Source organism: Streptomyces sp. NPDC031365 (genome assembly GCF_055569765.1).
Window position 1 is genome coordinate 1 of sequence record NZ_JBVIIM010000030.1, and the last position, 80,748, is coordinate 80,748.

Here is an 80,748-nt window from a genome sequence, read left to right on the forward strand (position 1 = left end):
AGTAGGCGTTGTTCCACTCCTCGGCCTTGTCGTTGTCGATGAGCGTGAGCCTGACGCCGTACTTCTGCTCCAGGGCCGCCTTGCGCTCGTAGACGGCCTCCTTGCGGTAGCCGACGATGACCCCGACCTCGGTCAGCCCGATCTCGGCGAAGTTGGCGAGGGTCAGGTCCAGGACCGTCGGCTCGCCCTCTATGCCCGCGGGCCCCACCGGCACCAGTGCCTTGGGCAGGGTGTCGGTGTAGGGGCGCAGACGGCGTCCGGCGCCGGCCGCAAGCACGAGGCCGATCATGCGGGTTCTCCTTCGTCGTGTACGGCGGGCGCCCCTGCGGACGCCCAGAAGCGGATGCTCTCGACGAGCACCAGCAGGGCCACGGCCACGGCGAGAACCGTGAGCGCGACGGTGAACTGGGAGGCGGTGAGCACGGCCGCCAGCACGGCGACCACCAGGGTGCGGCCCTCGTGTCCGCCGATCGCCCGCACCAGCCAGTGCGGGGGCGCGCCCGCGTTGCCGCGGATGCGGTAGACCGTGTCGTAGTGATGGTAGGCGACCGCGGCCACCAGCCCGTAGGCCGCCGGCAGTGCTCCGTTCACGTCCGCACTGGCCGCGAGGGCCAGGACGGTGGCGTACTCGGCGGCGCGGAAGAACGGGGGCACGAGCCAGTCGAGGGCGCCCTTGAGGGGGCGGACGACGGCGAGGGCGGAGGTCAGGACGTAGACGCAGGCGGCGAGGATCACCCAGGTGCCGCCGAAGCCGGTGAGCGCCGCCGTGGCGACGACCGCGAGACCACCGAGCAGGGCGACGGCGGGGGTGGCGAAGCCGGGGAGCCGACGCGCGGGCCCGGCCAGGGGGCCGCTCAGGGCCTGGGCGAGGGGGCCGGAGTCGGCGAGGTCGGCGAGCGCCTGCGCCGCCCGGTCGGTGCGGCGGGCCCTGCGGGTCAGCGAGCGCAGCACGCGGCCCGCCGTGGTGTAGGTCGCGGCGAACGCGCAGCCGACGAGCAACACGTAGAAGGTGATCCGGGGCGTGGTGACGGCCGTGAGGACGGCGATCATCGCCCAGCGTTCACCGATCGGCAGGACGATCATGCGGCGCGCCCAGACCGTCCAGCCGACGCTGTCGAGCTTGTCGGAGAGTGCCGCGGTGGGGCTGGCCAGCGACAATGTACCGAGCGCGGTGGCGTCGTGGTTGGCCTCGTTGAACGAGAAGTCGACCACGTGCCGGCAGGTCTGCAGGACCATCGCGCCGAGGGCCAGGGCCCATACGTCGTCGCCGCCGCGGGCCGCGCCGAGGGCCAGTCCGGCGTAGTACGCGTACTCCTTGGCGCGGTCGAAGGTGGCGTCGAGCCAGGCGCCGAGGGTGGAGTACCGCAGCGAGTAGCGGGCGAGCTGGCCGTCGGTGCAGTCCAGCACGAACGAGGCGATGAGCAGCACGCCGGCGGCGACGAAGCCGGGGCGGGTGCCGGTGGCGGCGCAGGCGGCGGCTATCAGCGCGGTGAGCAGCGAGGCGGTGGTGACCTGGTTGGGGGTCAGTCCGCGGCGGGCGCACCAGCGGGCGATGTACCGGGAGTAGGGACTGATGAAGTGGGTGGTGAAGAACCCGTCGCGGGCCTTGACCGCGGACTTCAGGCGTATGGCCTCGTCGTCGACGGCGGCGACGGCCTGCCGGGCCTCGTTGCGGGCCTGGGGGTCGGCGGGGACGGTGGCGACCAGGCTGCCCAGCTCGGGCCGGTGCACAGCGGCGTCGTCACCGAGCGCGGTGACGACGCGGTCGGCGAGGCCCTCGACGAGGGTGGTGCCGCTGCCCGCCGTCCCGCCGGCCGAGTTTTCGCGGGCCATCGCACGGGTCAGGGCCTGGCGGCCGGTCTGCTGGGCGGTGACGGCACCGGGGATCGCGGAGATCGGGAAGCGAGGGTCGGTGAGACCGAGGCGCAGCGCGTGCACATGACCCACGAAGCGGGCGTCGACCACGGCGACCCGCTGTCCCGCGGGCACCCCGGCGAGCAGGGTCTCGGCCTCGGTGGTGCCGGACGCGATCCGTACGTCGAACCCGAGGGAGCGCAGGTCGCCCTCGAGTGACGAACCGGGGACCGGCTGGCCGGTGACGATGGCGGTCGACAACCGAATCTCACTCCCTGGGTGCCGACGCGTCCACGCCGGTCATGTACATGGTGAGGCGCCCGTGCGGAGGGCCTCCGGGCGGCATGTCGGCAGAGGTTATCGGATACCCGGAAGCCCGCGTTCACCGCCCGTTCGGCGACGGGATCCACGCGGTTCGCCCGCGTCCCTGCCGCGATCATCATCGGGGATGCGGGGCCCGGCCCACAAACCGCGCCCTCCGGAAACGGACTTCGGTGATGATCCGGGACAGCGCCGCGCACCCGGCCGGCGCGGCGCGCACCGGTCGGGGCTCGGCATAAGGTGGGCGACCATGACGTGGCTGATCACCGGCGGAGCCGGTTACATCGGGGCACATGTGGTGCGGGCCATGACGGGTGCCGGGGAGAGCGTCGTCGCCCTGGACGACCTCTCGGCCGGTGTTGCGGGGCGGCTTCCCGCCGGCGTCCCGCTGGTCAGGGGCTCCTCGCTGGACGACGAGCTGCTGAAGCGGGTGTTCGCGGAATACGGGGTCACGGGTGTGCTGCACCTCGCGGCGCGCAAGCAGGTCGCCGAGTCCGTGGCACAGCCGGCCCGGTACTACCGGGAGAACGTGGGCGGTCTCGCGACGCTTCTCGAGGCCGTCGCGGAAGCCGGGGTCCGGCGCTTCGTCTTCTCCTCGTCCGCGGCCGTGTACGGCGACCCCCGCGTGGATCTCATCACGGAGGACACGCCCTGCGCCCCGGTGAACCCCTACGGCGAGACCAAGCTCGCCGGGGAGTGGCTGGTGCGGGCGGCCGGGCAGGCACACGGCATGTCCACGGTGTGCCTGCGCTACTTCAACGTCGCGGGCGCGGCCGCGCCCGAGCTGGCCGACACAGGCGTCTTCAACATCGTGCCGATGGTCTTCGACCGGCTCACCCGCGACGAGGCCCCGCGCATCTTCGGCGACGACTACCCGACGCCGGACGGCACGTGCGTCCGTGACTACATCCACGTGGCCGATCTGGCGGAGGCACACCTGGCGGCGGCCCGCCGGCTGTCGGACGGTGACCGGGCCGGAGACCTGACGCTGAACGTCGGCCGTGGTGAGGGCGTCTCGGTGCGCGAGCTGATCACGACCGTCGGCGAGGTCACCGGCGACACCCGGGCCCCGCTCGTCGAGCCCCGCCGCCCCGGCGACGCTCCCCGCGCGGTGGCCTCGTCCGCCCGCGCGAGCGAGCAACTGGGCTGGACCGCCCGCCGTTCGGTGCGCGAGATGGTCGACTCGGCCTGGCAGGGCTGGCAGCTCCACCACGCCGCTGCGGCAGGCCGACGGGGGCAGCCCTGACCTGCGGATCATTTCCGCAGGTCAGGGCACATGACAACGGTGTTCAGTGCCGCGTTGCCCCATACCCCCCGCCCGTAGTTCACTGATCCCGTCGGACGGGTTTCACGGAAGGGCGGCGGCACTCATGGGGGCTGGGCACGATCACGGACACGCGCACGGCGTGCCTGCCGGCGGTACGGCGAGTGCGGCGTACCGCGGCAGACTGCGGGCGGCGCTGGTGATCACGCTCGGTGTCATGGTGGTGGAGATCGTCGGCGGGTTGCTGGCCGACTCGCTCGCGCTGGTGGCGGACGCGGCCCACATGGCGACGGACGCACTGGGGCTCGGCATGGCCCTGCTGGCCATCCATGTCGCGAACCGCCCGCCGAGCGAGCGCCGCACCTTCGGGCTCGCCCGCGCGGAGATCCTCGCGGCCCTGGCCAACTGTCTGCTGCTGATCGGCGTCGGCGGCTATGTGCTGTACGAGGCGATCGAGCGGTTCGTCACCCCGGCCGGCACCCAGGGCGGCCTGACCATGGTGTTCGGCGCCATCGGTCTGGTCGCCAACATGGTGTCGCTGTCGCTGCTGATGCGCGGGCAGAAGGAGAGCCTGAACGTGCGCGGCGCCTTCCTGGAGGTGGCGGCGGACGCGCTCGGCTCGGTGGCGGTGATCCTGTCCGCGCTGGTCATCCTGACCACCGGCTGGACGGCCGCGGACCCGATCGCCTCCCTGGTGATCGCGCTGATGATCGTGCCCCGGACCTGGAAGCTGCTGCGCGAGACCCTGGACGTCCTCCTGGAGGCGGCGCCCAAGGGCGTCGACATGGCCAGGGTGCGGGCGCACATCCTCGCCACCGACGGCGTGGAGGACGTCCACGATCTGCACGCCTGGACGATCACCTCCGGAATGCCCGTCCTCTCCGTGCACGTGGTCGTCAGCACCGAGGTCCTCAACGCCATCGGGCACGAGAAGATGCTGCACGAGTTGCAGAGCTGTCTGGGCGACCACTTCGACGTGGAGCACTGCACCTTCCAGCTGGAGCCCGTCGGGCACGCCGAGCACGAGGCGCGCCTTTGCCACTGAGGCGGCCGAAAGCACCCCGGTGCACCAATGCGCCGCGGAAGGCAGCCCTCCGCCCCCTGCCGGCGTCCCCTCGTCCACAGCCCCCTTACGGGCGACGGTTCCCGGCCGGACGCCACGGGCACGATCACCTGCGGGTCCGGGTCCGTCCCGGGCCGGCTCCGGCCGCTCCCGGCGCCGCCGGGGGACATGCGGGCGGGGACCGGAAGTGCCGGGAGTGCCGGATTCGTGCGGCAGACTTGGGGCGCGAAGACCGAGTGAAGGATGGGTATGCCGATCACACCTGCCACCGCGACGAACAGCCCGTCGAACGGCACCGCCGAGCCGATCCTGCTGGAACTGGTCGACGAGGACGGCGTGACGATCGGTACCGCGGAGAAGCTCGCCGCCCACCAGCCGCCGGGGCAGCTGCACCGGGCGTTCTCGGTGTTCCTGTTCGACGAGCGCGGACGGCTGCTGCTCCAGCGGCGGGCGCTGGGCAAGTACCACTCCCCCGGCGTGTGGTCCAACACCTGCTGCGGTCATCCCTACCCCGGTGAGGCACCGTTCGCCGCGGCGGCCCGGCGGACCTTCGAGGAGCTGGGGGTGTCGCCCTCGCTGCTCGCCGAGGCCGGCACGGTCCGTTACAACCACCCCGACCCGACCTCGGGTCTGGTGGAGCAGGAGTACAACCACCTCTTCATCGGCATGGTGCAGTCGCCGCTGCGGCCGGACCCGAAGGAGGTGGCGTCCACGGCCTTCGCGACGCCGGCCGAGCTGGCGGAGCGGCACGCCGAGGACACGTTCTCGGCCTGGTTCATGACGGTCCTGGACGCGGCCCGGCCGGCTGTCCGGGAACTGACCGGACCGTCGGCCGGCTGGTGACCGGCTAGAGGATCCGTGTGGGCTTGAGCGGCAGGGCGGCCCAGATCACCTTGCCGCCGGTCGCGATGTGATCGACCTCGCACGCCCCGCCGGCCTCACGAGCGATCTCACGGACCAGGAGCAGTCCGCGGCCACCGGTGCGTGCGTGGTCGGTCTCCAGGGCGGTGGGGCGGTAGGGGTGGTTGTCCTCCACGGACACCCGGACCCACTCGGCGCCCACGGCGACCTCGACGGCGAGCGTCGGGGACAGCAGCGCCGCGTGCCGCACGACGTTGGTGACCAGCTCCGAGACGATCAGCAGCAGCCCCTGCACCACGTCGTCGGCGACCGGCACCCCTTGCCGCATCAGCAGGTCACGCACGGCGTGGCGGGCCTGCGGGACCGAGACGTCCACGGCCGGGGCAGTGAACCGCCAGACACCTTCGTACGGCAGCGGATCGCCACCCTCACGCTCGATTGTCACCACACGACGAATGGTGATACCGATCGGCTCCACACCTCGACACTGAACAGAAGTCAGCGAGTATCGAGCGATTCCGACCGTTGGCGTATGACACGGTCGATTGCGGGACCGTTTCCGTCCACCTTGTGCCGTCTCGGCGAAACTATTCGGGTTGTACGGGTTTGGCCGCCTGCTCTTCCCGCGTCCGTCCCGCCTCCTCACCGGCCAGCCGGTCGGAGACCATGCCGACGATCCGGCGCCCTCCGTAGCCGGTGGCGATCAGGCCGAGCCCGTCGAAGAGCAGGGAGAGGGAGAAGAACGTTCCGATGACGTACTGGCTGCTGCTCGGCCAGGTGGCCAGCACCAGGATGCCGAGCAGCAGGCCGAAAGCGCCCTGGACCAGTGTCCAGCCGAACTGCGGCCCGCGCACCACCAGGCTGCCGGCCAGCCGGAACAGCCCACCGGTGAGGAAGAGCAGCGCGGCGAACATGGTCAGCGCCTCGGCCGCCGCCTCCGGTGTCTTCAGGATCACCACACCGGCCGCCATGTTCAGGGCCGCGACGACCACGCCGAGCCAGAAGAAGTTGGTGTGCCGTGCCTGGACGGCGTGCAGCAGCCCGATCACACCGCCGATCAGCAGCAGCCAGCCGAACAGCAGCATCGAGGTCAGGGTGGCCACGCCCGTGTACACCAGGCCGACCAGCCCGGCGACGACCAGGATCACTCCGAGTACGGCGAGCCAGCTGAAGCCGCGGCTCAGTTTCGCGGCCTCCCCCTGGGGCTTCACTGTCCTGGCCATGGTGCCTCCTGGCTGTCGTCCCCTTCTCCAGTCCCCCGCGCACGCCGGTCGTAACGCCGTGCGTGCTCCTGACGGTCAGCGCGCCGGACGGGACGGATAGCATCCGGCGCATGAGGGAGCCCGAGCTGCTGCACAGCGTCACCGAATCGGTCGCCACGGTCGTGATCCGCAACCCGGCGAAGCGCAACGCCATGACGGCCGCGATGTGGGGTTCCCTGCCGCCCCTGCTGGAAACACTGGCGGCCGACCCCGACGTACGGGTGCTGGTGCTCACAGGCGAGGGCGGCACGTTCTGCGCCGGGGCGGACATCTCCGCGCTCCGGGAGTCGCCGTCGACGGCCCAACGGCTGGCCGAGGCGGCGGAGGAGGCGCTCGCCGCCTTCCCCAAACCGACCGTGGCCGCGGTCCGCGGACACTGTGTGGGCGGTGGGGCCCAGCTGGCGGCGGCCTGCGATCTGCGGTTCGCCGAGGAGGGTGCGCGGTTCGGAGTCACACCGGCGAAGCTCGGCATCGTCTATCCGTCCTCCGCCACCCGGCGGCTGGTGTCACTGGTGGGTCCGGCGACCGCCAAGTACCTGCTGTTCTCCGGCGAGTTGATCGACAGCCTGCGGGCCTTGGGTACGGGTCTGGTGGACGAGGTGCTGCCCGAGGGGGAACTGGACAAGCGGGTCGCGGAGTTCACCCGGACGCTCGCGTCCCGCTCGCAGCTGACGCAGGCCGCCGCCAAGGAGTTCGCGAACGGCCGCACCGACCGTGACGCGCACTGGAACGAGCGGGCGCGGGAGAGCGGCGACACCGCGGAGGGCGTCGCCGCGTTCCTGGAGCGCCGGAAGCCGCACTTCACCTGGAACGTGTCTACGTCAGGATGAACCGGCTCCGCGCCCGGAACTCCTCCACGAGGTGCGCGGGCGCCTTCTGAGGGGAGCCGGCGTCGTAGGGCGGCTGCGGGTCGTACTCGGTGAGCAGCTGGACGGCCTGGGCGTGCTCGTCGCCGGCGATCCGGCCGAGCAGCGTGAGCCCCATGTCGATGCCCGAGGAGACTCCGGCCGCGGTGACGTACTTGCCGTCGCTCACCACGCGCTCCCCGGTCGGCTCGGCGCCGAACCGCTTCAGTTGGTCGAGAGCCAGCCAGTGGGAGGTGGCCCGGCGGCCCCGAAGCAGCCCGGCCGCGCCCAGCAGCAGGGAACCGGTGCACACGGACGTCGTCCAGGCGCTGGACCTGTCGGCGGTACGCAGCCAGTCCAGCAGGGTCTCGTTCTCCATCTGGGGGGACTGTCCGGGACCACCGGGAACCACGACAATGTCCGGGCGGGGCACCTCGGCCAGGCTCCTGTCGGCGGTGACCGCGAGCGACCCGGACTCGTTGCGCACGGGCCCGGTCCGCTCGGCGACGAAGACGGTCTCCGCGTCGGGGAGCCGGCCGAGCGTCTCGTACGGGCCCACCGCGTCCAGAGCGGTGAAGCGGTCGAAGAGGACGATGGCGATCTGCATCGGGGACCTTTCAGATGGGTGAGGGAGCGGGCCGGAAGCGGCGGCGGTACTCCGCGGGGGATGCTCCGAGGGTCCGGACGAAGGCGCGCCGCATGGCCTCGGGAGTGCCGTAACCACTGGCCCGTGAGACCTCCTCGACACCGTCGCCGGTGTCCTCCAGCAGCCGCCGGGCGTGTTCGAGCCGTACCCGGTCGACGTAGCGGCCCGGCGTCGTGCCGGTCTCGAGGCGGAAGGCGCGGGCGAAGTGACGGGGTGAGAGGGCGGCGCGGGCCGCGAGCGCCCCGACGGTCAGATCGGCGCCGGGGTGCTCACTGATCCACCTCTGGACCTCGCGCAGCGGCTCGCGCCGCGCGGTCTGAGCGGCGAGCTGCACACTGAACTGGGCCTGGTTGCCGGGCCGGCGCAGAAACACCACCAGATGCCGGGCGACGGTGAGGGCGGCCTCCCGGCCGATGTCCTCCTCGACCAGGGCGAGCGCGAGGTCGATGCCCGAGGTGACGCCGGCGGACGTGGCGACGTGGCCGTCACGGATGTAGATGGGATCGGGGTCGACCTCGACGGCCGGGTGGTCCCGGGCGAGCCGATCGCCGTAGGCCCAGTGGGTGGTGGCGCGGCGGCCGTCCAACAGGCCGGCTGCGGCGAGCAGGGCGGCTCCCGTGCAGACGGAGACCAGCCGCTCGGCACGCGGTCCGTGCCGGCGCAGCCAGTCGGTCAGCCGCGGGTCGGACCGGCGGGTGCCCTGCCCGCCTGGCACGAGCAGGGTGTGCGGCTCCGGCGCGTCGTCCAGCGCCCGGTCCGGTACGACGGTCAGACCGCTGGTCGTCCGCACGGGAGCGCCGTCGAAGGAGGCGGTGCACAGCCGGTATGTCCCGGGGGTGTGCTTCTCGGCACCCGCGAAGACCTCCACGGGTCCGGTGACATCGAGGCTCTGCACCTCGTCGAAGAGGACGACGAGAACGGTTCGCTGCGCCATGCGGTCGATTCTTGGCGCTGCTGGTGATGGCCGCAATGACGAGCTCCCCACCTTTCCTGCCATGCATGTTGAAGCGTTGACGAGGTACCCGCAGTACGTCCGGCCGGACAGGCCGGGGAACGAAAGGGGAGAGACGTGTTCCGTGCCATCGCAGACGTTCTGCGCCAGATCGGCGGCGCCGTCGCCACCGTGGTGACACTGCCGTTCCGGGCCCTCGCCCGGCTCTTCGGCGGGGCCTCGTCCACCACCCGTGGCCGTCGCGTCTGACGCCGCCCGTGCCGTCTCCCGGCGCGTCGGCGCCCTGATCCCCGATTGTCGGCGTCACCTGCCACAATTGCCGCGCAACCTCAGTGGAGAAGGCGGTACGGGAACGTGACGACACCCCTCGCAGGGTCCATCGAAGGCAGGATCGCCGAGGAGCTCGGCGTACGGGAGCGGCAGGTCAGAGCCGCCGTCGAACTGCTCGACGGCGGTTCGACGGTGCCCTTCATCGCCCGCTACCGCAAGGAAGCGACCGAGATGCTCGACGACGCGCAGCTGCGCACGCTTGAGGAGCGGCTGCGCTATCTGCGGGAGCTGGAGGAGCGCCGTGCGGCGATCCTGGAGTCGGTGCGCGAGCAGGGCAAGCTGACCGACGAGCTCCAGGCCCGGATCCGGGGCGCGGAGACCAAGGCGCGCCTGGAGGACATCTACCTGCCGTACAAGCCCAAGCGGCGCACCAAGGCACAGATCGCGCGCGAGGCGGGGCTCGAGCCGCTGGCGGAGGGGCTGCTCCGTGACCCGGGGGTCGAGCCCCTCGCCGCGGCCGCCGCCTTCGTGGACGCCGGCAAGGGCGTCGCCGATCCGCAGGCGGCGCTGGACGGCGCCCGGGCGATCCTCACCGAGCGGTTCTCGGAGGACGCCGACCTGATCGGCGAGCTGCGCGAGCGGATGTGGGTACGCGGGCGGCTGGCCGCGAAGGTGCGCGAGGGCAAGGAGGAGGCGGGCGCGAAGTTCTCCGACTACTTCGACTTCGCCCAGCCGTTCACCGAGCTGCCCTCGCACCGGATCCTGGCCATGCTGCGCGGCGAGAAGGAGGAGGTCCTCGACCTCGTCCTGGAGCCGGAGGAGCCCGCGGACGGGCCGTCGTCGTACGAGGGGATCGTCGCGAACCGGTTCCGGATCGCCGACCGCGGGCGTCCCGGTGACAAGTGGCTGGGCGACACGGTCCGCTGGGCCTGGCGCACCCGCATCCTGGTCCACCTCGGCATCGACCTGAGGCTGCGGCTGCGCACCGCCGCCGAGGACGAGGCGGTGCGGGTCTTCGCGGCCAACCTGCGCGACCTGCTCCTCGCCGCCCCGGCGGGCACGCGCGCGACGCTGGGCCTCGACCCCGGCTTCCGTACGGGTGTGAAGGTCGCCGTGGTCGACGCGACCGGCAAGGTCGTGGCCACGGACGTGGTCCATCCGCATGTCCCGGCGAACCGGTGGGACGAGGCCGTCGCCAAGCTGGCCCGGCTGGCGAAGGAGCACGCGGTCGAGCTGGTCGCGATCGGCAACGGCACGGCGTCCCGTGAGACGGACAAGCTCGCCGGTGAACTCATCGCCAGGCACCCCGAGCTGAAGCTGACGAAGGTGATGGTGTCCGAGGCGGGCGCCTCCGTGTACTCGGCCTCCGCCTTCGCCTCGCAGGAGCTTCCGGACATGGACGTGTCGCTGCGCGGCGCGGTGTCGATCGCGCGCCGGCTCCAGGACCCGCTGGCCGAGCTGGTGAAGATCGACCCGAAGTCGATCGGCGTCGGCCAGTACCAGCACGACCTGTCCGAGGTGAAGCTGTCGCGTTCGCTGGACGCGGTGGTGGAGGACTGTGTGAACGGCGTGGGGGTGGACGTCAACACCGCGTCGGCGCCGCTGCTGGCCCGGGTCTCCGGCATCACCTCCGGACTCGCCGAGAACATCGTGGCGCACCGGGACTCCAACGGGCCGTTCCGTTCGCGCGGTGAACTGAAAAAGGTGGCGCGGCTCGGCCCGAAGGCGTACGAGCAGTGCGCGGGCTTCCTGCGGATCCGCGGCGGCGACGACCCGCTGGACGCCTCCAGCGTGCACCCGGAGGCCTACCCGGTCGTGCGGCGCATGGTGAAGACGTCCGGTGCGGAGGTCGGCGCGCTGATCGGCAACACGTCGGTCCTGCGGTCGCTGAGGCCGCAGGAGTTCGTGGACGAGACGTTCGGTCTGCCGACGGTGAGCGACATCCTGAGGGAGCTGGAGAAGCCGGGGCGCGACCCGCGGCCGGCCTTCAAGACGGCCGTCTTCAAGGACGGGGTCGAGAAGATCTCCGACCTGTCCTCAGGGATGGTGCTGGAGGGTGTGGTCACGAACGTCGCCGCGTTCGGGGCGTTCGTGGACATCGGCGTCCACCAGGACGGGCTGGTGCACGTCTCCGCGATGTCGAAGACGTTCGTGAAGGATCCGCGGGACATGGTGAAGCCGGGGGACATCGTCAAGGTGAAGGTGCTTGATGTGGACATCCCACGGAAGCGGATCTCACTGACGCTGCGGCTGGACGACGAGGCGGCGCCCCAGGGCCAGGCGCCCGGCGGTGAGCGCCGGCAGCGCGGCGGGCGTCCGCCGCAGCAGCGCCAGGGCCGCGGGGGCGGGGGCGGTGGGGGTTCGCGTCAGGCGTCCGCGCCGGCGAACAGCGCGATGGCCGACGCCCTGCGCCGGGCCGGGCTCGCCGACCCGAAGAGCGGCAGGCGCTGAGTTTTCCTCCCGGGCCCGTCTCCCGCCGTGGCGGCGGAGACGGGCCCATGTTCCCCGGCGACGTGACCCGGCCCGCCCGCACCGCCTGGACCACGCCCGGTTCGTCCTGCGTCTTCCGCTGTGTGGGCTCCGCGGCGTGGGCGGTTGTCGCTGTCGTCGACGGCGTGCCGGCCGCCGTCGAGGGCGACGCGCGCCTGGCCGATCCCGTTGCCGTAGCCGCCGATCAGGGTGCCGCATACCGCCTCACACGCTCGGTGCAAGGCGGGGCGGCCTCGCGAACGGCGTGCCGGATCCCGTGTCCCGGACGGCAGGCCGGCTGCGCCGGAGGGGCGTCAGCGTTCGGTCACCTTGCCGTCGGCGACCTCCAGGCGACGGGTCACGTGGACCGCGTCGAGCATGCGGCGGTCGTGGGTGATCAGCAGGAGGGTGCCCTCGTAGGTGTTCAGGGCCGACTCGAGCTGTTCGATGGCCGGCAGGTCCAGGTGGTTGGTCGGCTCGTCGAGGACGAGGAGGTTGACGCCTCTGCCCTGGAGGAGGGCCAGGGCAGCCCGGGTGCGTTCGCCCGGGGAAAGGGTGGCCGCGGGCCGTCTGACGTGGTCCGCCTTGAGGCCGAACTTGGCCAGCAGCGTGCGGATGTCGGCCGGTTCCAGGTCCGGTGCCGCCGGGCGGAACGCGTCGAGCAGGGGCTCCGGGCCGTGGAAGAGCGCGCGGGCCTGGTCGACCTCGCCGAGCAGGACGCCCGAGCCCAGGGCGGCGTGCCCGGCGCTTAGCGGCACCCGGCCCAGCAGGGCGCCGAGCAGGGTGGACTTGCCCGCGCCGTTCGCCCCCGTGACGGCCACCCGGTCGGCCCAGTCGATCTGCAGGGAGACCGGACCGAGGGTGAAGCCCCCACGGCGTACCTCGGCGTCCCGGAGGGTGGCGACGACCGCGCCCGAACGGGCGGCCGACGCGATCTCCATGCGCAGGTCCCACTCCTTGCGCGGCTCGTCCACCACGTCCAGGCGCTCGATCATGCGCTGTGTCTGACGTGCCTTGGCGGCCTGCTTCTCGCTGGCCTCACTGCGGAACTTGCGGCCGATCTTGTCGTTGTCGTTGCCGGCCTTCCGGCGGGCGTTCTTGACGCCCTTGTCCATCCAGGCGCGCTGCGTCTGCGCCCGGTCCTGGAGCGCGGCCCGCTTGTCGGCGTACTCCTCGTACTCGTCCCGGGCGTGCCGGCGGGCCACCTCCCGCTCGTCCAGATAGGCCTCGTAGCCACCGCCGTAGAGGTTGATCTGCCGCTGCGCGAGGTCGAGTTCGAGGACCTTGGTGACGGTGCGGGTGAGGAACTCGCGGTCGTGGCTGACGACGACCGTACCGGCGCGCAGCCCGTTCACGAAGCGTTCGAGGCGCTCCAGGCCGTCCAGGTCGAGGTCGTTGGTCGGCTCGTCGAGGAGGAAGACGTCGTAGCGGGAGAGGAGCAGGGAGGCGAGGCCCGCGCGGGCCGCCTGGCCGCCGGACAGCGCGGTCATCGGCTGGTCCAGGCCGACGGTGAGACCGAGGGAGGCGGCGGCCTCCTCGGCGCGCTCGTCGAGGTCGGCGCCGCCCAGGGACAGCCAGCGCTCCAGACCGGTGGCGTAGGCGTCGTCCGCGCCCGGCGCGCCGTCGACCAGTGCCTGGGTGGCCTCGTCCATCGCACGCTGGGCCTCGGCGACACCGGTACGGCGGGCCAGGAACTCCCGCACGGTCTCGCCGGGCCGGCGCTCCGGCTCCTGCGGGAGGTCTCCGACGGTCGCGGTCGGCGGGGAGAGGCGCAGCTCGCCCTGTTCCGGTGCGGCGAGTCCGGCGAGCAGACGCAGCAGCGTGGACTTGCCCGCGCCGTTGGCGCCGACCAGGCCGATCACGTCGCCGGGGGCGACGACCAGGTCGAGACCGGTGAACAGGGAGCGGTCGCCGTGCCCGGCGGCGAGGTTCTTGGCGACGAGAGTGGCAGTCATCAGACCGCCGATCCTAATGGCCGCGTGCGCGGGGACGGGCCGGGGTCCTCACCTCTCCACGGCCGTCGCCGGCACGGTCCCTCCGGTGCGCGCCACGACGTACGCCTCGCCCTTCACCGCCTTGGCGTCCAGCGGGACGCGCGCGGGAGAGGCGGTCGACCCGGTGGGCGGTGAGCCGCACCCGGCAGGACGAGGTGACCTCGAGCTCCGCGGCGTCGGGGAGGGCGGCGGTGAGATCCGTCAGGCGGCGCCGCTCGGGCGGGCTGCCGTCCGGGGCCTGCTCGGTCCGGGCCACGAGCGGCGCGACGATCGGCGCGAGGCCGTCGACGCAGGGCACGTCGACGCCGGCGGTGGTGAAGGCGCGGCGGGCGGGATGTCGGAGACGAGCGGGGAGACGGCGTCCAGGCCGGAGAGGCGGAGGAGCAGCGGGCGTCCGCCGACGACGAAGGCGACGAAGACCCGGTGGAAGGTCGTGTACTCGGCGGACATGCCGTGAGCATTCCCCCCGCGGGGCGGACCCGAGCACAGGATGACGCATTCCGCTAACGTCCGGCCGATGGATACCGAACTGGACGGCGATGTCCTGGTGATCGGCGGTGGTGTCATCGGCCTGACCACGGCCGTGGTCCTCGCCGAGCGCGGTGTACGGGTACGGCTGTGGGCACGGGACCCGGTGGAGCGGACCACCTCGGCTGTCGCGGGAGCGTTGTGGTGGCCGTACCGGATCGAGCCGGTGGTGTCGGCGCGCGCGTGGGCGCTGCGGTCGCTGGAGGTGTACGGGGAACTGGCGGAGCGGCCGGACACCACCGGCGTACGGATGGTCGAAGGGGTACTGGGCGAGACCCCGCTGGACGAGGTCGGCGCGTGGGCCGCCGCGCGGCTGCCGGGGCTGCGTCCGGCTACGGCCGCGGAGTATCCCGCCGGGTCGGGGGTGCGGGCCCGGCTGCCGCTCATCGACATGTCGGCTCATCTGCCGTATCTGCGGGAGCGGTTGCTGGCGGCGGGGGGTGTGGTCGAAGAGCGCACGGTCGCGGACCTGGGGGCGGCGGACGCGCCGGTCGTGGTCAACTGCACCGGGCTGGCGGCTCGGGAGCTGGTGCCGGATCCGTCGGTGCGGCCGGTACGGGGGCAGCTGGTCGTCGTGGAAAATCCGGGGATCCGTACCTGGATGGTCTCCACGGGGGCGGATGGTGCGATGGCGTACTTCTTCCCGCAGCCGGGGCGGCTGGTGCTGGGCGGTACTGCGGAGAAGGACGTCTGGTCCGCGGAGCCGGACCCGTTGGTGGCCGAGGCGATCGTGCGGCGGTGTGCGGCACTGCGCCCGGAGATCGCCGGTGCCCGCGTGCTGGAGCACCGGGTGGGACTGCGTCCCGCCCGTGACGCCGTCCGCCTGGAACGCGTCGCACTTCCCGGCGGCCGGTTCCTGGTCCACAACTACGGCCACGGCGGCGCGGGCGTCACCGTGGCCTGGGGCTGCGCGGAGCAGGCGGCGGTGCTGGCCGCCGGGTGAAGGGTCCACCCGGCGGGTGCGGCCGTGGCGCACACGGCCGCGGTGGCACGGTACCCCTGCGGGTCACGGGAACGGACAGCGGCTCCGGCGGCCCGCGGTCCGGACCACCCGGCCCCGCCCCGGCGGAGACATCTGGGGTCACCGGGCCAGGCCTGCGCGGAACCGGCGGGCACCTACGTCCCTGGTGTGCCCGCCCCGCCCCGGGCATCCGGCCGCGCGCCCCGTCAACATCACGCCCCGTCAACATCACGCCCCGTCACGTCACGCCCCGTCAGCCCGCGCCATGAGCCGGCCAACGGGGCGGTTCGGCCGCGCCCCGGGCCGGCTGCCGGGATCTTGTCAGTGCTTGCCGATGGGGTCGCCCTCCACGTCCGGGCCCCGGCCCGGGCCGACCCGCAGTTCGAATTCGCCGTCGTACTTCTTGTGGCCCTCGATGACCGCGAGATGCACCGCCTCCGAGCCCATCTCGCCCCGCACGATGAGCGGGTCGCGGCGCAGGTCACGCATGAGCGCCACACACATGAGGATCATTACGACGACGAACGGGGCCGCCGCGAGGATCGTGAGGTTCTGCAGTCCGGTCAGCGCGTCTCCCTGGCCGCTGCCGACCATCAGCATGATCGCCGCCACGGCGCCGGTGACCACGCCCCAGAACACCACCACCCAGCGGCTGGGTTCGAGCGCTCCCTTCTGCGACAGGGTCCCCATCACGACGGAGGCCGCGTCGGCCCCCGAGACGAAGAAGATGCCGACGAGGACCATCACCAGCAGGCTGGTGGCGGTGGCGAGGGGGTACTCCTGCAGTACGGCGAAGAGCCGGCCCTCGGGGGTCGTCTCGTCGCCGAGCCGGTTCTGTTCCTGGAGCCTCATCGCCGAGCCGCCGAAGACCGCGAACCAGACCAGGCTGACCGTGCTGGGAACGAGGATGACGCCGCCGATGAACTGGCGGATGGTCCGGCCCCGGCTGATGCGGGCGATGAACATGCCGACGAAGGGCGTCCAGGAGATCCACCACGCCCAGTAGAAGACCGTCCAGCTGCCCAGCCAGTCGGCGACGCCCTCGCCTCCGCTGATCTCCGTGCGGCCGGCCAGGTCGGGCAGGTCGCCGAGGTAGGCGAAGAGCGAGGTCGGCAGCAGGTCGAGGATGAGAATGGTCGGACCCGCGACGAACACGAACAGGGCGAGGACCAGCGCCAGCACCATGTTGGTGTTGGACAGCCACTGGATGCCCTTCTCCACGCCGGAGACCGCCGAGGCCACGAACGCCACGGTCAGCACCGCGATGATGCCGACCAGCAACCCGGTGCTGACCTTGTCCATCCAGTCGAGCTTCTCCACACCGGAGCCGATCTGCAGCGCGCCGAGGCCGAGCGAGGCCGCGGAGCCGAAGACCGTCGCGATGATGGCGAGCATGTCGATGACCCGGCCACCGACGCCGCCCGCGTTCTTCTCACCGATGAGCGGGGTGAACACGGCACTGATGGTCTGGCGGCGGCGCCGGCGGAAGGTGCTGTAGGCGATGGCGAGGCCGACCACCGCGTAGATGGCCCACGGGTGGAGCGTCCAGTGGAACAGAGTGGTGGCCATGGCCGTCTCCATGCGGTCGCCGGAGTCGGCCGGGCTGGTGCCCGGCGGGGGCGTCGTGTAGTGGGCCAGCGGTTCGCTCACGCCCCAGAACATCAGGCCGATGCCCATGCCCGCGCTGAACATCATGGCGATCCAGGACACGGTGCGGAACTCCGGTTCCTCGCCCTCGGCACCGAGGTGGATCCGGCCGTAACGGCTGGCCGCGAGCCAGAGGGCGAAGATCACGAAGCCGGAGGCGGCCAGCATGAATCCCCAGCCGCCGTTGTGCATCAGCCCGCCGAGCATGCTGCTGGAGACGTCCTCGAGCGCGTCCGTCCCGATGGCGCCCCAGAGCACGAACGCGAGGGTGAGCACGGCGGTGACGCCGAACACCACCCGGTCGGTGCGTGGGTGCGCCCGGCCGCGCAGGCCCGCCTCGGAGCCCGGCAGCGGGCCTGCCGTAGGGTCCTTGTCGCTGTGCTGGTCCTGCGTCACAGGCGGCACCTTTCATCCGAGCCGGGGGTGAAGAACACTCCACCCGATAGGCCCTTACCACCTTTGGCGCAAAACTCACCTCTTCAGCAGAACGTGTCGGCCTTCCCCTCCACCAAGTGGTAGGTGGCCCGACCGTCCAGGAGCAGCGGCACGAGGGCGCGCAGCGACTGCCGCAGCGGTACGAGAACGCCGTCGCCGTCCGGTCGGACGCGGACTCCGTGCAGGGCCAGTTCGTCCCCCACGTCCGCGTACTGACCGGCCGTGAGCCGGTACCCGCACGGCGGGTCGGCGATCACCTCGGACGGCTCGGGCGGATCGTTGTCGGCGCCGCCCAGGTGGACGGGGCCGGTGTCGGCGTACCCGGCGGCGCGGGCCCGGGCCGTGGCCGCCTCGACCTCGCCGCGGCGTTCCCCGGCGAAGCGGACCAGACCCTCCAGCGCGGCGAGCTGGGAGTCCACCCTGCGCCGGTTGTTGAGCGCCTCGTCGGCCCGCTCGGCTTCGGTGAGCGGGTCGACGCGGCTCTCGATGAGCAGGCCGACGCCGTGCTTGATTCCGGACATGTTGCGCAGGATGCGTTCCTGCCCGTCGCCGGCGGTCTGGCGGATCGGGTCACCGGTGACGGGATCGGTCCAGATGCCGTAGGTGCCGGCCGAGTATCCGGCGGCCGCGGCGGCGGGGCGCACGTAGTCGCCGGACAGTGCCTGGGCGGCGCCGTGGACCGCGGAATGCGTGTTGAGGTTGCGCGGCCACAGGTCGAACAGGTCCTTGTCGTAGTACGGGGGTGTGGCGCCGTACTCGTGCAGGTCGTAGATCATGTCGGGGCGCCGGTCGCGGATGACGGCGGCCAGGGCGCGGCCCTCCGCCGTCTTCAGGGCGAGGTGGTCGCGGTTGATGTCGACGCCGTCGCTGTTGCCGCGGGTGTCGGCGGCCCGGCCGTCTGGGTTGGCGGTGGGGACGACGAGCAGTGTGGTGCGTTCCAGGAAGCGGCGGGTCCCCCGGTTCTTCGCGAAGGCCAGGTCGCGGATCGTGCTGAGGCACGCCTCGCGGCCGGAGGGTTCGTCGCCGTGCTGGCTGCACACGAGCAGCACCGTGTGAGGGGTCCGGCCGGTGCCGACGCGGACGAGCCGGAGCGGGCGGTCCTGCTCCGTCGTCCCGATCCGGCTGACGGAGACTCGGCTGCTCGCTCGGTCGACGGCTGCGAGGAACCGCTGTTCCCCGGGCTGGCTGGTCCAGCGGGCGCCGTCGCTCTGCTCGAAGCCGGTGCGTGGCGGGGAGTCGGCGGCTTCGGTGGCCGGGGCGGTGACGAGGGAGGCGCCGAGGGTGGCGGCGAGAAGCATCAGGGCGTGCTTCACCGGCCCTCCTCCCCCGGGATGCGGTGCGCGGTGGCACCGGATCGAACGCCGTCCAGGACGGCGTCCGGTACGGCGTCCGGGGCGGTGGTGGGCGCGCCGGCCGTGGCGCGGGCGAACGCGGCCGTTCCGCCGACGAACGGGACCCGGGCGGAGGTGCGTGCCAGGTCGAGGGTGAGGGACGGGATGTCGGCAGGAGGGTCGATCAGGCCGCGGTCGGTGCCGGCGACGATCAGCGCGAGTCGGTGCCCCTGGGGGACGACGTGGTCGGTGGCCGCCAGGTCGAGGGTGAGCGTGTACCGCTCGCCGGGGGTGAGCGGCTCGCCCCTGCCGGTGCCGGCGTGGTTGCCGAGGTCGGCCCAGCCCCGGCTGACGACGGTGTGCTCGACGTCGGCGGTGGTGGCGCGGGTCTCCTTGAAGCAGGAGCTGTCACCCTCGGTGCCGGGGCCCCAGCAGGTGCGTTCGGGAAGGGTGGTGATGCCTTCTCCGGTGCCGGCGTAGTCGCGGATGGTGTCGGGGCCGAGGTCCACGAGGACGGCGGAGAGGTGGGCCGTCCGGGTGCTGGAGGTGGCGGTGACGGTGACCTCGGAGGCGCCGGACAGACGCAGGGCGCGGGTGAGCGGGCCGGTGACGAAGCCCGTCTTGTCCGGAGTCGATGTGTCGACACGGGCGGCCCAGTCGGTTTCGCTCAGCCGCGGGTCGTCGGTGAAGGTCTCGGTGCCCTTGCCCCGGCGCAGGCCCAGTGTGCCGACGCCGGCCGCGTCACCCTTGGCGGGGCGCAGGGTCGTGGTGTGGGTGCCGCGCGGCGGCCAGGTCGCCGAGGTGGCCCACTGGTCGGGCGCGCGTTCGATGTCGGCCATGGGTTCGCGGTCGATGCCGTTGTCGTAGCCGAGGAGTTCGTGGTCGAACCAGCGGTGCAGGGTGTGGACCCATGTGGCGCGGCGGAAGTCGAAGGGGTCGACATGGCCGGTCTGGGAGAGCCAGATCTTGCGGTCGACGCCATTCTTCGCGAGAGCGTCCCACCAGGGGCCGACATGCTGCATCCGCACGTTGAGGTCCTGCATGCCGTGCACCAGGAAGACGCTGGCCTTCACCTTCTTCGCGGCACGCACGTAGTCGCGTTCGGTCCACAGCGGGGTCCAATCGCCGGTGCGCGGGGCGCCCTCGACGAGTTGGCGCTGGACGGCGCCGCAGGCGGCGCGGGCCTCGGGACTCTCGACGTACTGGGACAGCCAGTCGGGGCCGGAGTCGTAGAGCGGGGCGCCCTGGGAGAAGTAGTAGTCGTACCAGGAGGAGATGGCGGCGATCGGGACGATGGTCTCCAGGCCCTCGACTCCCGTGGCGGCGACACCGTTGGCTATGGTGCCGTCCCAGCTCTTGCCGATCATGCCGGTGCGGCCGTTGGTCCAGTCGGCCTCGGCCCGGTCGGTGCCGGTGCGGCTGGTGTACGCCCTGCCCCGGCCGTTCAGCCAGTCGACGACGGCCTTCGCTGACTGGATGTCGGAGCGGCCTCCCACGTCCACGCAGCCGTCGGAGCGGTTGGTTCCGGCCAGGTCGACACCGACGACGGCGTAGCCGCGCGGCACGAAGTAGTTGTCGTAGAACAGCGGCATCTGTACGACGTCGCCGTTCGCGTCGTAGGTCTTCTTCTGGCTCTCGTTGCCGCGCCCGCAGCACGAGTAGTACGGGCTGGCGTCCATGATGACGGGTATCTTCCGGCCCCGCCGGTCGGGTTCGCTGGGGCGGACAATGTCGACGGCGACCCGGTCGGTCTCGCCGTCACGGTCCTCGTCGAGGCCGGTGTCCACCCAGACCGCCTCACGGATGGCGTTGTCGAAGGAGTGGACGGGCCGGCTCTCGCGCGGCGCGGCCTGTGCCGCGGCGGGGGTGAGCAGTGCGGCCGTCAGGGCGGCGGTGGCCGCCGTCGCGAGCGTTCTCCAGGCCGTGAAGCGCGTGCGTTTCACCATGCGCGGGACGGTACATCGGTGAACTCGGGTGCAGAAGAGGGCCGTTGACGCCTCATGAGGCCATTGGTGGCTGAAATCGTGCCTGGTGGGACGCTCCGGTGCGCGCGGCAGCGGTGTCGGATCCGCTCAGTCGCCGTGGTCGTACACCGTCACCGGTATGCCGTGCCGCACCAGCCGCTCGGTGATCAGCGGCTCGACGCGGGAGCACGTGCCGCCCGCCGGTCCGCAGCCGATGCGGGGCATGTGGACCGAGGCACCGAGGTCCCTCGCGTGGCCGGCGAGGCGGGTGAGGGCGGCATCGATGGCCTCATGGCGGACGGGGACGCCCTCCGACGGAGCGGTGGCGTCACCCCGGACGTATGTGATCCCCGACATGACGCCACCATAGGCGTTGCCACTGACCGTGCCGTGCCCCTGGGCGCGGGTGTCACAGCAGTGGTGGGACAGCGATACTGCTGCACATGACGACCGAGACCGAGGCCCTGACGATCGACGAACTGGCGGCCCGGGCCGGGGTCACCGTGCGCACGGTCCGCTTCTACGGGACCAAGGGGCTGCTGCCGCCACCGGTGATCGGTCCCCGGCGGGTCGGCCGTTACGGGCGGGAGCACCTGGCCCGGCTGGAGCTCATCGAGGAACTGCAGAGCCGGGGCATGACGCTGGCGGCGATCGAACGGTATCTGGGGCAGCTGCCGCCGGACCTGAGCGCGCGGGACCTGGCCATCCAGCGGGCGGTGGTGGCGTCCTGGGCTCCCAACACGGTGGAGACGGTGTCACGCGGGGAACTGGAGCGCCGTGCGGGCCGCGCGCTGGGCGAGGAGGACCTGCGGCGGCTGGCGGCGATGGACGTCGTCGAGCGGCAGGGCGAGGCCCCGGGCGGTGAGTCCTTCCGGGCCGACACGGGGCTGCTGCGGCTCGGCGTCGAACTGCTGGACGTACCTCTGTCGCACGAGACGATCCTCGCCGCCCGCGCGGCGCTCACCGAGCACTCCCGCACGGCCGCCCACGCGTTGTCGCGGCTGCTGCGCGACGCGGTGGCGGACAAGGACGCGCGGGATGTGCGGTCCCTGTCCGCCCGGATGCAGCCGCTCGTGGTGCAGGCGCTGCTCACCACCTTCCAGCGGTCGCTGAAGGAGGAGCTGCGGGAGTGGCTCGACGAGGAGGGTGAACCCGGGGACGGCGTCAGCGCGCGTCCTTGAACACCTCTCCCTTCTCCGCCTTCTCCACCAGCAGGGCGGGCGGGGCGAAGCGCTCGCCGTAGCGCTCGGCGAGTTCACGGGCGCGGGCCACGAATCCGGGCAGGCCGCCGTCGTAGCCGTTGATGTACTGCAGGACGCCGCCGGTCCAGCCCGGGAAGCCGATGCCGAGGATGGAGCCGATGTTGGCGTCGGCGACGGAGGTCAGGACGCCTTCCTCCAGCAGTCGGACGGTGTCCAGTGCCTCGGAGAACAGCATGCGTTCCTGCATGTCACGGAACGGGATCTCGTGTCCGGCCCGCGTGAAGTGCTCGCGCAGCCCCGGCCACAGCGCGCCGCGCTTTCCGTCCTCGCCGTACTCGTAGAATCCGGCGCCGCCACTGCGGCCCGGGCGCTGGAACTCGTCGACCATGCGGTCGATGACCGCCTCGGCCGGGTGCGCGGTCCAGGTACCGCCGGCCTCCTCGACGGCCCGCTTCGACTCGCCCCGGATCTTGCGCGGCAGGGTGAGGGTCAGTTCGTCCATCAGGGAGAGCACCTTGGCCGGGTAGCCCGCCTGCGCCGCCGCCTGCTCGACCGACGCGGGCTCGATGCCCTCGCCGACCATGGCCACGCCCTCGTTGATGAAGTGGCCGATGACACGGGAGGTGAAGAAGCCGCGCGAGTCGTTGACGACGATCGGGGTCTTGTTGATCTGCCGGACCAGGTCGAAGGCGCGGGCCAGCGCCTCGTCACCGGTGCGCTCGCCCTTGATGATCTCGACCAGCGGCATCTTGTCGACGGGCGAGAAGAAGTGCAGTCCGATGAAGTCACCCTGTCGCTCCACGCCCTCGGCGAGGGCGGTGATGGGCAGGGTGGAGGTGTTGGAGCACAGCAGCGCGTCGGGGGCGACGACGTCCTGGATCTCCTGGAACACCTTGTGCTTGAGGGAGGTGTCCTCGAAGACGGCCTCGATGACCGCGTCGCAGCCGGCGAGGTCGGCGGCCTCGGCGGTGGGGGTGATCCGCGCGAGCAGCGCGTCGGCCTTCGCCTGGCTGGTACGGCCCTTGGCGACGGCCTTGGCGCACAGCTTCTCGGAATAGTCCTTGCCCTTGGCCGCGGATTCCGGGGAGACGTCCTTGAGGACGACGTCGATTCCCGCGCGGGCGCACGAGTAGGCGATGCCCGCGCCCATCATTCCGGCGCCGAGAACGGCGACCTTGCGGACCTTGCGGGGTTCGGTGCCCTGAGGGCGGTTGGCGCCGGAGTTGACGGCCTGGAGGTCGAAGAAGAACGCCTGGATCATGTTCTTCGACGTCTGGCCGGCGGCCAGCTCCACGAAGTAGCGGGCCTCGATGACCTGGGCCGTCTCGAAGTCCACCTGGGCGCCCTCGACGGCGGCGGCCATGATGTTCCGCGGGGCCGGGTAGGGGGCGCCGCCCGTCTGCTTGCGCAGGTTGGCCGGGAAGGCGGGCAGGTTGGCGGCGAACTTCGGGTGGGCGGGCGTACCGCCGGGGATGCGGTAGCCGGGCTTGTCCCAGGGCTGGGCGGACTCGGGGTGGGCGTCGATGTAGGCCCGTGCCCTGGCGAGCATGTCCTCGCGCGTGTCGGCGACCTCGTCGACCAGGCCGTTGTCCAGGGCGCGGCGCGGGTTGTACTGGGTGCCCTGGAGGAGCACCTTCAGCAGCGCGTCGGTGATGCCGAGCATGCGGACGGTACGGACGACACCGCCGCCTCCGGGGAGCAGGCCGAGGGTGACCTCGGGGCAGCCGATCTTCGAGCCGGGGGCGTCGAGGGCGATCCGGTGGTGGCAGGCCAGGGCGAGTTCGTACCCGCCGCCGAGGGCCGCGCCGTTGATCGCGGCGACGACCGGCTTGCCGAGGGTCTCGATGCGGCGCAGCCGGCGCTTGAGCGCCATGCCGCTGTCGAACAGCTGCTGGGCGGTCTCGGGCGTGACCCGGATCAGGTCGCGCAGGTCGCCACCGGCGAAGAAGGTCTTCTTGGCGGAGGTGATGATGACACCGCGGATGGAGTCCTTCTCGGCCTCCAGACGGTCGGTGATCACGGCGAGGGAGTCGCGGAACGCCAGGTTCATGGTGTTCGCGGACTGGCTGGGGTCGTCGATGACGAGGGTGACGACGCCGGTGCGGTCCTGTTCCCAGCGGATGGTGGTGCTCTCGGTCATGAGGAAGTCTCCGTGAGTAGGTGGCGGGTCGCCGGTGTTCAGAGGCGTTCGACGATGGTGGCGATGCCCATGCCGCCGCCCACGCACAGGGTGGCCAGCCCGTAGCGCTTGTCCTGGCGCTCGAGTTCGTCGACGAGGGTGCCGAGGATCATCGCTCCGGTCGCACCGAGGGGGTGGCCGAGCGCGATGGCGCCGCCGTTGACGTTGACCTTGTCCAGCGACAGGCCCATGTCCTTCACGAAGCGCAGGACGACCGCCGCGAACGCCTCGTTGATCTCGACCAGGTCGATGTCGTCGATGGTCAGCCCGGCCTTGGCGAGGGCCTTGCGGGTGGCCGGGGCGGGGCCGGTGAGCATGATGGTGGGCTCGGAGCCGGAGACGGCCGCGGAGACGATCCGCGCGCGAGGGGTGAGTCCGCCCCGCTCGCCGGCTTCCTTGGAGCCGATGGCGACGAGGGCGGCGCCGTCGACGATGCCGGAGGAGTTGCCCGCGTGGTGGACGTGGTCGATCTTCTCGACCCAGTGGTACTTCTGCAGCGCGACGGCGTCGAAGCCACCCAGTTCGCCGATGTCCGCGAAGGACGGCTTCAGCTTGCCCAGCGAGTCGGCGGTGGTGCCGGGGCGCAGGTGCTCGTCGTGGTCGAGGACGACGAGGCCGCTGCGGTCCTTCACCGGGACCACGGACCGCTCGAAACGGTTCTCCTTCCAAGCGGTGGCCGCGCGCTCCTGCGAGAGGGCCGCGTACTCGTCGACGTCGCGCCGGGAGAAGCCCTCAATGGTGGCGATGAGGTCGGCGCCGATGCCCTGCGGGACGAAGTTGACGGCGAGGTTGGTCATCGGGTCGTTGAACCAGGCGCCGCCGTCGGAGGCCATGGGGACGCGGGACATGGACTCCACTCCGCCGGCGAGGACGAGGTCCTCCCAGCCGGAGCGGACCTTGGCCGCGGCCAGGTTGACGGCTTCCAGACCGGAGGCACAGAAGCGGTTCTCCTGAAGGCCGGCCACGGTGTCGGGCAGTCCGGCCGCGATGGCGGCGATACGGGCGATGTCGGAGCCCTGGTCACCGACGGGGCCGACGACGCCGAGGACGATGTCGTCGACGGCGGCCGGGTCGAGGCCGGGGAAGCGGTCGCGGATCTCGTGGATGAGCCCGACGACCAGGTCGATGGGCTTGGTCCCGTGCAGGGCGCCACCGGCCTTGCCGCGCCCGCGCGGGGTGCGGATCGCGTCGTACACGTACGCTTCGGTGCTCACGAGGAGGCCTTTCACTGAGGGTTCGAGGGCTTGGAGGAGTGCGAGGGGGCGGGGGCCGCCAGTCGGGGTACGTCCCAGTCGCGGGCCACGTCGTCGGTGTCGGCGCCCGGCAGGGCGGGCCCGGTACGGATGCCCGTCGGGGTCGCGGAGAACCGCGGGGCCGGTGCGGGCTGGGTGATGCCGCCCTGGTCGGTGAAGGTGCCGCGGGCGGCGAGATGCGGGTGGTGCGGGGCCTCGCCGAGGGACAGCACGGGTGCCACGCACGCGTCGGAGTCCTCGAAGACGGCCGTCCACTCGTCACGGGTGCGGGCCCCGAAGCGGGCGGCGACACGCTCGCGCAGTTCGGGCCAGCGGGTGACGTCGGCGTGGGCCCCGGTCAGGCCGTCGAGGCCGAGCAGGCGCAGGAACTCGGCGTAGAACCGCGGCTCCAGGGCTCCGACCGCCATGTACCCGCCGTCGGCGGTCCCGAAGGTGCCGTAGTAGGGGCAGCCGCCGTCGAGGAGGTTGGCACCGCGCCGGTCCTGCCAGACGCCGGCGGCGAGCATGCCGTGGATCATCGCGGAGAGATGGGCGGTGCCGTCCACGATGGCGGCGTCGACGACCTGGCCGGCGCCGGTCGCGCGCGCGTGGTGCAGGGCGGCCAGGACGCCGACGACGAGGTAGAGGGAGCCGCCCGCGTAGTCGCCCAGCAGGTTGGCCGGGACGGCCGGCGGCCGGTCCGGGTCGCCGATCATGCCGAGGGTGCCGGTGAGGGCGATGTACGCGATGTCGTGGCCCGCGCGGTCGGCGAGGGGGCCGTCCTGCCCCCAGCCGGTCATCCGGCCGTAGACCAGGCGCGGATTACGGGCACGGCAGTCCCCGGGCCCGACGCCGAGGCGCTCGGCGACCCCCGGGCGGTAGCCCTCGATGAGGATGTCGGCGCGTTCGGCGAGGTCCAGGACGCGGGTGGGGCCGTCGGACGCCTTCAGGTCGACGACCACGGAGCGCTTGTTGCGGTTGGTGACGTCGTGGGCCGGGTCGATCCCCAGGCCGGGGCCGTCCGGGCGGTCCACGCGTACGACGTCGGCGCCCAGGTCGGCCAGGAGCATGGCGGCGAACGGGCCCGGCCCGATCCCGGCCAGCTCGACCACACGCACGCCGGTGAGCGGGCCGTGTGCCGGCCTCTTCGCGTCCGTCATCGAGCCCCCATCGGCTATGACACTCCTGCTGTAACACCTGCGATGTTAAGAACACGTTCCACCTGGCACAAGACCGGGCGAGCAAGCGCTTGGACACCTTACGGGCACCGTTGCCCGCGAGCCGGCCCGGCCGCCCCCCTCGTCAGCGGGCGCCGAGCTCCGCCGACAGCCGCCCTGGGCGCGACGGTGCGGTAGCTCTCCTCCTCGCACGCTTTTTCCCACTTCTTCAGGGCGTTCGAGGGCACGGCCATCGGTTTCCTCCGGGCTCGTCGTCGGGCTCCGCACCCCTCACGCTAGCCTCGGCCACCGACAGCGGCGCGGCTGCACGACCAAGGGGTGTCATGAGCAGGCTGAACAGGACGGACCGTCCGTACGACATCGTGCTTTTCGGTGCGACCGGCTTCGTCGGGACGCTGACCGCGGAGTACCTCGCCGCCCATGCCCCGTCCGGGCTGCGCTGGGCGGTCGCGGGCCGCAGCACCCGGAAGCTGGAGCGGCTGCGGGAGCGGCTGCCCGGCGGCGGTGAGGTGGGGCTGCTGCGGGCGGACGCGTCCGACCCGGCCTCCCTGCGCACACTCGCCGAGCAGGCGCGCGTGGTCGCCACGACGGTGGGGCCCTACGTGGAACACGGCGAGGAACTCGTCGCCGCCTGCGCGGACGCCGGGACGGACTATGTAGACCTCACGGGTGAGCCCGAGTTCGTGGACCTGATGTACGTCCGTCATGACGCACGCGCGCGGGAGACCGGGGCCCGGCTGGTGCACGCCTGCGGCTTCGACTCGGTGCCGCACGACCTGGGCGCGTACTTCACCGTGCGGCAGCTGCCGGAGGGGGTGCCGCTGACCGTGGACGGCTTCGTCACCGCCGATGCGGCCTTCTCGGGCGGTACCTTCGCCTCGGCCCTGAACCAGTTCGCCCGGCATCGCGGTCTCCGCGCGGCGGCCCGCGAGCGCCGGTACCACGAACCGCGGCTGGTCGGCCGCCGCACCTCGGCCCCCTTGGGCGCGCCGCGCTACGCGCCGGAGGTGGGTGCCTGGGCCCTGCCTCTGCCGACCATCGACGGGCAGATCGTGCGCCGCTCGGCGAAGGCGCTCGACCGGTACGGCCCCGACTTCCGCTACCGGCACTACGCGGCCGTGCGCCGTCTCCCGGTGGCGCTGGGCGGGGTGGCGGCCGTGGGCGCGCTGGTCACGGTCGCCCAGCTGCCGTCGCTGCGACGCCGGCTCTCCGACCGGCTGGCGCCCGGCGACGGGCCGGGCGCCGAGAAGCGCGCCCGGAGCTGGTTCACCGTCCGCTTCGTCGGCGAGGGCGGCGGACAGCGGGTGTACACGGAGGTGGCGGGCGGCGACCCCGGCTACGACGAAACGGCGAAGATGCTGGCGGAGGGCGCCCTCTGCCTGGCCCTGGACGACCTTCCACCGACGGCGGGGCAGGTCACGACGGCGGTGGCGATGGGCGACGCGCTGATCGACCGCCTGCGGACGGCGGGCATCCGCTTCCGCGTCGCCGCGATCCGCTGACGGCGCGGCCGGGCAGGAGCCACAGCGGCCGCCGGACCAACGTACGGATCATCTCGCCGATCCAGCCCGGCCCGGCCGGTACGGAAAGGGCGAGCCCGACGGCCGCAACGGGCCCCCGGCGGCACGGTGTGTTGTCACGCACGCCTGCCTGCCGGGGCGGCCGGACACCGTACGCGTACTCGGTGCCTGTCCGGCCGACGCACGCTCAGAACTCCTGATCCGCCCAGCTGTCCGGGTCCACGATCACCTGGAACAGCAGTGTGCCGAAGGCCTCGTCGTCGTAGAGGACGCCGCCGTATTCCAGCGGGATCCGCTTGTCATTGATGACGGCGGTCGGGGTGCCGGGTCCCTCGGGCTCCACCGCTCCCCCGGCCCGCTCGTACGCCTTCTCCGACGCGGTGACGAAGGGGCGGTACTTCATGGACGTGACGGCCTTGTCGAACGACGGGCCGCGCAACCCTTCGACCTCGGACGCCAGTTCCAGCAGGCGGCCGTCGGTGTAGCCGTCGTCGGTCTCCTCGGGCTGGTTGGCGTAGAGCACCTGGTGGTACTCCACGAACTTGTCCTCCTCCAGCGCGGCACGCAGCGCGTTGACCGCCTTCTTCGAACCGCTGCCGCCGACACGGTCGTCCAGGAAGGAGGCGAAGGTGTATTGGGCCCTCACTCGTCCACCGCGCAACGCCTCACCGAGCGGGGGTCCTCCGCCGTCGACCTCGAAGTCCCGGCAGTAGGGGCAGCGCGGGTCCTCGTACAGGTGGACGACCGTCTTCGCGTTCGGGTCGCCCACGTGGATGGTGGTGCCGTCCGCGCCCAGTCTCTCCGGCAGGGCCTCCGCGCTTCCGTACACCTCCGCCGGTGCCGCGGCGGCGCTCGTAGGTGCGCTCTCGGGCTGTCTCCCGCGCTCGCCGCAGCCCGCCAGTACCAGCACCGCGACGGCGCCCAGTACGGCTCTTCGTCTCCCACGCCTCATGGTTGTCCCCTCCCCGGGATCGGCGTGACATTAGATCATCAGTTCATCCCGGGGACTCGGCCTGGGGCGGCTGGGCGGTGGCGGCCTGCGCGAGGGCCCGGCGGCACAGCGCGTCGGCCCTGCGGGTGGTCTCGGGGAGACGGTAGGCGGGGGCCAGGGCGAGGGTGTGGGCGCAGGCGTTGTCCAGGCTCACGCGGTGGCCGACCGAGACGAAGACCGGCTTGACGGCGTCCCTGGTGCGCAGGGCGCGGCCGACCTCCTCGCTGCCGGCCAGCAGCGGGGACGTACTGCCGCGCGGGGCGCCGGGTTCGTCGTGGGTGAAGGTGAAGGGGTTCTTGGCGACGCCGATCGTCGGCAGGCCGGTGAGCACACCGAGGTGGCTGGCCAGGCCGAAGCGGCGGGGGTGGGCGAGACCGTAGCCGTCGCAGACCACCACGCCGGGTGGGCACGGCAGGGCGTCGAGGGCGGCGAGCACGGTGGGGATCTCACGGAAGGCCAGCAGTCCGGGGACGTACGGGAAGGAGATCCGGCCGACGGCCGTGATCTCGGCGACGAGGTCCAGGGTCGCCGCGTCCAGGACGACGGCCGCGGCGGCGACGACATCCCGCTCGTCGTCGTACGCCACGTCCACTCCGGTGACATGACCCGTCCCGGACGGCGGGCCCGGCTCGTCGAGCACCACCCGTCTGCGCAGTCCGTCCTGGACCGCGCGGGCCTCTTCCTCGGTCACGGGCCAGCCGGCGGGTGCGCTCACGATCGTCATGGTGCCCCTGAGCCTACGGGGCGGACGTGCTCCGCGCGGAGGGTGTTTCCCCGTCCTCCCCGTAGGCCCGGAGGCGGCTCACTTGCCGAGCGCCCGCTGGAGCTGGCTCTTGTTCATGTTCGAACGGCCCTCGACGTTCCGCTTCTTCGCCTCTTCGTACAGCTGGTCGCGCGTGGGGCCCCGGGACCCCTTGCCGGACCGCCGGCCGCCTCGTTTGCCGGACGACATGTCCTGCGTCGACGTGCGGCTGGCCGTCTGGGACTCACCGGACCGGGCGCGCTCCTTGTTCACCGTCCGCGCGGCGATCTCCTTGGCGCGTCCGGTGTTCTCGCCCCGGTCCTCGGCGCTCTCCTTGATGTGCTCGTACTGCCGCTCCCGCTTGGGGCTGGAACCGCGTGGCATGTCCGCTCACTTCCTCTCGCGTTCAGCGAACGGGTACCCACGTTGGCAGCGGTCAGGGCCCCTCGCACGCGTCAGTGCTCCAGCCGGGCCACCCGTCCCTTCTCCCCCGCCGCCCAGCAGCCGTGGTCGGGTGTGCAGTCGACCGTGTCGTACGAGCCGGTGTCGACGGTCCGCCAGGTGCGGCCGGCGTCGGTGGTCAGGTCGGTGCCGGTGGGGCCCACCGCGAGGGCGGCGGTGCGGCTGTGCGGGAGCCAGGCCGCGCCGGAGCGGTAGGCGGGCGGCGAGGCACCGGCCGGGCGCCAGGTGCGACCGCCGTCGGACGTGCGTGCGGCGGCGTCGGGCGAGGCCTGGCCGGGGCGGAAGTCGCCGCCGACGGCGAGGCCGTGGACGCGGTCGCGGAAGGCGAGGGCGAAGACACCGCGCGCCGGGTCGCCGCCGGGGATCGAGGTGTCCGTGACCGTCCAGGTGCGGCCTCGGTCGGCGGAGTGCAGCACACGCGCGCGTGCCGCACCTCCGGTGGCCAGCCAGACGTCCTTCGGCCCGGAGGAGACCAGACACTGGCCGCTCGCCGCGAATCCGGCCTCGCCTTCCAGCGCCGACGGCATCCCCGCATCGGGCAGCACCGTCCACGAACGGCCGCCGTCCCGGGTCGACAGGATGCGGAACCTCCCGTCCACCGGGTCGCTCATCGCGAGGCCGTGGCGGTGGTCGAAGAACGTGAGGCAGTCGTAGAAGGCGCGGGCGTCGGTGTTGCGGAACGACTCCGTCCAGGTCGCTCCGCCGTCGTCGGTGCGGTACATCCGGGACGCCTCGCCCTCCCCGATGGCCAGCACCACGGCCCGCCGCGCGTCGAACGCCTCGACGTCCCTGAACTGCAACTCCCCCGCGCCCGGCGGCGAGACGTTCCGCCAGCTCCCGCCGCCGTCGGTGGTGCGCAGGACGGTGCCCCCGGTCCCGGCCACCCAGGCGGTGCTGCGGCTGATGGCGGCCAGGCCGCGGAACCTGACGTCCGGGGTCCCCGTGTCCTTGACCGACCAGTGCGGTGACGGCTGCCGGTCCGGTCCGTGCGCCTGTGCGGGTACGGTCGTCAGGGCGGCCAGCACCGCCGCGCACACGGCCGCCGCGGTCGACCGGCGGTGGGTTCGTCTCGTCCGTCTCGTCGGTCGCGTGCTCCCGGGGCGCCTCATGGCGGGCGAAGCTAGTCCACTGCCGGGATGCCGTCCAGAGGGCGTCCGCACGCGGCGGGTGTCCCGGGGAACACGCGACGAGAGCCGTGTCACTCGGGTGCATGAAGGCGGTGACAGAGGTCACTCGCTTTTCGTGTGCACGGATTGGCTGATTCCGTCGTCTCCTCCAGTAGCCGACCCGATCCGCCCGGAAGTCCGTCCAGCCGTCACGAGGGAGCAAGGCGTTGTCCACCGTCATAGAGCAGCCCGTAGAGGCCCGTCTGGTCGCCGCCGCGCCGCGGATGCCGAACATCCCCGCCACCTTGCACTACGACCGCGACGACCCGTTCGCCGTCCGCATGACCTTCCCCGCGCCCGCCACCCTGGAGGGTGTCGAGGTCTGTTGGACCTTCGCCCGGGAACTGCTCGCCTCGGGCCTGGAAGGCCCCGAGGGGCACGGTGACGTACGGGTGCGCCCGTACGGCTACGACCGCACCGTGCTGGAGTTCCACGCCCCCGAGGGGACCGCCGTCGTGCACGTCCGCTCGGGGGAGGTGCGCAGGTTCCTGGAAGCCACCGGCGAACTGGTGCCGACCGGTCTGGAGCACCTCCGGCTCGATCTCGACCACGGCCTCGCCCAGCTGATGCGCGACGCCTGACGGCGACGCCCACAGCCGCTGACCCTCAGGCCGTTGAGTGTTCCGTACGCCCGGCTGTCTGCCCCCGCGCCCGTACGAGGGTCATCGGCCCCTGGTCAGCGAGGGCAGCGGCGCCGCGTCGGCCAGCCCCGCGCGCAGTGCGCGCAGGACGGCGGCGAACCCGGGCGCGGAGGCCCCGGCACGGCGGGTCAGGTCCTCGGCCCGGCGGTCGTGAAGGGAGTCGTCCCGCGCCGGCGGCAGACCCGCCGCGGTGGCCAGGGCGAGGGCGGTCGCGATCGGTTCGGTGACGTTCTCGACCGGTGTGGCCCCGGTCAGGATCGAACGGGCCTCCCGGTTCAGGGCGTCCGCATGGGCGGTGTCGGCCAGGACGTGGTCGACGGACGGGAACACCCCGAGGACCCGGTGCTTCTCGGCCCGCAGCACGCCGTCGGCCACCAGTTGCTCCCGGACCGCCTCCAGGGTGTGCCGCGCGTGCAGCGTCACCCAGCCGCGCCAGCGGTGCGGGAAGGACTCGCTGACCAGCTCGAGGAGACCGTCCAGGACCGGGTCCCCGGTCCTGGAGTCCAGGTCGCGGGGGGTGACGATGCCGTCGTCGTCGGTCAGCAGACCGCGCCGGGCGAGTTCGGCGAGGGCACCCGCCCGCACCAGGGGGGCCAGCCGTTGCGGGTCGGTGTCCCAGGCCTGCAGACAGAGACGGGCAGGCAGTGAGAGCGGGCCGTTGGGCACGGGGCCTCCTCGGGAATGATGACGTCGTGGTCCGTAAAAGGCGTTGACAGCCGATACGGCCGTTCGTACGGTGTAGAACGCTTCTGTTGCCGTCGAATGGAGAAGGACGTTGCTCGTCTGAGGTTCTGAGACACCGCGTCACACCGGTCAGGTGTGTGCGCAGCGTGCGACCTCGGCGTTCGAGCCGTCCTTGCGGTCCCTTCGGAACAGGGCTCTTCCTCTGCCCACGGTTTCCCTCCCGGCCGCCGGTCGTCGTCCCGCGGTGTCTCGATACGCGTTTGCCCCTGATCGCCCCATGCAACCGCGGAGGCCCGTATGTCACCTTCCCTCACCTGTACCTCCCTCGCCTTCGCCTGGCCCGACGGCACCGCCGTCTTCGAGGGCCTCGATGTCGCCTTCGGCCCCGGCCGCACCGGACTCGTCGGCGTCAACGGGTCGGGCAAGTCGACCCTGCTGAAGCTGATCGCCGGTGAGCTCACCCCGGCCGACGGCGCCGTCCGCGTCGCCGGCGAGGTGGGCTATCTGCCGCAGAACGTCACCCTCGACACCGCGCTGCGGGTCGACGAGGCCCTCGGTATCGCCGACCGGCGGGCCGCGCTGCACGCCATCGAGGCGGGCGACGTGGCCGAGGAGCACTTCGAGACCGTCGGCGACGACTGGGACGTCGAGGAACGCGCGCTGGCCACGCTCGGCGAGCTCGGCCTCGGACACATCGGTCTCGACCGCACGGTCGGTGAGGTGTCGGGCGGCGAGTCGGTGCTGCTGCGGCTGGCGGCACTGCTGCTGCGGCGCCCGGACGTGCTGCTGCTGGACGAGCCCACCAACAACCTCGACCTGTACGCCCGTCGGCGGCTGTACGCGGCCGTCGCGAGCTGGCCGGGCGTCATGATCGTGGTGAGCCACGACCGTGAACTGCTCAACCTGGTCGACCAGATCGCCGATCTGCGCTCCGGAGAGGTCACCTGGTACGGCGGCAACTTCTCCGCCTACGAGGAGGCCCTGGCCGCCGAACAGGAGGCTGCCGAACGCATGGTGCGCGTGGCCGAGGCGGACTTCCGCAAGCAGAAGCGCGAACTCGTCGACGCCCAGGTCAAGCTGGCCCGCCGCAAGCGGTACGGCCAGAAGATGTGGGACCAGAAACGCGAGCCGAAGATCGTCATGGGGGCGCGCAAGCGCGCGGCTCAGGAATCCGCGGGCAAGCACCGCATCATGCACGAGGAGAAGCTCGCCGAGGCCAGGGAACGCCTCGACGACGCGGTGGAGGCCGTACGGGACGACGACGAGATCCGCGTCGACCTGCCGTACACGGCCGTACCACCGGGCCGTGACGTCCTCACGCTCATGGACCTCGAAGTGGCGTACGGCGCCCGGGTGAACGGCGGCCTGGATCTGCGCGGCCCGGAGCGGGTGGCGCTGATCGGGCGCAACGGCGCCGGCAAGACGACGCTGCTGCGGACGATCACCGGGGAGCTGGAGCCGGTGTCCGGTGAGGCCCGGGTCCATGTGCCCCTGCGGTTCCTGCCGCAGCGGCTCGACGTCCTCGAGGCGGACCTGACCGTCGCCGAGAACGTGGCCCGGTTCGCGCCGGGCGCCACCAACAACCGGATCCGGGCCCGGCTCGCCCGCTTCCTGTTCCGGGGCGCCCGCGCCGACCAGAAGGCGGAAACGCTCTCCGGCGGCGAGCGTTTCCGTGCGGCGCTGGCCGCGCTGATGCTGGCGGAGCCCGCACCGCAGCTGCTGATGCTGGACGAGCCGACGAACAACCTCGACATGGCCAGCGTCCGGCAGCTCACCACGGCGCTGGAGTCGTACGAGGGAGCGCTGATCGTGGCCAGTCACGATCTGCCGTTCCTGGAGTCGATCGGCATCACCCGGTGGCTGCTGATGGAGGAGGGAGAGCTGAAGGAAATCACGACGGAAGCTGTCGGGTATCCGTCCTAGCGTCGGCGGTATGAGCCAGTCCAGCGAGTTCATCACCATCACCGGGGCCGGGGAGAACAACCTCAAGGACGTCACGCTCCGCATCCCGAAGGGCCTGCTGACCGTGTTCACGGGCGTTTCGGGGTCGGGGAAGTCGTCGGTCGTCTTCGACACGATCGCGGTCGAGTCGCAGCGGCAGCTCAACGAGACGTTCACCTGGTTCGTGCGCAACCGGCTGCCCAAGTACGAGCGGCCGCACGCGGAGGCCCTCGAGGACCTGACTCCCGCGATCGTCGTCGACCAGCGGCCCATCGGCGGCCACTCCCGGTCGACGGTGGGCACCATGACGGACGTCTCCTCGGTGCTGCGGGTGCTGTTCTCCCGTCACGGCACACCGGGCGCCGGGCCGGCGACGGCGTACTCGTTCAACGACCCGTCGGGCATGTGCCGCGCGTGCGACGGTCTGGGCCGGACCGTGCGGCCGGACTGGGACCGCGTCCTCGACGCGGACCGTTCCCTCGCCGAGGGGGCGGTCCGCTTCCCGCCGTTCGCCGCGGGGACCTGGCAGGGGCAGGCGTACACCAACAGCGACGAGCTGGACCCGCACAAGCCGGTGCGGGAGTTCACCGGCGACGAGCGCGAGTTCCTGATGCGGGGGCGCCCGGGCAGCAAGGTCACCGTGACCGGCACGGGCGGCACCTGGACCACCGAGTACGAAGGGCTCGCCGACCGCTTCGAACGGCTCTATCTGAAGCGGGACCTGGCGGGGATGAGCCAGCGGACCCGGAACATGGTGCGGGAGTTCCTGGCCGAGGGCGTCTGTCCCGTCTGCCGGGGCGCCCGGCTGAACGAGGCGGCGCTGGCGTCCCGGATCGGCGGCCGGTCCATCGCCGACTGTGCCGCGATGCAGGTCACCGATCTCATCACCGTGCTGCGGGAGATCGACGATCCGGTGGCCGGGCCGGTCGCCGGGGCCGCGGTCGCCGCCCTGGAGCGGATCGAGACGATCGGACTCGGATACCTGAGCCTGGACCGGGAGACGTCCACGCTCTCCGGCGGCGAGGGGCAGCGGCTCAAGACGGTCCGGCACCTTGGGTCCAGCCTGACCGGCATGACGTACATCTTCGACGAGCCCAGCGTCGGACTGCATCCGCGCGACGTCCACCGCCTCGGGGAGCTGTTGCTGCGACTGCGCGACAAGGGCAACACCGTACTGGTCGTCGAGCACGACCCGGACGTCATCGCGCTGGCCGACCACGTGGTCGACATGGGTCCGGGCGCGGGCACCGAGGGCGGCCACGTGGTGTTCGAGGGGACACCGCGGGAGCTGGCCGCCTCGGGAACCCTGACGGGGCGGTGCCTGGGACGGCGTACGGCGGTCAAGGGAGCGGTGCGGGAGCCGGCGGGCGAGCTGTGGGTGAAGGGCGCCGACCGGCACAATCTGCGGGACGTCACCGTGCGGTTCCCGGCCGGTGTGCTCACCGCGGTGACGGGGGTGGCCGGTTCGGGCAAGAGCACGCTCGTCGCCGAGTTCACCGCCGTGCACGGCGACGCCGTGGTGGTGGACCAGTCCTCGATCGGCGTCTCCGCGCGGTCCACCCCGGCGACGTACCTCGGGATCATGGACCCGGTCCGGAGGATCTTCGCGCGGGAGACCGGGACCGAACCCGGGCTGTTCAGCTTCAACTCCGGCGGCGCCTGCGAGACCTGTGAGGGCCGCGGCATCATGTACACCGACCTGGCCTTCATGGACCCGGTGACGACGACCTGCCCCCTCTGCGAGGGGCGGCGGTTCAAGGACGAGGTACTGCGGCTGACGGTCGGCGGCCGCTCCGTCTCCGACGTGCTCGGGATGACCGCCGAGGAGGCCCTGGACTTCTTCCACGACACGGGCGTACGGCGCCGGCTGCGCGCCCTGCGGGACGTCGGCCTCACCTACCTCACTCTGGGCCAGCCGCTGTCCACCCTTTCGGGTGGTGAACGGCAGCGGATCAAACTGGCCACCCGGCTGCACCGCGAGGGCGTGGTGTACGTGCTCGACGAACCGACGACCGGCCTGCACATGGCGGACGTGGACGGCCTCGTCAGCCTGCTGGACCGGCTGGTGGACGCGGGCAACACGGTCATCGTCGTCGAGCACCACCTGGACGTCGTCGCCCGCGCCGACTGGGTGATCGACCTCGGTCCGGACGGCGGACGGGACGGCGGACGGGTGGTGTTCGAGGGCACACCGGCCGCGTTGCTCCACGCCGAGGGATCCTTCACGGCTGAGCATCTGCGGCGGACCGGGCGGTGAGGCCGTTACCGGTGGTGCCGTTACCGGTGGTGCCGTTACCGGTGGTACATCTCATCGCCGCCAGGGGTGGTCGCGTCCGGATGCGCCCTGCATGATGGCTGCGCCGACGCCTGTGGGAGACCGGCCGTTCCACGGTCCCCCCGGTTCGGCCGAGCCATGCCCGTCCCATCCGAAAGGCGCACCCGTGCCCAGCAAGAAGGCCCTCGTCCGCCGTCCCGCTCCCCGTCTGGCCGAAGGGCTGGTGACGCACATCGAACGGGAAGGCGTCGACGTCGGCCGTGCGACGGAGCAGTGGGAGGCGTATACGGAGGCGCTGCGTGCCCACGGCTGGGAGACGATCGAGGTGGACCCGGCCGAGGACTGCCCCGACTCGGTGTTCGTGGAGGACACGGTGGTGCTGTACCGGAACGTGGCGCTGATCGCCCGCTCCGGTGCCGAGTCACGGCGCGGGGAGACGCTCGGGGTCGAGGAGGCCGTGGCGTCGCTGGGCTGCTCGGTGAACTGGGTCTGGGAGCCGGGCACCCTGGACGGCGGCGATGTGCTGAAGGTCGGCGACACGGTGTACGTGGGCCGCGGCGGGCGCACCAACGCCGCCGGTGTGCGGCAGGTGCGGGCCGCGTTCGAGCCGCTGGGGGCGCGAGTGGTCGCGGTGCCGGTCGCCAAGGTGCTGCATCTCAAGTCGGCGGTCACCGCGCTGCCGGACGGGACGGTCATCGGGCACATCCCGAACATGGACGCACCGTCGCTGTTCCCGCGGTTCCTGCCGGTGCCGGAGGAGTCGGGGGCGCACGTGGTGCTGCTCGGCGGGGACAAACTGCTGATGGCGGCGAGCGCGCCGAAGACCGCGGAGCTGTTCACGGACCTCGGGTACGAGCCGGTCCTGGTGGACATCGGCGAGTTCGAGAAGCTCGAGGGCTGCGTGACGTGCCTTTCGGTACGCCTGCGGGAGCTGTACGCCTGACCGGTGGCCGCGTCACCCGTACGGCACGTCACCCGTACGGCGCAGCGACCTGCGGTTCCGAGGCATCCGGCGGCGCCGCGCCACGCCCGGAACACCCCCCGCTGATCAGCGGTATTTACGGCGGCCTTAACCTACGGCTACGTAACCTACGGCTACGTAGCCTACGATTCCGTAGGTTCCCGGCACCGCTCGCCGGACGTCCGAATGTCACCGTCCCCCTGGAGTCACCCGTGTCGATCACTTCTCCCCACCTGGGCAGCCCTTCGGTCTGGACCGACGCCCGGCTGTTGTACGCGCTGGAGGAAGTGGTCGAGCAGGAGCTCAACCGGCATCTGAGGGTGACCAAGGACTGGATGCCTCACGAGTACGTGCCGTGGAGCGACGGCCGCAACTTCCCCGGCTTCTTCGAGGACGGTGAGGCCTGGGACAAGGAGCAGTCGAAGGTCACCGAGGTCGGCCGGATCGCGCTGGTGGTGAACCTGCTCACCGAGGACAACCTCCCCAGCTACCACCACGAGATCGCCACGCTGTTCGGCCGGGAGGGCGCCTGGGGCACCTGGGTGCACCGCTGGACGGCCGAGGAGGGCCGGCACGGCATCGTGATGCGGGACTACCTCCTCGCCTCGCGGGCGGTGGACCCGGACAAGCTGGAGCAGTTCCGCATGTCGCACATGAGCGAGGGCTTCGAGTCGGACAACCGGCACTCGATGCTCCACTCGATCGCCTACGTCGCCTTCCAGGAGCTGGCCACCCGTATCTCGCACCGCAACACCGGCCACCAGTCCGGTGACCCGGTCTGCGACCGCATGCTGGCACGCATCGCGACCGACGAGAACCTGCACATGGTCTTCTACCGCAATCTGCTCAAGTCGGCGTTCGAGCTCGCCCCGGACCTCACGATGCAGGCGGTGCGCGATGTCGTGGTGAACTTCCGGATGCCCGGCCACGGCATCCCCGGGTTCGAGCGGGCGGCCGCGCAGATGGCCATCGGCGAGGTGTACAACATGCGCATCCACCACGACGACGTGCTGCAGCCTGTGCTCCGCTTCCTGAAGATCATGGAGATCGACGGGCTGGGCCCCGAGGGCATCAAGGCGCAGGAGGAACTGGGCCTGTTCATGGCCGGCCTGGACGCGGAGGCCTCGAAGTTCGACGAGAAGCTGGCGGCCCGCAAGGCCCGGATGGCGGCCCGCGCCGCCGGCTGAGGCCCGGCCCGGGGCGCGGGACGGCGGGATGCGACCCGGCGCGCTCCCGGTCGTGGAGGCCCGGCACGTCCGCCTCCGCGCCCCAGCCCGCCCCGGGGCGCGGCCCAGTGACTCCGTGCCGGGCACCACCCGTCGTCATGGCGGTCCCCCGCCTCCGCGCGCCGGAACCACCGTCCCGCCCGCCTCCGCGCGCGGGACCTACCGTCCCGCGCGCCGCAGTTCCAGGCGCTCCTTCTCCGACATGCCGCCCCAGACACCGAAGCGCATGTCGTTGGAGAGGGCGTATTCGAGGCAGCTGGCGCGGATCGGGCAGAGACCACAGATGCGCTTGGCCTCGCGGACCGAACTACCGGGCTCGGGGAAGAAGAAGTCTCCGCCCGTCTGCGCGCACAACGCCTCTTCCTGCCAGGCGAGGTCGGGCAACGGGAATGTGTCGGTGTGCATGGCCGGAAGCGTGCCCGACGGCGAAAAACGTTCGATCAACGCCGCATCAACGCCGGGGCTCGCCGGGCCCGCCCGCCCGTCCCCGACCGCATGATGATGACGGTCGGCGCCGCGGCCGTGCACGGCGGCGCGCCGGTGTTTCACGTCTGGCGCGGATCGCCTCTGAGAACGGCGAACCGCGCGCCGTACGGGTCCTCCAGGCGGGCGAGCCGGCCGACACCGGGGATGGATGTGGCGGGCATCCGCACCCTGCCGCCCAGCCCGGCGGCCCTGTCGACGACGGCGTCCGTGTCCTCCACGCCGATGTAGGGCAGCCAGTAGGGGTGTCCGGTCCCCGCCTCGACGGGATCGTCGGCCAGCGGGACCATCCCGCCGAACATGCCGTCCTCACCCGTCCCCGCGGCGTTGACGGAGGTGTAGACGCCGCCGGGGAAGGTCACCGCCGAGGTTTCCCAGGCGAGGACCGAGTGGTAGAAGGCGGCGGCCCGGGCGATGTCCGGGGTGTAGAGCTCGGCCCAGCACAGGGCGCCGGCCTCGCCGGCCGCCTCGATGCCCTTGCGCGGCGCGGGCTCCCAGACGCCGAAGGGGACGCCGCCCTGGTCGGAGAGGATCGCCCTTCTGCCCTGCCCCCTCACGTCCATGGGCGGCATGGGCACCTCGCCCCCGGCCTGCCGGGCGGCCTGCGCGGTGGCGTCCGCGTCGGAGCTGCGGAAGTAGACGGTCCACGCGGGCGGGCCCTGCTCGGGTGTGGTCCGCATGCCACCGGCGACGATCCGCCCGGCCAGTTCGAAGAAGCCGTAGCCGCCGGCGTCGGCCCCCGCCGAGCGGAACTCCCAGTCGAACAGGCCGCCGTAGAAGGAGGCGGCCCCCTCGAGGTCGGATGTGCCGACGTCGATCCAGTTCGGGGCGCCGTCGACGAAGTGGGTGGTGAGCATGGTGCCTCCTGCGAGAGGTCCCGTCGCCTGCCCTGCCGAGTCTTCCACCGCCCACCGACAATCACCGCCGGAGCACCCGGACGGGCGTGCCCCGGCCCGGACACGGGCTGGATCCGGGACCGGTGCGCGGTCACCGGCGCCCGAGGCCGGCACACCGAACGATGGCCCTGGGCGCGGAGGCCGTGGGCTCAGCGCCCGAAGCCCGGCCCGGACCTCGGCGGCCGCGGCCCAGCCCCGGAGGGGGTACCCCCGGACGGGCCGGCAGGGGAGGGCGGCGGTTTCCTTCCAACCGACCGAGTCGGGCAGTGGGTGGGCACGGGCCGGGGGCGGAGCCCTCCAGCAGGGCGAGGCCGGGGCGCAGGTGTCGGAGCTCATGATCCGGTACTCGGCATCGGAGCAGGCTCCGCAGCGCAGAGACCGGGACCGGGACTCAACGCGGTGTCCGAGGGACGGAGTTCAGGATCGGGTGCTCAGCGCCCCGGCTGGGCGCCCGGGTTCAGGCCCAGGCCCGCGCCCGGGGCCCACGGTACGCCGCCGGGCGTCTTGGGGTTGCGGGCCCGGGACCGCGGGACCCGGGCCGGACGTCTCGGGCTCACGCCGACGTCCGGCGGATCAGGGTCGTCGGCAGGATCAGGCTGGACGGGCCGCCGCCCTCGTTCTCGTCCGGGGTGGCGGTGCGGTCGAGGTCGTGCAGGAGGAGGCGGGCCATCAGGCGGCCCATCTCCTCGATGTCCTGGCGGACCGTGGTGAGCGGCGGTTCGGTCTGTTCGGCGATCGGCAGCATGTCGTCGAAGCCGACGACCCCCACGTCGTCCGGCACCCGCCGTCCGTGCTCGCGCAGCACGCGCAGGGCGCCCGCCGCCATGAGGTCGTTGGCGGCGAACACCGCGTCCAGGTCGGGGCGGCGGGCGAGGAGTTCCCGCATCGCCCGCTCGCCGCTCGCGGGGGTGAAGTCTCCCTCCACGACCAGTCGGGGGTCGGCGTCGGCCCTGACGTCCCGGAACCCGTCGAGCCGGTCCACGGCCGAGGTCTGGTCGAGGGCGCCGGTGATGTGGGCGATGCGGCGGCGGCCGAGGCCGAGCAGATGCCGTACGGCGTCGCGGGCGCCGCCCCGGTTGTCGCTGTCGACGTAGACGACGCCGCCCTGGCCGCCGTTGAAGTCGGGCCGGCCGCCGAACACGGTCGGCACCCCGGCACGCTGGATCAGTTCGGGCAGCGGGTCGTCGATGTGGAGCGAGATCACCAGCGCGCCGTCGACGTGGCCGCCGGCGAGGTAGCGGCCGACCCGTGCGTGGTCGTCGCGGTCCTCGGTCAGCAGCAGGACGAGCTGGTTGTCGTGCGCCGTCAGTTCCTTGCTGATGCCGCGCAGTTGGCGGGCGAAGAACGGGTCGGCGAAGACCCGGGTCTCCGGTTCGGCGACGACGACGGCGATGGCGTCGTGCCGCTTCGTCACCAGGCTGCGGGCGGCCTGGTTGGGGACGTACCCGAGTTCGTCCACCGCCTGCCTCACCCGCTCGGCCAGGGGTTCGCGCACCCCGTCGGAGCCGTTGACCACGCGGGAGACCGTGGCCCGGGAGACCCCGGCCCGCGCGGCCACGGCCTCCAGCGTGGGGCGCGGCACTGTCTCGGTCACTTGGGGCTCCTCACCTGCGGTTGCGGCACAGGATAGCCCCGGCCCGCCCGGGTGGGAGAGCGCTCTCGCATCACGTCCGGTGCGTCAGTGCTCGTGCTCCGGCCTCTCCCCGGAGGCCGGCCCGTGGGCGTGCTCGTGCGGGTCGTACCCGGGGATCGTGCCGTCCGGCTTCTTCACCAGGAACAGTCCGACCATGCCCATGTCGGAGTGGCTCTGGACGTGGCAGTGGTACATCCAGGCGCCCGCTCCGACGCCCTCCCCCGCGATGATCTGGAAGCCGAAGGAGTCGGCCGGGCCGCAGATCTTGTTGTCGATGACCGTACTCGGGTCATCGGGTCCGGTGAGCATGCCGGTGCGGTTGTCTGCCCAGCGGTGACCGTGCATGTGGAACGTGTGGTAGTACTCGCCGTGGGTGATCATGACGATCTCGACGCGGTCGCCCACGGTGGCCTCGAAGTCCGGGCCGGTGTGTGCGGGCCGGTTGTTGATCGACATGTCGTTGAAGACGATGGTGTGGGTCGCGTCGGGGAGTACGTCGCCCTTGCGGCGCACGATGACCGGCCCGTAGAGACCGTTGCGGATGCCGCCGGTGCCGTGCACGGTGCCGACCACGTGGTCGTGGTAGTGCCAGTAGCCCGCGCTGCCCGCCCGCCAGGTGCCGTCGGAACGCCGGCCGGGCTTGTGGGTGCGCCAGGTGTAGGTACGGGTGCCGCCGGGCTCGACGTCGCTCCTGTTCTGCTTGGTGCCGTCGCTCGAGATCTCGTAGTCCAGGCCGTGGACGTGCAGGCTCACCGGCACGTCCATGGTGTTCTCGAACTCCACGTGCAGCGTGTCGCCCTCGTTGAGCTCGATCAGCGGGCCCGGGATCGACGCCTTGCCCTTCTCGAAGCCGTAGCCCATCTGTCCGCCGTCCAGGCGCTCGGCGTACATCTTGACGCGCCGTACCTCGCCCCCGGCGGGCGCGGTCCTCGCCGGGGCGGCCGCGCTCACGGCATCGGGCGCGCTCACGGCATCGGGCGCGGCGGACAACGATGTCGCGACGGCCGCGCCGCCCAGCAGTACCCGTCGGTTGAATCCGCGTCTGTCCATGCCGAACTCCCCAGGTGGCTGTCATGAACCTGTGAAACCGTAGCGGCCTGCCCTTCGTTTATCCACACTCAGGACAAAGTTTGATTCATTGCTGCGATAGGTATTGGCGTGTGACGCAAAGAGGTCTAACTTCCTTGACGCTGTTGCTGCGACCGAGGAGGGGTGGGTGGCCACGTGCGGTCCACATCGCGTCAAGAACCCTTGCGCTTAAGAGGGTTGAGCACGTCAGGCACCACGAGCACACGAAGGACGAGAGCGAGACGACGCCTCTGGGCGGCCACCGTGACCGCCTGCGCCGTCACCGCCGGGCTGCTGTCGGGTCCCGCCGCCAGCGCGCGCCCGGCCCCGGATCCGTCCCTGACAACGATGTCCATCAAGTCGCCCCCGGGCGGCGCGAACGTACGTGTGCTGCTGTTCCACGGTTCGGCGGCCGGTGGTGACGAGTCACCGCTGGTGAACGCCGGGATCGCGGCGATCGAGAAGATCGGGCTGTCCGGCCCGGAGAACCAGCGTTTCGCGGTCACCGCCACCGACAACGCCTCCGTGTTCACCAACGCCAAGAAGCTGGGCCGCTTCAACACCATCGTGTTCCTGACCGGCGGCGGGGATGTCCTCGACCCGGACCAGGAGGCGGGCCTGGAGGCGTACATGGAGGCCGGCGGCGGTTTCGTCGGTCTGCACGACGCGGCCCGCGCGGAGCCGTACTCGGACTGGTACACCGGTCTCATCGGCGCCCGTCCGGCCGCCTCCAGTCCCGGCACGGTGCAGCGGGCCACCGTCGAGGTCGGCGACCGGACGCATCCGGCGGCCAAGAGCCTGCCGACGCAGTGGAAGCGGCCCGACAAGTGGCTGAACTGGGTGAAGAACCCCTCCGGCGACGTGCACACGGTCGCCCGGGTGCGGGAGTCGACGTACCAGCCCGGCGCGGGCGCCAACGGCTGGGACCACCCGGTCAGCTGGTGCCGTGACTACGACGGCGGCCGGTCCTTCTACACCGGCATGGGCGGCACGGTCTCGTCGTACGACGAAACCGACTTCCGCGACCATCTGCGCGGCGCCCTGCTGTGGACCAACCGTCTCGCGCAGGCCGACTGCAAGGCGACGATCACCGGGAACTACCAGGCGGAGCGGCTCACCCGGCCCAACCAGCCGGGTCGGAACGACCAGATCGGCGAACCTCACGGGCTGGTCACCGCCCCGGACGGCCGCGTGTTCTACATCGGCCGGGGTGGCGCGGACGCGTCCCAGCCGGTCGTCACCGACTGGAACGACCCGGACATCGGCAAGGGCAAGGGCGAGATCCACGTCTACGACCCGGAGACGAAGAAGGTCACCCTCGCCGGGGCGCTCACCGTCTTCGGCAACAAGGGCGGCGGCGACGAGCTGAGGAAGGTCGAGGAGGGCCTGCTCGGCATCGAACTGGACCCGCGGTTCGAGCGGAACGGGTGGGTGTACCTGCACTACACACCGCACTCCGAGATCAACCGGGACACGCACATGGGCGAGCGGCGGGTCTCCCGCTTCACGCTCGACCAGGCCACCAGCAAGCTGGACCTGGGCAGCGAGAAGGTGCTGCTGAAGTGGCCGGTGCAGATCCACAGCTGCTGCCACGCGGGCGGCGGGATGGCCTGGGATTCCAAGGGCAACCTGTACATCGCCACCGGTGACACCAACTCCAGTGGCTTCAGTGGCGGCTACTCGGGCAACAACCCGGAGCCCGAATTCAAGGGCGTGTCCTTCGCGGACGCACGCCGCACCGCCGGCAACACCAACAACCTCAACGGCAAGATCCTGCGCATCCACCCGGAGCCGGACGGCACGTACACCCTCCCCGAGGGCAACCTGTTCACCGGCGAGGAGACGGCCGAGGGCGGTGGGAAGACGCGCGGCGAGATCTATGTGATGGGTGTGCGCAACCCGGCGCGCATCTCCGTCGACCGGAAGACCGACATCCTCTACGCCGGCTGGGTCGGCCCGGACGCCGGTTCCCCGTCGACGACCTGGGGTCCGGCGAAGTACGACACGTTCGCCGTGATCACCGAGGCGTCCAACCGCGGCTGGCCGTACTGCATGGGCAACAAGCAGCCCTACCGGGACCGGAACCTGCCGGACCCGTCGAAGCCGCTGGGCTGGTACGACTGCGACGCTCCGAAGAACGAGTCGCCGAACAACGACGGCCTGGTCAACCTGCCGCCGGTGACCGGCAACAACATCTGGTACTCACCGCAGGGCGGCGCCCCGGACTACCCGCGCGACGAGAACGGCGTCCCGTCGTACGAGCAGGACGAGGCCACCTACCGGCTGCCCTGGCTCAAGGGCGGCGGCCAGGCCGCGATGAACGGTCCGGTCTACCGCTACGACGCCGGCAGCGCCAGTGAGGTCAAGTGGCCGGCGTACTGGGACGGCAAGTGGTTCGTCGGCGATTTCTACGACGCCGACCAGCCGCGCAACGCGGTGCTGATGGACCCGAAGACGCAGGGCGACGGCGGTCTTCCGGTGCACTCGGAGTCCCTGAAGAAGATCGTGCCGGTCGGCAACGACGGCATCAAGAACCTGATGGGCTGGAAGTTCGGTCCGGACGGGGCACTGTACGTCCTCGACTACGGCCGCGGCTTCTTCACCTCCGACGCCAAGTCCGCGCTGTGGCGGGTCACCTACACGGGCGGCGGTCCCACCCCGGCCGCCGGTCAGCTGGCGAGGAAGGCCGGATGAAACCAGTGACACGGCAACGAAGAATGTGGGCCGGCCTGCTGGCCGCCCTGCTGATGACGCTCGGTCTGCAGACGACGACGTCCGCGGCCGGCGAGTCCGGTTCCACGGCCACCGAGGCGGCGGAGCAGGTCCTCACCTGGACCGCCGGTGACAGCATCACCGAGTACACGTCCGCACCGGCCACCGCGGTGGCCGGTCCGGCGACGATCGTCTTCGAGAACAGCGCGGCCACCGGCAACACCACCGGCATGCCGCACACGCTGACGTTCGTGACCTCCGACCCGGAGTTCAACAACGACGTCCAGCTGAACATCCTGGCCAACCCGGGCGACGCCCAGGGCGGCCGGCACACCGCCGAGGTGGTCCTCACCCCGGGCCGGTACTTCTACCACTGCACCATCCCGGGCCACGGCGAGATGCAGGGCATCCTGACGGTGACCGAGGGAAGTGGTGAGGACACCACGGCGCCCGAGGCCACGGCGAAGGTGACCGGAGCACAGAACGACAAGGGCGAGTACGTCGGTTCGGCGAGCGTCACCGTCGAGGCCACCGACGAGGGCTCGGGCGTGGACCGGATCGAGTACGCCGTCGGGGCCGACGGTGCCTGGCAGCCGTACACCGCCCCGGTCGTCGTCGACCAGGTCGGCACCCACACGGTGCGGTACCGCGCGCTGGACAAGGCGGGCAACGTCTCGCCGGAGAAGAGCGCGGCGTTCACGGTCGTCCCGCCGCCCACGGACGACACGACGGCGCCGGAGACCTCGGCGACGGTGGACGGCGAGAAGAACGACGACGGCGCCTACATCGACATGGCGACGGTCACCGTCACCGCGTCCGACACCGGCTCCGGCGTCAACACCATCGAGTACGCCGTCGGGGCCGACGGTGCCTGGCAGGCGTACATCGGCCCGGTGATGGTCCACGAGGCCGGTACGCACACCGTGCGCTACCGCGCCACCGACAAGGCGGGCAACACGGCGACGGTCAAGAGCGTGGAGTTCACGGTCGTATCCGCACCTCCGCAGGACACCACCCCACCGGTGACGGGCGCGACCGTCGAGGGCGTCAGGAACTCCGACGGTGCCTATGTCGGTGACGCCACGGTGACCGTCAGCGCCACCGACGGGCACGACGGGTCCGGCGTCGCCGGTATCGAGTACTCGCTCGACGGCGGGCCGTACCTGGCGTACGGCGCACCCGTGGTCGTCGACCGGGCGGGCCGGCACATTGTGTCCTACCGGGCGAGCGACACGGCCGGCAACACCTCCGCGCCGCTCGCGGTGAGCTTCACGGTCGTGGCCGACGGCGGGGTTCCCGCACCCACCTGCCCCGAGTACGACGAACGGTCGACGGTGATCGTCGGCACAGTCGACTCGGGTGTGCCGAACCGGGTCACCAACAACCGGTGCCGGATCGGCGAACTGATCGAGGACGAGAAGGAGTGGACCTCGCAGGCGCTGTTCCTTAAGCATGTGAAGAGCGTCCTGGACGGGCTCAAGCAGGAAGGGGTCATCGACAAGCGGGAGCGGAAGGCCATCAACCAGGCGGCCAAGCAGTCCGGTATCGGCACGCCCGGCCAGACCGACGGCTACCGCAAGATCCTCGACGGCACCGAGGAGTCGTTCGCCCGGTGGGAGCAGGTGGGCGGCGGTTCGTTCGCGCTGAACCCGGACGGCTCGATCACCTCCGGCACCACCCGGGGCGGGCTCGGCATGCTGTGGTTCCCCGAGCGCACGTACGGCGACTTCTCGCTGAAGCTCCAGTGGCGTGACGACGCGCCGGGCACCGGCAACGCCAACTCCGGCGTGTTCGTGCGGTTCCCGCAGATCCACGACCACCCGGAGGAGCCGCGGCCGGAGTGGGCCGCCATCAAGTACGGCCACGAGGTGCAGGTGTTCGACTCGCCCACCGGCGACATGTACAAGACGGGCTCGGTCTACGGCTTCGACCGGGTGGGCCTGGCCGGTGCGGGCGTGACGCAGAAGGGCACCTGGAACGACTACGAGATCCGCGTGGTGGACCAGCACTACTCGGTCTACCGCAACGGCGTGCTGATCAACGAGTTCGACAACACCGGCGGCCAGGACTTCACCCCGCCGCGCTCGGACGACCCGGGCACGGACGGGCGGCGGTTCGCCTCCGGTTACATCGGACTGCAGGTGCACGGGACGACGGATGTCGTCTCCTACCGGGACGTCCGGATCAAGGACCTGTAGTTCCGACCGGGTTCGGGTGACGCGCCGGGTCAGGAGGCCGAGGGTTTCGGCTTCCTGGCCCGGCTCGGCTGCACCCGGCTGGGCTCTCCCGGCATCTTCGGATACTCGGGTGGGTACGGCAGGTCGCCCAGACCGTGGTCGTGTTCGTCGCGGCGGGCGAGTTCGAGCAAGGGCTCCAGCGAGAACGCGTGATCGTCCATGTCCGCGTGCACATCGCCGAGTCCGGCGAAGCGCGGGGGCATGGTCGTGATGTCGAAGTCCCGTGGGTGCGCGACGCCGACCTCCTCCCAGCGCAGCGGTGCCGAGACGGGCGCGTGCGGGCGGGGACGTACGGAGTAGGCGGAGGCGATGGTGCGGTCACGGGCGGTCTGGTTGTAGTCGACGAAGATGCGCTCCCCGCGCTCCTCCTTCCACCACTTGATGGTCACCCGCTCCGGCATCCGGCGTTCGAGTTCCCGGCCCACGGCGATGGCGGCGCGGCGGACCTGGGTGAAGGTCCAGCGCGGTTCGATCGGCACGAAGACATGGATGCCTCGCCCGCCGGAGGTCTTGGGCCAGCCGCGCAGCCCGCCGAACTCCTCGAGTACGGCGCGTAGTTCGTGGGCGGCGCGGGCGGCGTCGTCGTAGTCGGTGCCGGGCTGTGGATCGAGGTCGATGCGGAGTTCGTCGGGGTGGTCGACATCGGCGCGGCGCACCGGCCAGGGGTGGAAGACGAGCGTGCCGTACTGGGCCGCCCACACCACGGCCGCCTCCTCGGTGGGGCACATCTCGTCGGCGCTGCGGCCGCTGGGGAAGGTGATGTGCGCGGTGGGGATCCAGTCGGGCATGCCCTTCGGCGCCCGCTTCTGGTAGAACCACTCGCCGGTGATGCCGTCCGGGTAGCGCTGCAGGGTGGTGGGCCGGTCACGCAGGGCGCGCAGGATACCGGGAGCGACCGCCTGGTAGTAGCGGGCGACATCCAGCTTGGTGTGGCCGTGCTCCGGGAAGAAGACCTTGTCCGGGCTGGACAGCCGTACGGTCCGGCCGGCCACTTCCAGTTCCACCGCGTCACCCATGCGAGAAACGGTAGGCGTAGCGCACATTCCTCGCACACCGGGCGGCAACGGGCGTGTTCGCGCAGAATCGGAGCATGGATCTTCCCGTCATGCCGCCCGTGAAGCCGATGCTCGCCAAGTCGGTGGCGAGCATCCCGCCGGACATGCATTACGAGGCGAAGTGGGACGGCTTCCGGGCGATCGTGTTCCGCGACGGCGACGAGGTGGAGTTGGGCAGCCGTACCGGGAAGCCGCTGACCAGGTACTTTCCCGAGGTGGTGGCAGCGGTGCGGGAGCGGTTGCCGCAGCGGTGCGTGATGGACGGGGAGATCGTCGTCGCGCGGGAGGGACACCTCGACTTCGACGCGCTCACCGAGCGCATCCACCCGGCGGACTCACGGGTGCGGACGCTCGCCGAGCGGACCCCGGCGTCCTTCGTCGCCTTCGACGTGCTGGCCCTGGGGGACGAGTCACTGCTGGAGATGCCGCTGTCCGACCGGCGGGAGCTGCTGGTCCGGGCGCTGGAAGGGGTCACCCCACCGGTTCACGTGGCGCCGGCGACGAGGGACATCGAGGTGGCGCGGGGCTGGTTCGGGCAGTATGAGGGTGCGGGCCTGGACGGGGTGATCGCCAAGCCGCTGAATCTGCCGTACCGGCAGGACGAGCGGGCCATGTTCAAGATCAAGCACGAGCGCACGGCCGATGCGGTCGTGGCCGGGTACCGGCTCCACAAGAGCGGTCCGGTCGTGGGTTCACTGCTGCTGGGCCTGTACGACGAGGGCGGCACCCTTCAGCACGTGGGCGTGTGCGCGGCCTTCTCCATGAAGCGGCGCGCGGAGCTGATCGGAGAACTGGCTCCGCTGCTGATGGACGACGTGTCGGGTCATCCGTGGGCGGCCTGGGCGGACGAGGCGGCCCACGGGACGGCGCGGCTGCCCGGCGCGCCGAGCCGCTGGTCGGGGAAGAAGGACCTGTCCTGGGTGCCGCTCAGGCCGGAGCGGGTGGCCGAGGTGGCCTACGACCACATGGAGAACGGGCAGCGCTTCCGGCACACCGCCCGTTTCCGCCGCTGGCGTCCGGACCGGACTCCCGAGAGCTGCACCTACGCGCAGCTGGAGGAGCCGGTCCGCTATGACCTGGCCAAGATCCTCGGCGCTCCCTGAGTCAGGGCTGCAGCAGCACCTTGACCGCGCCGTCCCGCTTCTTCTGGAACATGTCGTAGGCGTGCGGTGCCTCGGCGAGCGGAACGCGGTGGGTGGCGAAGTCGTCGACGCCGAGCGGGTCCTCGTCGGTGAGGTAGGGGATGATCTCGTCGCTCCAGCGGCGTACGTTGGCCTGGCCCATGCGCATCTGGATCTGCTTGTCGAACAGGGTGAGCATGGGCATCGGGTCCGCCATGCCGCCGTACACGCCGACGATCGAGAGGGTGCCGCCGCGGCGCACCAGTTCGATGGCGGTGTGGAGTGCGGCGAGCCGGTCGACGCTGAAGCGTTCCGCCAGCGGGCCGCTCAGTTTGCGGGGCAGCAGGGCGGACGCGTTCTGCACCATGCGGGCCGCGGCGCCGCCGTGCGCCTCGGTGCCGACCGCGTCGATCACGGCGTCGGGGCCGCGGCCGTCGGTCTGGTCGCGGATCGCGGCGACAAGCTCCTTCTCGTCGTCGAAGGAGCGCAGGTCGAAGGTCTCGACGCCCCGCTCCTTCACCCGGCGCAGCCGCTCGGGCACCAGGTCCACGCCGAACACCCGCCCGGCGCCCGTGACCTGGGCGACCCGGCAGGCCATGTCGCCGATGGGGCCGAGCCCGAGCACGGCGACGCTGCCGCCCTGCGGGACGCCGGCGTAGGCGACCGCCTGCCAGGCGGTGGGCAGGACGTCGGACAGGTAAAGGAACCGGTCGTCCGAGGGCCCCTCGGGGACCTTGATCGGGCCGTACTGGGCCTGCGGGACCCGCAGGTACTCGGCCTGCGCGCCCGGCACCGCGCCGTACAGCCGGGTGTAGCCGAACAGGGCCGCTCCCATGCCCTCGGCGCTGACCTGGGTGGTCTCGCACTGGGTGGGCAGTCCGGTCAGGCACATCCAGCAGTTGCCGCAGGCGATCTGGAACGGCACCACGACCCGGTCGCCGACCTGGAGGTCGGGCACCGCCGCGCCGACCTCTTCGACGATCCCCATCGGCTCGTGGCCGAGGATGTCGCCCGGTGTCATGAACGGGGTCAGCACTTCGTACAGATGCAGATCGGATCCGCACAGTCCGCTGGACGTGATGCGGATGACCGCGTCGGTCGGCTCCTCGATCCGTGGGTCGGGCACGTTCTCCACTCGTACGTCCCGCTTTCCCTGCCAGGTCAGTGCCCTCATCGCCGCCCGCTCCCTCCGTCGTGGCCGGTGTGTCGCTCCTGCGGTGGCCGCCCGGGTACCCGAGGGGTCTCGCACCGAACCGCGGGCCGCTGGGCCGATCGGCGGAAGCCGCCGCACGGGAGCACCCCCGGTCGGCTCTAGCCAGAGACAATCGGAAAAGCGCACAATCGAGACAACGGATGACATGAGGCAGGCGCGGTGGCGACGGTGGGCACGGAACGAGCGACGCGCCGACGGCGCGGTACGGGGGCGGGGATACTGCTCGCCGCCGTGCTGACGGCCCCTCTGGCGGCGGGGTGCACGACGTCGGACGGACCGCGCGACGACGGGCGGGGGTCGCCCAGTGAGTCGCCGACACGGCCCGGCGGCCAGGACAGCCCGCCGGTACTCGCCGTGAAGATCGACAATGCTCCCGCCGCGCGTCCCCAGACCGGCCTCGACGCCGCCGACGTGGTGTACGCCGAACAGGTCGAGGGCGGGACCAGCAGGCTGGTCGCCGTGTACGCCACCGAGCTGCCGCAGTCCGTGGGGCCGGTGCGCAGCGCCCGGGAGTCGGATCTGGAGCTGCTGCGCCAGTACGACCGGCCGGTGCTGGCCTTCTCGGGGGCGCAGAGCAAGTTGATGCCGCTGATCGAGCAGGCACCGCTGGAGGCGGTGACACCCGAGTCGGCGGCCGACGCCTACACCCGGGGCACCGGCCGGCCCGCTCCCCACAACCTGTTCCTGCGCCCGGAACGGCTCATGGACGACCCGCCCGGCGAGGCCGGCCTGACCCATGGTTTCCGCTTCGGGCGGCCCCCCGCGGACGGCGAGCCCGAGAACGAGCTCACGGTGCGCTACCCGGCGGCCCGCTTCACCTTCACCTGGTCCGGCGCCCGGGACCGCTGGCTGGTGTCGATGGACGGTGCCCCGGCGCACACCACGGAGGGCGAGCGGCTGGCACCCGCGACGGTCGTCGTGCAGTACGTGACCGTGCGCCCTTCCGGCTTTCGCGACTTCCTCGGCAACAACACCCCGTACACCCAGACGGTGGGCTCGGGCGAGGCGACCGTGCTGCGCGACGGACGCGCCTACGAGGCGAAGTGGAAGCGGCCGGCCGCCGAGGACGGCACCTCGTTCACCACCGACTCCGGCGAGCCGATGAACTTCGCACGCGGACAGGTGTGGGTGGTGTACGCGAAGGCGCCCTGAGCCGGCCCGGTCAGTGCGGGGCGGCCAGGGACGGGGCGGGATCACGCAGGCCGTCGGCCGCGTCCGCCACCCGCCGGAGCAGGTCGATGAAGACCGCCTGCTCACCGGCGTCGAGCGGGGCCAGGAAGACCTGGTTCATCCGCGCCGTGCGCACCGTCAGCCTGCGGTGGGTGCGCACCCCGCCGTCGGTGAGGCGCAGCTGGAAGCGGCGGCCGTCCAGCGGGTCACGGACCTTGTCCACCAGCCCGCGCCGGATGAGCCGGGCGATCACCTCGGCGATGGTGGACCGGTCCAGCCCGACCCGCTCCCCCACGGTGCGCTGGTCGAGACCGGGTTCGGCGACGAGCGCGTTGAGGACGGCGAACTGCGGCGAGGTGATCTCCTCGGAGACCATCGTGTTCCACAGCAGGTGGTGCGCCTGCTGGAGCCGCCGGGCCAGATGCCCGGGATGGGTGGTGAGATCCACGGCGGCCATGTGCGCTCCCCCGGTCGTTTCATCGGTGCACTGATTACTGGTGGGAGTCTGAACGGTACTGGACAGCGAAGTGACCGCGCGGAAATACTCAGTGCGCTGACTAAATGCGGATCGGGCTCGGCTCGAAGGAACGGGGTCCCGGATGGACAAGGTGGTCGCCTCGGCGGCGGAGGCGGTGGCCGACGTACCGGACGGTGCGTCGCTGGCGGTGGGCGGCTTCGGACTCAGCGGGGTGCCGAACGTGCTGATCCAGGCGCTGTACGAGCGGGGGGTGGGCGGACTGGCGGTCGTCTCCAACAACTGCGGGGCGATGGAGTCCGGGCTCGCGGTGCTGCTCGCCGCGGGCCGCATCGCCCGGGTGACCGGTTCCTACATCGGTGCGAACAAGGAGTTCGCGCGGCAGTACCTGGCCGGTGAGCTGGAGGTGGAGCTGATCCCCCAGGGCACGCTCGCGGAGCGGCTGCGCGCCGGGGGCGCCGGCATCCCGGCGTTCTACACGCCGGCCGGGGTGGGCACACAGGTCGCCGAGGGCGGGCTGCCCTGGCGGTACGACGGCTCCGGCGGGGTGGTGCTGGCCTCGCCCGCCAAAGAGGTGCGGGAGTTCGACGGCACGGAGTACGTGCTGGAGCGCGGTATCCGGACCGACTACGCGCTGGTGCGGGCGGCGAAGGGCGACCGGCACGGAAACCTCGTGTTCGGCAAGTCCGCCCGCAACTTCAACCCGCTTGCCGCGACGGCGGGCCGGGTGACGGTCGCGGAGGTGGAGGAACTGGTCGAGCCCGGCGCCATCGACCCGGACGCGGTGCACCTGCCGGGCGTCTTCGTGCAGCGCGTGGTCGCGCTCACGCCCGGGCAGGCGGCGGACAAGCGGATCGAGCGGCGGACGGTGAGCGGCTGATGGCCTGGACCCGGGAAGGGATGGCCGCGCGGGCGGCCCGGGAACTGAGGGACGGCCAGTACGTCAATCTCGGCATCGGTCTGCCCACGTTGATCCCGGGCCACCTCCCGCCCGGCGTCGACGTGGTGCTGGAGAGCGAGAACGGCATCCTGGGCACCGGCCCGTACCCCACCGAGGACGCCGTCGACCCGGACCTGATCAATGCCGGGAAGGAGACCGTCACCGTCCTTCCGGGCGCCTCCTTCTTCGACTCGGCATGGTCGTTCTCGATGATCCGCGGCGGGCACATCGACGTCGCCGTCCTCGGCGCGATGCAGGTGTCCGGCCGTGGTGATCTGGCCAACTGGGCGATACCCGGCAAGCTCGTCACCGGCATCGGCGGCGCGATGGACCTGGTCCACGGGGCCCGTACGGTGATCGTGGTGATGACCCACACCGCGAACGACGGCTCGCCGAAGATCGTCGCGGAGTGCTCGCTGCCGCTGACCGGCAAGGCGTGCGTGGACCGGATCGTCACCGACCTCGGCGTCCTCGACGTCACCGACGGCGGACTCGTCCTCGTCGAGACCGCTCCCGGCGTGTCCGCCCGGGAGGTCGCCGCCAAGACCGGAGCCGGACTCACCCTCGGGGAGGGCCTGTCATGACCGACGTACCCACTCAAGCCGACATCGACCGGGAGATCGCGGCCGAGCACGCCGCGTACGGGGAGCGGCTCGCCGCCGGCGGGCCCGTCGAGCACCATCCGCGCCGCGACTACGCCCCGTACCGCTCCTCGGTGCTGCGCCACCCGAAGCAGCCGCCGGTCACCGTCGACGTGGCGAACGACCCGGAACTGGTGGAGCTGCACTCCCCCGCGTTCGGGGAACGGGACATCACCGAGACCGACAACGACCTCACCCGGCAGCACACCGGCGAGCCCGTCGGCGAGCGCATCACCGTCTCCGGCCGGCTGCTGGACCAGGGCGGCCGGCCGGTACGCGGTCAGCTGGTGGAGATCTGGCAGGCCAACTCGGCCGGACGGTACGCCCATCGGCGCGAGCAGCACGACGCCCCGCTGGACCCGAACTTCACGGGGGCCGGCCGCACCCTCACCGACGCCGACGGCTTCTACCGCTTCACCACCATCCGGCCCGGCCCCTATCCCTGGCGCAACCACGCCAACGCCTGGCGCCCGGCCCACATCCACTTCTCCGTCTTCGGCTCCGCGTTCACCCAGCGACTGGTGACGCAGATGTACTTCCCGGGCGACCCGCTCCTCCCCCACGACCCGATCCTGCAGTCCGTGACCGACGACGCGGCACGGCAGCGGCTGGTCGCGGCCTACGACCACGGCCTGTCGGTGCCCGAGTTCTCCCTCGGCTACCACTGGGACATCGTTCTGGACGGACCGCGTGCCACCTGGACGGAAGAAGGGCGCTGACCACCATGGCGAAGACCGGCACCGGCAGTCCGGAGAACGCGCTGCCCACTCCGTCGCACACCGTCGGCCCCTTCTACGGCTACGCGCTGCCCTTCCCCGGCGGGGAGGACATCGCGCCCGCCGGCCACCCGGACACGGTCACCGTGCACGGGTACGTGTACGACGGCGAGGGCCGGCCGCTGCCGGACGCGCTGCTGGAGCTGTGGGGTCCCGATCCTGGTGGCAGCGTGCCGACGGCGGACGGTTCGATGCGGCGGAACCCGGCGAGCGGGGGCTTCCTCGGCCGCAACGGCGTGGAGTTCACCGGCTTCGGACGCGTCCAGACCGATGCGAACGGCCACTGGTACGCCCGTACCCTGCGGCCCGGGGCGCGCGGGCACCACGCGCCGTACCTCAGCGTGTGCGTCTTCGCGCGGGGCCTGCTGGTGCACCTGTTCACCCGGATCTACCTGCCGGGCGAACAGGCGGTGCTGACGGCGGATCCGCTGCTGTCCCGGCTCGGCGCGGAGCGCCGCGACACGCTGGTCGCGGGCGAGGAGGACGCGTGCACGTACCGTTTCGACATCCGCCTTCAGGGCGAAGGCGAGACGGTCTTCCTGGAGTTCCAGTGACATCAGCCGATTCCGACACCGGTCTGCTCGCGCCCGGGTGGGCCGGTTCCCCGGCGGCCGCCGAGACCGGTGACACGGCGTTCCTGCGGGCGCTGCTCGATGCGGAGGCCGCGCTCACCCGGGCGCAGGCCGTGCTGGGGCTCGTCCCGGCCGAGGCGGCGGTGGCGGTCGCGGAGGCGGCCGATCCGGGCCGATTCGACATCGCGTCCCTCGCCGCGCGGGCCCGGGGCGGCGGGAATCCGGTGATCCCGCTGGTCGCCGACCTGACCCGCGCGGTCGGTGAGGAGTACGGCCCCTACGTGCACCGGGGAGCCACCAGCCAGGACCTCATGGACTCGGCGACGATGCTGGTCGCCCACCGCGCCCTGGGGCCGGTCCTCACCGACCTCGGCCGGGTGCAGCGGGCTCTGGCCCGGCTCGCCGCCGAGCACCGTGACACCGTGCTGCCGGGGCGGACCCTGACCCAGCACGCCGTGCCGACGACGTTCGGGCTGAAGGCCGCCGGGTGGCGGTCACTGGTGCTGGACGCCCGGGACCGGGTGACCGCGGTACGGGGCTGCCTGCCCGCCCAGCTCGGCGGCGCTGCCGGAACCCTGGCCGCCTTCCCCGCGCGCGGGGCCGAGGACGCGACCGCGTTGCCGGCTGTCTACGCCCGGGAGCTCGGTCTGGACGAACCGCTGTTGCCCTGGCACACCCTGCGTACGCCCCTCGCCGACCTCGCCGGGTGCCTGGCGCTGACGGCCGGTGCCCTCGGCAAGATCGCTGCGGACGTCCTCACCCTCTCCCGTACCGAGATCGCGGAGGTCTCGGAAGGCAGCGGTGGCGGTTCCTCTGCCATGCCGCACAAGGCGAACCCGGTCCGCTCGACGCTGATCGCGGCGGCTGCCCGCCGTGCACCGCAGCTCGCGGCCACGCTCTACGGCTCGCTGGTGGCCGAGGACGAGCGCCCGGCCGGGGCCTGGCACGCGGAGTGGGAACCGCTCAGGGATCTGCTCCGCCTGGTCGGCGGGGCGGCCCGGGACGCCGCCGAACTCACCGAGGGACTGCGGGTGCGCCCGGACACGATGCGTGAACACCTCCGCCTCACCCGCGGGTTGATCGTCTCCGAGCGGCTCTCCGCCGAGCTGGCGCCCGTGCTGGGCCGCACCCGGGCTAAGGAGCTGCTGACGGAACTGGCCCGGCGGGCGCACGAGGAGGATCGGGATCTCGGTGCACTACTCGCCTTGGAGCCGGAGTTGAAGGGTGTCGACCTTCTCCCGCTCATCGACCCCGCCCGGTACACCGGCTCCGCCGGAATGCTCACCGACCGTGCCCTGGAGCGACCGTGACCGACACACTCCTCAACCACCGGGCCGAGGGCCCCGCTTCGGCGCCTCCCCTGCTGCTCGGGCCCTCCCTCGGCACCTCGTACGCCCTCTGGGACGAGGTGGCGCCCGAGCTGTCGGTCGCGCACCGGGTGGTCCGCTGGGACCTGCCGGGACACGGCGGTTCGGAGGCCGGGCTGATCCGTGCCGGTGCCACCGTCGGCGATCTCGCCGGGCTGGTGCTCGCGCTGGCCGACGCGCTCGGCCTCGGGCGGTTCGCGTATGCGGGCGTCTCACTGGGCGGCGCGGTGGGGCTGCATCTCGCCGTGCACCATCCGGAGCGGGTGTCGTCGCTGGCCGTGATCTGCTCCTCGGCGCACTTCAACGGGTCGAGGCCCTGGCGGGAGCGGGCGGCAGCGGTCCGGCGCGGAGGACTGGCCGGGCTCGCGGAGGGTGCCGACGCCCGGTGGTTCACGCCCGGGTTCACCGTGCCGGAGCTGGTGCGGGATCACCGGGAGGCCGACCCGGGAGCCTACGCCGCCTGCTGTGACGCGCTGGCCGCGTTCGATCTGCGGGAGCGGCTCGCGGAGATCTCCGTACCGACCCTGGCGGTGGCCGGACGGGAGGACCCGGCGACACCCCCCGAGCATCTGCGGCAGATCGCGGACACGGTGCCGGGTGCCGCGCTCGTGGAGATCCCGGGCGCCTCCCATCTGGCGCCGGCGCAGTGCCCGGAGGCGGTGCTGGCGGCACTGCGGGCGCACTTCGACGGGGCCGCCGGACGTGGCATGGGGGTGCGACGCGAAGTGCTGGGTGATGCGCATGTGGACCGGGCGCAGGCGCACCAGACACCGTTCACCGCCCGCTTCCAGGACTTCATCTCCCGTTACGCCTGGGGAGAGATCTGGACCGACCCGACGCTCAGCCGCCGCGAACGCAGCATGGTCACGCTCACGGCGCTGGTGGCGCACGGCCACTACGACGAGCTCGCGATGCATGTCCGCGCGGCCCGGCGGGTCGGGCTCACCCCCGAGGAGATCGGCGCGGTGCTGCTGCAGACGGCTGTGTACTGCGGGGTTCCGGCTGCCAACTCGGCGTTCGCGACGGCGCAGCGGGTGCTGGCGGAGGAGGACGGGTAGCCGGACCTCCCGGCGCGGAGCCGGATCCCTCCGTCACGTCGCCTTCCCGTCGTCGACCCGACGGGCGGGCGGCGCGGCGTCAGGCGTCTGTTCCCGGGTTCCCCGGCCGGAGACTCGGGGAGTACCGGCGCCCCCGGACCTCGTACCGGATGTGCTCGGGTCAGGGCCCGGTACGGCGCGCGGGGGGGGCGGTCTCCCTCCCGGTGGTGCGTGCGTGGCGTTGCGCGGCGGACGGGAACGGGACGGCAGGGCCTAACGGAGCCCGGCGCCCGTCTCCAGCTCCGCGCGGGCCCGCTTCACCAGGCCGTCCGCGCCGCAGGAGCGTGCCAGTGCGAGGCCGCGTCGGAGATCGGGAGTGGAACGGGCGAGGATGCCGTACTCGACGCGGGCCACGGCGTGTTCGTACTGACACGGCGACGACTCCAGGTAGGTGACCGCCCGGGCGGCGAGGCGGACCGCGCGCTGGCCGGTCTCCAGGGCGGCGGCGACGCGCAGGGCCTCTCCTATGGCGGTGTCCGTGCCGAGGCGTTCGGCGTGCCGGCGGACGTCGACGGCCAGCCGCGCCGCGCGGGCGGGGTCCTCGGTGGCGAGCGCGCGGGCGAGGTCACCGGCCCCGAAGACGTGCACCGGGTTGTGGTGGCCGCGGGCGGCCGCCGCCTTCTCCGCCGCCTCCAGTTCGTTGATGCCGTCCTTGGTGCGGCCCACGGCGAGCAGCAGGCGGCCGCGTACGGAGCGCGGGTCGGGCAGCACGACGGTGGACGGGTAGGGCGGTGTGAAGCCGTGCCGTTCCGCCATCGCCCAGGCCTCGTCGACATGGCCGCGGGCGAGCAGGGTGTCGACGAGATTGCAGGTGGCCGTCCAGTACAGGGGCAGTCCGCGGCCGACACGCTCGGCGAGGCGCAGGGACTCGCGCAGTGAGGTCTCCGCGGCCTCCAGCCGGCCCCGCCTGCGGTGCGCCAGTCCGACGTAGGCGTGCGCCAGGGCCAGGTGGCCGCCGCCCCAGCCCGCCGTGTCGTAGGCCTGCAGGGCTTCGCTGTAGAGGCTTTCGGCACGGTCGAGGCGGTCGGTGTAGGCGTAGGAACTCGCGAGCATCAGCAGGAGTTCGACGCTCCACTCGGAGTCGGTCCAGCCGAGGCCCGGTGCGAGGCGGCCGTTGACGAGGGCGCGGTCGCACACCTCGGCGACCTCCTCCGCGCTCTCCCCGCGCATCATGGCGTCGAAGCCGCGCAGGATCAGCAGCGCCCGTTCGGAGTTGTCGCGTCCGGTGCAGGTGGCGGCGAGCCGGGTGAGCCGCTCGGAACGGCCGGGTGTGATGGCCTCGCCGGCATGGATGCCCTCCCACATGAACTGCACGGCGTGGAGCCGCATCCGGGCCGGACCGGGCTCGAGCCGTGCGGCCTCCGCCTCGACGGTGCGGACGGCCTCTTCCATCTGGTCGTTGTGGAGCAGGGCCTGGGAGAGCCGGATCACCGCGTCCACGCGGCGGTCACCGTCGAGGCCGGGCATGCCGAGCGCGGTCCGCAGATGTCCGATGGTGCGGGCGGGCGCGGTGAGGAAGGTGGCACTGCCCAGTTCGTACAGGACATGCGCGTGGACCTCGGGGTGGGGTGGTTCCTCCAGCGCGCGTTCCAGGCAGCGGCGGGCGGCGTCAGGGGCGCCGACGGCGAGGTGTTCGCGGGCCGCCTCGCGCAACTGCCAGACGAGTTCCTCGTCGTCGTCCGGGTGGACTTCGAGGAGGTGACGGGAGGCCGCCGCGGCGCCGCGCCCGGAGTCGGTGACGATCCGGGCGGCTATGCCGTGCATGGCCCGGCGCAGGGCGTCGGGGATGGAGTTGTAGACGGCGGTGGTGATCAGGGGGTGGACGAACTCGAGGTCGGCGGGCCCGGTGCGGCCCGTGGCGGCGGGGTCGGGGGCGGTGAGGATGCGGGCGCTGCGCAGGAGCTCGGCGCAGCGGGCGGCGGCGTCGGGGCTGAGGGTGGCGAGCTGGGCCACCAGGCCGACGGTGATGTCGGTGCCGAGGATGGCCGCGGCCCAGGCGAACCGGGTGGCGTCCATGCCGAGTTGTTCCAGACGGGCGACGAGGCCGCCGCCGCGCGCGGAGCGGTTGAGGTCGCGCAGTTCTCCGGCGTGCGCCTCGACGGGGTCGAGTTCGCTGTCCTGGACCTTGGCGAGGAGCTCGACGGTCTCGTAGGGGTTGCCGGCGGTGACGGCCCACACCTCGCGGCAGAACGCCGCGTCGGCGTTCTCGCCGAGTGTGGCGCGGGTGAGTCCGGCCGTGGCGTCCGGGGTGAGGGCGCTGAGGGTGGTGACGGGGCGGTCGGCCGCGGCGGCTACGGCGTCCAGGTGCCTGGCGCTGGTCCCGGAGATCTCACCGGGCCGGCGGGCCACGACGACGAGTACGGACAGGTCGGCGATCCGTTCGGCGAACACGGCCAGCCAGTAGAGGGTTTCCTGGTCGGCCCAGTGGGCGTCGTCGATCAGCAGCACCAGCGGCCAGTCCCGGCGGGCCAGCCGGCGTACGGCGGCCACCAGGCCCTCGCACACGCCCTGCGGGTCGGCGTGCCGGTCGCCGGGGTCGGCTATGCCGAGGGCGGGGCCGGCTATGTCGTACCAGTCGCCGAGGTACTCCCGGGCCTCCTCGGGCATCATCGGCACCAGGGCCGGCTGCAGGAGTTGGCGTACGACGTTGAAGGGAACGGAGCGAAGGGTCTCGCCGCCGCGGGCGGACCAGACGGTGCAGCCACGCTGTTCGGCGATGCGGCGGGTCTCGGCCAGCAGCGCGGTCTTGCCCAGCCCCGCCTCGCCACGGAGCACCAGCAGGCTGCCGGGCGAGGTACGGTCGGCGCACAGGAGGTCGATGGCTTCCGCGATGGCGGCGACTTCCTCGTCGCGCTCCCACAGCGAACCCGAGGGAGCGGCCGGGGGCCGTACCTCCGTCATCCCGCTCCCTCCCCGAGTCGCCCGAATGACGTACCGGCCTCGAGCGTAGTCTTCCTCCCGCCCGAGCGGTGCCCGCTCGGCACACGTGTTGCCGTGACGGGTGGCACGGAACACCACGGGTCGACGCGAGTCTCTCCTCACCAGGGGTCCTGAAGGTCAACAGCTGTCAACGGGCAGGGGGATGAGGACCGCCGCTTCGATCGCACCACGGCCGGCTGCGGCGAACCGCTCGCCGCGTACGGCACTCGGGCCGGCCGGGGTGACGGCGGCTGCGCCGAAGGGACGCCACGCCACGGGCGTACGGACACGGGCCGGCCAGTTCGAGCCCGCGCGCCCGGCCTCACGACGTGCCCCCGGAGCACCGCTCCTCCCAGGTGGACCGCACGATCGCATGGGCGCGCCGGAAGCGGTGGTCCGGGTTCTCGGCCAGGTCGACGGGTGCCTGGAGCGTCACGGCACGGCTGTCCTGGCGTATGAGCTGGATGAAGGTACGGGCGCTGGGTCCTCTGCCCACCTGCACGGTGGTGACCGCCCGTATCTGCTCCCAGCGGCACGACTGCCGGCCGGGCCAGACCCCGGTGGTGACCCCGTCGTCATCGATGCGGGTCCCTCCGGCGGCCTTGCGCCACGAGTGCACCGCCCCCGCCATCACCGGCAGACAGACGAGAGCCGCCACCCACATCGGCAGAGCGGCATCGCTGCCCGCCCCCATGTACAGAGCGGTCAGGGCGTACATCACCACCCACCCTGCGGCAACCCACCGCCACAGCCTGCGCTGCCCGGGCAGCACGGCGTACTCCAGCGGCAGAGTCTCGTCCTCCTCCGCCGCCTCGTGTTCACCCCAGCGGTTCGTCATCTCCCGGCCCCCACCCCCGCAACGCCCTGAGCGTTGTTCACGTCCTGCCGAGTATCCCGCACAGCACCGACAACCGTCGCGGGGGACGTGGACCGGGGGCGTTCGGTCACGCGACGCAGCCAGGCCGTGCGGGCGCGGTGGCGGCCCACAGCATGCGGGGGTCCTCGGAGCCGGCCGAGCGGGCGGCGGCGCCGATCGCGGTTCACCTGCTCCCGGCCGGGTTCCCGACGTCCCCACGGATCGTGCCGTCCACCGGGCCGGCCGAGGGCCCGCGCAAGGACGGACCCGGACAGCACGTCGGTCTCGAACCGCTCCGGCTCCTCCGCCGACACGGTGCCCAGCGGCCCGGGTGCTGATGGACGGGGTGCGTCGGTGCGGGGCTCTCTCATACGGCTTTCACCGTCGCCTCATACGGTAGGGGCATGACGCAGGTGACTCCTCCCGGGTGGTACCCCGACCCCGGGCACACGAATGACGGACCGGCCACCGAGCGCTGGTGGGACGGCGCGGCCTGGACGGAACAGGTCCGGCCGGCGGGGCCGGCCGCCGCATGGGGTCCGCCCGCGCCGGGCGCCGCGGCCGGGCCGGCCTATCCGGGGTATCCGGGGTATCCGGGGTATCCGGCTCCGCCGCCGCCCGGACCGGGGCACAAGGTGCGGAACGGGATAGCCGTCGCCGTGGCCGTCGCCGTACTGGCAAGCATCGGTGTGGGGGTGTACGTGCTGGCGGACAACGGCCCGGACCGGGATTCCACGACCTCGCAGGCGCCGGACGGGCGGGACGGCAGGCCGGACGGCGGTTCGGGTGGGTCGGGTGGTTCCGGGGATGAGGAGCCGGGGCCGGACACGTCCGAGCCGCCGCGGGTCGAGAGCGGGTCGGTGACCGACGCCCTGAGCGGCATCAGTCTGCCCATCCCGGACGGCTGGTACGGCCAGGAGCTCCAGGTGGGCGCCTCGGTGACGTCGGAGGACGGGTACGACTGCCCCGGCAACACCGACAAGAGCTGCACCAAGGGCGGTGCCTACTCGGCGCCCGCCCTGGCCCTCGGCAGCCGCGGCTCCACCGCCGAGGAGGTCGCCAGGGCGGACATCGCCGGCAACGCCGAGGAGAGTTACGGCGGGGACTCGTACGGGAAGATCACGTCGCACGACGTGCTCGTGTCCAAGGCCGTGACCGTGGCCGGGCAGAAGGGCTATCTGGTGCGCTGGAAGGCGGTCACCAGCAAGGGCTCCGACGGGTTCGTCCAGTCGCTCGCCTTCCCGTCCCCCGCGCAGCCGAAGCAGATCGTCGTGGTGCGCTGCGGAGTCGACACCGACCAGACGCAGGCCGTCCTCGACGAGATCACCGAGGGCATCGAGGTCTCGTCGGGCGGCGGTGGCAACGGGCAGGACGTCTGACACCCCGGACATGACGGCCGGGTGGGCCGCCCTCGCCCAAGAGGTGGCCCACCCGGCCGGGGTGCGCCCGCCCCTGTCCCCACGGTGCGGCGCGCCCCGGGCCGCCGTCCGGTCGTGCCGGACATCGTTTCCGCGGTCGCCCCCACGCCTACGGGTACGGGACAGGTCTCACCCCGGCCGGGTTCCGTGGCGCAGGGCCGCCTCGGTACCGGAGAGGTAGACGGCCGTGGCGAGCCACTGGGCCGCGTACGGGTCGGGGCCGCCGTCGTCGAGGCGGCCGAAGACGTCGCGGGTACGGTGGGCGGCCACCATGCCGAGCGCGGCGACCAGGTGCGCACCGTTGACGAAACCGCTGCGGTGCAGCGCGGCCACATGGTCGCGGTGATCGCCGTCACGCGCGGGTTCGGCGGCGGCCCGGCGTCCGCCCGCGACGGCCAGCTCGACCAGCCGGCGCACGCGCCAGAGCGGCGAGTCGCCCACAAGGGCTGCGGTCAAGGGAGCGGCTTCGCACGGGGTGGGCAGGTCCGGCGGGAAGTGGTCGTCCCGCAGGTGGTCGTAGCCGAGGTCCGCGCGGCCCTGCCAGTCGTGCGGGAGGCGCAGGGTGGCCGCGGTACCGGGTACCGGGGCGACGGCGAGTGGGCGGAGGGTGGTCACACGGCCGGGCTCGGGGCGGCCGGCGACCCTGATCCGCAGCCCGGGGCGGGCACCCAGCCGCCGGAGGTTGGCGGTATGGGCGAGGCCGGGATGGCGGTGGGCGGGGGTCAGCCGGACGGCCGCGCCGCTTCGCTCCGGCAGCACCCGGACCAGCAGGTCCTCACCGTCCGGGGCGACGACCTCCACGTCGCGGACGGTCAGTGGCCCCGGGTGCCCGGCTCCGCCGGAGTCCGGCACGGGAGACGCCGTGTAACGGTCGCCGTCGGCCGGCGTCGCCCGCGCGGTCACGGGCCAGGGCCGTCCGGCGGCGAAGGTGGCGCGGACGCCGGGTTCCGGCAGCAGGCGGCCGTCCGGGGAGACGACCGCACGGGAGAGGATGAGACCGCCGCGGGAGAGCCGGAAGTGGTCGCTCAGGAAGGACCGGATCGCGACATGGGCGGTACCCGCGCGGTGGGCCCGGGCCGGTCCGCCGGGCTTGACGTCGGGGAGCGTGTACCAGTGGCCGTCGTCGTCGACGAGGTGGGTGACCACACCACCGAGGCCGTCGGGACCGATGACCGGCTCACGGCAGACGCCGTACAGTCGCAGCGGCCCGTCGGGACGGTGGTTCCGGGGGACGGAACCGATCAGTGCCGGGTCCGGGTCCGCTGTCCTCAACCGGTGGGTGACGAGCAGGAGTTCGCGAAGCGCTGTGACCAACGCGGCGAGGGCGCGCGGACGGTGCGGGTCGCGCTCGTCCCGCAGACGGCGCACCACGTCCGAGGCGGCGGACTCCGCCCGGTGGAGACCCGCGAGGCGAGCCGTGTGGGCGGCACGGAGCAATTCGGCCTGAACGACCGCCCCCGCGCCGCCGGTACCGGCGGACAGCACGGTCGCGGCAGCCGTCCAGAGCCCGGAGGCGGCCCGGACCTGTGCGGCGGAAGGGCCGACGGTCGGGGCGGCCGGGGGGTGGCTGGGCTCCGGTCCGCAGGCAGCGGTCCGGACCGGGCGGTCCGGACCGCCCGGACCGCCCTGGTCGGCGGAACGGTCCGGACGAGCCGAACCGTCCCGGCTGGTGCGGCGGCTCCGCTCACCGCGGCTTCCCACGTCGGCGGACGCGCCCGCGGCAGCGGCGTCCGGGGCGTGGGCGGGGTCCTGGGCCGGGGCGGTGAGAGGGGTGTTGTCGGTGGGGTGGTCCGGAGCCGGCGGGTGGTCCGCAGCCGACGAGGGATCCGCGGCCAGAGGGCGGTCCGGAACCGGCGGGTCGTCCGGAACCGGCGGGTGGTCGGCTATCGGACAGGCCGTCAGGACCGCCGCGCGATGCAGACAGCGTGGGGCCAGCAGACACGTGCAGTCGGCCTGCTCGGCCTCCGTGAGCGTGCCGGACGGGCCGGGTGCCAGGGTCACCCACGCGTCCTCGCCGCAGCGGACCCGGACGGTTGTGGCCTCGGCGGTGACCGGCGTACCGGCCAGGGCCTGGACGGCCGCGTCCAGTCTGCCTCGCAGGCGCGTGGTCAGACTCTCCACCGCGGAGGCGACCACCTCCGGTGCGGCCGGTGGGAGGGGGACGGGAGGGTTCATCAGGTTGCTCCGCGGACGCGTTCGCCCACCCAGCGGGCGAGTGAGAGAGGGCTGAGGGCGGCCACCGGCATGCCGGCGTTGACGAGTTGCCGGGCGACCGGCACCGAATAGCGGGGAACCGCCTCGTCGTCCAGGGCGGCGCAGCCCAGCAGGTGGACACCGGAGGTGACCAGGGACTCGACCTCGGTCAGCAGGCCGTCGACCCCGAACCCTTCCTCGAAGTCGCTGACGACCACCATCAGCGTGCGGTTCGGCACCTTCACCAGCGTGCGGGCGTGCGCGAGGCCCGCCGCGATGTGTGTGCCGCCGCCGACCTTCACCTCCAGCAGCAGGGAGAGCGGGTCGGTGACCCGGTCGGTGAGGTCGACGACCCGCGTGCTGAAGGTGAGGAAGTGCGTGGAGAGCATGGGCGCGCCGCCGAGTACGGCAGCGGTCAGCGCCGACCAGATCACCGCGGCCTCCATCGACCCCGACACATCGACGACCAGTATCAGCCGCCAGTCGTTCTGCCGGGCGGCACGGGTGGTGAAGACGGGTCGTTCCGGGATGACTTCGACCCGGCCGTCCTCCAGTCGGCGGCTGTGGACGAGGTTCTCCCGCAGGGTCCGGGCCAGATCGAGCCGGCCGCCGGGGCGCCGGGTGGGACGCGGTGTGTTGAGGCCGGTCAGCGTGGGGCGCAGCCGGGTGGCGAGTTCGCGGGTGAGTTCCTCAATGAGCCGTTTGACGAGCGGGCGCAGATGCGCGATCCGCTGCTCGGGCATTCCCTTGGCGAGCGTGAGCACGGCGGACAGCAGTTCCACCGACGGCCGCACCGTGGCCGGGTCGAGGTGGGCGATCACGTCCGTACGGCCGTTGGCGGCGGCGCGTCCGAGGACTTCCTCGCGGATGTCCGCGCCGAAGAGTGCCTCGAGTTCCTCGGCCCAGTGCCGGACGCTGGGGTAACCCGGGTCGTCCTGGCCTCCGGTGAGCTCATCGGTGTCCCTGCCGTGGGCCGCGGCCGCCTCCCCCGCCGCCTCCCCCGCCGCCTCGCCGTCGTCCACGCCTTCGCCCCCGTCCGGCCCGAACAGCTCGTCGAGGGCCCGGAGGTAGGGCTGCAGATCCGGCGGGAGTTTCGCCCGCTCGCGGCCGAGCAGCAGCCGCCAGCGGTCGGCGGGGCCGAGCCGTAGAGCCCCGCGTCCCGTGGGGCCGACGGACATCTGCCCGCTCGCCGTGCGTACCGGCCCGTCCGGGGTGGACGCGTCCGTCAGCGCATGGCTCACCGGTTCTCCGGCCGCGGGACTCGGCCACACCGTGGCCGCGGAACTCACCAGCCCCGCCAGTCCCACCTCACTCAGCAGTGCGAGCCCCGCGTTGTCGGCCTCGGCCCACCGGCCGACGAGTTCGGCGGGCGCGCCGAGCCGGAGGTCGGGCCGGTCGCCGAGGCGGCCGGTCACGGCCGTCAGCAGCCGTCCCCGGCCTTCCGGCGTCAGCGCCCGGAAGCCGCCGCGCAGGGCGGTGAGCCGGTTGAGGAAGTGCCGGTCGCTCATCGTCTCGACGCGCTCCAGCAGCGGGTCGAGGGCCGTGGGGACGGACTCGACCAGTGGTCCGGCGGCGACGAGCAGACCGGTCAGCCGGCGCTCCAGCCGGTGGCGGCCGTCCGGTGCCGTCGCCGAGTCGACCCAGTCGGCCAGCCTTCTGCCCAGCACGGCGGAGCTGTCGAGGTCGAGCAGCACCCGGGCGGCGAGGGCCGCTCCCTGGACGAGTGGCGAACCGGTGCGGGAGAGGTCGTACAGCTCGCCGTCCAGTCGCAGGCCGAGCCGGTCCTCGCCGCTTCTGACGGCCAGCGTCACGACGGCGACGGCGTCCTCCTTCTCGTCGCTGCCGGCCAGTCCGGGCAGGGCGCGGACGGCGGCTTCCAGCAGCGTGTCGGAGAGGGCGGTCGCCCGGGCGCGTGTCCGCCGCGTGGTGCCGGGCAGGTGTTCACGGCGTATCGACTCCAACAGGTCGAGGGCTCGCAGGAGTTCGGAAAGGGTGCCCGCGGCCGGCAGGACCCGTGCGGCCTCCGTGAGGCCCTCCCCGACCAGGGCGGGCAGCGCGCACCGGGCGGCGGCGCCCAGGAGGTCGATCACCCGGGCGGGGGTGGTTCCGCCCGATGCGCACGCCCGGCGGTGGTTCTCGCGCAGGGTGCCGTCGGCCGCCTGGGCGGCGGTGACGCCTCTGGCGCCCACCAGATCGAGCCGGGCCGCGACCGACGGCGTCCAGGCGGCCTGCCAGCGTGTGGTGAGGGCGCTCCGCTCCCCCGCGGCGGACACTGCGGCCGGCTCCGCGTAGCCCACCCCGCACGCCGTGAGCCGCTGGAGCAGGATCTCGCGCCGGGCGTCGAGGGACGAGCGCAGCGGCGACAGCCGGATGTCCCGGCGGGCAGGGCTGTGCGGCCCGGGCAGCCGCAGTGCCGCCAGCTCCGCCTCCACCCAGGGCCCGAGTCCGGAGCGGGGTGTGCCGGGGGCGAGGCGGCCACGTCCGGTGCCGACCAGCACCGGTTCCAGGAACCCGTCGAGGGGGTCTCCATGGCCCAGTACGGACGTCACCGCTTCCCGTAGTTCGGTCCGGCCGGGTGCGGGAAGCCCACGCAGGCTGCCCAGGTCGCAGGCCAGCCGCAGGGTCTCGATCGCCTCTCCGGTTCCCGCGGGGCGGCCGGACGCGCGGATCTCCCGGCAGAGTTCGGTGACGAGGCGGGCGGCGGCATCGCGTATCCGGCCGGGGTCGCCGCCGGCGTCGAGCACCGCCTGCTGCCAGCGCGGGTCGCGGATGCCGGCCGGGTAGCCGGAGCGTGCGTCCAGCAGGGGGAGGGCGTACGGCACGAGCGACGTGACGACCGACAGGTCAGGGCCGGCGGCGTCCGGGGCCTCGGTCCCGGGGGTGTCGCTCTCCCCCTCGTCGGTCAGCGCGGGCGCGTGGAAGGCCCCGGTCACCGCGGCCACCCGGCGCTTTCCGAACGCGGCGACGGTCCGGCGCATGTGCGCCTCGCGGGCGAGGTCGGTGTCCGGGATCCCGCCCCGCGTCCGCAGCTCCTGGCGCAGCGCACGGCCGAAGCCGAGAGCGGCGCGGCGCACGGCCTCCGGGGTGCTGCCGGGGGCCAGCGCCTCCACGGTGCGGTCCCACAGGTCGTCCGCGTCGGGCCGGGCACCCTCCGCGCCCCTCGCCGGGCCGGCCGACCACCCCGGGTCCGCGAGAGGCAGATCGCAGCAGATCACCTCCGCGCCTCGCTCCCGCGCCCAGCGGATCGCCGCCAGTTCCGGTGAGAAGTCGGCAAGGGGGTAGAAGTGCAGGCGTCCGTCCCCGTAGGCACCGGTGAGTGCCACCGGCGCGGTGGTGCGCGGGTCGGCGAGATACGGCAGCCAGGGCTGGAAGTCGGCCGGCAGTTCTACGCAGACGACCTCGGCGTCAGCGGCGTCCAGCAGCCGGGGTACGGCGACGGCCAGAGCGGGGCTGTGGTGCCGTACGCCGATCAGATACGGCCGTGTGCGGGCCGCCAGTGCGGCCACCCGGGCGGCCGTCTCGTGTGGTGCGGTCATGGATCCCAGCAGGCGGTTCGGCGGGGACGGCCGTACGCGGCGGCCGTCCCCTTCTTCCCATGTGTTCCGGCGGAACTCAGCGGCGGCGCTTGCGCGGCCGCGGCACCTCCAGTTCCGTCAGCTGGGGCCCGTCCCCGTCCTCGATCCGCTGCCAGGCCTCGCGGTAGAGACCGGCGACGGGCCGCAGGGGCACCACGACGCCCAGGACGGGCTCCTCGCCCTCGACCAGCTCGTACATCGGCAGTTTCCACCGCTCCAGCGGGAGGTGCGGGTGGGTGAGCTGGGTCCAGCCGCCGGGCAGGAACAGGGAGCGTCCGGCCTTGGAGCGGTTGCCCTCGATGACGAGGTCGGTGGCGGCCAGTTCGGCGCGGGCGGCCCGGAGCCTGGCCGTTCCGCCGCGCTGCTTGCCCCAGCCGGTCCAGCGGGCGGTGTTGCGGTCGGTGGGGTCGGGCAGGACGAGCAGCATCAGGTAGAGGACGGCGGCGTCCTCACTGATGCCGTACCGCTTGGCCGCCTCCGTGACCAGGTCGGGTACGGAGCGGGCGGGGTCCTGCGGCCACCACATGCCGTCCGCGTCGCGCTCGCCCGCCGCCGGGTTGCCCGGGTCGGCGAGGAGTTCGGCGAACAGCCGGTCGTGCACCAGGCGCAGGGCTGTCTCCTGGGCGTTCGGCCGTTCACCGGTGCACAGCGCCGTCAGGTGGGGGTCCTTCCCGGACGCGTTCAGCAGTGCGGTCCGGATGGCGGGGTCGGGCCGCCCGGTGCTCAGGACAACCGCGCCGTAGCGCACGTAGCCGTCGCCGGTCTCCGTGGGGTCTCCAGCGGCCCGCCGGTACGCCTCCCAGTCGTTCCGTCTGTCGAGAGGGATCAGCAGGCCCGGGTGGGCCAGCCGGTCGCGCAGCGCGCTCAGGACACCGGGCAGCACGGCGCGTACCGGGTCGCCGGACGGGAGACGGTGGGCGAGCCATGCGGCCAGGGTCACCGAGCCCTTGAGGACGCTGTTGTCGAAGCCGGGCCGCTTGTCGGTGGGTTCGACGGTGTAGGAGCCGAACGTCCAGGTCCGGTCCCGGGTCAGCCGGGGCTCGTCGGCCAGGCCGGCGAATCCCCACAGCGCCGCGGCCGGTGCCCATCCCGGCGAGACCACGGTGCGGACCGCCTCGTGGAGCACGTCCTCGGGGACGGAGGTGCGCCGGCCCAGGCGCTCGTTCCAGACCTCTGCCGCGCGGGCGGTGTCGGGGCCGTCCGTCCACAGCCGGGACGGGTCGTCGGGGAGCAGCGCCGCCACGACGGCCTGCCGGACGCTCGCGTCGAGGGCCTTCAGCTCCTCCTTGGCCACGCGCGCGTCGGCCGTCTTCACCCCGATCACCTTCAAGGTCGCGGCGGGTACCGGCTCGCGCTTGTCGTCGATCCGGGGCAGTCCCGCGACCACCAGCCGGGCCATGGTCGGGGTGATGCCGGTGAGGCGCGCGAACTCCTCCGCGGCCGCCGGGAACCAGGGCGCCGGGCCGCGCTCGGCGAACTCGGCGCGGAACGCCGCGGCCCAGCCGGCCGGCCGGGTCGGCTCCGGTACGAACGGCCGCTCGGCGACCAGGACGTACGGCGCGGGTATCTCGAACCGGCCGGACGGATCGTGGAAAAGCGCGCCGTAGCGCCTGCCCGGGACGTCGTTCTCCGTGTCCCACTCGCTGAGGAAGTGGTACGGCCGGTCGGGAAAGAGCAGGAACGCGCCGCCGGCGAGGTTCAGTACGGTCTCCTCCGTGTGGCCCGCCACGGCGTCGGGTCCCTCGAACAGGCTCTGGTCCAGCCGCAGCCGGACGGCGCGCCAGTGACCGGGGTCCAGGTCCGTGAGCGCCTGTGCGTCGAGTTCCGCGAGGAACTCGTTCAACGTCTGCCGGTGTTCGTCCACGGTGGGCTCCGAACCCACCCTCAGGGCCACGATCGCGGCCAGTTCGGGCAGAGCCCGGGCGTCCAGCTTCCCCAGCGACTCCTGCCTGTCCAGGTCGAGGTGGGTCAGACCCGGGGGAACGGGCTCGGCCAGGCCCCGCATCGACCGGCCCAGCAGGTGCGCCAGGTCGTGGATGCAGGTGGCGGAGCCGTAGTAGGTGCGCCAGCCCCGGCCGGTCAGGCCGACGCCGTTCACCGCCACCTCGAGCACATCGTCGCGCAGCTTGGGCCGTGGCTTGTCCGGGACGATTCCGGCGATCGCCGCGTCGAGCCGGGCACGCGTCGCGTCCAGGGTGCGCTGCTGTTCGGCGGCGAACCGGACCACCCCGGTGATGCCCGCGCGCAGCGCCTCGTGCCCGACGTGCGGCAGCAGGGTGCGGAGCAGCGCGGGCACCAGGTCCGCGCCGTGTTCCGCCTGCTCGTCCTCGCCCCCGGCGTTCCGCGGTCCCTCCTCCATGGCCGCGGCCAGCAGTGCCGCCGCGGTGTCCTCATCGATCCGGCGGAGCGCCTCGGAGCCCTGGGGATCACGGGGCTGGAGCTGGTGCCAGTAGCGCATCGGCGGCAGCAGCGCGGTGCCCGCGGTGAAGGGGCCGGAGCTGTGGTCCTTCGAGACCCGGGCGACCGTCGTGCCGTCCGGGTCGAGCAGTTCGATGCCGTCCCAGGACCGGACCACCGCGAGGAGCCGGTCGGTGCCGGGGAACCGCAGCGCGTGGTGGGGGATCCTGTCCCTCGAGGCCGGCACGACGACCGAGCGCCCGGACAGATCCTCGCCCCGTCGTGAGCCGTCGGGCAGTTTCACCACGCGCCAGCCGAGCACCCCGTCCACCGGGGCGCACACCGGGCCGTCCGCTGCGGACGGGGTGGGCCGCAGCCAGGCGGCACTCAGCTCACTGCCCTCCGGCTCGTCCGACAGGGCCGTGGCGAGCCATTCCGGTTCTCCGGGTGCGCCGGTCGTGTCACTGACCGGGTCGTAGGGGCACCACGCGAGGGTCTGGGTCTCCCTGTCCCAGACGTGCACCCAGTACGACGTCCCGTCGCTCAGGATCTTCCCCCGCCCCGGAACGGCGACGTCCCCTCGGCGCAGCACACCGCCACCGGTGGTGCGGCCACCGCCGGGAAGCGGAAGGGTGACGGATGCCATGTCCTCGTTGTGTGCCCCGCTCCCGTCCGCCGTGGTGAGGTAGGAACCGTGGAGAGCGAGGGCGAGCGGCGGTGCGTCCGCGGTGTGGTGCCAGTAGCCCTGGGAACCGGTGTGGTACGTGTCCCAGGCGATCAGCAACTCGCCGTCCACATAATGGCAGTCGACCTGCCGGAGACTTTCCCCCACTTCGTCCGGAAGGCGCAACTCGTGGGTGAGGACCGTGCCCTCCGCGCCGATCACCCGGGCCTGTCCGCGGGCCAGGACGACGAGATGGGGCCAGGCGTCGGCGACACGGACGCTCTTGGCGGGTTCCCGCGGCGCGACGGCATCGAGGGCCTCGTCCCAGGCGGGCCAGCCCAGTTCGTCGAGGATGCCGGTGCGCAGGGTGCGGGCGAGGGCGGGCGCGATGCCGGTGGCCAGCGCCTCCCGTACCTCGTCCGCGGCGGTCGCCAGCACCTCTCCCGGAAGCCAGGCCGGCGTCCTGAGGGCGCCGGAGTGGCCGGGAAGGTCGGGCAGTTCGCTGGTGAGGTACGTGCGGCAGACCTCAGCCACCCATGCGGCGAGCATCGGCCGTCCGCCGGGCGAATCGGCCAGGGTGAGGACGGTTCGCCTGCTGTCCCCGTACTCACTGTCGGGACAGCCGCGCCGGAACTCCTCGTGGAAGCGGCTGTCGGCGGCCAGCGCCAGGAGGTCACGCCGCCCGTCGCGGGCCGCCCAGGCGCCCAGGGCCAGCCCTGAACGGCGGACCTGCGGCGTCGCCACCGGTATGCCCAGCGACAGGAGCTGGTCGAGCAGGTCCACATCACCGACCGGGGGCGCCAGCGTGTCCGCGGCCGCCTCGAGTTCGGCACGCAGCACGCCGGCCATGCGGTCGACGAGCGGGTACAGCCCCTGCGGTGCGGGGTAATAGCCGTCGGCTCCGCACAGGGCGACGAATCTGCGCAGCCAGCCGACCGTGCCGTCGGGGGAACGCACCTCGGCGGGCAGCGTGCCGTCGCACAGTCCGGCGGTGGCGCCGGACTGCTCCAGCAGGTCGAGCCACTGGGACAGTTCCGCCCGCTCCCACTCGGCGGGGAGCAGCCCCAGCAGGATGCCGCGGACGGCGGGCTCCTGCCGGGCCAGCTGGACCAGGGCCTGACGGTGGGCCTTCCACCAGCCGGGGGGCGCCTTGACCGTGCCGGGCAGGGGCAGCATCTCGCGCAGATAGGCCATCTCCTCCGCCTGCGCGTCCCTGCCGGCGACCGCCTTCGCCAGCCGGCGCAGATCGCCCGCCCCCGGACTCGACGGGGGCAGTCCGTGAGCGGCCAGCCGGACGAAGAGCCCGCGCAGATGCCGGAACGCCGTCGCCGCCGGGACGCGGGAGGACAGTCCCTTGGCGTAGCTGGAGAGGACCTTCGTCGGTACGGCGTCGGCCAGGGCGAACTCCAGGAAGACCGCGTCCATGCGGGCCTCGTCGAACGGCAGCGCGTGCGCCGTCTCGGCCTTGCGGGCGTTGACGAACATCATGGACGCGTACGACTGCTCGCCGGCCGCCAGGAACACCCGGCCCGCCTGCTCGTAGAAGGTGGGGAGGAAGTGCGGGACGGAGCCGGCGAGCCGTTCGCCGATCGACTCGTAGGTGGCGCGGGCCCTCTTCGCCCGGGATCTCACCGTCCGGGCGACCTTGTCCATCTCCTCGACCAGGGACATGGCCAGGTGGCCGTCCGAGGGGTGACGGGCCAGCACCCATTCGGGGAAGCCCAGGGCCCGGTGCTGCCCGACACCGACCTCCACCGGTTCGCCCTCGGGCCGGAGTCCGAGGAAGCCGGAGCCCTGGTCACCGGTCCGGTCCCCGGCGGTCAGGCGTACGACGATCCGTCCCTCCAGGCCCGGATGGCGGTAGGCCTGGGTGAACATGGGCACGGCCCGCTCGCCTCCGCCGGTGGTGCCCGGCGGCAGTACCGCGCCGGCGCGGAGCAGTTCCTCCACGTCTGCCGTCGCCCCGTCCCGTGTCGTCCCGTCGCTCATGATCGCGCGCCTTTCGTGGATGTGCGTTCCGCCGTGCCGTTCACTGCGCGCCGTCCGTGGGGACGGTGCGGCCGGCGTGCAGGGCCGCGGCCATGCGCATGCCTTCGGACCAGGCCACGGGGCCGACCTCGGAGAGTGGAAGGTGGCCGTATGCGTCCTCGTCGCTCCAGCTGAGGTGGCCGGTCCAGGCCTGTTCCTCGGCGTAGGGGTCGCTCATGCCGACGGAGGCGGTGACGATGCGCCCGGCGTCCCGGATCCGGTCGATGACGCTGCTGCCGGAGACCGTGTAGCCGAGGGACGTGGCGCGGGCGGAGAGATGGAACCACGAGCGGTACTCGGCGCCGGCGAATTCGCGGACCGAGTCGGCGGCCCCGTCGAGGTCACCGGGTTTGTGCCAGGTGGCGCGGTGGATCTGCTCGACACCCTGGACCACTCCCAACTCCGCTGCGAACGTTCGCAGTTCCTCCAGGTCGGGCAGGAGGACCGGGTGGGGCAGGGTCACCGTGCGGGGAGCCAGGCGGACGGTCTCGCCGTCCAGGTTCACCACCCGCAGTGCGCCCGAGTCGTCGGCGTCGCGCAGGAAGCCGACCTCCTCGGGGCCGTCGCCGACCACGACGATGTCACGCAGCGCGGCCTGCCACGCCTCGTCGGGCCAGACCCGGGCCAGCAGACCGCTCGGCACCGGAAGTGAGGACACCATCCAGGTGGTGACCTGTGCCGCGCACTCGGCGGCATGCCGGTCCAGCCACTCGGCGAACCGCTGGAGTTCGATCACTTCGGGGCGGTCCCGTATCTCCGCGGGCAGGCTTCCGACCCGTTTCCGCTCCTGCCCGGCCGGTGCCCCCGCCGACGTGGCCCGGGCCACCACCCGGCCCTCCACCAGAGCGACTTCGTAGGTGTCGCCCGCTGCCAGCCAACCCATGGGTTCTTCGCCTCTCCCCGCACTCGGAAACCGGCACAGCACTTTGGCGGCCCAACTGGTCCGCTCCGCCGTGACGTTGGTCGAAAGACTAGAGGCACCCTCCGACACTCCCGGCCCGAGGCCGTCCCGGTCCGGGGGCGGTGGACGGGCCGCGCGATTCGCGCCAGCTTGGACGCTGACTGTTTCAAGCCGTGCCCTGAGCCGGGGGAAAGTGCTACCCGATCCTCCGGTTCCTGGAGTACGGCGGCCCGGGCCGGCGCTGTGCCGCCGTGGCCAGGGCACGGAGGCGGCCGGCGTGGGCGTGCCGTCCGGCTGCCGCGTTCCGCATGGGCGGGCACCGCCCGCCCAAGGGTGCGCGGATCCGTGGTTTTCGGCCTGGCGCGCACAGTCGTCCCACCCCTCGGGGGTCGCCGGGAACGGCGGATTGAGTCCGGTGCGGTTCGCACGTGCGTACGTGTCATGTTCTTGCTGGACGGATCAGGGCACATGGCCCGTGACTCGGACTGAGTGCGTGGTCGGCTGCCCGGGGCGCAGCCGCTGACAAGAGGTGGGGGACATGGTCCGTACTGTCGTGGTGCACGACGAGGAACTGCTGCGGTCGGCTTTGGCGCAACTGCTGAGATCCGATGCCGCGCTGGAGGTCTCGTCCATGTCACCCGGCGCCGACCTGCCGGATCACGACGTGCTGCCGACAGACGTGTGGGTCGTGGACGGCGACTGCCTGCAGGGTCCGGGGCAAGCGCACACCGCGCCCTTCCGGGCGCGGCGCGGGGACCGGCTCGTCGTTCTGACGACCGCCAAGCGGCCCGGGATCCTCCGCCGTGCGTTCGACGACGGTGCTCTCGGGCTGGTCGACAAGAACGCTCCTGCGCGACGGCTGATCACCGCGGTGCACGCGGTCGCGAAGGGCGAACGCTTCCTCGACGAGACACTCAGCGTGGCTCTGCTGGAGGGCGCGGAGATGCCGCTGACGACCCGCGAACTGAGCGTGCTGTCCCTCGCCTCGCAAGGGGCGCCCATGGCCGAGATCGCGGCCCGTCTGCACCTCTCCCGGGGTACCGTCCGCAACTACATGGCCGCGGCGATCCGGAAGGTGGGCGCCCGCAACCGGGTCGACGCGATACGCATCCTCCACAGCGCCGGGTGGACGTGAAGGGCGTGCGGCCCGCGCTCCGGACGGCCGGCCGGCCGCGGTCAGGGCCTGCGGGGCGGGCCGCCGTTCCAATGGCCCGTCAGATCACGGTAGAGCGGCGAGCGGTCCAGCACCTCGTCGTGCGTGCCGCACACCGCCCGCGTCCCGTCCAGTACCAGCACCCGGTCGGCACGGACGGCGGACGACAGGCGGTGTGCCACCATCAGCAGCGTGCCCGGGCGTCGCGCGAGGGCCTCCTCCGCGCGCGCCTCGGAAGCCGGGTCGAGGTGGCAGGTGGCCTCGTCGAGCAGCAGCAGGGAGGCGGGTGCCAGGTAGGCGCGTGCGAGCGCGACGAGCTGCCGTTCACCGTGGGACAGTCCGGACGGCCGCACCGGGGCGTCGAGCCCGCCCTGGCGCTCCACCAGCGGCCTCAGCCCCAGGGCACCGACCGTGGCGTCGACGTCCGCGCGGCTCGCGTCGGGACGCAGATACGTGAGGTTGTCGCCCAGGGTGCCGGAGAAGACGTACGCCTCCTGGGGCACCAGAACGCGCAGGGCGGCGAGTTCGGCGGGTGCGCGTCCGGTCACCTCCCGGCCGGCCACCCTGACCTCGCCGGCACTGGGGACGAGCGTTCCCGCGATCAGACGGGTGAGCGTCGACTTGCCGATACCGCTCGGTCCGACGACGGCGAGGTGCTCGCCCGGAGCGACGCACAGGTCGAGCGAGTCGAGGACCGGTGCGGCGTGGACGCCGTAGGACAGGGTCACGGACCGCAGCTCCACCGCCGCGGTCGGCCCGCGGTGCGCGCGTTCCCGGAAGACCGGTGCGCCGTGGCCGGCATCGGGGAGACCGGCGGTCGTCCGGGCGGAGGCGGTGACGGCCCCGCCGGCTGCGCCGGGAGCCGGCCGGCGCGCGGCGGAGTACGCGGGCTCGGGCCGGGGGGGATGTGTGACCGTCGGCACCGACGCCCGCTCCTCCTCCGGCGTCCGTGTCCGCCCCGGCTTCGGCCTCGGCTTCGGCTCCGGCTTCGGCTCCGGCTCCGGCTCCGGCTCCGGCTCCGGTACGAACTCCGGCCTGGACACCGACTCCGACTCCGACTCCGACTCCGGCCTGGACACCGACTCCGACTCCGACTCCGGCTCCGACTCCGACTCCGGCTCCGGCTCCGGGCCGATGATGCGGTCCAGGACGACCAGTAGCCGGGACCCCGCCGCACCGAGCGCAGCCATCAGCGTGTGCAGGGCCGGCAGGAGTGACTGGACGAGATAGGTGAAAGCGCCCAGCAACGCACCCGCTGTCACCCCCCGCCCGCGCAGCCACGGCACGGCGAGCAGCAGCGCCAGGACCGGCAGGTGACCCGCGACACCGAGCGCCGTCGTGCGCACCGCCGCCCAGCCGGCCAGGGCACGGGCCGCCGCCGCGGCATCGTCGACCAGTTCCGCTCCGCGCCGCGCCGCCTCGGGTCCCGTTCCGCAGGCCGTCAGGTCCCGCAACGCCGCCCGCGACCGGGCCGCGTGGTCGCCCAGTGCCTCGTCGGCCGCCAGTGCGCGTCGCTGCGCCGCCGCCATGGGCCGCAGCGTCGCCAGGAACAGCACCAGACCCCCTGTCAGCGGTGGCAGCACCACCACGAGGAGGGCCGGGTGCAGCGAGAACAGCCCCAGCAGCGCTCCGGCGGCGGTGAAGACGAACGAGCGCAGGGTCAGGACGAGACCGGCGAAACTGTCCCGGGCGATCTCGACCTGGTTCGTCAGCCGGGAGACGGCCGCCCGGTCCGTACCGCCGGACGCGCCCGCGGCGGCGCGGGCCAGGGACCGGTCGACCGCGTTCCGCACCAGGCCGTCGCGCAGCGGCTCCGTCAGACCGGCCAGCTGCGCGAACACACCCCGGATCACCGGGGCACCGAGCAGCACGGCGACCAGGGCGACGGTGAGCCACAGCAGTCCCCGGCGCGTGTCACCGGCGAGGAACCCCTGGTCGACGGCTCGGGCGACACCGTAGCCCAGGAGGAACGCCTGCCCGGTCTCGGCCAGCGACCAGAGCCCGAGCCGCACCAGGACACCGGTGCGGCGGGCGAGGAAGCGACGGGCGTGCGGCACGATGCGGCGCAGCGCCCCGGATCCGTCGCCCGTGCCCCGCGCGTCCGTGTCCGTGTGCGCGGCGCGTTTCACGACCGTGTCCCTTCGTGTCCGGACCGTCGCGCGGCGGTCAGCCGCTGTCTCGCGGCCCCGGTGCCGTCGGCGGCGAAGACCGCCCGGTAGCCGGCCAGGCCCCACAGTTCGCGGTGGGGCGCGACGGCCCGTACCTCCCCCTCCTCCAGCCAGATCACCAGGTCCGACCGGGCCGCCACCGACGGGCGGTGCGCGACCACCAGTCTGGTCCCGGGCCGTACCGAACGGCGCAGCGCCCGGTCCACCTCGTGCTCCGTGGCGGTGTCCAGACTGGACGTCGCGTCGTCCAGGATCAGCAGCCGTCCGGCGTGCGCGAACGCCCGTGCCAGCCCGAGGCGTTGGTACTCGCCGCCCGACAGCGGCGCCGCGGTCAACGGGGTGTCGTATCCGTCCGGGAGCCGGCGGACGAAGCTGTCGGCGCCCGCGGCACGGCAGGCCTCCCTGACCTGTTCGGGCGACACCTGCCGAGCACCGGTGGCGACCGCTTCGGCGACCGTGCCCTCTCCCAGCGCCGGGCGCTCGAAGGCGTAGGCGACCTCGGTGCGCAGCGCCTCCCGGGTCAGCCGGTCGAGACGAACACCGTCCAGCAGCACATGTCCCTCGTCGGGGTCGGCCAGCCGCCCCGCCACGGCGGCCAGGACGGACTTTCCCGCTCCGCTGCGGCCGACCACCGCGGCGGTGGTACCGCCCGGCACTCGCACACCGTCGGCACGCAGGACCTGCCTGCCGTCACGCACCACCCGTACCCCGCACAGTTCGAGATCGCCCCGTCCGGTCGGCGGCAGACGGAGTGTCCCGTGGACCTGCGCGGGCATGCCGGCCAGTGCCCGGGTCCGTTTCCGTGCCTCGCGGCCCCGTACCACCGCTCCCAGCAGTGACGCGGCGCCACCGATGCCGGCTGTCAGCTGCGCATAGCGGAACACCGCGAGCAGCTCGCCCACGCTCAGGGCCCCCGACGCGAGACGCAGGCCGCCGACGGCCGTGGCGGCCAGGGTGAGCAGGGGGACCAGGACACCGCTCCGGGCCAGGGCCCGTCCGTGCAGCGCCCACATGTGCCGTCCCAGGTCGGCGAGTCGGGTCAGCGGCTCGAGCACGCGTGCGCGTTCACGGGCGCCGGTCCCCGCCGCGGTGATCGTCGCCGCGCCCTCCATGGCCTCCAGCAGCCGGGACGCGATCTCCGACTGCGTGTCCTGGTAGGCGGCGACCGAGGCACCGGTGTCGCGGGCGAAGGCCCGCAGCACCAGCGCCAGGGCGGGCAGCCCGGCCAGCACGCAGGCGGCCACCCCTACGTCGACGACGGCCAGCGCCGCGAGCGCGCCCACGGGCGTGATCATCGAGGCCGCGAGCGCCGCCCGGGCCGCCGGGGCGCCCCCGGCGTCGGCGGCGTTGAGGGTCAGCCGGGTCCCGGCGTCCCCCGGAGTGAAGGGCCGCGCGCGTTCCGGTACGGCACGCAGCAGACCGTCGAAGGCCCGGGAGCGGATGGACGCCGTCCAGACGGCGTTGCAGCGGCCGGTGAACAGAGAGGTGAGGCTGTCGAGCAGCAGTTCACCGAGGAGGAGCGCGGCGCTCAGCGCCAGCCAGCGTCCCGCGGCGCCGTCGTCGCGCAGGAGCAGGTCGAGTGTGCGCCCCAGGGCGTAGGGCTGGGCCACGGTGGCCGCGGCCGCTCCGACCGAGCACAGCAGCACCAGCACTTCGGGCGCGCGGCCCGGCGTCCCGCCGTCGGCCCTGTCCCGCACCCTGCCCGCCCGCCGCGCCCGGAACCCGGTCGTCGGCACCAGCCGGTCTCCTTCCGTCCGTCCCACCGCGTCGGTACACCGTCCGGGCGCCCGGACGGCCGACGTGTCCGTGACAGCAGGTACCGGGGGGGGGGGGGGGGGGAGGGGGGGGGGGGGGGGGGGGGGGGGGGAAGGGGGGGGGAACACAAATGCTTCCGCCCTCTGTACTTATTTTGGGGGTGTTCGTACCAACACCCCCCTCACCCACCCCCACCCA

General features: G+C 72.6%; 60 protein-coding genes and 1 pseudogene. 27 read left to right on the forward strand and 34 right to left on the reverse strand.

Going from position 1 to position 80,748, the window contains the following annotated elements; genetic code table 11:
* Positions 1–289: sugar phosphate nucleotidyltransferase (locus ACZ5C2_RS31635; protein WP_468799068.1), on the reverse strand; the 289-nt coding region annotated here is incomplete at its 3' end.
* Complete coding sequence (locus ACZ5C2_RS31640) at positions 286–2,115, reverse strand: DUF5941 domain-containing protein (protein ID WP_468799070.1); 1,830 nt, start codon at positions 2,113–2,115, stop codon at positions 286–288. The genes ACZ5C2_RS31635 and ACZ5C2_RS31640, both read right to left, overlap by 4 nt.
* A 310-nt stretch (positions 2,116–2,425) precedes the next feature.
* Between ACZ5C2_RS31640 and galE the strand changes: the two genes are divergently transcribed.
* The 3 genes from galE (at position 2,426) to idi (ending at position 5,345) form a co-directional block, all read left to right on the forward strand.
* On the forward strand, positions 2,426–3,421 hold the full coding sequence (gene galE, locus ACZ5C2_RS31645; RefSeq protein WP_468799072.1) for a UDP-glucose 4-epimerase GalE: 996 nt from the start codon (positions 2,426–2,428) through the stop codon (positions 3,419–3,421).
* A gap of 124 nt (positions 3,422–3,545) precedes the next feature.
* Positions 3,546–4,484 (forward strand): cation diffusion facilitator family transporter, encoded by a 939-nt coding sequence (locus ACZ5C2_RS31650; RefSeq protein ID WP_468799074.1) that lies wholly within the window; start codon positions 3,546–3,548, stop codon positions 4,482–4,484.
* Between the two features lie 267 nt (positions 4,485–4,751).
* Positions 4,752–5,345 (forward strand): isopentenyl-diphosphate Delta-isomerase, encoded by a 594-nt coding sequence (idi, locus tag ACZ5C2_RS31655; RefSeq protein WP_468799076.1) that lies wholly within the window; start codon positions 4,752–4,754, stop codon positions 5,343–5,345.
* A 4-nt stretch (positions 5,346–5,349) separates the two neighbouring features.
* Here the strand turns inward: idi and ACZ5C2_RS31660 are convergent, their stop codons facing one another.
* A complete protein-coding gene (locus ACZ5C2_RS31660) occupies positions 5,350–5,811 on the reverse strand; it encodes an ATP-binding protein (protein ID WP_468799078.1) in 462 nt (153 codons plus the stop codon).
* A gap of 139 nt (positions 5,812–5,950) precedes the next feature.
* Positions 5,951–6,586: an HdeD family acid-resistance protein gene (locus tag ACZ5C2_RS31665; protein ID WP_468799080.1), complete on the reverse strand. Its 636-nt coding sequence runs from the start codon at positions 6,584–6,586 to the stop codon at positions 5,951–5,953.
* Between the two features lie 110 nt (positions 6,587–6,696).
* On the opposite strand from ACZ5C2_RS31665, the gene ACZ5C2_RS31670 reads away from it, so the two are divergent.
* Entirely contained in the window at positions 6,697–7,455 is a 759-nt protein-coding gene (locus tag ACZ5C2_RS31670) for an enoyl-CoA hydratase/isomerase family protein (RefSeq protein ID WP_468799082.1), read from the forward strand.
* Here ACZ5C2_RS31670 and ACZ5C2_RS31675 read toward each other — a convergent pair.
* Both ACZ5C2_RS31675 and ACZ5C2_RS31680 read right to left on the reverse strand, forming a co-directional pair.
* A complete protein-coding gene (locus ACZ5C2_RS31675; protein WP_468799084.1) occupies positions 7,442–8,077 on the reverse strand; it encodes a DJ-1/PfpI family protein in 636 nt (211 codons plus the stop codon). The genes ACZ5C2_RS31670 and ACZ5C2_RS31675 overlap by 14 nt on opposite strands.
* A 10-nt stretch (positions 8,078–8,087) precedes the next feature.
* Positions 8,088–9,050 (reverse strand): GlxA family transcriptional regulator, encoded by a 963-nt coding sequence (locus tag ACZ5C2_RS31680; RefSeq protein WP_468799086.1) that lies wholly within the window; start codon positions 9,048–9,050, stop codon positions 8,088–8,090.
* 135 nt (positions 9,051–9,185) lie between these two features.
* Between ACZ5C2_RS31680 and ACZ5C2_RS31685 the strand changes: the two genes are divergently transcribed.
* On the forward strand, positions 9,186–9,317 hold the full coding sequence (locus ACZ5C2_RS31685) for an LPFR motif small protein (protein WP_385927844.1): 132 nt from the start codon (positions 9,186–9,188) through the stop codon (positions 9,315–9,317).
* 105 nt (positions 9,318–9,422) lie between these two features.
* Positions 9,423–11,789 (forward strand): Tex family protein, encoded by a 2,367-nt coding sequence (locus ACZ5C2_RS31690; RefSeq protein WP_468799088.1) that lies wholly within the window; start codon positions 9,423–9,425, stop codon positions 11,787–11,789.
* Positions 11,790–12,121: 332 nt separating this feature from the next.
* Here the strand turns inward: ACZ5C2_RS31690 and ACZ5C2_RS31695 are convergent, their stop codons facing one another.
* A complete protein-coding gene (locus ACZ5C2_RS31695; RefSeq protein WP_468799090.1) occupies positions 12,122–13,762 on the reverse strand; it encodes an ABC-F family ATP-binding cassette domain-containing protein in 1,641 nt (546 codons plus the stop codon).
* An 85-nt stretch (positions 13,763–13,847) separates the two neighbouring features.
* On the opposite strand from ACZ5C2_RS31695, the gene ACZ5C2_RS31700 reads away from it, so the two are divergent.
* On the forward strand, positions 13,848–14,258 hold the full coding sequence (locus ACZ5C2_RS31700) for a hypothetical protein (RefSeq protein ID WP_468799092.1): 411 nt from the start codon (positions 13,848–13,850) through the stop codon (positions 14,256–14,258).
* Positions 14,259–14,318: 60 nt separating this feature from the next.
* Positions 14,319–15,272 carry an FAD-dependent oxidoreductase gene (locus ACZ5C2_RS31705; RefSeq protein WP_468799094.1) on the forward strand — a complete coding sequence of 318 codons (954 nt, stop codon included), beginning with the start codon at positions 14,319–14,321 and terminating at the stop codon, positions 15,270–15,272.
* Positions 15,273–15,611: 339 nt separating this feature from the next.
* Here ACZ5C2_RS31705 and ACZ5C2_RS31710 read toward each other — a convergent pair whose 3' ends face one another.
* The 4 genes and pseudogenes from ACZ5C2_RS31710 to ACZ5C2_RS31725 all read right to left on the reverse strand — a co-directional run.
* Complete coding sequence (locus ACZ5C2_RS31710; protein WP_468799096.1) at positions 15,612–17,333, reverse strand: BCCT family transporter; 1,722 nt, start codon at positions 17,331–17,333, stop codon at positions 15,612–15,614.
* A gap of 83 nt (positions 17,334–17,416) precedes the next feature.
* On the reverse strand, positions 17,417–18,670 hold the full coding sequence (locus tag ACZ5C2_RS31715; protein WP_468799202.1) for a M14 family metallopeptidase: 1,254 nt from the start codon (positions 18,668–18,670) through the stop codon (positions 17,417–17,419).
* Between the two features lie 11 nt (positions 18,671–18,681).
* Positions 18,682–20,649, reverse strand: a complete 1,968-nt coding sequence (locus tag ACZ5C2_RS31720) for a Xaa-Pro dipeptidyl-peptidase (RefSeq protein WP_468799098.1) — start codon at positions 20,647–20,649, stop codon at positions 18,682–18,684.
* 126 nt (positions 20,650–20,775) lie between these two features.
* Positions 20,776–20,982 (reverse strand): annotated as a pseudogene (locus ACZ5C2_RS31725) (macro domain-containing protein); the annotation flags it as partial.
* Positions 20,983–21,110: 128 nt separating this feature from the next.
* Here ACZ5C2_RS31725 and ACZ5C2_RS31730 point away from each other — a divergent pair.
* Positions 21,111–21,848 (forward strand): MerR family transcriptional regulator, encoded by a 738-nt coding sequence (locus ACZ5C2_RS31730; RefSeq protein WP_468799100.1) that lies wholly within the window; start codon positions 21,111–21,113, stop codon positions 21,846–21,848.
* Here the strand turns inward: ACZ5C2_RS31730 and ACZ5C2_RS31735 are convergent.
* Genes ACZ5C2_RS31735 through ACZ5C2_RS31745 form a run of 3 tightly spaced genes read right to left on the reverse strand, consistent with a single transcriptional unit; the run spans position 21,832 to position 26,440 of the window.
* Complete coding sequence (locus ACZ5C2_RS31735; RefSeq protein WP_468799102.1) at positions 21,832–24,009, reverse strand: 3-hydroxyacyl-CoA dehydrogenase NAD-binding domain-containing protein; 2,178 nt, start codon at positions 24,007–24,009, stop codon at positions 21,832–21,834. The genes ACZ5C2_RS31730 and ACZ5C2_RS31735 overlap by 17 nt on opposite strands.
* Positions 24,010–24,047: 38 nt before the next feature.
* Complete coding sequence (locus ACZ5C2_RS31740; RefSeq protein ID WP_468799104.1) at positions 24,048–25,262, reverse strand: acetyl-CoA C-acetyltransferase; 1,215 nt, start codon at positions 25,260–25,262, stop codon at positions 24,048–24,050.
* Between the two features lie 11 nt (positions 25,263–25,273).
* On the reverse strand, positions 25,274–26,440 hold the full coding sequence (locus ACZ5C2_RS31745) for a CaiB/BaiF CoA transferase family protein (RefSeq protein ID WP_468799106.1): 1,167 nt from the start codon (positions 26,438–26,440) through the stop codon (positions 25,274–25,276).
* Positions 26,441–26,781: 341 nt separating this feature from the next.
* Here ACZ5C2_RS31745 and ACZ5C2_RS31750 point away from each other — a divergent pair, with 341 nt between their 5' ends.
* A complete protein-coding gene (locus ACZ5C2_RS31750; RefSeq protein ID WP_468799108.1) occupies positions 26,782–27,960 on the forward strand; it encodes a saccharopine dehydrogenase family protein in 1,179 nt (392 codons plus the stop codon).
* A 205-nt stretch (positions 27,961–28,165) separates the two neighbouring features.
* On the opposite strand, the gene ACZ5C2_RS31755 is transcribed toward ACZ5C2_RS31750, so the two are convergent.
* The 4 genes from ACZ5C2_RS31755 to ACZ5C2_RS31770 form a co-directional block, all read right to left on the reverse strand.
* Positions 28,166–28,930: a thioredoxin domain-containing protein gene (locus ACZ5C2_RS31755; protein ID WP_468799110.1), complete on the reverse strand. Its 765-nt coding sequence runs from the start codon at positions 28,928–28,930 to the stop codon at positions 28,166–28,168.
* Between the two features lie 43 nt (positions 28,931–28,973).
* Positions 28,974–29,693, reverse strand: a complete 720-nt coding sequence (locus tag ACZ5C2_RS31760; RefSeq protein ID WP_468799112.1) for an endonuclease V — start codon at positions 29,691–29,693, stop codon at positions 28,974–28,976.
* Positions 29,694–29,771: 78 nt separating this feature from the next.
* Positions 29,772–30,095, reverse strand: coding sequence for a plasmid stabilization protein (locus tag ACZ5C2_RS31765; protein WP_468799114.1), 324 nt, complete (start codon positions 30,093–30,095; stop codon positions 29,772–29,774).
* Between the two features lie 71 nt (positions 30,096–30,166).
* Positions 30,167–31,210 carry a WD40/YVTN/BNR-like repeat-containing protein gene (locus ACZ5C2_RS31770; protein ID WP_468799116.1) on the reverse strand — a complete coding sequence of 348 codons (1,044 nt, stop codon included), beginning with the start codon at positions 31,208–31,210 and terminating at the stop codon, positions 30,167–30,169.
* A gap of 296 nt (positions 31,211–31,506) precedes the next feature.
* On the opposite strand from ACZ5C2_RS31770, the gene ssgD reads away from it, so the two are divergent.
* Positions 31,507–31,920, forward strand: coding sequence for a spore wall synthesis regulator SsgD (ssgD, locus tag ACZ5C2_RS31775; RefSeq protein ID WP_468799118.1), 414 nt, complete (start codon positions 31,507–31,509; stop codon positions 31,918–31,920).
* 81 nt (positions 31,921–32,001) lie between these two features.
* Here ssgD and ACZ5C2_RS31780 read toward each other — a convergent pair whose 3' ends face one another.
* Entirely contained in the window at positions 32,002–32,646 is a 645-nt protein-coding gene (locus tag ACZ5C2_RS31780; protein ID WP_468799120.1) for a GOLPH3/VPS74 family protein, read from the reverse strand.
* Between the two features lie 315 nt (positions 32,647–32,961).
* On the opposite strand from ACZ5C2_RS31780, the gene ACZ5C2_RS31785 reads away from it, so the two are divergent.
* From ACZ5C2_RS31785 to ACZ5C2_RS31800, 4 genes are all read left to right on the forward strand, one after another.
* Positions 32,962–34,587: an ABC-F family ATP-binding cassette domain-containing protein gene (locus ACZ5C2_RS31785; RefSeq protein ID WP_468799122.1), complete on the forward strand. Its 1,626-nt coding sequence runs from the start codon at positions 32,962–32,964 to the stop codon at positions 34,585–34,587.
* Positions 34,588–34,597: 10 nt separating this feature from the next.
* On the forward strand, positions 34,598–36,862 hold the full coding sequence (locus tag ACZ5C2_RS31790; RefSeq protein WP_468799124.1) for an ATP-binding cassette domain-containing protein: 2,265 nt from the start codon (positions 34,598–34,600) through the stop codon (positions 36,860–36,862).
* A 184-nt stretch (positions 36,863–37,046) separates the two neighbouring features.
* Complete coding sequence (gene ddaH, locus ACZ5C2_RS31795; protein WP_468799126.1) at positions 37,047–37,823, forward strand: dimethylargininase; 777 nt, start codon at positions 37,047–37,049, stop codon at positions 37,821–37,823.
* A gap of 230 nt (positions 37,824–38,053) precedes the next feature.
* The gene (locus ACZ5C2_RS31800) at positions 38,054–39,028 is read left to right on the forward strand and encodes an acyl-ACP desaturase (RefSeq protein ID WP_468799128.1); all 975 of its coding nucleotides are present in this window, start codon (positions 38,054–38,056) and stop codon (positions 39,026–39,028) included.
* A gap of 198 nt (positions 39,029–39,226) precedes the next feature.
* Here the strand turns inward: ACZ5C2_RS31800 and ACZ5C2_RS31805 are convergent, their stop codons facing one another.
* The 4 genes from ACZ5C2_RS31805 to ACZ5C2_RS31820 all read right to left on the reverse strand — a co-directional run bounded on the left by ACZ5C2_RS31805 (position 39,227) and on the right by ACZ5C2_RS31820 (position 43,129).
* Positions 39,227–39,472, reverse strand: coding sequence for a WhiB family transcriptional regulator (locus tag ACZ5C2_RS31805; protein ID WP_468799130.1), 246 nt, complete (start codon positions 39,470–39,472; stop codon positions 39,227–39,229).
* 140 nt (positions 39,473–39,612) lie between these two features.
* Positions 39,613–40,407, reverse strand: coding sequence for a VOC family protein (locus ACZ5C2_RS31810; protein WP_468799132.1), 795 nt, complete (start codon positions 40,405–40,407; stop codon positions 39,613–39,615).
* Positions 40,408–40,999: 592 nt separating this feature from the next.
* Positions 41,000–42,040: a LacI family DNA-binding transcriptional regulator gene (locus tag ACZ5C2_RS31815; protein WP_468799134.1), complete on the reverse strand. Its 1,041-nt coding sequence runs from the start codon at positions 42,038–42,040 to the stop codon at positions 41,000–41,002.
* Between the two features lie 84 nt (positions 42,041–42,124).
* Positions 42,125–43,129 (reverse strand): multicopper oxidase domain-containing protein, encoded by a 1,005-nt coding sequence (locus ACZ5C2_RS31820; protein WP_468799136.1) that lies wholly within the window; start codon positions 43,127–43,129, stop codon positions 42,125–42,127.
* A 282-nt stretch (positions 43,130–43,411) separates the two neighbouring features.
* Here ACZ5C2_RS31820 and ACZ5C2_RS31825 point away from each other — a divergent pair, with 282 nt between their 5' ends.
* Both ACZ5C2_RS31825 and ACZ5C2_RS31830 read left to right on the forward strand, forming a co-directional pair.
* Entirely contained in the window at positions 43,412–45,841 is a 2,430-nt protein-coding gene (locus ACZ5C2_RS31825) for a ThuA domain-containing protein (protein ID WP_468799138.1), read from the forward strand.
* 23 nt (positions 45,842–45,864) lie between these two features.
* On the forward strand, positions 45,865–48,057 hold the full coding sequence (locus ACZ5C2_RS31830; protein WP_468799204.1) for an OmpL47-type beta-barrel domain-containing protein: 2,193 nt from the start codon (positions 45,865–45,867) through the stop codon (positions 48,055–48,057).
* Positions 48,058–48,086: 29 nt separating this feature from the next.
* Here the strand turns inward: ACZ5C2_RS31830 and ligD are convergent, their stop codons facing one another.
* Positions 48,087–49,112: a non-homologous end-joining DNA ligase gene (ligD, locus tag ACZ5C2_RS31835; RefSeq protein ID WP_468799140.1), complete on the reverse strand. Its 1,026-nt coding sequence runs from the start codon at positions 49,110–49,112 to the stop codon at positions 48,087–48,089.
* A 74-nt stretch (positions 49,113–49,186) separates the two neighbouring features.
* Here ligD and ACZ5C2_RS31840 point away from each other — a divergent pair, with 74 nt between their 5' ends.
* The gene (locus ACZ5C2_RS31840; protein WP_468799142.1) at positions 49,187–50,254 is read left to right on the forward strand and encodes an ATP-dependent DNA ligase; all 1,068 of its coding nucleotides are present in this window, start codon (positions 49,187–49,189) and stop codon (positions 50,252–50,254) included.
* A gap of 1 nt (position 50,255) precedes the next feature.
* Here ACZ5C2_RS31840 and ACZ5C2_RS31845 read toward each other — a convergent pair whose 3' ends face one another.
* Complete coding sequence (locus tag ACZ5C2_RS31845) at positions 50,256–51,446, reverse strand: zinc-dependent alcohol dehydrogenase (protein WP_468799144.1); 1,191 nt, start codon at positions 51,444–51,446, stop codon at positions 50,256–50,258.
* Positions 51,447–51,644: 198 nt separating this feature from the next.
* Here ACZ5C2_RS31845 and ACZ5C2_RS31850 point away from each other — a divergent pair, with 198 nt between their 5' ends.
* Positions 51,645–52,637 carry a DUF3048 domain-containing protein gene (locus tag ACZ5C2_RS31850; RefSeq protein ID WP_468799146.1) on the forward strand — a complete coding sequence of 331 codons (993 nt, stop codon included), beginning with the start codon at positions 51,645–51,647 and terminating at the stop codon, positions 52,635–52,637.
* A 10-nt stretch (positions 52,638–52,647) separates the two neighbouring features.
* Here the strand turns inward: ACZ5C2_RS31850 and ACZ5C2_RS31855 are convergent, their stop codons facing one another.
* Entirely contained in the window at positions 52,648–53,112 is a 465-nt protein-coding gene (locus ACZ5C2_RS31855) for a MarR family winged helix-turn-helix transcriptional regulator (protein ID WP_468799148.1), read from the reverse strand.
* Positions 53,113–53,254: 142 nt separating this feature from the next.
* Here ACZ5C2_RS31855 and ACZ5C2_RS31860 point away from each other — a divergent pair, with 142 nt between their 5' ends.
* The 6 genes from ACZ5C2_RS31860 to pcaDC are packed head-to-tail and all read left to right on the forward strand — an operon-like array spanning position 53,255 to position 58,484.
* Complete coding sequence (locus tag ACZ5C2_RS31860; protein WP_468799150.1) at positions 53,255–54,010, forward strand: CoA transferase subunit A; 756 nt, start codon at positions 53,255–53,257, stop codon at positions 54,008–54,010.
* Positions 54,010–54,654, forward strand: coding sequence for a CoA transferase subunit B (locus tag ACZ5C2_RS31865; protein ID WP_468799152.1), 645 nt, complete (start codon positions 54,010–54,012; stop codon positions 54,652–54,654). The genes ACZ5C2_RS31860 and ACZ5C2_RS31865 overlap by 1 nt, the downstream gene beginning before the upstream one ends.
* Positions 54,651–55,430, forward strand: coding sequence for a protocatechuate 3,4-dioxygenase subunit beta (gene pcaH / locus ACZ5C2_RS31870; protein ID WP_468799154.1), 780 nt, complete (start codon positions 54,651–54,653; stop codon positions 55,428–55,430). Before ACZ5C2_RS31865 ends, pcaH begins: the two co-directional genes overlap by 4 nt.
* Before the next feature lie 5 nt (positions 55,431–55,435).
* The gene (pcaG, locus tag ACZ5C2_RS31875; RefSeq protein WP_468799156.1) at positions 55,436–56,041 is read left to right on the forward strand and encodes a protocatechuate 3,4-dioxygenase subunit alpha; all 606 of its coding nucleotides are present in this window, start codon (positions 55,436–55,438) and stop codon (positions 56,039–56,041) included.
* Entirely contained in the window at positions 56,038–57,369 is a 1,332-nt protein-coding gene (gene pcaB / locus ACZ5C2_RS31880; protein ID WP_468799158.1) for a 3-carboxy-cis,cis-muconate cycloisomerase, read from the forward strand. Before pcaG ends, pcaB begins: the two co-directional genes overlap by 4 nt.
* Positions 57,366–58,484, forward strand: coding sequence for a bifunctional 3-oxoadipate enol-lactonase/4-carboxymuconolactone decarboxylase PcaDC (pcaDC, locus tag ACZ5C2_RS31885; protein WP_468799160.1), 1,119 nt, complete (start codon positions 57,366–57,368; stop codon positions 58,482–58,484). Before pcaB ends, pcaDC begins: the two co-directional genes overlap by 4 nt.
* Positions 58,485–58,736: 252 nt before the next feature.
* On the opposite strand, the gene ACZ5C2_RS31890 is transcribed toward pcaDC, so the two are convergent.
* Positions 58,737–61,424, reverse strand: a complete 2,688-nt coding sequence (locus ACZ5C2_RS31890) for an ATP-binding protein (protein WP_468799162.1) — start codon at positions 61,422–61,424, stop codon at positions 58,737–58,739.
* Between the two features lie 340 nt (positions 61,425–61,764).
* Positions 61,765–62,280 (reverse strand): hypothetical protein, encoded by a 516-nt coding sequence (locus ACZ5C2_RS31895; RefSeq protein ID WP_468799164.1) that lies wholly within the window; start codon positions 62,278–62,280, stop codon positions 61,765–61,767.
* 422 nt (positions 62,281–62,702) lie between these two features.
* Here ACZ5C2_RS31895 and ACZ5C2_RS31900 point away from each other — a divergent pair, with 422 nt between their 5' ends.
* Positions 62,703–63,677 carry a DUF2510 domain-containing protein gene (locus ACZ5C2_RS31900; RefSeq protein WP_468799166.1) on the forward strand — a complete coding sequence of 325 codons (975 nt, stop codon included), beginning with the start codon at positions 62,703–62,705 and terminating at the stop codon, positions 63,675–63,677.
* A 168-nt stretch (positions 63,678–63,845) separates the two neighbouring features.
* Here the strand turns inward: ACZ5C2_RS31900 and ACZ5C2_RS31905 are convergent, their stop codons facing one another.
* The 4 genes from ACZ5C2_RS31905 to ACZ5C2_RS31920 form a co-directional block, all read right to left on the reverse strand.
* Positions 63,846–65,891, reverse strand: a complete 2,046-nt coding sequence (locus tag ACZ5C2_RS31905; protein ID WP_468799168.1) for a hypothetical protein — start codon at positions 65,889–65,891, stop codon at positions 63,846–63,848.
* A complete protein-coding gene (locus ACZ5C2_RS31910) occupies positions 65,891–69,445 on the reverse strand; it encodes a DUF5682 family protein (protein ID WP_468799170.1) in 3,555 nt (1,184 codons plus the stop codon). The genes ACZ5C2_RS31905 and ACZ5C2_RS31910 overlap by 1 nt, the downstream gene beginning before the upstream one ends.
* A gap of 76 nt (positions 69,446–69,521) precedes the next feature.
* The gene (locus ACZ5C2_RS31915) at positions 69,522–74,534 is read right to left on the reverse strand and encodes a DNA-binding protein (protein WP_468799172.1); all 5,013 of its coding nucleotides are present in this window, start codon (positions 74,532–74,534) and stop codon (positions 69,522–69,524) included.
* A gap of 40 nt (positions 74,535–74,574) precedes the next feature.
* Positions 74,575–75,456 carry a DUF4132 domain-containing protein gene (locus ACZ5C2_RS31920; RefSeq protein WP_468799174.1) on the reverse strand — a complete coding sequence of 294 codons (882 nt, stop codon included), beginning with the start codon at positions 75,454–75,456 and terminating at the stop codon, positions 74,575–74,577.
* A gap of 556 nt (positions 75,457–76,012) precedes the next feature.
* Between ACZ5C2_RS31920 and ACZ5C2_RS31925 the strand changes: the two genes are divergently transcribed.
* A complete protein-coding gene (locus ACZ5C2_RS31925; RefSeq protein WP_468799176.1) occupies positions 76,013–76,609 on the forward strand; it encodes a response regulator transcription factor in 597 nt (198 codons plus the stop codon).
* Positions 76,610–76,650: 41 nt separating this feature from the next.
* Here ACZ5C2_RS31925 and ACZ5C2_RS31930 read toward each other — a convergent pair whose 3' ends face one another.
* Both ACZ5C2_RS31930 and ACZ5C2_RS31935 read right to left on the reverse strand, forming a co-directional pair.
* Positions 76,651–78,756: an ATP-binding cassette domain-containing protein gene (locus tag ACZ5C2_RS31930; RefSeq protein ID WP_468799178.1), complete on the reverse strand. Its 2,106-nt coding sequence runs from the start codon at positions 78,754–78,756 to the stop codon at positions 76,651–76,653.
* On the reverse strand, positions 78,753–80,531 hold the full coding sequence (locus ACZ5C2_RS31935; protein WP_468799180.1) for an ABC transporter ATP-binding protein: 1,779 nt from the start codon (positions 80,529–80,531) through the stop codon (positions 78,753–78,755). The genes ACZ5C2_RS31930 and ACZ5C2_RS31935 overlap by 4 nt, the downstream gene beginning before the upstream one ends.
* Positions 80,532–80,748 lie beyond the last annotated feature (217 nt).

What these genes read in the sequence shown, in the direction of transcription:
- ACZ5C2_RS31900 (WP_468799166.1), top strand. Translation starts at nt 62,703, where the DNA reads ATGACGCAGGTGACTCCTCCCGGGTGGTACCCCGACCCCGGGCACACG.
- ACZ5C2_RS31755 (WP_468799110.1), bottom strand. Translation starts at nt 28,930, where the DNA reads ATGAGGCGTGGGAGACGAAGAGCCGTACTGGGCGCCGTCGCGGTGCTG.
- ACZ5C2_RS31915 (WP_468799172.1), bottom strand. Translation starts at nt 74,534, where the DNA reads ATGAGCGACGGGACGACACGGGACGGGGCGACGGCAGACGTGGAGGAA.
- ACZ5C2_RS31910 (WP_468799170.1), bottom strand. Translation starts at nt 69,445, where the DNA reads ATGACCGCACCACACGAGACGGCCGCCCGGGTGGCCGCACTGGCGGCC.
- ACZ5C2_RS31705 (WP_468799094.1), top strand. Translation starts at nt 14,319, where the DNA reads ATGGATACCGAACTGGACGGCGATGTCCTGGTGATCGGCGGTGGTGTC.
- pcaG (WP_468799156.1), top strand. Translation starts at nt 55,436, where the DNA reads ATGGCGAAGACCGGCACCGGCAGTCCGGAGAACGCGCTGCCCACTCCG.
- ACZ5C2_RS31730 (WP_468799100.1), top strand. Translation starts at nt 21,111, where the DNA reads ATGACGACCGAGACCGAGGCCCTGACGATCGACGAACTGGCGGCCCGG.
- ACZ5C2_RS31805 (WP_468799130.1), bottom strand. Translation starts at nt 39,472, where the DNA reads ATGCACACCGACACATTCCCGTTGCCCGACCTCGCCTGGCAGGAAGAG.
- ACZ5C2_RS31925 (WP_468799176.1), top strand. Translation starts at nt 76,013, where the DNA reads ATGGTCCGTACTGTCGTGGTGCACGACGAGGAACTGCTGCGGTCGGCT.
- ACZ5C2_RS31860 (WP_468799150.1), top strand. Translation starts at nt 53,255, where the DNA reads ATGGACAAGGTGGTCGCCTCGGCGGCGGAGGCGGTGGCCGACGTACCG.
- ACZ5C2_RS31855 (WP_468799148.1), bottom strand. Translation starts at nt 53,112, where the DNA reads ATGGCCGCCGTGGATCTCACCACCCATCCCGGGCATCTGGCCCGGCGG.
- ACZ5C2_RS31715 (WP_468799202.1), bottom strand. Translation starts at nt 18,670, where the DNA reads ATGCTTCTCGCCGCCACCCTCGGCGCCTCCCTCGTCACCGCCCCGGCC.
- ligD (WP_468799140.1), bottom strand. Translation starts at nt 49,112, where the DNA reads ATGGGTGACGCGGTGGAACTGGAAGTGGCCGGCCGGACCGTACGGCTG.
- ACZ5C2_RS31845 (WP_468799144.1), bottom strand. Translation starts at nt 51,446, where the DNA reads ATGAGGGCACTGACCTGGCAGGGAAAGCGGGACGTACGAGTGGAGAAC.
- ACZ5C2_RS31905 (WP_468799168.1), bottom strand. Translation starts at nt 65,891, where the DNA reads ATGAACCCTCCCGTCCCCCTCCCACCGGCCGCACCGGAGGTGGTCGCC.
- ACZ5C2_RS31750 (WP_468799108.1), top strand. Translation starts at nt 26,782, where the DNA reads ATGAGCAGGCTGAACAGGACGGACCGTCCGTACGACATCGTGCTTTTC.
- ACZ5C2_RS31665 (WP_468799080.1), bottom strand. Translation starts at nt 6,586, where the DNA reads ATGGCCAGGACAGTGAAGCCCCAGGGGGAGGCCGCGAAACTGAGCCGC.
- idi (WP_468799076.1), top strand. Translation starts at nt 4,752, where the DNA reads ATGCCGATCACACCTGCCACCGCGACGAACAGCCCGTCGAACGGCACC.
- ACZ5C2_RS31765 (WP_468799114.1), bottom strand. Translation starts at nt 30,095, where the DNA reads ATGCCACGCGGTTCCAGCCCCAAGCGGGAGCGGCAGTACGAGCACATC.
- ACZ5C2_RS31820 (WP_468799136.1), bottom strand. Translation starts at nt 43,129, where the DNA reads ATGGACAGACGCGGATTCAACCGACGGGTACTGCTGGGCGGCGCGGCC.
- ACZ5C2_RS31760 (WP_468799112.1), bottom strand. Translation starts at nt 29,693, where the DNA reads ATGACGATCGTGAGCGCACCCGCCGGCTGGCCCGTGACCGAGGAAGAG.
- ACZ5C2_RS31790 (WP_468799124.1), top strand. Translation starts at nt 34,598, where the DNA reads ATGAGCCAGTCCAGCGAGTTCATCACCATCACCGGGGCCGGGGAGAAC.
- ACZ5C2_RS31675 (WP_468799084.1), bottom strand. Translation starts at nt 8,077, where the DNA reads ATGCAGATCGCCATCGTCCTCTTCGACCGCTTCACCGCTCTGGACGCG.
- ACZ5C2_RS31810 (WP_468799132.1), bottom strand. Translation starts at nt 40,407, where the DNA reads ATGCTCACCACCCACTTCGTCGACGGCGCCCCGAACTGGATCGACGTC.
- ACZ5C2_RS31895 (WP_468799164.1), bottom strand. Translation starts at nt 62,280, where the DNA reads ATGACGAACCGCTGGGGTGAACACGAGGCGGCGGAGGAGGACGAGACT.
- galE (WP_468799072.1), top strand. Translation starts at nt 2,426, where the DNA reads ATGACGTGGCTGATCACCGGCGGAGCCGGTTACATCGGGGCACATGTG.
- ACZ5C2_RS31840 (WP_468799142.1), top strand. Translation starts at nt 49,187, where the DNA reads ATGGATCTTCCCGTCATGCCGCCCGTGAAGCCGATGCTCGCCAAGTCG.
- ACZ5C2_RS31695 (WP_468799090.1), bottom strand. Translation starts at nt 13,762, where the DNA reads ATGACTGCCACTCTCGTCGCCAAGAACCTCGCCGCCGGGCACGGCGAC.
- ACZ5C2_RS31680 (WP_468799086.1), bottom strand. Translation starts at nt 9,050, where the DNA reads ATGGCGCAGCGAACCGTTCTCGTCGTCCTCTTCGACGAGGTGCAGAGC.
- ACZ5C2_RS31720 (WP_468799098.1), bottom strand. Translation starts at nt 20,649, where the DNA reads ATGGTGAAACGCACGCGCTTCACGGCCTGGAGAACGCTCGCGACGGCG.
- ACZ5C2_RS31890 (WP_468799162.1), bottom strand. Translation starts at nt 61,424, where the DNA reads ATGACGGAGGTACGGCCCCCGGCCGCTCCCTCGGGTTCGCTGTGGGAG.
- ACZ5C2_RS31745 (WP_468799106.1), bottom strand. Translation starts at nt 26,440, where the DNA reads ATGACGGACGCGAAGAGGCCGGCACACGGCCCGCTCACCGGCGTGCGT.
- ACZ5C2_RS31830 (WP_468799204.1), top strand. Translation starts at nt 45,865, where the DNA reads ATGTGGGCCGGCCTGCTGGCCGCCCTGCTGATGACGCTCGGTCTGCAG.
- ACZ5C2_RS31865 (WP_468799152.1), top strand. Translation starts at nt 54,010, where the DNA reads ATGGCCTGGACCCGGGAAGGGATGGCCGCGCGGGCGGCCCGGGAACTG.
- ACZ5C2_RS31670 (WP_468799082.1), top strand. Translation starts at nt 6,697, where the DNA reads ATGAGGGAGCCCGAGCTGCTGCACAGCGTCACCGAATCGGTCGCCACG.
- ACZ5C2_RS31650 (WP_468799074.1), top strand. Translation starts at nt 3,546, where the DNA reads ATGGGGGCTGGGCACGATCACGGACACGCGCACGGCGTGCCTGCCGGC.
- pcaH (WP_468799154.1), top strand. Translation starts at nt 54,651, where the DNA reads ATGACCGACGTACCCACTCAAGCCGACATCGACCGGGAGATCGCGGCC.
- ACZ5C2_RS31920 (WP_468799174.1), bottom strand. Translation starts at nt 75,456, where the DNA reads ATGGGTTGGCTGGCAGCGGGCGACACCTACGAAGTCGCTCTGGTGGAG.
- ACZ5C2_RS31735 (WP_468799102.1), bottom strand. Translation starts at nt 24,009, where the DNA reads ATGACCGAGAGCACCACCATCCGCTGGGAACAGGACCGCACCGGCGTC.
- ACZ5C2_RS31785 (WP_468799122.1), top strand. Translation starts at nt 32,962, where the DNA reads ATGTCACCTTCCCTCACCTGTACCTCCCTCGCCTTCGCCTGGCCCGAC.